We start from the raw sequence: 113266 nt of genomic DNA, 5'->3' as shown, positions 1-113266 counted from the left end.
GCCAATAGACCGCTGGGTCGGCCCCGACGCCTGACCCTCCCCCAGATTGTGCAGGTCGCCAAGGAGATAGGCCTGGAAAATCTGACCATGACCGCGGTTGCAAAGCGGCTGGGAGTCAACGGCACGGTTCTCTATGGTTATATTGCGACGCGCGATGATCTCGTGCGCCTCGTGGCGGCTCAACTGGTGCAGGAGGACATCCAGGCTACCGATACAGGGCAGCCCTGGTTTGCCTTTGTCGCGGAGGCTGCAATCGCCCTCCATAAGACGCTGACCGGCCCCGGCAAGCTGCTGGCCCATTTCCTTACAGGTGGCCTGGGCGCGGAAGTGGAAATTGACCGGACCGAGGCGTGGCTCGAAAAAATGACCGCATCCGGCTTCACGGTAGCCGAGGCTCTCATGGTCCATCGTCAGATGGGCGAGATTGTCATTGGCGCAGCGGTCATCCTGTTACAGGTCAGGGCGCTTGAGCAGGTGGGGCATCCTTTTGAACAGGCCGCGCTCAAGGTGCTGGATACCCGGGCGGGCGAGGTCCCCCTTCTTGCAAGCGAAAAAGCTATCTTCGCCGCACGCGCGCCAGTCTGGCAGCGCAGCATCGTGCAATTTCTCGAAAGAGTGGCTGCCGATCGTGGCGAGACGATCGACAGCAGACTGATTGAGGACATATTCGCTGCGGCTGGCGACTGAGGCGAGAAGGGTCAGGCGCGAGAAAGAGAAAGGGCGATCAAATGACCGCCCTTCCATCCTCTGTCTCTGGTCAAGCCGCGAGGCGATCCTGATGCGGACCGGGCGCTTCGGCAGGATACATACGCGGCATACCAACGTCATAGGCGCGCGTCAGCATGCTGATGAAAGCCTTGTCGTGAAGCGGTTCAGACGGGGTCTCGAACTGAAGTCCTTTCGCCCGCAAATCCTTGATGAACATGTCGAACACCTGATCCTGAGTCAGATCGTCCTTATGTTCCAGCACCATCTTCATCTCGTCCATGTCCTGGAAGACGTTGCCGCCCCAGTGGACCATCAGACGCGATTCGCTCGCGGGAACTTTCTGGATCACCGTGTCGCCTGTCTTGATCAGCCAGGCGTTTTCGGCCTCCGGGTCCGGATACAGCATCGAGTCGATGCTGAGGCCCTGCGGACGGCGCCTGTCGAGTGGACCGCAGGATTCGCCACGGTGGAACATCATCTCGTTCTGCGCGACGACGGCCTGGTTCCACATGGGTTGAGCGACCCGCTTGGGAGCGGCCTGGGGGCCTTCAGGCCAGTAAGTGAAGCCGCCGCCGATAGAGCCGGGATAGAACCACGCGACGACCTGCCCCTTCTTGAGCGACCATTTCTGGAACAGGCCGGACTTCGCCATCGTGTTCATTAGCCAGATCGGCGTGTCGTTCTGCGAAATGCCACGGAATGCGGCGGCGTCCAGATGCCCAGGATCGGAGGACTCGGCCGGACCTTGCATGACGAAGTTCATATTGTCCGGGATCGCATATTGCGCGTTCCAGTAGGAGCGGATCTGCGCCAGATGCTTCGGATTGTAAAACAGGTCGTCCATCTCTGCATACAGGCTGACGCCGGCCTTTGCGAGATAGCCGCGGAAATAGGGGGACAGGAACATGTCCCAGGTCAGTTCCACGCCTTCAGGCACGGCGCCAGACGTGGTCGCGACCACTTCTTCCGGGCTCTTGAAATGGAGGGCCAGGATCATCTTCCACGGACCCTGCTCGCGGATCAACTTCATCAGGCGAGCATATTGATCGTCGGAATATACATTATCGATCAGGCGGGGTTCCGCGACCGGGCGGATCACATAATCCGATGCTGTCGGCATTCTTGGGGTTCCTCTCCAACTAAACAAACGTCCTTTAATCATCGCTGTCGCTAGTGTCATTGCTTTTTCGACAATATCTCGATAATTCGTCGTTATAAAGGTTTTCGCGCTGCCTTTCTGGAAGGCAGGCATGAGAGATGGGCGAGAGCAATGTCGGTGACGAACCCGATCAAAGTTTCTGCCGCAGCCAGCTGGCGGCCTTCATTGCTGCTTGCCGAGGATGCCTACCTGGCCCGCGCGCTGCTCGTTACGCCCGGCCCGGCGCGCGGCGAGCCGTCGCCCGATCTGCCGCGCAAGATCATGAGCGTCGGCATGGGCGAGCCTGTCGGCGGGGCGACAGAAGCCGCCCGTGATGACTTCAACGAACGCGTGCAGGCGCAGATGCAGCAGATGATATGGACGCATCCGCGCGCCAAGAACTATTACAAGAACAGCAAGGGCCGAGTCATCATATCATGGCCTTTCAAGCTGCTCGACTATTGGACGCAGTCGCGGACGCCCGATGTAGCGCACTATCACTTCAGCGAACCCGCCTGACCGGCTGCCGCGGTAAGCTTTTCTGCATGTTGGAGATCAGTTATGGCCTATGAACTGCCGAGCGGCGGAACGCTCGACGTGAACTTCATGTTCACCAAGCTTTGCGTCGCCGATCTGGACAAGGCGGCGCGATTCTACACCGCGCTGTGCGGCCTGATAGAGATGAACCGTGTCGAAGCGGAGATCACGGGGCATCGCGTCAGCGAGATCGTCTATCAGCCAACCTATGCCGGTGGACCGCTTTTCATCCTGGCGCATTTCCCCGGTCGTGCGCCGCCCGCCAGCGACGAGGTGATCCTTGGCTTCTCCGCCAAGGATGTCGATGCTTTCCTGAAACGGGCGGTAGAGGCGGGGGGCCGTATTCTGGAACCCTTGAAGGAAAGCGGGGACGGCATGGCGCATGCGTTTGTCGCCGATCCCGACGGCCATCGTATCCAGATCAGCCGTTCGCTCGGCTGATCGCGCGTCGCCGCCCCAGGGTTTCGACCCCGCGGCAATTTTTTACTTTGTTGCCAAGTTGGAGAATAATCATGCTGTCGAAGGTCAAGCTCGACAAGACCGACCTGTCCGTTAGCCGTTTGTGCTACGGCACGAACATGCTGGGCACCGCCATCGATCAGGCCGGAGCCAACGCCATTCTGGACAAGTTTGCGGAACTGGGCGGCAATTTCATCGATACCGCCCGGTCCTACGGCGACTGGATTCCCGACGCGCCCAAGGGCGCAAGCGAGCGGGCGATCGGAGCCTGGCTGAAGGGGCGCAACCGCGCCGACTTCGTGATCGGTACCAAGGGCGGCTTCTTCGACCTGCGCGTCGGCGACTATCGCAACCGCGCCACGCCTGACGACATCAACAGCGACCTTGCAGAAAGCCTGGAGCATCTGGGTGTCGATATGATCGACCTTTACTGGGTTCACATGGACAATGCGGAAGCGCCGGTCGGCCTCATCATCGACACGCTGATTGCGGCGCAGCAGGCGGGCAAGATCCGCTATTTCGGCGCGTCCAACTGGACTGCGGCCCGCGTGCTGGAGGCGAACGCCTATGCCCAATCCAAGGGCAATGCTGGCTTTGTTGCGGTCGAACCCTTCTGGGGTCTGGCCAAGCCGAACGAGGAAGCGGCGATGGCGCAGGGCTATCAGCTCTATTTCGAGGATCATGGCGGCGCGCTTCAGGGCAGCGACATGACCGTTATACCTTATTGCGCGCAGAGCCGTGGTTTCTTCTCCTTCCTGGAGAAGGGGCAGGTTCCCGATCACCTCAAGGGCTTTTACGACAACCCCGCCAACCAGCAGCGGTTCGAGGCCGCCAAGCGCGTGGCCGAGCATCATGGCGTTTCGGTCAGCGACGTCGTGCTGGCCTATCTGGTCAATCAGCCGCAGCAGACCATTCCCATTTTCGGCGCATCCAGCCCAGCCCGCATCGCCGAAAGCGTCAAGGCCGCAGCGGTCAGGCTGTCGCCTGAAGACCTCGCCGAACTGCGCGTTGGCTGAAGCACGGGAGAGCATGATGACTAAGGTAGCTTTGGTAACGGGCGGCACGCGCGGCATAGGGAAAGCGGCGGCGATCGAGCTTGCCCGCCGGGGGTTTGCCGTCGCGGTGACTGGTCGGACGCGCAAGGAAGGCGAAGGGAAGGCCGAAGAGGGGACCGGCTCGGCTTCCATCGCCCTTCCCGGCAGCCTGGAAACGACGGTGCAGGAAATCGAGGCTATGGGAGGCCGGGCCATCGGCGTCCCGATGGACATATTGGACCGTGATAGCATCGATGCTGCGGTCGATACCGTGCTGGAGACATGGGGCCGGATCGACGGCCTGTTCAACAACGCGCTTGCCCAAAGTCCCTATCTGATGGCGCCGATCGATGCCGTTGATGCCACGAAGGCGGAGCAGACGATGGCGGGGTTGATGATCAATCATCTGCACATCACCCAGAAAGTGTTGCAGCCGATGTTGTCGCAAGGGGCTGGGCGCATCGTGTTCATCACCAGCGGTGCTGGCACCACCCTGTGCGAGCGCAAACTCGAAGAAGGGGGATGGGGTTTCCTCTATGCGGCGGGCAAGGCCGCCTTTTCCAAGCTCGCCGAGTTCGTCGATCTGGAATATCGCGACCGCGGCATCGTGAGCTTTCACATCCAGCCTGGCCTCACCATCACCGAGACGCTGACGGCCAAATATGGCGATGCGGCCCTCAACTTGGGTGGCGGAATGCCGAGCTACACACCGGCGGACACCGGCCGCACCGTGGCATGGATGATGGACTCACCGGACGCAGTCGCGTTCGCCGGTCCCAAGCTCTATACCGCGCCGACATTCTTCGAGGATCATGGACTGGCCGCGCCGGCCATTTCATGACGCCATCGCGGTACAGGAGAGAAGATGGAGCAGGTGGACGGCGTTTTGCATCGCCTATCAGGCAAGGTCGTGGTCGTCGCTGGCGCAAGTCGCGGCATTGGCGAGGTTACGGCGAGAAGGTTGGCTAGCGAGGGAGCATCCGTAGTCGTCGCTGGCCCGCCGTCCGAGGAAGCCGCGGTGGAGGCGGTCGCCGCCGATATTGGGCGGGGCGGTGGGCGCGCGATCGGCGCGCTGTTCGACGCAACCGACGATGCAAGCTTTGCAGCGCTCTGCGATACGGCCATCGCCGCATTTGGCGGAATTGACGTCTTTCATGCCAATTTCGCCGATCAGGCGATTTTGCTGGAGGACAGCGATATCATCGACGCGACGGATGCAGTGATGGACCGCACGCTCGACGTGAACCTTAAGGGGATGGCCCGGGCGACCCGGCACGCGCTTCCCCATCTGCTCGCGCGCGGCGGCGGTGCCATGATCTACAGTTCGTCGGCGGCGGCGACCATGGGTCAGAGCGTGCGGCCCTATTATGCGATGGCCAAGGCTGGCATCGGCGCGCTGGTGCGCCATGTCGCGAACCGCTGGGGCCGCGAGAATATCCGCGCCAACGCGATCCTGCCGGGATACATCATCACGCCGCTGATGCGCGACCATGCGCCCGCGGAGCTTCTGGCCCAGTTCCAGAGCGAGACGCCCGCGCCGAGGCTGGGGCGAAGCGAGGACATCGCCGCCATGGTCGCGATGCTGGCATCTACCGATGGGGAATGGATCAACGGCCAGACCATTTCGGTGGACGGAGGCCTCACCATGCGGTGAGACCCGGCGCTGTTCAGGCTGCGTCGCCCATGATCTGGCGGGTTTTTTGCAGCAGGTAGGCCACCCGTTCTTCGGCAGGCATACGCGCAGCCAGATCAAGCGAGGGCACTTCGATGCCGATCGGGACGCCTGCCGGGAGCAAGGGCATCAGCGCCGCCAGATCATATTCGCCCTCGCCCGGCACTGCGCGGTCGGTGACTGCCGAAAGGGGCCAGTCTGCGGGTTTTGCCAATGTGCCGTCGCTGATCTGGATCGTCCTGATCTTGTCCGGAGCCATTGCCCGTACCGCCTCCCAATGCTCGCCGCCACGGATGACGTGGAGGACGTCGAGGGTCACACCGGCGTGATCCCCGGCCGCATCAGCCGCTGCTGCCGCCTGCGACAGCGTCTGCCAGCTCGATTCGAGATAGGGTTCTATTGTCAGTGCGAGGCCGCGTTTCCCAGCCTCATTCGCGAGCTCCGCCAGCCGGTCATTGCGGCGGTTTTCATCATCGTCGAAGGCGAGCGTCCCGCAGACCCGTGCACCCAGTCGCGCCGCCAGGTCGAGGTTGCGCAGATTTTCCTCACGGCTGATGTCAGGCGTTATCAGGAACGGCTCAACGACATGGACGAAGAGACCGGCGTCCCTGATCGCTTGAGCGAATGTCTCGAACAGATGGTGGTCCGACACCAGGCTGTAGGGGGCGGCATGGGGGACCGGCAGGCCTTCAAGAAACAGGCCGATGCCGTCATAGCCGCTCCGTGCGGCGACCTCGACAAAGCTGAGCGGTCCCAGTTCCAGTGCCGAAAGCTGTTCAAGGGCGTATTTGCGCTGGGTCATTAAAGTTCACCTTGATGCGGGTCTGCAAATGTCACGAATAGAATAACCACCTTATTGGCAGTTGATGGTCATGTCGGCTGCTTTTTCCGCGACCATCATCGTCGGCACGTTCGTATTGCCGCCGGGCACGCGCAGGCGGCTATCGATGGTCGCCATGGGATCGTCGCCCATCCAGCATGTGCCGATCGAGTGGATCTCGGAAATGGCTGTATCACGTGGCCCGAGGAAAAGTGTCTTGGGATTATCAGAATTTGATCCGCCGCTCGCGAGCGGGTGTCGTGGAACGCTGGACGTAAAATTGGCGCAAAGCATGCGCTCAGGCCTCGCCAGATCGGGGCGATCCGCTTCATTCTTGATCAGCATGGGCGGACCCGGGATCAGGCTCTCTTCGACCTTGCCATCGACAGCAAACTTCGCGGCTGTGACTTGGTGAAGATCAAGATCGGCGACATTGTTGGGACGCGGGGCGAGGAAAAGAACGGCAATTTTTTGTCTTGGGCAAACTGAATGACAAAGTGCTCCCTGGAAATTGCGTCGAAACCCTCATCATCACTGGTCCTGCCGGTGCGCCGTCAAGGCGAAGTTTACCGTGACCTTCGCAGCGATCGTTTCATCGGTGGCTGAACCGACATCAAACATGTTCCGGTCAAGATCTGCTCGGCCTTCGGCTCTGGCCGTGTCTCCATCCTGACGCAGCGTGAAGCGTAGCGTGACCGGGCGGCGGCGTCCGTTCAGGTCCAGCGTGCCTCTGGCTTCGTACAGGTCGCCGCCCTGTGGTCGGAAACCCTTGGCGCGGAACACAGCATGCGGATGCGTCGATATGTCGAAATAATCGGGGCCTCGCAGCGTTTCGTCGCGTTGTGCGTCGCCCGTGACAGCGGAGGCCAGGTCGATCGTCACCAGGATTGTGCTGCCGGGCAGATCGTCCGGGCTGTAGCGGATGTCCGATTTCCAGTGAAGGAAAGATCCGTCCACCGCCGCGCCGTTCCACATGGCGATAAAGCCGAGCTTTCCCGGCCCCACGACGCGCCACCGCGATAATGGAAGTTGTTGTGAATTGGCCGTTGGCACCGGCATAGCTTTTGGGGCCGTCGGGGTCGTGGCAGGCCGCTGCGTTGGGGCAGAAACGGGTGAAGGTGGCGCTATCTTGATCGGCGCGGGCGTCCCTTTCTGCTGCGCCACGGCTATGGTGGGCGTTCCGGTAAGAAAGAATGATGCCGCACCTGCCAGTGTCACTGTTCCTAGCGCAACCAGCAGCGTAAGCCCCGGCGCCAAACCCGGGATCATGCGAGCAAGCAGATCCTCGCGCTTGTAAAATTGATGGCGAATGGCTCCAGCGACATGCAGCACGACCAATCCGGCCAGGACGTATGCGGCCAGGCGATGTGTGTCATAGGCTATTCCGTTGAGGCCAAGAGGGATCGGCAGGTGTGGCCAGGCAATCGTGCCGAACAGCAGCGTCGGCACCCGCAGCTTGCTAGTTGAGACCAGCGCCCAGCCGCTGAGCGGGGCGAGCAGCATGACGGCGTAGAGCAATTGATGCGTCACCTTTGCCGCGAACGCAGATATTCGATCATCCGCCAATGCCGGGGGGCGGGGATGGGCCAGGCGGATGCCAACCCGCAGAAAGGTGAGCAGCAGGATGACGATCCCGATCGACTTGTGCAGCTGATAGGCGGCAAATTGGCCCAGCCCCGGCGCGATGCCGGACAATTGCCAGCCCAGGACGAGTTGAAAGCTCAGGGCTGCCGCGATCGACCAATGCAACGCGATCGCCGTCATGGAATAGCGCTGTGGCGACATGGGCAGTTTTTTCCTTATGGCGATGTCAGGGAAGAGCGCGAGCGGCGGGCGGGCAATGAAGGGAACAGCGGTTCATTCGTAAACCTTGGACGAATTATTGTGCCGTCCTCCGGTCACGAGAAGGGCTAATGCGCATGCCGCGATCAGCGACCCTGATGCCATGGTCAGCGCCACGGCGGGAAGCTTGAAATCGAGAGTGAAAAGGAAACCAGCAAGGATGGGACCCAAAGCAGCTCCTCCACGGCCGACGCCGATCACTATTCCCGTGCCGCCCGCCCGGACGGCCGTTGGGAAAGATTGCGCAATGATGGCGTAAAGGCCGACGACGGCCGCGTTGGTGAAATATCCCGCCGCCGCAGCGACCAGGGCCAAGTCGAAAAGGCTGGCTTGTCCCTGTCCGAAGACAGTCACCATTGCCATCGACAGTAAGAGGGCGGCGATCACCAATATGCGGACGTCCAGCCGCCAGCTCATGGCACTGAGCGAAAGCGCGCCCAGCAAGCCGCCTACATTGGCCCATACCAGCACGCCACCAGCGGACGAGGGTGCATAACCCATGTCCACGACGATCTTGGGCACCCATTTGAGGATGAAGTAAAAGGTCATGATGTGAAAGAAATAGGCGGCCGTCAGCAGCACCGTCGTGCGTGCGAGGCCGGGACTGAACAGCGCGGCAAAGGACGCCTTGGGCGCCGCCGCATTTGAAGGTGGCAAAGCATCCAGTGCATTGTGTCCCATCCGGCCCATCAGCTGATTGATCCGGTCCAGCGCATTGGCCGGGCGTCGTTGAAGGAGGAAGCCGATTGATTCAGGGAGCAGCAGGAACGTCAGCGGCAAGAAGATTGCAGTGACGACTCCTCCAAGCAGGAATATGTCCCGCCATTCGCCCGACATCAGCAGCATCGAAGCGGCCGAGCCGCCAAGGATCGCGCCGATCGGATAGCCCGCCGCCATGAGGGCAACGGCCAGGCTGCGGGTGCGCGCGTTGGCAAGCTCTGCGACGATGGCGTTGGTGCAAGCCAGCATGCCGCCGATGCCGAGACCAGTGACAAGCCGTATCGCCGACAGGGAGACAATGCTGAATGAAAAGGTCGCGGCCAACATACCCGTCGCCATGACCAGGAGGCAGAGCAGGATGGTGGGCCGACGGCCGATGCGATCAGCCAGGCCGCCGAGCAGCACGGACCCCACAGCCATGCCGATCAGTTCCATCGAAAGGACGACGCCCAATGCGGCGCGATCAATGCCCCACTCCGTGGCAATGCCGGGTGACGCGAAGCTGATCGCCAGCACATCAAAGCCATCAAGCGCGTTCAGCATGATGCACAGCGCTACAGCCGCGATTTGCAGGCGGCCCATGGGCGCTTCATCAAGTAATTGCCTGATGTCGGTTCCGTTATGCGCCATCCTCACCTCCCCTGAAATGATTGTCGATCTGGTTATTGCCTCGTTGGTCAGGCGTCTTCCGGAGCTGTCAGCATAAGGGCGTCGAGGGCGATCGCGCCTTTGCCCTGCGGATAGACGATCACCGGATTAAGATCGATCTCCCGAATTGAAGGTTCGGCGAGAAGGATGCGGCCAAGCCTATGGATAATCCCCGCTGCCGACTCCACATCCAGCGCGGGCGATCCGCGAAAGCCGTGCAGCAGCGGCGCTTGCTTGAGCTTATGCAGTTCAGCGGCGATGGCATCGACCGAGAGGCCGGGGGTGATCAGACGCACGTCCTGGAGGATTTCCGCCGTGACGCCACCGAACCCGCACAGGATGACTGGCCCCCAGTCTGGATCGTTTTTCGCGCCGATGATAAGTTCGACGCCGCGTTCGCCCATGGCTTCGAGCAGGACGCCGTCGAGCGCGATGGTCGCATCATGGGCGGATACATCGGCATATAATCGGTCCCAGCCCGCGCGCAGTTCGTCGCCGTTGGAGAGGTTCAACACCACGCCGCCCGCATCGCTTTTGTGGCTTAGACGGGCGGACTGTGCCTTGAGCGCGACCGGATAGCCGACCGCCTGCGCAGCGCGGAGCGCGTCGTCGATGCTGGTGCAGAAGGCGCCCCGGGGGAACGGGATGCCGAGCGGGGCGAGGATCGCCTTGGCGCGATATTCCGGGATGACGCTGCTGTGCCCGGCGAGGCCGGGGGCGGGCAGAGGGGTGGTCGGCGCTTCGCTGAAGTCCCGGCGCGCATGGTCGTTGAGGCGCTTCAGGGCGCGGAAGGCGCGTTCGGTCGAAGGGAAATAGGGGATGCCAAGCGCGCGCAGCTGATCAATATGGATGGACGGGACCGGTGCACCTTCGTCCAGTCCGGCGAAGATGATCGGTTTGTCCGGCCGCAATTCGTCAACGGCGCGCAGGATCGGCGGCAGCTTGATGCCGACAGTCACGGGATCGGTCTGAATGATCCCCGCGACGATGCTGCCGAACCGGTCGTCCGTGAACAGTGCGGCCAGGGTCCGGCGATAGAGGTCGGGATCGACGAGGCCCTGCGCCGTCAGGTCCAGCGGGTTCGAAACAGGCACGAACTCGGGCAGCGCCGCGCGCAGGGCAGGGGCATTGCCGTCATTCACCTGCGGCAGGTCGAGGCCGAGTGTTTCGCAAAGGTCAAGGGTCAGCGCCTTGAACGCGCCGCTTTCGCCCAGCACCGCGACGCCGCCCGCCGGGATGGTTGGACAGCGCAGCGCGATTTCGGCGATATCGCCCAGCTCCTCAAGCGTCTCGGCCAGGATGACGCCCGCCCGTTCCACCTTCACCCGCATCACCTGATAGTCGCCCGCCATCGCCCCCGTGTGGGTCGCGGCGGACTCACGCGCGGCGGCCGACCGGCCCGGGTGCAGGAGGACGATGGTCTTGCCCAGCCCCCGGGCGCGGCGGGCATTGGCCAGGAAGCGCTGGGGCTTGCGGAACTGTTCCACGATCATGGCGATGACGCGCGTGGAACCGTCTTCCAGCAGGTAATCGACATAATCCTCGACGCCTGATGCGGCTTCGTTGCCGGTCGAGATGGAGAAGGACAGACCCAGATCGCGGGACGCGAGCGTGGTGCATAACACGCAAGCCATTGCTCCGCTTTGCGACACGACGCCGATGCCCGGACGGTCGCCGAGCGTTTTGGCATCCGTTTCAACGAAGGTCAGCGGCACGCGATCTATGAAGTTCGTCATGCCGAGGCAATTCGGCCCTTCGACGACCATGCCGGTCTCGTCGGCGATCCGGCCGATCTCTCGCTGCTCCGCCAGACCTTCCTCGCCGCCTTCGGCAAATCCGGCGGAAAAGATGACGGCGGCGCCGACATTGCGTGCGGCCAACGCCTTCACCGTATCGAGCACCGCTGCGCGCGGGATGGCGAGGACGGCGGCATCAACGCCATCAGGCAAAGCATCGACCGACGGCAGACATGGCCGTCCGCCGATCTCCGCGCGCTTGGGATTGATGAGGTGGATGTCGCCGGAAAAGCCGTTGCGGATCAGGTTGGACAGCACCGACGCGCCGAGCGCGCCGGGCTTGTCCGACGCGCCCACGATCGCAACCGATCGCGGGCGCAGCAGCCGGTCGAGTGCCTTGCCGGTGCGGGCGGCGGCGAGGGGCGGATTGAGGGTATCGGCCGTCATGGGTCCGTCTCTCCAAAAAACTGTTTGGGCGGGCCGCTTTTAGGTCGGTCCCGCCAGTCCTTCGCGGTTCAGGCCTGCTGTTTCGACTTATCGTAAGCGCCAAGACCGGGCTTGTAGCTCTTGTCGTCGATGAACTGTTTGATGCCTTCCTTGCGACCTTCATTGTCGAAGCTGTTGGCCGCTTCCTGCGCGCGGATCAGATAATCCTCGGCATTGTCATAGGTCATTTCGCGCACCCGGCGGATGGCGTCCTTGGTTGCCTTGAGCGCCACGGGGTTCTTGCTCAGCAGCGTCTGTGCGACCTGCGACACGCGGTCCTTCAGTGCCCCAAGCGGCAGCGCTTCGTTGACGAATCCCCATTCGGCTGCCGTTTTGCCGTCCACATTCTCCCCCATCAGCGCATGATACATGGCGTTGCGGAAGCTGGTAAGTTCCGTTGCCACCTTGGCCGCGCCGCCGCCGGGCAGGATACCCCAGTTGATTTCACTAAGGCCGAACTGCGCTTCCTCCGCCGCGAAGGCGAGGTCGCAGGCGAAGAGCGGGCCGTAGCCGCCGCCAAAGCACCAGCCATTGACCATCGCGATGGTCGGCTTCTGATACCAGCGCAGCCGCCGCCACCAGCCATAGCTTTCCCGCTGCGCGCCGCGTGTGCCCTTCAGGCCCTGCGCCTCGGTCTCCCGGAAATATTCTTTGAGGTCCATGCCAGCGCTCCACGCCGTGCCTTCGCCGGTCAGGACGAGCACGCCGACATCGTCGCGAAACTCAAGCTCATCGAGCACGCGCATCATCTGGCGATTGAGGCGCGGCGACATGCAATTGCGCTTGTCCGGGCGGTTGAGGCTGACCCAGGCAACGCCGTCTTCCACCGTGAAGGCGACGGTTTCGATTTCGGCCTGCTCGACGCCATCGGCTTGCAGGAAATTGGTCATGGGAAAGTCCTTGTTCTGGTCGTCATGTCGGCGAAAACTGGCATCTCGGGCGGCTGCGTCTGCTTCTCCGCCTGAGATCCCAGCGTTGGCTGGATGACGCGTAGTTGAATGCGGTTGGTTCAAATCGGATAATGGCCGGGCTGGGTTTCCATCGTGATCCAGCGCAATTCGGTGAAGCTGTCGATCCCGGCGCGGCCGCCGAACTTACCATAGCCTGATGCCTTGACGCCGCCGAAGGGCATTTGCGCTTCGTCATGGACGGTCGGGCCATTTACATGGCAGATGCCGGACTGGATTTGCCGAGCGACCCGTAGGCCGCGTGCCGTGTCGCGGGTAAAGACCGATGCGGACAAGCCATATTCGGTGTCGTTGGCGAGTTCGATTGCATGCGCTTCATCGCGGGCGCGGACGATGCCAACGACCGGCCCAAAACTTTCATCGCGAAACAGCTTCATCTGTGGAGTGACGCCATCGATGACATGGGCGGGCATCAGAACGCCATTCGCTTCGCCGCCGTTCAGCTGGATCGCACCCGCCGCCAGCGCATCATCTATGAGCGAACGGACATGGGACACCGTCTTGCTGTCCACGACCGCGCCCAACGGCGTCTTGCCCTCACGCGGGTCGCCGACCGCCATGGTGCCGACCTTGGCCTGGAATTTTTCCGCAAAGGCGTCAGCGATGGCATCGACCACGATGATCCGTTCGGTCGACATGCAGATCTGGCCCTGGTTCATGAAGGCGCCGAAAGCGGCGGCCTTCACTGCCTCGTCAAGGTCGGCGTCCTCCAGCACGATCAGCGGCGCCTTGCCGCCCAGCTCCAGCACCACGGGCTTCAGATGTTCAGCGCAGCGCTTCGCGATGATCCGGCCGACCGGCGTCGATCCGGTGAAGTTCACCCGGCGCACGGCTGGATGGTCGATCATTGCGCCGACCACATCGGCCGCATCCTGTGGCGCGTTGGTGATCAGGTTGACGATGCCGCCAGTGAAGCCTGCTTCCACAAAGGCCTGGACGATCAGGCCGTGGGTGCGCGGGCATTGTTCCGATGCCTTGAGCACTACGCTGTTGCCGCAGGCGAGCGGCACGGCGATGGCGCGAGTGGCGAGGATGATCGGCGCGTTCCAAGGCGCCATCGACAGCACCACGCCCGCCGGTTCGCGGATCGCCATGGCGATGCAGCCCGGCTTATCGGACGGGATCACCTCTCCACCGATCTGGGTAGTGAGGGCGGCAGCTTCGCGCACCATCGAGCTGGATAGCATCAGGTTGAAGCGTGCCCAGCCCTCGGTCGCGCCGATCTCTGTCATCATCGCGTTGATGAAATCGTCCACGCGGGCGTCGAGCGCGTCGGCGGCCTTCATCAGCAACGCGCGGCGGGCATTGGGGCCGGTTTGCGACCAGGCGGGGAATGAGGCCTTGGCGGCATCGACCGCGGCAAGGGCGTCTTCGACGCTGGCGGCGGCGGCCCGGGTGGCGACGGCGCCAGTGACCGGGTTCAACCGTTCGAAAGTCGATGCGGCACTGCGCGATTCGCCGCCGATAATCAGGGAAATTTCCGATGCGGACATGTGTCAGGTCCTCTCCTAATGTTATGTTGCATATCAATGTTGATTGTTCTGAGCAATAACATTATGAGGGTGGCATGAGCACGAGTCCTTCCGACAAGAGACTGATCAATCCGGTCGCATCGCGGCTGGGTTATCGGCTGCGGCGGACTTCTTCGGGAATGATGGCAACGCTCGGCGCGGCGCTGGAACTGGTCGGTCTGCGACCGGTGGAGGCCACCATTCTCATGACGATCGGCGCCAATCCCGGCTGCATCCAGAGCGACATAGGCCGCATGCTGGGCATCAAGCGCGCCAATATGGTGCCGTTGATCACTGGCCTCATTCAAAAGGATCTGGTGCAGAAGTCGCCGGTCGATGGACGCTCCTTCGCTCTGTGTCTGACGACCCAGGGAAAGGACGCGCGCCGCGAGGCGGACGCCATCATGTCCGCGCACGAACGCCGCTACACGCGCTTGCTTACGCCCGAATATCAGGATGCGCTGCGCGTCGTGCTGGACGTTTTGGAACAGGAAGAAAATGCCACGGATGAGGAGAGGGAAGCGGCGGTCATGTAGGCCGCGCTATCCTCCCGCAGCGTACGTCAATTGGGAGCCTATCGCCGCGGTAAAACAGTGCGCGGCAAGCAGGGAGGGATGCAATGGAGGCCAGTTTCAGCGCGCAGATATTGCCCGCGCTTTACGGATGCTGTGAACGTCCGGACAATTGGCGGCCGATGCTGGACCAGATTTGCTCTGGTCTTGGCGTCCGCAGCGCGGCGGTGCAGATTTATCGGCAGGAAGGCGACCACCTGATCCAGCGCTGGCAGGAGCGGGACAGCTATTCCCATGCGAACGCCGCGCTGCACGACCGATGGATCAACAATCCCGACAATCCCCGGCTCGCTGTCGTGCCGCGCGATCGCCTGGAAGGGCAACTCGCGGTGCGCACTGATGAACAGCGTTTTGCTTCCGCATCGCCGCAATTGCAGGAAACGCGGCATCGACTGGCGCAAGTTGGTCTAAGGGGCGGGGCGGGCCTGCTTTTCGAATTTGCGCCGTCGCGCTGGTTCAGCCTGATCCTGCACCGGCAGATCAATGACACGGTCGAGCGCGACGGCTATGACGCAACCTTCCTGGCCGACATCGCCCCGCATCTGCTGACCATGTCGCGCGTATCGGCCACGGTGCAGGCGGCGCAGGCGGCGCAGGCATCCTTGGCCTCGATCCTGGACCGTTTACGGGCGGGGGTGATCCTCTGCAACGCGAGCGGCGAGGTACGTTGGCACAATCGCGCAGCGGCGGCGATGCTGGGGAATGGCGCGCCCTTGACGCTGGGACAGGGCCAACTGCGCGGGGTGTCCGCCGAAAGTCGTCAGAGGCTGGCACGGCTTTTGTCACCTGCTTGCCATGGCGACATGGTCACGGCGACCTTCGGCGATCTTGAGGGCAGCATAATGCAGGCCATCGCCCTGCCCAACGACGCTTTCAAGGGCTCGGCGGCGCATGGCTGGGACGATGACCGAAACGGTGTCGCCTTGATCCTGATCGATCCATCTCAGGCGCCTCCCTTGTCGGCGGGGCACGTCACGTCGCTGTTCGGCCTGACGCCTGCGGAGGCGCAACTCGCCGTCGCGTTGTCGCAAGGCACATCGCTCAATGCCTATGCCAGCCGCCGCGGCATTTCCGTCGGCACCGTGCGGATCCAGATGAAGCGAATCCTCGAAAAGACGGACAGCCGCCGCCAGGCCGATCTGGTGGGCAAGCTCTATGGGTCCGTCATCGCTCAATTGCATGGCAGCATGCATTGAACAAGATGCTGCGCCGCATATCCCATTTGGGAGCCGCGCCGCTCAGTTCTCAAGTCCAAAATGCCAGTAACGAGCCGACGACTATTAGCGGCCGAAAGTAGAGGATGTGCGTGTGCGCAAAGCATCGGGATTAATTGTGAGTTTGGCCGCTGGCGCGTTGTGCGCGGCAATTCAGCCTGCATCAGCGCAGCAGACATTGCCGCCGGTACTGGCCGACGGGCCGCCGTCCACCGTCCCGGTCGCAGTCCAGATCGCTCGCTGGCACATGCTGGATGGCGACATCAATTCGCTGACTTTCCGCAGCATGGACCGGCTGTTCACCACGCGCACCGTCGCCCATGCGGGCACGCCCTGGCGGCTGCCGCGCGCCGACGCGCCGCTGGATGTCAGCTACACTTTCGGCGGCAAGCGCTACACGGCGCAGGACTTCCTCGATCGCACCTACACCAACGCGCTGCTGGTGATGAAGGACGGCAAGATCGTCAGCGAAATCTATCGCAATAACAGCGATGAAAACAGCCGCTTCATCGGCTGGTCCATGACGAAGTCGGTCACGTCGCTGCTGATCGGTTGCGCGCTGGCGGAAGGACGGATCAAATCGCTAGACGACGATGTCGCGACTTACCTGCCCGAATTGAAGGGCGGCGGATATGATGGCGTCACCATTCGGCAGATATTGGAGATGCGGTCTGGCGTCGATTATGAGGAACGCTACGATTTCGCCAATCCTGGCATCGCCGCGCGCAATCATGTCGACGCGCTGGTCAAGAATGTCGCGCGCTTTGCCGACGCAGCGCGGACGATCAAGCGGCTGCATGCGCCGGGCAGCGTGTTCCAGTACAAGACGCTGGACACCGCCGTGCTCGGCTGGCTGATCGAACGGGTCAGCGGCACGACCGTCGCGGGCTATACCGCGCAGAAATTGTGGGAGCCGCTGGGCGCGGAGCAGGACGGCTTCTACATCATGGATGGGCAGCCGGGCACGGGCCGCGAATTCAGCGGCGCTGGCTTCAACGCCACGCTGCGCGACTATGCGCGGATCGGCCAGATGATGCTGGACGGCGGCCGCGCCAACGGGCGGCAGGTGGTGCCGGCTGAATGGGTCCGCACATCTACTGCGCCGTCCACGCCAGCCGATGCCAAGGCCCCGGGCGTCCCCACCGGCTATGCGATGCAATGGTGGCTGCTGGACAATAGCGGCGCCTACAGTGCCGTGGGGTTGCAGGGCCAGTTCATCTACGTCGATCCGCGATCCCGCACCGTCGTGGTCAAGATCAGCTATTTCCCGCCGGGCGATGAGAAGCCGACGGCGGAAACCGGCGCTTTTCTGAAAGCCGTATCGGCGTGGTCACCGAAATAATCGCAAGAATAGCAAGAATAAGGGAGGGTAGAATGAAGCGTATATTGTTGATGGGCTCCACCGCCATCATGACGCTGTGGACAGCGTCCGCCGGGGCGCAAGAGGCCGCTCCGCAGCCTGAGTCATCCAGCACATTGGGCGAGATCGTCGTGACGGCCCAGCGCCGGACCGAAAATCTGCAAAAGGTGCCTGTTGCTGCCAGCGCGCTGGACGCCAACGACCTCAGGGCGAACGCCGTCGTGCGCCTCAACGATCTTCAAAATGCGACGCCTGCGTTGTCCATTTCCGACGCGGGTATCACGTCGGCGGTCAACATTCGCGGCATCGGCCTTGCCAGCAACTCGCCCAATGTGACCGCAGGTGTCGCCACCTATGTCGACGGGCTGTTCCAGCCGCCGATCGTCCAGGCCAACAGTTTCTACGATCTGGCAAGCGTCGAAGTATTGCGCGGCCCGCAAGGTACGCTGGTCGGCAGCAACTCGACCGGTGGCGCGATCTTCATCAATTCGCGCAATCCCGATCTGAATGGCATCAATGGCTATGCCGAAGGCAGCGCTGGCAATCGGGGGAATTTCGGATTGGAAGGCGCGGTCAACGTGCCGCTATCCTCCACGCTGGCTGTGCGCGGCGCTGGATTCTACCGTGGTCACGACAGCTATTTCAATGACGTCGGCCCCTTCAACAACGAGGCAGGCAAGCTCGATGAAAAGGGCGGAAGGCTGGGCGTACTATGGCAACCCGGAGACTTCCGCGCGCTGTTGAAGGTCCAGTATAATGATCGCGACATTGGCGGCTATGCCTATCGCCCGATCCGGGGAACACAATATGCCTCTTATCGCGTCGGCGACATCTACACGCTGAACTATGACACGCCGGTGGCGATCCGGGAAAAGGCGTTCATCTCCAGCCTGGAACTGCGGCAGGAGTTCGCCAACGGCATCGTGTTGCGATCGATAAGCGGCTATCAGAGCAAGAAGATCGAAGGCGTCAACGATGTGGACGCGTCGCCTGCTCCGGACGGTATCGCGCAGGACTATTATGCCCGGGAACGGCAGTATAGCGAGGAAGTCAACCTGATCTCACCGACCGGCGAAACGCTGGAATGGATTTTGGGCGGCTATTTCCAGCGCAATGAGATCAAGGTGCGCATTCGCGAACTGCGCGCTGGTTTTCCGACGGATATTGATCCTGATAACACACGCACGACGCTGGGCGTCTTCGCGCAGGGGAGCTACCGGGTAACCCCGGATGTGCAACTGCAACTCGGCGCCCGTTATTCGCATTACAAAGCCAGCGGCGTGGGTCAGGTGCGCATCGGCGCAGGCATCCCGATCTTCCCGCCTGGCGGCCTGCCAGTTGCGAATTTGGCAGGATCGCACCAGGATGGCCGCGTGACCGGCAAGGCCGCGATCAACTGGACTGTGAACGATGACCATCTGCTCTACGCCTTTGCCGCGCGCGGATATAAACCGGGCGGCTTCAACGCAGTGGATTCGGAATTCCGGCCCGAAATGGTGTGGAACTATGAAATCGGCTGGAAGGCGAGCCTGTTCGACAAGCATGTCCGCACGCAGATTTCGGCTTTCTACAATGATTATTCCGATTTCCAGTTCGAAGTGATCGAACCGACGACCGGCTTCAACGGCGTCCAGAATATTTCGCAAGGCAAGATCAAAGGTTTCGAAGCGCAGTTGCAGAGCAAATTCGGCGGCTTCAGTTTCGACGCCAATGTCGCCTATGTCCATTCGAAGCTGGCCGGGCTGACCTTTATCAACACGCGGGCTATCCCATCGGGAAGCCTGGGTCCCCAATGCCCTCCCGGCACGCCGTCTGCGCCTCCGGTCTGCTTTGATTACACGCCAGCCATCACCACTACCGACGGCGGCCCTAATCTTTATTCACCCAAATGGACCTATGGCGGCACGGCGGCCTACGAATTCCAGTTGGGTGACGACGTGACCCTGACGCCACGGGTCAGCTATTCCTATGTTGGCCCCCGCTTCACCTATCTCGCTTACTCGCCGGTGTCCGACCGGATCAAGGGCTATGGCCTGCTGTCCGGCCTCGTCACCCTGCGCACCGGCCAGTTCCATATCGAGGCCTATGGCACCAATCTGACCGGCAAGCACTATGTCAGCGGCCAGTTTGGTCTCAATGAATTTTACGGTGCGCCGCGCGAATATGGGATTCGCGCAGGCTTCACCTTCTGACGTTGAAGGAACCCGCCGCCATCGGGTGGCGGGTTTCAGGATTGGTGCTTTGGGGCTTGTTCGGTCAGGCCAAATCGGATCATGCTCAATCCCCACCATCAAATGCCGGGACTAAACACTTAGTCAAGAAATCGTGCCTTGGTCAGGCACTCCTCCCATTCCGCGAGGGGATCGGAGTCAGCGACGATGCCGGACCCGAGGTCTATCGTCAGCCGCCGTTCTGCCGGTGAAACGGTCAGGGTACGGATCGCGACGTTGAAACGCGCGTCACCGTCCGGGGTGAAATGGCCGATCGATCCTGTGTAGATGCCGCGTGGTCTGTCTTCCAGCTGTGCAATCACTTGCGCCGCGCGGATCTTGGGCGCGCCGGTGATGGAGCCGCAGGGGAACAGGGCGGCGAGGATGTCGAAAGCGTCCACATCCTCACGGCGGCGCGCCGTCACGGCAGAAACCATCTGGTGGACCGTCGGATAGGTTTCGACTGAGAAAAGCTGCGGCACCTTCACCGATCCAGGCTCCGCCACCCGCGACAGGTCATTGCGCATCAGGTCGACGATCATCAGATTTTCGGCGCGCTGTTTGGGATCGGTGGCGAGCGACTGAGCGGCAGCGGCATCCGCTGAGGGATCGCCGTGTCGCTCCGCTGTACCCTTCATCGGACGACAGGCGATGTCGCGCCCAGTCACCGTGAAGAATAACTCCGGCGAGAAGGAGAAGTTGAGGTCTGCGCCAGTGGATATGATCGCGCCATAGGGGGCACGTTGGCGCTGCCGCAGCCGGGCGTAGAGCGCCAGCGGATCACCGTCGAAGTCCATCCCGGCGCGGAAAGTGAGGTTGGCCTGATACAGATCGCCTGCACGAATGAGTTCGAGCAGCTCCTCGATCCGCTCCATATGCTGCCTTTTCGTGCTGGCGGGCGTCAGTGGCCCCATGCGGAACGCTGTGTCGCTGGGCAGCAGGTCCGCGAACATTTGTGACGGCAGCACCAATGGAGTTCCGAATATCCCGAACCAGAGGAGCGGCCCGCAGGAGGGGGTAACCGGCATGGCGGGATCGAAGGCGGCAGCGGCATCATAGCTGACAAAGCCGGCGGCGTGTGCGCCTTGTCTCGTGGCTGCGCGCACCGCTTCCAGTGCAGGTGCGACTTCCGAAAGCGTCGAAGCCTCGATCACTTGCAACGGATGGGTGAAGAGCGTGACGTCGCCGTGGGGCGAGGATGCGTCATCTAAAAGCACATAGGGTTGATCGAAGGCCGACAGGAAACCCATGGCCTTCACACCACATTCTGGTCGGGCCGATTGCGGCGGCACAGTGAGAAGATGGTTCATTGCACGCTCCACGTCGCACGTGCCGAGAAATCTTCGGCCTCTGAACGAGCTTTAGGTCTGCTGTGGCCCCACATCGCGCTGTGGCGATCATTCGAACTGATCCGCAGATATTCATTTTTTCTAAGTCTTTGGTCCGACGCTATATTCCACAGGAGGGAATGGAAGGAGATAAAACCAGATTTATCAGTCTCTTGACGATTCTTATGACCCCATCATCTGCGACGAGCAGGATGAAGGCCATGGGGGACGACGACCGCCACTATTTCCTTTTCCTAATTTATGTGAAACTGTTCCAGTCAGGAGAGCGGTGGATGATCGAGCAATTCTCGACGCAGGACGTCGCCAGGCGTGATCGCCTGGCTTACTGGAACAGGATCGCCTCTGGCCGGTCCGCCGGGCTGATGATCGACAGTTCCAATCGCGAATTTCTAGGCCAGCTTGGTTGTTGGACACTGGGCGATCTCACCATTTTCAAGGCGCGGGCGGAATCTTCGGTCGTGTCGCGCAGCGCGCGGCACCATGGCGAAGAGCGGCTGCTGGTGCATCTCCAGACCCTTGGTCTCAGCGAGCAGCGTCAATCCGGCCGCGAATGCGTGCTGCGTCCGGGCGACCTTTCCATCTGCACCACCGCAGCGCCGATGCGGATCGAGGTTGCATCCCATGAAATGATGGTGGTCGACGTTGCCCGCCATGAACTTGAACGGCGCGTGCCGCAGCTGGACCTCCATATCGGCAGTCCGACGCCCGGCAATTCGCCGACCGTCCACAGTTTTCACCAACTCGCTCTCGCCCTGTGGCGGGAGGCGGAGAGCCGCGCCGCGCCGCCTGATCCAAGCTGGGCCGAGGGTGCCGAAACGCTGATGCTCGACCTGCTGGGCCTTGCCTTGCGCAGCGCTGTTCGTGGTGGTCCCAATGTCGATGGTCGGGGACTGGCGCGGGTCAAGGCGATCGTTGAAGCGCGGCTTGGCGATCCTGACCTGGACACGGAATCCATTGCTCGCGAAGTCGGCGTTTCGCCGCGCACGATCCAGACCTGGTTCGCCGCTGAAAGCACGACGCTACGCGCCTATATATTGGACAGGCGGCTGGAAAGGGCGCTGGAAATGCTCGCGGGCGACCGGGCGGCGAACATCACCGCGATCGCCCTCGAGCTCGGCTTCAACGACCCTGCTTATTTCGCGCGCTGCTTCCGCAAGCGGCACGGCTATTCACCTCGCGAAGGGCGCCAGATCGCGCGCACCTGACCAGCGGTAATTGCCAGAGATCGTCCATCGGCCGCTCCGATCGCAGGAGCGCGCCTATCATCAGCATGCAGGAGTGACGCAGATGACCAACGGATTGCTTCCCGGGAAAACGGGTTTTGTCACTGGCGCTGCCAGCGGCATTGGGCGCGGCATCGCCAAGGTGCTGGCGGCGGAAGGAGCCGACGTCGTGCTGAGCGACCTTGCCTCCTCAGCCGAGGAAGGCGCGCAAGCGGTCGCGGAGATCGAAGCGGCGGGTGGCACCGCGCGCTTCATGGCGGCCGATGTTACCAGCGCGGCCGATATCGACGCGCTGATTGCGCAGACGCGCGCGATCAACGGGCGGATCGACTTCGCCGTCAACAATGCGGGCATCGGCCTCAAATCCATGCTGGCGGACAGCAGCGATGATCTGTGGGACAAGGTGAACGATGTGAACCTCAAAAGCTGTTTTCGCGTCATGCGCGGCGCCCTGACCGTCATGCGGGAGCAGGGCGGCGGCAGCATCGTCAACGTCTCGTCCATCGCCGGCGCCGTGGGCCTCCGCGAAGCGGGCGTCTATGCGGCGACCAAGCATGCGATCCTTGGTCTGACGCGAACGGCGGCAGGGGAGAATGGCGACGTTAATGTGCGCGTCAATGCTATCCTGCCCAACGCGATCCGCTCCAAATTGCTCGACGGCACTTCGCCCGAGTTCCTGGAAGGGCTGCTTGCGCCCCAGGCGATCAAGCGAATGGGCGAGCCGGAGGAGTGCGGGCACCTTACGGCCTTCCTGCTGTCGGACAGGGCGGCCTTCATCACCGGCGCGTGCATCCCGATCGATGGCGGCTATCTGGCAAATTGACCACGGGGGCAATTCGCATTCGTGAAAATTTCGTGGAAATGAATCAAATTGCGCTGGAGTCCTGATCGGCAGCGCTCCAGTGCAAGCGCGAGAGGCAGGTTTCTGTCATTTCGATGATGAGCGCGAAAAGCGTCCATTGTCGAGGGGAGGAACCATGATCAAGATTATTGCCGCTTTGCCGGTTGCGTCAGCGCTGGCCATAGCAGCCGGGACTTTGGCGCCCGCTTTAGCGCAGGAAACGACGCCTGCGCCAGTTCCCGCCACAGAAGAAGCGCCCCAGAGCGGCGGTATCCAGGACATCGTCGTCACCGCCCAGCGGCGTTCGGAAAATGTGCAGAAGGTGCCGATCGCGATTTCCGCCTTCACCAATGATGCGTTGCAGGAGCGCGCGGTGCAGAGTGTCGCCGCGCTGTCGGGGCTGGCCCCCAACGTCACCTTTGACGCAGGAACGCCCTTTTCCGGATCATCGTCTGTACTGGCCGCCTATGTTCGTGGCATCGGGTCCAACGACTTCGCCTTCAATATAGATCCGGGTGTCGGCGTCTATCTGGACGGCGTCTATCTTGCACGTTCGGTCGGCGCGAACCAGGAACTGGGCGACGTCGAGCGGATCGAAGTGCTTAAAGGTCCGCAGGGCACGCTGTTCGGCCGTAACACCATCGGTGGCGCGATTTCCATCGTCACCCATGATCCGGGCGACAAGTTCCGCTTCATCGGCGACGCGACAACGGGCAGCTACAAGCTGTTCCAGGCGCGCGGCACAGCGGACATTCCGATCGCGGATGGGCTGTCGAGTTCGGTGTCCTTCTCGGTCAAGACGCGCGACGGCTATTTCAAGCGCAAGCCATTTCCAGGTGCGCAGCCAGGCACCTATCAGGTCGAACCTTCCACCGCCTATGCCGGTGCGGGTTATGACAATACCGGGATAGGCCGCGAAGGCGGCGAAGACGCCTGGAGCGTGCGCACCAAGCTGCGCTGGGAACCGAGCGATGCGGTGCGGGTGACGCTGAGCGGCGACTATAGCAGCAGCAGGCAGGAACAGCTTCCCAATACGTTGCTCGCGACCACGCCCAATGTCGCGGGCGGCGCGTTCGATGTTTTCGCGGGCAGTTATAACTGCGCCATTGCGGGCCAATCGACGGGATGCGGCAACGGTCCGCCGTCCTTCGCCTATGGCTATCGTCGCGCTGGCCGCACCGGCATGTTTGACCTGCCCGCGATCTTCGGCGTCAATGCTGACGCGAACCCCGATAATAATCGTCTGCCTTATGACAATCGCTTCGTCACTGGGGACAAGGACAGCAGCTATGCGACGGGGCTGAACTTCGCCCGCATGCAATCCTATGGCGGCGCGGGCACGATCGAATATGATCTGTCGGACAGCCTGACGGTCAAATCCATCACCTCCTATCGCGAACTGCACTGGAAGGTGGGCATGGACAATGACGGTTCGCCGCTCAACATGCTCCAGATCAGCTTCGAGATGAACCAGAAGCAGTTCAGCCAGGAATTCCAGCTTCTGGGTAACGCGCTGGATGAGCGGCTGAAATATGTTCTGGGGGCCTATTATTTCAAGGAGTCCGGCAATCTTCACGATTATGTGACCTTTGCCGAAGGCTTGTTGCAGGTCGATGGCAACAATCTCCTGAGTACCAAGAATGGCGCCCTGTTCGGCCAACTGGATTTCAAGCCCATCGACTTGATCGGCATCACGGTTGGCGCGCGCTATACAAAGGAAAAGAAGTCTTTTGAAGGGTTCCAGTCCGATCTCAATGGCCTGACCTACAAGATACTGAACGGCTTTGGCGTCCCGCCCTGCGCGTCGCTGACGCCGATCAGCGACGATTGCCGCATCGCTGCGGGCTTCCCCAATGCCAATGCGCCGTTGCAGCTTTATCCCGGTGGCGTGAACCGCAAAACCTTCGACAATTTCTCGCCCAAGATCGGTGTCCAGCTTTATCCCAGCGATGACCTGATGGCCTATGCGTCCTGGTCGAAGGGGTACAAGACAGGCGGTTGGACGACGCGCCTGTCGAACCCGCTGCCCGAGGCTCCGAACTTTGACGAGGAAAAGGCGACGACTTGGGAAATCGGGATCAAGTCGAAGCTGTTGGACCGGCGTCTTCAGCTGAACTTCGCGGCCTTCACCACCAACTATAAGGGCATCCAGCTGAATTTCCAGCAGGGCGTGTCCCCCACCATCCAGAACGCCGGTGACGCCCGCATCAAGGGGTTCGAGGCCGAAGCGGTGTTCGCGCCCATCCGCGCCTTCGCCCTGACGACATCGCTCGGCTATATCGACGCCAAATATACCTCGGTGCTGCCGGGCGCGGTGGTCGCGCCCAGCGTGATCCAGGGCGGCGTTTTCGTGGGTGCCGAACTGCCCAAGACGCCGCATTGGAAGGTCAATGTCAGCCCGCGCGTCGAGCTGGATGTAGGCAGCAGCGGTGCGAAGCTCATCATGCTGGCCGACTGGACCTACACTTCGCGGATGCGCAACGACACCGAAGGGACCTTCCTGCTCAACCGCAAGGCTTCCAACGTCGTCAATGCCAACGTCACGCTGCGCCTGCCCGACGACCGCTACAGTGTCACGGTGGGCGGCACCAACGTCTTTAACGAACGCTTCCTGACCACGGGTCAGGCGCAGATCGCCGGGGGGCAATTCTACGGCACCTATAATCGTCCGGCCGAATGGTACGCCAGGCTGGGCGTGAAGTTCTGATCAACCCTCTGGATAACGGAAACAGGAACGCATCGTCATGTCCACTGTTATGAAAGCCCCGCCGTCGACCGCCTTCAAGATCGTCGATGTACCCGAAAACCTGTCGCACGTGATCGACGCGCGCGGCGTGAAGGGCAGTTTCATCGGGCCGACGGAAGAGGAAAGCCCCTGGGTGCCCTTTGGCGAAAACGCCGCCATCCGTCACCTTGCCTTCGACGTCCGCCAGAACATCTATTGCAACGTGCTCTGGCTGAAAGGGCCGGGCGTGCTCGGCACCCACAAGCATCGCGGGCGGCTGGTCATGATGTGCCTGGAAGGCAGCCTGCGTTATCTGGAACATGACTGGGTGGCGGGTCCCGGCGACTTCTTCCTGGAAGTCCCCGGCGAACGCCACACGCTGGTCAGCGAACATCCGCAGGGCGGCAAGCTTTGGGGATGGATGCAAGGTCCGATCGAGTTCTACGACGAGGATGGCAAGTTCATCGAAACCTGCGACGTGTGGTGGTTCATCAACCATTACGAGACTTACTGCCGGGAAAATAACTTGCCCATCAACCCGCAACTCTACCTCTGAAGGGGGGCGTCCGCCGGGAGGAGTAGGCCCGCCTCCCGGCGGATGGATTGCAAAATGACCAAGAGCAGGCCTCTGCCACGAAAAGCCGTACACACCGCAGCGCCGAAGGCCTCATGAGCTTCCCAACTCCCGACCAGCGCCGCGCGATCGAGTGGGATTGTACCCGTCTCGTCCACCATTATGCTAATCTGAACGATGCGGCGAAATGGGAAGCCGCAGCCAACTTGTTCACAGATGATGGCCGGCTATTCCGGCCAACCGCGCCCGATCAGCCGATTGTTGGCCGCGAAGCTATATTGGCCGCCTTCCTCGCCCGCCCGCCGCGTACCACCCGCCATGTCTGCGCCAATGTCGTCATCGACATACTCAGCACAGATGAGGCCACAGGCGAAAGCGCTATGCTGTTGTTCGTCGGCCCAGGCGCGCCGTTGGTGGGATCATTCAAGGACAGGTTCATCCGTACCAGTGGAGGATGGCGTTTCCTGGAGCGCAGCGGATCGCTGATCTTTTCGGCATGAGGCTATTCCATTTCATTCCTGATGCTAAAGTCGGGTCATGAACGAACAGACGCTATCGCCCACCGTCAAATCCGCCATGCGCACAATCGACATCATCGAATATGTCGTGTCGTGTCGCCGCCCGCTGGTGGCGCAGGAGATCGCGCAGGCGTTGTCGATCCCGGTCAGCAGCCTATCTTACCTGCTCGCGACGTTGACGGAGCGTGGCTATCTGCAACGCGAAGGGCGGCGCTACAGCCCGGGACCTGGGCTCGCGCGTCTGCAAGGACCCGCGCCCGCTTTCTCGCTTGCTGAACGCGCCGCGCCGCTGGTGCGGTCGCTCCGCGTCCAGCTGAACGAGACCAGTTCCTTCTTCGTGCGCAAGGGGTGGGAGATGGAGGCGCTGGTCACCGAAACCAGCGATCATGCGCTGCGCTATGCGGTGCAGACCGGTCGTCGCACACCGCTCCACTGCTTTTCGGCTGGCAAGGCCTTGCTGGCGGCGATGTCGGACGAAGAGTTCGAACGCTATCTGGAGGAAAGCCGTCGCGAGGCGCTGACTCCCACGACGATCACGGACGCGGATGCCCTGCGGCAGGAGATCAGGCTGGTGCGGCAGACGGGCGTAGCGCGCACGCGGGAAGAAAGCACGCCCGGCATCTACGGCTTGGCCTATGTGGCGCGTGCGGATGGCGAAGTGGCCGGAGCGTTCAGCGTCGCCGTGCCGGTAGTGCGGTTCGATGAGGAACTCGACCGGCGCGTGGTGTCCGCGCTGACACGGACGGCCGCTTTGTTCGATATTACTTGAAATATGCCGCTGATCCCGGTGCCGTTCGCGCTCGGGGCAAACGGGTGAAGGATATACGTCGTGCTCCTGCGAAAGCAGGAGCACAGGCCCAAGCGCCGAACTAGGCTCCTGCCTTCGCAGGAGCACAGCAGCACTGCCCCCAAAAAATCCGGCGGGGCGTCAGGGAGAAAACGCCCCGCCGGTTGGATGATCAAGCGGTCTTGCGGGTCCGCCATCCATCCGCATAGCTGTCACGCGCGACTTCGGAATAGGGCGCGGGGCTGACAGTGGCGTGGATTTCGACCTGGATATGCGGCTCGACGGTCGGCTTGCTGGTGCCGCCATCGGGTTCGCCCCACAGCAGCGTCACCTTCGTGCCAGGCTCCGCATATTCGGCATCCACCATGGCTAGCGTCAGCATCCGGCCTTCATTGGCGCTATAGCCGACCCAGGTGGACAGGCCGACCTGCTTGCCGTCGACCAGTACCGAGTCATAGGGGTGCATCGAATAGACTGCCGAGGGGAATTCGAAATATTTCGCGCGGTCGCCCTTCTGGAAGGCGGAGCTGATCACGCGGGCGACGTCTTCGCTGTCGAGCGCCAGAGTCACCTTCTTGCGGTGCGGGCCAGCTGCAATCTTCTCCAGCGCTTCCCGGCCGATGAAGTCATGGTCGAACTTCACGAACGGACCATAGCCCAGATCCCAGGGGGTCAGATAATAGCCCTCGATGCTGTCGGGTACATAGCTGCCGCCGATCGACGCTTTGGCTTCGTAGGAATTGGCGGTCAGCCATTCGCGATAGGGCTTCAGCGCTTCGCCGCTATAGACGGCCGGCAGCGGGGAGGGGATCCAGCCCGATTCCAGCGTATTGGACGAATAGGTCCGGCCGCCCACCAGCGTCAGGCCGAACGGCTCGCCCGCCTTGATCAGCGCCTGGCGGACGGTTTCGCGCTCCGCCCACGGACCGAAAAGCTCATAGCCCGGCTGGCCCGCCATGCCATGGCGCAGCGCGCGGACCTTGCAACCGGCAATGTCGAGCGTGGTCATGTGGAAGAATTTGAGGTCGGGCGGGGTCTGGCCCATCGCCGCCTCAAGGGTCTGCATCGCATTCGGCCCTTGCAGCTGATAGCGATAGGACTTGCGGTTTTCCGGGTCGGGGCGAACGGCGGTACGCTCGTCACGTTCGACGGTGACGTTCCACTTGCCGGTCTGGGCATGATATTCCACCCATTCGATAGCGGGCGCGCGGCCGACCAGGTTGAAGCGGTTTTCTTCAAGGTAAAAGAGGATCACGTCGCCGATGACGTAGCCGTCGGGCGTCACCGGCACCCACTGCTTGGCGCGATCGGGGATGAAACCCTTGAAGCTGTTGATGCCAAGGTAATTCAGCATCGCGAACGCATCCGGTCCGCGCACTTCCAGATCGACCATATGATAGGACTGGTTGAACAGCACGGCCTTCTGCGCCCATGCGGTCTGCTCGTTGCGCCAGTTGGAATATTCCGCCGGAACGCCGGGATAGGCATTGGGGCCGGTCTGCTGGTTGCGCAGGAAGTGAACGAGGTCACCCTTGCCTTCGACCAGATTTTGCAGGCTTTCAGTCATTCATCGTCTCCCATCATGGTATTGGAGCCAACGGGCATGTCCAGCCAGTCGGCTATGGCTTCGTTAAGGGCATCAGGCGCCTCGGCTGGCAGCATGTGGCCCGCCTTGGCGATGATCTTGAGGTGCGCACCGGGGATGCGCGCGGCTATGGAGCGGTGCTGTTCAGGCGGGCTCCATTCGTCCTCCGCGCCCACCGCGACCAGCGTCGGACAGGCGATATTGGGCAGCAGCGATTCGACCTCCGGGCGACCGAGAAGTGCAGTGATCTGCGCGGCGTAGGTGTCGATGCCCGCCTGCGTCGCCATCAGGTGCAGCGGCGCGATCAACTGCTGATCGGCGCGGCGGGCGGGTGCGACCATGGGGGGAAGCCAGCGGTCGACCAATGCGGCCATGCCCTCCGTCCGGCCGAGCGCCAGCAGGGCGTGGCGCTTCTCTGCCTCTCCTTCACGGACGGTGTGTGTGCCGGTGCTAATCAGAGCGAGCTTTTTGACCCGTTCGGGCGCGAGCCGCACGACCTCCAGCGCGACCCGCGCGCCCATGGAATGGCCGAGCAGCGCCATCTTCTCGGGGCCAGAGGCGATCACGCGTCGGGCCATTTCCACGATGCTGTCGCACGCGCCAAAGCCATCGATCGCCGAGGCGTCGGGGAAACGCTTCAGCTGTGCGGCGAACATGCGGGAATCGCAGAGAAGGCCGGGCAGAAGGACAAGATTTGCGGCGGAAGCAGACACGATAAAATCGCCTTAATTCGTATTCATGAAATTTCCTATATACGAATTAAAGGAAAGGCGCTAGAGAAGAAATGGCAAAAAGATCGGGCGGCCGGTGCTGCTCGGCAAAGCCCAAGCATATCAGGAGAGCGGTCATGGCGGGCGCGGCGACGATCCACCCGAACTGGGAACAGCATATCCCCAAGCGGATCACCGATGGCTATTCGATCGAGATGACGGCCAAGGACTGCGACGCCCTACGGGCGGCTGCGTCGATGCTGGCGCCGGAAACGCCGATCGCCATCACCTTCCTGCCGGGCGAGACGATTGATGCGCGGATCGACGCGGCGAAGTTGGTTCGTGACCTTGGCTTTGAACCCATGTCGCATCTGTCGGCGCGGCGGATCGGGTCCTTTGAGGAGCTGGAACAGACGGTGCGCCGGTCGGCCGAGGAAGCAGGCGTGCGCCGCATGTTCCTGGTGGCGGGCGATCCTCCTGTTCCTGCGGGTCCGTTCGAGGATGCGCTTTCGCTGCTGCGCACGGGTCTGTTCGAAAAAAATGGCGTGAAGGCGATCGGTATTGCAGGGCACCCGGAAGGTCATCCGGTGATGAACGAAGAGGCCCGGTGGAGCGCACTTTTGGCGAAATGCGCGGAGGTATCGGATCGCGGCATGGCCCCGCTTATCGTCACGCAGTTCGGATTTGATGCGACGCCGGTGCTTGACTGGCTGATCGAGTTGCGGCGGCGGGGCATCGATGCGCCGGTGCGGATCGGCGTGCCGGGACCGGCGGGGATCAAGACGCTGCTGCGCTTTGCTGCCCATTGCGGGGTCGGCGCGTCTGCGTCGGTGCTAGCCAAATACGGAATTTCCCTGTCGCGCCTGCTGGGCGCTGCTGGGCCCGACCGGCTGGTGGGCGACATCGCCGCTGGCCTGCATTCCGGTCACGGCCCCGTGCGGCTGCACTTCTATCCTTTCGGCGGGCTTGCCCGGACGGCGGAGTGGATCGGACAGCACCGGTCGAACCAGAATTGACGCACATCATCCATAGGGGGATAGATTGACCCAGACCTGCATCCTGACCCTGTCCTGCGCCGACCGGCCGGGCCTGGTCGCCACCGTCGCCGCCTTCCTCGCCTCGCACGGCGGCAATATCCTTGAAGCCCAGCAGTTCGACGATCGCGAAAGCGGCCTCTTCTTCATGCGCGTCGTTGCCGCACTGGCCGAGCCGTGGAACGACATTGGCAAACTCAGCGCGGCCTTCTCCACGGTCGCGGACGATCACGACATGCGCTGGAGCCTGCGTGACGCGGCGGAACGGCGGCGGGTGCTGCTGCTGGTGTCGAAGTTCGACCATTGCCTCGGCGACCTGCTCTACCGTCACCGCATCGGCGAACTGCCGATGGATGTGGTCGGCATCGTGTCCAACCATCCGATGGCCGCGCTCAACACCACGATGATCGGCGACATTCCCTATCATCACCTGCCCGTCACTAGGGACACGAAGGCGAGCCAAGAAGCGCAGATCAAGGCGGTGGTCGAGGAAACCGGCGCGGAACTGATCGTGCTGGCCCGCTACATGCAGATATTGTCGGACGATCTCGCCGCTTATCTGTCGGGCCGCTGCATCAACATTCACCACAGCTTCCTGCCCGGCTTCAAGGGGGCCAAGCCCTATCATCAGGCCCATGCGCGCGGCGTCAAGATGATCGGCGCGACCGCGCATTACGTCACCGCCGACCTCGATGAAGGGCCGATCATCCATCAGGATGTCGAGCGGATCAGCCATGCCGACAGCCCCGAAGATCTCGTCCGCAAGGGCCGCGACATCGAACGGCGCGTGCTGGCCGCCGCCGTCGCCTATCATCTGGAAGACAGGGTATTGGTCAATGATAGTCGCACAGTCGTTTTCCGCAACTGATCCGCGCGTGACCCGAACCATCGACGGCAAGGCGCTCGCTCGCACGATCGGCGCGGAGACGGCGCGCCAGGCGGCGGAGCTGCACGCGCGCACCGGCGTGCTGCCGACGCTCGCCGTCGTGCTGGTGGGCGATGATCCGGCAAGCCAGGTCTATGTCCGCCGCAAGGTCAAGGAGACGAACGCAGCGGGCATGCGGTCGATCGAGCATCGGCTGGACGCTTCCATCGCGCAAGCCGAGTTGCTCTCCCTGATCGCCTCGCTCAATGCCGATCCCGCCGTCCATGGCATATTGGTGCAGCTGCCTCTTCCCCGGCAGATCGATGCGACGCGGGTGCTGGACGCGATCGATCCGGCCAAGGATGTGGACGGCTTCCATCCCGTCAATGTCGGGCGGCTGTCGACCGGGATCGGTGGATTGGTGCCGTGCACGCCGCTCGGCTGCATGCGTTTGCTCGACACGGTGGTGAAGGAGTATCGCGGCCTTCACGCCGTGGTGATCGGCAAGTCCAACATCGTCGGCAAGCCCGTCGCCATGCTGCTGCTGGAACGCGAATGCACGGTGACCGTCACGCATATCGCGACCAAGGGCTTGGCCGACATCGTGCGCACCGCCGACATCGTCGTCGCCGCCGCCGGTAGCCCGCGCCTCGTGCGCGGCGACTGGGTGAAGCCCGGCGCGATCGTGATCGATGTCGGCATCACCCGAGTGACCGACCAGGATGGAAAGGAACGGCTGGTGGGCGATTGCGCCTTTGACGAAATCGGCCATGCCGGAGCGGTCACGCCAGTGCCGGGCGGTGTGGGGCCGATGACCATTGCCTGCCTGCTTGCCAATACGGTGCAGGCGGCGAAGCGGGCGGCGGCTCTTGGCTGAGTCCTGCTCCACCACGCGGGTCGCGGTGCGCGACCTGCCGCTGATGGCGGACATTGGCATCAACCCCGACGAGATCGGCACGTTCCAGCCCTTGGTGGTCAGCATCACGCTGCTGGTCGATCCGGTGACGGAGGATATGCTGGGCGCGACGATCGACTATCGCCGCGTTCACGAACTGGCGCGGATGCTGGCGGAAAAGCGCATCGGCCTGATCGAGACGTTCGGCGCGGAACTGGCGCGATCCTGCCTCGCCTTCGACCATGTGCGGCAGGCCGAGGTGGTGATCGACAAACCCCGCGCGCTGCCTTCGGGGATGGCGTCAGTCACGATATCGATGTCGAAGTGAGGCACGGGTAGAGCCGGATACCCAACTCTCTGATCACCCCTTCCGGAAAGAAGTCGGCGAACGCCCATATTCCTGCGCGAAACAGCGGGCTAGATAGCCAGGATCATTGAAGCCGCACGCATAAGCGATTTCGCTGACGGTCAGGCTGCGGCATGCCATGTCCTCCAGCATCGCGCGGACGCGGCCCAAGCGGATCGTGCGCAGTTCGCGCCCGACGCTGGTGCCCGTCGCCGCGAACAGGCTGTGCAGATAGCGCACCGAAATGCCATGCTCCGCCGCGATGGCCGCTGGCGTCAGCGCCGGGTCGGCAAAGCCGCTGGTCAGCGTCCGTCGGATCTGGTGCATCAGGCGGCGGCGATGGGTCGTTTCCTCGCCCGCCATCCCATCGCACATCAGCGCCAGGCAGCCGCCAAGCTGGTCAGCGATCAGGTGAGCGGGCAGGGGTCGTCCTTCCTCCACGGCATGGGCGACGCTGTGCAGCAGCCCGTCGACCGCCGCACCCCATGGCGATGAGCCGACTAGGGGGCGGATGGTGCAGGCATAGGGATCGGCCAGCCAGCGTTCCACCCAGGCGCTGGGCAGCGCGACCAGATAGGCCTCGGAAAATGCCGATGTGACGAAGCTGAAATTGTCGAGATGGCTAAACAGCAAAGCCTCGCCCGCGCCGAGCGTCGCCTCCCGCCCATTCTGGCGCAGCGTGATGCCGCCGCTGCGCATATAGACAAGGTCGAAGCGCGGCGAGGCGCCGTGGCGTCCGCTGGCGTCGTGAACGCCTTCCTGGCTGGTTGCGTTGATAACGGAGAATTGCACGTCGCCGATATGCTGCTGCCGCAACTCGCCGCGGAATGTGGTGCGATCCGGCACGCGAATGTCGATGGGCGTCACATGCGCCTGCACCTGCCCGTGCCAATGGTCAAAGGCGGGCGCGCCGTCCAGCGCGGCAGTCGATACGTGATAGCCGGGGCCATTCACCCGCAGTCCGTCTCCTTCCCGCGCCGTCGATCGCGCGTTCGGTCGCGACGATAGCGGGAAAGGCGGGGACGCGCCACAAGGACGTTAGGTTAGAGGTCAAGAAGCAACAGCGGCGATAACGCTCGCGAGCAGCAGGGGGTGAAGAGCTTTCCTTCGTCCCGTTCCTCGTCAGTCAGATAGCTGTCGCGATGGTCCGGCACCCCTTCCAGCACGCCGGTGACGCAGGTGCCGCACACGCCTTGTTCGCAACTTATCGGCACATCGACCCCTGCATCGGCCAGAATGCTGGCAATCGACGCGCCGGGTGCGATCGTAAAGGTCGCGCCCGTGCTGGCAATGCGCACATCGAAGGGCTGGTCGCCCGCCTGTACCAGCGGTTCGGCGGATTCGAACAGTTCGCGATGGATGCTGGCATCCGCCCAGCCAAGCCGTTTAGCCTCGTCCCGCACGGCGTTCATGAAGCCTGCCGGGCCGCACACATAAACATGAGTGTCTGCGCCGGGGGACCCAAGCGCTGCCGCCGGATCAAAGCGAGGCGATCCATTATTTCGACTGAAATAGGTGCGTCCGCCCGCCGCGTCCACGGCGCTGCCGAAGGCGGCGTTTTCCGGGTTCCGGCAGCAATAATGCAAGTCGAAAGCCTTCCCTTCGCTCGCCAGCGCCGCCGCCATGGACATGATCGGGGTGATGCCGATGCCGCCGCCGATCAATATGTGGCGGCTACCTCCTTCGGCGAGCGCGAACAGGTTGCGCGGCGTGCCGACATTTACCTGCCGCCCCGGATGGAAGGCGTCATGCACCCGAGCCGATCCGCCGCGCGATTGCCGTTCGCGCAGCACCGCAATCTGGTAGCGATGTCGCTCGACCGGGTTGTTGCACAGCGAATATTGCCGCACCAATCCTTCATCAACCACGACGTCGATATGTGCCCCTGCCGCGAAGGGCGGCAGATCGCCGCCGTCAGCCCGCGCGAGGTCGATCCGCACGATATCCGGAGCCAGCAGCATGCGTCCGGTGATTTCGAGCGTCAGCCCGTCAGCCAGCTTTGCCATGACCTGCGTCAGACGACAGGTTCGACCGGCAGGCGCGTACCGGCCTTGCGCCTCAGTAAATCGAGCGGTGATTCCGCGCCGGGTTGCGGCAGCGCGCCTTCTGCCTCGTCGGCGATCAGCTTCTTCATGATGCGGCGGGCGCGGGTCGCGGCGACGTCGGCTGACGCCATCACCGGTCCCATCTCATCGAGCGTTCGGGTGCCCATCATGCGCTGTTGTTCTTCCAGGATCGGCTTGTCTTGCCCGACGAAGGCTATCTCGATGGCGGCGCGCCACATCTCGTCGACCGACGGATCGTCCACCTTATAGTTGCGGGCGAAGGACCAGAAATACCAGCTGGAGGTCGCATCCTTGGGCGTCAACAGGTCGCACCCATAGAGCCAGACGCCCTCATCCCGTGTCTTGCCCACCGGGGTTACGCCGACGTCGAGCAGCAGGTTGCCCGGCGGGTCCCAGCGCATATAGGCCCAATGATCGACATTCTGCGCATAATTGTCGAAGGCAGCGGCCCAGGCGGGCGGCGCCGCCCCGTCATGCGCCCAGCGATTGGACCAGACAGTGGTGCCGCTTTGCAGCGTCTCCAGCTTGCTGCGGGTCAGCGCCTCGCTGTTGAGAACGCCTTCATGCACGAATTCGGCATGGGTCAGGTCGAGTAGATTGTCGCTGATCAGCTCGTAATTGGCCGCGACCTCCATCAACCCCTCGATCCGGCGGAAAGATGGGTCGCTGTTGCAGGAAAAATCGGGGATCGTGCTTTCGTCGGCGTGATCCGCATCGCCGAGCCACAGCCAGATCATGTCGTAGCGTTCAACCACGGCATAGCGCTTCACCCGCATCTTTGCGGGAATGACGCCGTCGATCAGCGGCGTGCGCGTGCAGCCGCCGGAGGTGCCGAAACGGAAGCCATGATAGCCGCATTGGACATCATCGCCGATCAGCTTTCCGGCGCTTAGCGGAGCAAAGCGGTGCGGGCACACATTGCCGAGAGCGACCGGATCGCCATTTTCGGTGCGGTAGAAGACGATCGATTCATTGCAGATCTGACGTTCCAGCAGGGTGCGCCCGATCTCGCTGCTCCAGGCGGCTACATACCAGCAATTCTTAAGGAACATCTGCCTCTCCGCATTATTTCAGCCCGTCGTCGGGCCGTTTTTCGCTGTCAGGATAGATCGGCGCGTCCGGGCTTGCGCGGACAGGAGAGCACAAAAGTTGGGACTAGGAAGCAGGGCCTTGAGGTAGTTTCGGCCGTAAACTAATCGACAGCCATTTCTTCGGGCCAGTAAAGCCGGGTGGGATTGGCGACTAGCAGACTATGCTGGAGGCTGGCGGTGGGCGCGATGCGCGGGATCATATCGACCAGCGCGCCATCGTCGGGAATGGCCTTTTCCATGTTCGGGTGCGGCCAATCGGTGCCCCAAAGTACGCGGTTCGGATAATCTGCTACCAGAGGAGCGACCGTCCTTGCGAAATCGTCCCACGGGGGACCTTGCGGGTCTAACCGATCGGGACATGTGACCTTGGTCCAGATGTCGTCCCGGCTGTCGAGCAGGGCGCGAAAAGCGCGCATGTCGATGCCGTTTGGCCCTTGGGTGACGTCCGGACGGCCCATATGATCGATGACGATGATGGTGGGAATGGCGTCCAGGAAAGGGCGTAGCTCTTCCAGAAGGTCGGGTTCAAAATAGACGACGACATGCCATCCAAGCGGCTGGATGCGGCGGGCGACTTCGAGGAACTTGTCCTTGGGCGCATCATCGACGAGGCGCTTGAGGAAGTTGAACCGCACCCCGCGAATGCCGCCTTCGTGCAGCGTTTCAAGTTCTGCATCGCTGATTTCCGGATCGACCACCGCGACGCCGCGCGCCTTGCCGTTTGACTGCGCTATGGCGTCCAAAGTCGCGGCATTATCCGTTCCGTGGCAACTCGCCTGGACGATGACGTTGCGGGAGAAACCCAGCCGGTCCCGAAGCGCGAAGAGCATATCCGGCCCGGCGTCATCTGGAAGATATTTCGCCTTGGGACTGAACGGGAATCGCGCCATGGGGCCAAAGACATGGCAATGCGCATCGACCGCGCCCGGGGGGGCGTGAAGCGCGGGACTGACGGATTGGAGTGCCAGCTAACAACGCGATCCGTCATGCAAAAATCTCTCCGTCCATCAGCTTTCGGGCGGTGCGCAGCAAGGCGGCGCTGACGACCTGGCCCTGATCGTCCAGTTCCATGACGCAGGTGGTTTCGCCGGTGGGATGCTCTACCGAAAGGCTTTTGATCCTGCCATCGGGAATGGCGGCAAGCTCCGCCGCTGGCGTGCCTTCGATGAGGCAGGCGGTGGCGATACTGACCGCGCCCAGCACGCCGATGGAGGCGTGGGCACGATGAGGAATGAAGCTGCGCACTGTGATCGCGCCGCCGTGGCGCGGGGGTGCTACCAGCATCATCTTGGGCACCGACTTTTCCTTTACATCGCCAAGGTTCATACGCTCTCCAACGGCGAGACGGATTTTCTCGATGCGGGCCTTCAGGGCGGTGTCCTTGTCCAACGCATCGCGATCTTCATAGCCGGTGATGCCTAAGTCCTGCGCCTTCATGACGACGCAGGGCATCCCATTGTCGATCAGGGTGACGCGAACGCCTTCGACCTCATCGAAGACATTGCCGGTTGGGAGCAAGGCGCCGCAGGAAGAACCGGCGGTGTCGCGAAATTCCAGCGGGATAGGGGCAGCGGTGCCGGGGACTCCGTCGATCTTCGCGTCGCCGTCATAGCGGACGATACGGCTCGGCGTTTGCACGGTCGCAATCGCGGTCTGGCCGGTATTTTCCATGTAGATGGCGACGCGGCTCTCCCCATCCTGCGCCTCGACCAGGCGGCGTTCGACGGCGAAGGGGCCAACGCCAGCGAGGATGTTGCCGCAATTCTGCGCGTCCGTGACGATGGCTTGATCAACGAAGACCTGGAGAAAGAGATAGTCGACATCCACCCCGGGCCGCGCCGACTTTTTGACCACGGCCACCTTGCTGGTCAACGGGTCGGCGCCGCCCATCCCGTCGATCTGACGGGGATCGGGTGAACCCATGATGCGCAGAAGGAATCTGTCGCGAATGGCGGGGTCGGCGGGCAAATCTTCGGCGAGGAAATAGCCGCCCTTCGACGTGCCGCCGCGCATCCACATGACAGGGGCCGACTTATACATATTTCAGGCCCATTTCTTTCAGGCGGGGACGCATGTTGTAGATGTCGAGCCCGAGTTCTCCGGCGGCGAGACGCGTGCGCTTGGCTTCCTCGGCGGCTTCGCGGGCCTGGGCCTTTTCGAGGACAGCGGCGGCGCTGGCGCGTGGGACGATGCAGACGCCGTCATCGTCGGCGATGATGATGTCGCCCGGATTGACGAGGGCGTTGGCGCAGACGACGGGGACGTTCACGCTGCCGAGCGTCGCCTTTATCGTGCCCTGGGCATGGACGGCCTTTGACCAGACGGGGAAGTTCATTTGCGTGAGGTCGCGGATGTCGCGGACGCCTGCGTCGATGACCAGGCCGCGACAGCCTCGCGCCTGGGCTGAGGTCGCGAGGAGGTCGCCGAAATAGCCGTCGGTGCAGGGGCTGGTCGGCGCGAGGAGGAGGATGTCGCCTTCGCGGAGCTGTTCGATCGCGACGTGGATCATCCAGTTGTCGCCGGGAGGAGCGGAGATGGTGACGGCGCTGCCGGCAATGCGGGCGCCGGGATAGATGGGGCGCATGTAAGGCGCGAGGAGTCCGGTGCGGCCCTGGGATTCGTGGACGGTGGCGACGCCGCAATGGGCGAGGGCGTCGATGATGGAAAGGTCCGCCCGGTCGATATTCTGGACGACGATGCCGGACATGCGATTTGCTCCTTTGGCGAAAGCATGAAGGAAGTGGCGAGAAAAAACGGGTTGAACAAGTTTGAACTGTGTCATTGTTATTAGTTTTTGCTAAGTGTTCGTGATGGCACCTGATCAGTTCAATATCCGGCACCTGTCTGCCGTCGCCGCCGTGGTCGCGCAGGGGACCGTCAGCCTGGCGGCGCGGGCGGTGAATTTGACGCAGCCTGCGGTGACGCAGGGGATTGCCAAGCTGGAGGCGCAGCTGGGCCTGCCGCTGTTTGAGCGGCATCCGGGCGGGATGACGCCGACGGAAGCGGCGGTGAGGCTTGCGCCGCGACTGGAAGCGGCGTTGCGGCTGATTGGCAGCAATCGGGCGACGGCGGCGCAGATACGGGCTTTCGTCGCGCTGGCGCGGGCGGGGAGCTATGCGGCGGCGGCGGCCGAGGCGGGCGTGACGGAGCCGTCGCTGCACCGGGCGGTGGGCGACCTTGGCCTCGCGATGGGATACAGGCTGGCGGAGCGGCGTGGCCGGGGCGTCGCGTTGACGAATGCCGGGGCGGCGCTGGCGCGGCGATTGCGGCTGGCACTGGCGGAATTGCGATCGGGGCTGGAAGAGATCGAGGCGCTGAAAGGGCAGGAGAGCGGGCGCGTCGTGGTGGGCGCAATGCCACTGTCGCGCGCAAGGCTGCTGCCCCGCGTGATCAGCCGGTTTCGGCGCGAGTTCCCGCAGGTGCATATCAGCGTCCATGAAGGATCGCATGCCGAGCTGGTCGGCCCGCTGCGCGATGGCGAGGTGGACATGATGATCGGCGCGCTGCGTGATGCGTCGGTCGGGCAGGACCTGTTGCAAAAGCCCCTGTTCGAGGATCGGCCGACGATCATGGCGCGGGCCGGGCATCCGCTGGCCGGAGGATGGGACGCGGATGCTCTGCGGCGTTTCCCCTGGATATTGCCACCGGAAGGGACGCCGTTGCGGCAGTTATGGCGGGAGATGGTGGAGGCGCTGGGCGGCGAATTGCCTGCCGTGCCGATCGAATGCGGATCGGTGATGACGATCCGCGAACTGCTGGTGAATGGCGATTATCTGACGATGCTGTCGGTCGATCAACTGGCGCTGGAGCTGAACGCCGGGATGGTGATTGACATCGGCCCCGCGCCCGGCGCGATCAGCCGCATGATCGGGCTAACCACCAGAACGGATTGGCGGCCAACCCGCTTGCAACAAAGTTTCATGGCAGCGATCGATCAGGAGATTGAAGGCATAAGTTCGTAAAAACTTATGAGGATGCCGGGGATTCGATTGGCAGGGCCGATAGGGATGGGCCATCCCTTGGCGCATGGAGCAGGAAGTCGGTCTGATCGGGTTTGGCGAGGCGGGTTCTACCTTTGCATTGGCAGGGGGTTGGGCCGCGCGGGCGCATGTATTCGATAGCAAGACTGAAGATGCGGCGGCGCGGGACGCGATGATCGCCAGCTATGCGGACGCCCATGTGCTGGGCGCGCGCTTTCTGGAAGATGCGCTTTCCGGCGTAGCATTGGTGATCTCGCTGGTGACGGCGGATCAGGCATTGGCGGTTGCCGAAGCTGCGGCGGAGTGCATCGCGCCCGGCACCATTTATTGCGACATGAACAGCGTGGCGCCGCAGACGAAGCAGGAGGCCGCGCGGAAGATCGAGGCGGCGGGCGGGCGATATGTCGACGTGGCCGTCATGGCGCCGGTTCGTCCGGCGGCGCTGTCCGTCCCGTTGCTGTTGAGCGGCGGTGCGGCGGAAGAAGCCGCGGCGCGGTTGCAGGTGTTGGGCTTTACCAATGTGCGCGTTGTCGGTGACGCGGTGGGCCGTGCCTCCGCGATCAAGATGATCCGGTCGGTGATGGTCAAGGGGTTGGAGGCGCTGACGGCGGAATGCGTGCTGGCGGCGGAGGCGGCTGGCGTGCGCGACGAAGTGCTGGCGTCGCTGGATGCGAGCGAGAAGGCGCGGCCTTGGGGCGAGCGGGCGGACTATAATCTGGAGCGGATGCTGGTTCATGGGCTGCGCCGTGCTGCCGAGATGGAAGAGGTGGTGAAGACGCTGGAGGCGCTGGGCACCGGGGCTGCGATGACGCGGGGGACGGTGGCGCGGCAGCGGGCGATCGGGGCGCTGGGCGTGGCGGATGTGCCGGATGGGTTGAGCGGGAAGGTTGGGGTGGTTTTGGCGCGGGGTGAGGCTGCGGGGGGTGATGGTTTGGCCCGAGATGGGAGTGCAGTTGCGGCTTGAGGGAGTTTCGTCATCCCAGCGTTGGCTAGCGCAGCCCTTCGGGTCGCTGGGATGACAGGAGTTGGGCGAGGGTGCTTTCCTCCTTCGTCACCCCGGACTTGATCCGGGGTCCCGCTGTTTGGCGTGCAGGGATGAAGAAGCGGGACCCCGGGTCGAGCCCGGGGTGACGAGATGGTTGTGGGGCGGCGGCTAGTACCGCGCCTGAATTGAGGAACAAGAAACGCGATGAGCCTGATTATCGACTGCCATGGCCATTATACCGTGCTCCCCAAGGGGCATGATGCCTGGCGGGAAGAGCAGAAGGCGGCGTTCAAGGCGGGCGTTGCTGCGCCGCCTTATCCGGACATCAGCGACGATGAAATTCGCGACACGATCGAGTCCAACCAGTTGCGCCTTATCAAGGAGCGGGGCGCGGATCTGACGATCTTTTCCCCGCGTGCTTCGGCGATGGCGCCGCATGTTGGGGATGCGGAGGTCGCCCGGGAATGGGCGATGCGGTGCAATGACCTGATCGCGCGGGTGGTGGGGCTGTATCCCGAGACTTTCGCTGGCGTGTGCATGTTGCCGCAGTCGCCCCAGGCCGACATGGGCAACAGCATATCCGAGCTGGAACGGTGCGTGACGGAGTTGGGCTTTATCGGGTGCAACCTCAATCCTGACCCCGGCGGCGGGCATTTTCAGCATCCGCCGCTGACGGATCGTTACTGGTATCCCTTTTACGAGAAAATGGTCGAGCTGGACGTCCCGGCGATGATCCATGTGTCGGGCAGCTGCAACCCGGCGATGCATGCGACCGGCGGCTATTATATCGCGGCGGACACGATCGCCTTCATGCAGTTGCTGGAGGGCGACCTGTTCGCGGATTTCCCGACATTGCGCTTCATCATTCCGCATGGCGGCGGGGCGGTGCCCTATCATTGGGGGCGGTATCGCGGGCTGGCGGACATGCTGAAGAAGCCGAGCCTCGACACGCATCTGATGAACAACATCTTTTTCGATACATGCGTCTATCATCAGCCGGGCGTCGATCTGCTGGCCGATGTGATCGACAATAAGAATATCCTGTTCGGATCGGAAATGGTCGGCGCAGTGCGCGGGATCGATCCGACGACTGGTCATTATTTCGATGATACCAAGCGCTATGTCGATGCGCTGGATATCAGCGATGCGGAACGGCACGCGATATTCGAGGGCAATGCCCGTCGTGTCTTCCCCCGTCTGGACGCGCAGTTGAAGGCGCGCGGCCTGTGAGCTTCCGCACCCCCCATTTATCCCTGTGGGGGGTGGCTCCATCTCCCGTCCTTGCTGTGGAAGGACGGGACGGGAGATGGATTTTTCTTTGTCTGGAGAACCGCCGATGAGCGTTGATATCCATGAATATCTGGCCGAGTTCGACGATATACCCGGTACGCGCGTCTATACCGGAAAGCGCGCGCGGCAGGGTTATTGGATGAACCAGTTCGCGATGAGCCTGATGAAAGGCGATAATCGTGAACGGTGGAAGGCGGACGAGCGCGCCTATCTGAACGAATGGCCGATGACCGAAGATCAGCGGCAGGCGATTTTGGATCGCGACTATAATCGTTGCCTGGATCTGGGTGGCAATATCTATTTCCTGGCGAAGGTGTTTTCGACCGACGGCATGTCATTCTTGCAGGCGGTGGGAACGATGACGGGCATGAGCACGGAAGACTATCAGGCCATGATGGTCGCTGGAGGGCGATCACCAGAGGGCCAGCGTTCGATAAGGGAGAAACGTTGATGGCCCGCATTACCGCTGGCGTAGGGACCAGCCATGTGCCGGCGATCGGCGCCGCGATGGACAATGGGAAAGTCGGCGAACCCTATTGGGCGCCTGTGTTTGCCGGTTATGACTGGTCGCGCCAATGGATCGCGCAGGAAAAGCCGGACGTCGTGATTTTGGTCTATAATGACCATGCGTCGGCGTTCGACATGAAGATCATTCCGACCTTTGCGATTGGTTGTGCGGATCGCTACGGCATTTGCGACGAGGGATGGGGGCCTCGGCCGGTGCCCGAAGTGGAGGGGCATGCCGACCTTGCCTGGCACATCGCGCAGAGCCTGATCCTGGATGAGTTCGACATGACCATCATCAATGAGATGGATGTCGACCATGGGCTGACCGTGCCGATGAGCCTGATGTTCGGGCAGCCGGAGGCTTGGCCTTGCAAGGTCGTGCCGCTGGCCGTCAATGTCGTCACTTATCCGCCGCCGTCGGGCAATCGCTGCTGGATGCTGGGCGAGGCGATTGCGCGGGCGGTGGAAAGTTTCCCCGAGGATCTGAACGTGCAGGTGTGGGGCACGGGCGGGATGAGTCACCAGTTGCAGGGGCCGCGCGCGGGGTTGATCAATGCCGAATGGGACAATCGCTTCCTCGACCTGTTAAGTGCCGAAGATAATGGGCAGTTGCGCGCGATCCCGCATATCGAATATCTCCGCGAAACTGGATCGGAGGGGATCGAGATGGTGATGTGGCTGATCATGCGCGGTGCGCTGGGCAAGAAGGTCACGCCGCTGCATCGCCATTATCATGTTCCTGCATCAAATACCGCAGTCGGGCATCTGGTGTTGAAACCCGACGATTCATAACGACAATCGAAGGGATGGATCATGGCGCGCGCCGACATCGAGGACGCATTGGTTAGGCTGGAGCAGGTGCATAAGCAGCTGGGGGTGCTAGCCACCGGTGCGGAGCCGGGCTGGGAAAAGCAATATTTGCAGGCTCGGCGGGCGTTGCAGGAACAGATCAACCGATTGTGCCAGGCGGATGCGGAGCTGAACCTGTCCGATGATGATAGCCGCCGGTTCCGCGATGCCTTTGGTAAGTTTCGGACGGCGACCGCGCTGCATCAGGCGGATTGGCCGGTTGTCGATATCGATCGGCAGAACACAGGATACATTCAGTCCGCCGCGAATGTGGGGCAGACTTATCAGCAATTCATGACGGTGATGCGCGCGCTGATGCAGCGATAGCCAGAGCGCGCGGCCAGTAAGATGAGGAGTTAGAGTATGAAAATCGCGCTGGCCGGTGCGGGGGCTTTTGGTGAAAAGCATCTGGATGGCCTGAAAAATATCGACGGTGTGACCGTCACCTCGCTCGTCGGGCGAAATCTGGAGCCGACGCAGGCGATCGCGGCGAAATATGGGATCGGGCATGCGACGACCGATCTGGCCGAGACTTTGGCGCGCGATGATGTCGATGCGGTGATCCTCTGCACGCCGACGCAGATGCATGCAGCACAGGCGATCGCCTGCATGGATGCGGGCAAGCATGTTCAGGTGGAGATACCGCTGGCCGATAGTTGGGACGATGCGCTGGCTGTGCTGGCCAAGCAACAGGAGACGGGGCTGACCTGCATGGTTGGGCATACGCGGCGGTTCAACCCGAGCCATCAATGGGTGCATCAGCAGGTCAAGGCGGGCGCGTTCAACGTCCAGCAGATGGACGTGCAAACCTATTTCTTCCGGCGCAAGAATATCAATGCGAAGGGCGAGCCGCGGTCGTGGACCGACCACCTTCTGTGGCACCATGCGGCGCATACGGTGGACCTGTTCGCTTATCAGGCGGGGCGGATCGTGGATGCGCACGCGATGCAGGGGCCGATCCATCCTGAACTCGGCATTGCGATGGACATGTCGATCCAGTTGAAGAGCGAGAGCGGGGCGATCTGTACGCTTTCGCTGAGCTTCAACAATGATGGGCCGCTGGGGACGTTCTTTCGCTATATCGGCGATACGGGCACCTATATCGCGCGCTATGATGATCTGGTGAACGGCAAGGAAGAGCCGATCGACGTGTCGAAGGTGGACGTGTCGATGAACGGGATCGAGTTGCAGGACCGGGAATTTGTTAGCGCCATCCGGGACGGGCGGGAGCCTAATTCCAGCGTGGCGAAGGTGTTCGACTGCTATCGGGTGCTGGGCGAGTTGGAGACGCAGTTGGGGTGAGAAGCTGCGGAATCACTGGGGGCCGCCATTGTCGGCCCCGGCTTTCTCTGCGGCCAGTCTTTCCTCAATGATGCGGCGGCCAAGCGCCAGGCCGTTATCGGCGATGATGAACGCCATCTGATCCCCGGCGCTGCGGTTCACCTCGCCCTGTTGCGCCTCGATCATTAGCCGGTCCTCTTCGAAGCCTTCCGCTATGCGAGCGGCAAGTTTCGCCGTGAATTCGCGGTCGCCGATGTTGAAATTATGGGCATAGCTCCAGAAAAAGTGACTATTCTGTTCGTCCTCGGGCGTGACGATCTGCGTCGCGCGGAACTGCATCGCCTCGCTGACGCGCTGGCCTTCAGGGGCGCCGCTGCCTGCAGGGGCGCTGCCCGAATCCATCAGGAACACATTGCCCGGAATGTGCAATTCATAAATATGCCAGCGATCGACGGGACCTTCGAACGTGTTGAAGCCCTTAAGATAGGGGGCGATGCCCGGCTCCCCCAAATACCAGCGGGTCAGCCGCACCTTGTCGGCATCCCGCTCGATCTTGGGCCGGATATGGGCGATCGTCGCTGAACCGCCCAGCGTATTTTCATGCACATAGGTCAGATGGGAAAAGTCGAGGAGGTTGTCGAGGATCAGGCGATAATCGGCCTTGTAATGAATATATGCCGGAATGGACGCCCAGGCCGGATCGTCCTGATAATGGCAGTCGGGGATGAGGTCGGGGTCGGCCTTTGCCGGGTCGCCCATCCATATCCATACCTGTTTGTACCGTTCAACCGTCGGGTAGCTGCGCACATTGGTGTTGGGGCTGACCCCCTTTCGGCCGGGTTCCTCGATGCATTTTCCATCGGCGTCGAACAACAGGCCATGATACATGCAGCGCACGCAGTCGCCTTCCCGCCGCCCTATCGACAGCGGAGCGAAGCGGTGGCTGCATCGATCCCGAATGGCGGCCACCTTGCCATCCGTCGTGCGGAAGAACAGGATGTTGTCGCCGAGCAGCCTGCGCGACATCATCGACGTCACGTCCAGTTCGTGGCTCCATGCGCCGACATACCATGCGTCGCGAATGAACATCCTGTCTCTCCTTCAATCCTTGCCCCAACATGGCATTTAAGAAGGAGCACGGCGTTAGTGACGTGCGAAAAGCTTTGGCCATTTACTCAAAAATCGAATAGGATTTCGGCGGTGCCCCAGTCCACCATGCCCCCTTATTATTTCATCTACGGACAACATATCCGCGATCTCGATCCGCGCTTTATCCATGTCGAGAGAATCAGCGATCGCGGCACGCTGCACCATGGCAATGTCGAGCCGCACGTCCATCCGCACCTGCATCAGCTTTCCTATTGGTTGCAGGGTGAAGGCCGTTTCACTATCGACGGCGCAGAGCATGACCTGTCGCCCGGCACGTTGACATGGATACCCGCGAACGCGGTCCACGGTTTCAGGGCGGACGCGGCGGCCGACGCCATCGTGCTGAGCCTGTCGCATGATTTCCTGTCCGACGTCCTTGACTATGTCGATGCCGCGCCGGTTGACGCGCTTGCCCGGAACCCGCTGATCTCGAAAATGCCCGCGGAACTGACTGGCCGCGTACGGGAGGCGTTTCTGGACCTGGAACGAGAACATCAGTTTCCGTCCTGGGGCCTGAAAAATGTGGTGAGCGCGCATGTGCAACTGATCATGGTCATGCTCGCCCGCTTGTTCGAGGCCGACCGGCTGGCGTGCCATGCCCCGCCGAAGGCCGCCACGCTGTTTTCCCGCTTCATCAGCCTGCTCGAACAGAGATTTCGGGAGTGCCGCACGGTCGATGCCTATGTCGCGCTGCTGGGAACGACGCCCTATCTGCTCAATCGCGCCTGCCGGGAAGGGGCGGGCCGGAATGCGTCTGAAGTGATCCGGGGCCGGGTCCTTTTGGAGGCAAAGCGGCTGCTCCATTACACCGCCCTTAATTCGGGAGATGTCGCCTTTGCACTGGGCTTTAGCGATCCGGCGCATTTCGGCCGGGCGTTTCGCGCGGAAACCGGCCTGTCTCCCGCCCGCTGGCGGGCGCAGCAGCGCAAGCTGGCCGACGCAGACAAGGATTGAACCGCCCGTGCGGCGGCGCTCTGGACGGCAATCAATTATCATGATAAATAAAATCATGAGTGAATTGGGAGATGCCCTGCATGAATGATGACGACCAATCTCTCCTGCAAAGACGCAGGCAGGTGCTGGGGACGGGCGCGCCGCTTTTCTACGACCAGCCTTTGCATCTGGTCCGGGGCGAGGGAGCGTGGGTGTTCGACGCGGATGGGCGCCGATATCTGGACGTCTATAATAATGTGCCGCATGTCGGCCATTGCCATCCCCATGTGGTGGAGGCTGCGTCGCGGCAACTGGCGACGCTCAACATCAACACGCGCTATCTGCACGACAATGTCGTCGATTACGCCGAACGGCTGGCCGCCACTACGGATTATGATCATGCGGGCGTCTTCTTCACATGTACCGGGACGGAGTCGAACGAGCTGGCGCTACGCATCGCCCGGCATGTGACGGGCGGCACGGGCATCATCGCCAGCAGCGTCAATTATCACGGCAATTCGGCAGTGCTCGCATCCCTGTGCACTGCCTTTCCGGTCCCTGAACCCTTTCCGGACTTCGCCCGGCTGGTGCAGGTGCCCGACCCTTATCGCCACCGTTTGGGCCGATCCGACGCGCAGTTGGCGAGTCATTATCTGGATGAGGCGCGCGGGGCGATCGCTTCGTTGCAGGATAGTGGCGTCAAGCTGGCGGCCCTGCTGATCGATCCTTCCCTGGCCAATGAAGGCTTGCCCGAATTCGTGCCCGGATACCTTACCGGCCTGGTCGAATTGGTGCGTGCGGCCGGTGGCCTGGTCATCGCGGACGAGGTGCAATCAGGCTTTGGCCGAACGGGTGCCGCGATGTGGGCTCATCAATATCACGGTATCATTCCAGACATCATCACCACCGGCAAGCCGATGGGTAACGGATTCCCGATCGGCAGCGTCATATCGACCTATGACGTGATCGACGAGTTCGGCCGGAGCGCGAATTATTTCAACACTTTTGGCGGAAACCCCGTGGCGACGGCCGCCGCCGCCGCAGTGCTGGACGTCATAGAGAATGAAGGGCTGATCGCCAACGCCGCCACCGTTGGCGCCTATGTCGAAGAGCGTTTGAAGGCGTTGATGATGCGCCATGAGATCATCGGCAATGTGCGTTGTCGCGGCATGTTCTTCGGCCTTGAACTGGTGGCGGATCGCGCGACGAAACAGCCTTCGCCCCATGCGGGCCGGATCGTCAATGCGATGAAGGACAAGGGCGTGCTGCTCAGCCGCATTGGTCCATCCGACAACATCCTCAAGATGCGGCCGTCGATGGTGTTCGCCCGTGAACAGGCGGACATCCTACTGGCGGCGCTTGATGAAACACTGGAAGAAATGGGCTGCTGATGTCCGCATCGAACGACGCTTTTTACGCCCGGACGCCGGATGAACAGATCGCCGCGCTTCAGCTGCTGGCGGAAGCGGCGCTGGCGCAATGGCCGGGACGCTTCACGGATCTGACGCCCGTCAAATATCGGGAGAATGCCGTATTTTCCGTGTTCCGCGACGATGGCCGCCGCTTTGCCGTGCGCATCCACCGATATGGATACCATAGCCCAGAGGCGCTGCGATCGGAACTGGCCTGGATGCGGTCATTGGCCGATGCGGGCGTGGGTGCGCCCCTGTCCGCGCTCAGCCATGCGGGCGAGGCGCTGGTCGCGGTGGCGCATCCCGCTGTGCCAGAGCCGCGCCAGGTCGATTTCCTCGAATGGTTGCCCGGAACGCCGATCGGGTCGGCGGACCATGGCCTGTCCCTGACTGGCGCGGATGCAATCGCGGCAATGGAGAAAGTCGGGGCGCTTGCCGCCCGCGTGCATGGTCATTCGCACGCATGCGCCAGTGCGGGGACGATGGTGCGTCATGCGTGGGATGCGGACGGGTTGATCGGATCGGAACCCTTTTGGGGGCGCTTCTGGGAAATGCCGGGGCTGACAAGGGCGCAGCTTGCACTATTGCAGGAAGCGCGGAAGCACGCCGCGCACGACTTGGCGGCCTTTGGCATGGATGGCGATCGATACGGCCTTATCCACGCCGATTTCGTGCCGGAAAATCTGCTGTTCGACGGCGAGCGGATCAATCTGATCGATTTCGACGATTGCGGCTTTGGCTGGCATATGTTCGAACTGGCGACCGCGCTGTTCTTTCTGCACCATCAGGAGGATTATGCGCAGCTGACGCAAGCGTTGCTGCGCGGTTATCGTCAGGAGCGCGTGCTGCCCGCCGAGCATGAAGCGCTGTTGCCGCTCTTCCTGTTCCTGCGCGGCACGACCTATATGGGCTGGACGCAAACGCGCTATGAAACGGAAACGGCGCAAACCCAGGGGCCGATGATAATCCAACGGACGTGCGACCTGGCGGAGCAGTATTTGAAGACGAAGTTGTAATCGTCGGAAATGCTGAACTGCTGCTGACAGTTACAGGAAAGGCAGAGTGCCGACATCGACGATGCCGCCGCCGCCATCGACGCTGATCGCCGTCCCCGTGATGAAGGATGCATCATCGGATGCGAGGAAGGCGACGACCGCCGCCATCTCGTCGGGCCGCGCCATGCGTCGCAAGGGGTAGGCGCGGGTCAGCTCTTGCTGAAGCCGGGCGGGATCGATGCCCTTTTCCCGCGCCATGTCCTGAATTTCGCGCTGCGCCATTTCGGTCAGCGTCCAGCCCGGGCACATCGCGTTGCAGCGGATATTTTCCGGTCCATAGTCGAATGCGATCGACCGGCTAAGCCCCAGCAACCCCGCCTTTGATGCACAATAGGCGGCATAGGACGGCGCCCCGGCGAGGGCCGCGACCGATGATATCAGGACGATCGCCCCACCGCCGCGCGCGCGCATCGCCGGAATGACGGCACGGGCGGCCAGCATCGCGCCATCCAGATTGACGTCGAACGCGCGATGCCAGTCGGGCAGCGAAATGCTTTCCACCGATCCGAATTGTTCGGTGCCCGCGCTGACCACCAGAATGTCGATGCCGCCAAGCTTCGCGCATGCCTGATCGACGGCGCTTTGGATGTCGGCGGGGCTGGTTGTGTCGCCGACGATCGCAATGCCGTCGCATTGTCTTGCAACCCCGGCCAGTGACTCGCGCCGCCGTCCGAGCAAGACGACCCGGCCGCCTTCGTCCGCGATGCGCTGCGCCGCGGCGGCCCCGATCCCGCTGCCGCCGCCGGTTATCAGGGCGACCTTACCGTCAAATCTTTTCGCCATTTTCTCTCATTCTCCGATGATGGCTGATCCGGCGACATTTCCCTTGATTAACTTATCATGATAAATTATTCAACGGACCTTGAGGAGACGGATCTCCGGCCGCGCCGCTTGGGCGGCTCGCCGAACGGCTTATCAAATAACCAAGGTGACGCTGAACACGATACGGCTAAAATAGGGGGAAAAATGATGATGACTTGGTCTGCTTCACGGCTAAGCTCGGCATCCTTGATAGCGATGATGCTGTGCAGTCAGCCAGTCATGGCTCAGGATGCTTCCGCACTGCCTCAGTCCGATCCAGCGCTCATGCCAACCAGTCCCTTCGGCGAAATCACCGTTACCGCGCAGAAACGTGAGCAGAGCCTGCGCGACGTACCAGTGTCGATCTCTGCCTATTCCGGCGATCAACTCAAGAAGCTGGGCATCACCAACACTACTGAAATCACGCAGCAGATCCCGGCGATGCACATCAATGCATGGTCGCCCAATGTGACGATATTCAACCTGCGCGGCATTTCTCAGAACAACTTCACCGACTATCTCGAAGCACCTGTCGCCGTCTATACCGACAATGCCTATATGGGTTCGATCAACGGCATCAGCGGACAATTGTTCGACATCGAACGGGTGGAGGTGCTGCGCGGCCCGCAAGGCACGTTGTTCGGACGCAACGCTACGGGCGGCGTTGTCCATTATCTCAGCCATGGCGCGACCGACCGCGACCTGAACGGCTATGTCGAGGGCAGCTATGGCCGTTTCCGGCAGCGCTCGCTGGAAGGCGCCGTGGGCGGGCAGATTGCGGAAGGCTGGCGCGCTCGCCTGTCCATGCGTCGGGCGTTGGGCGGCAACTATATCAAGGCGAAGGACACCGACGCTGCCAATGGTCTGGTCAGTTCTGGACAAGATGTCGGCGGGCAGAACGCCTTTTCCCTGCGCGCGACAACGCAGATCGACGTGACGCCCGACTTGATGGTCGAACTATGGTATAAATATTCGCGCGACCATGAAGTGCCGACCGGCGCCTATTCCTTCGAAAATTGCGTGTTCGAGGCGAATGGCTATTGCCGGGTCAACTCCGCGGGGCTGACCAACGGTCCTGGCGGCGTCGTCAATGGCATTACCGGAGCGAAAGCGTCGCCCTATGACAATTTCTCCGGCACGGCGGGGCACCTCAATCGCCGCGTTCATATCGGCCAGGCGAACGTCACCTGGAAGCTGGGCGATGTCGAACTGACGTCGATCACCAACTATACCAGTCTCAAGAAAGACTATCTGGAGGATGGTGATGGCCTGCCGATCGAAGTGATCGTGTTCGGCACGACCGCCAAATATGACCAGATTTCGCAGGAATTGCGCCTGTCGGGCGAGTCCGGTCCGCTCAAGTGGCAGGTCGGCGGCTATTATCTCGACATGCGCACCAAGGGGACGATGACCACGATCGGCGCGCCCGTGATCGGCAACGCTATCGACCTGAATGGTTCGGCCAACGCTCCGCGCGTGCTTGAACGCTATTCGCTGGTGTCGAAGAACTGGTCCGTGTTCGGGCAGGGCGAATATCAGTTGTCGCCCACCTTGTCGCTGATCGCGGGTCTGCGCTATTCCAAGGACACGAAGTCCATGGACTATGTCTCGACGCTCAGCGACACGGGTTTTCCGGACCAGACACTTGCGACGGACGAAACATTTGCAAGCCAGCGGCCCGGCGCGAACCGCATCAGCCATGGCGATTACGCCGCGCGCGTGTCGATCAATTACAAGCCCAATCGCGACCTGTTGCTGTTCGCGTCCTATAATCGCGGCATCAAGGGCGGAAACTGGACGCTCGCCCCGACCGTGACGGCGGAACTGTTCCAGCATAAGCCCGAAACCTTGCACAGTTTCGAACTCGGCGCGAAGCTGTCGACCCCGGATCAGAAATTGCGGGTCAACGCCACGCTGTTCCACTATATTTACGAAGATTATCAGGCGTTCGCCATGATCGGCGGCACGCCGCAAGTGTCGAACAGCGATGCGCTCGCGACCGGCGCGGAAGTTGAACTTACCTGGCAGCCGGTGGACCATCTGAACATGATGCTGGGCGGCAGTTGGGAAACGTCCAAGGTCAAGACCGTGCGCGCCGCGGGTGAACAGATCGGGCCGGAACTGTTCCCCGGCGCGCCGGACGCGCAATATTGCACCAATATCGGCGGGGCCTTCCGCTGCGTCTTTCCCGATGCGACCGTCAGGAACGCGGAATTCCCCAACGCGCCACGGTTCAGCCTGAACTACCTTGTCCGCTATGATTTCGACGTCGGCGCAGGCACGGGCGCGGTGCAGGTCGATGGAGCCTGGTACGACAAGCAGTTCCTGGAAGTCACCAATGCCGCCTCTTCCGTCCAGCCCGCCTATAATGTGACGAACGCGTCGGTCAGCTGGACCGATCCAAGCAAGCGGTTCGACATATCGCTATGGGGCAAGAACGTTTTTGGCGAGCAGTATCGGGCCTATACCCTGAACCTCGGCATCCTTGGCACGACATCCTATTATGCGCCGCCCGCCAGCTATGGCGCGACGGTGCGGGTGTCCCTGTGATGCGGAGTCCGGCGCGCGATCGATCCCACCCCGACCATCCGCTGGCCATCGCCAGTTTTGTCCTGTTGGGGACGATCGGCGTCCTGTCCTTCATCGTGCAGCCCGCGCTGGTCCAGGGTTTCGTCACGCAGCTCCACTTGACCGAGGCGCAGGCGGTGGACCTGGCCGGGATCGAGATGTCGGCCGTCGCGCTGATGACCGTCATATTGGCGTTCGTGGGCAACCGCTTCGACTGGCGCATGTTGACCATCGGATGCCTGCTGGTCGCGGGCGCGGGCAATCTGGCCTCGGCGGTGACGGCGGGAGGAAGCGGCTTCGGCGCAGCACGATTCCTCGCCGGGTTGGGCGAGGGCGGGGTCATCAGCCTGAGTTTCAGCTTTGTGGGCCTGACCCGGCGCACCGACCGCAATCTGGCTTATTATCTCGTCCTCCTGCTCGCTTACGGCGCGTTCGGCATATGGCAGGCGCCGATGCTGTTCGCGACGATCGGGCTGAAGGGGATATTCCTGATCTTCATGGCGGTGACGTTGCTGTCCATTGGTTGCGCGCCTTTTTTGCCGCGATCGTCCAGTGACGCCGATCGGCACGAAGGACAGGTCGCGCCGCGATCGTCTGGACTGCTCATGGTTTCTGCGCTTACCGGCGTTCTGGTCTATAATCTGGCGCAGGGCATCGCATGGGCGAACCTGTTCCTGATCGGCATTGCGGCTGGCCTTGGCGAACAAAAGGTTGCCGACGCCCTCTTCATCTCTCAGGTCGTGGCGGTGGGCGGCGCGCTTGCCGCCATTGTGCTCGCCGAACGGATTGGACGCATGTCCGTCTTCGCGGCGGGAATATTGGGCGGCGTCGCCTGCATAGGCATGCTGATCGGCAAGCCGGGCGCCACGGTGTTCCTGATTGGGGTGTGCGGGTTCAACTTCCTTTGGAATATGGTGCAGCCCTTCATATTGGGCGCGGTCAACGAGATGGACGGCAAGGGCCTGATGATGCGCGCCGCGATCGCCGTGCAGATGGTCGGCCTGGGGGGCGGGCCGATCCTGTCGGGACGCCTGATTGGCAGCGGCGATTTCACCCTGGTGGAAGCCGTTTGCATCGGTTGCTTCCTGCTCAGCTTTGTCCTGTTGATCCTGCCGCTGCGCAAGCGGCATGTCACCATGATCCATCCCCATGGCGCTTTCGCCGACGCTAACTGATCCCGGAAGAATAGGCGCTCCTGCGCGGCAGGAGCACAGGAGAGTATCAGCGCGTCAAACCGGAAAGATGGCGTTGATCTGTCCAGTACCCGAAGAGGGGAAATAGGGCGTCACGACCTCGGCCTTGCCAGTATAGTCGGCGCCGCCCAGCACGCCCATCATCATCGCGGTGTCGTGCATGAAGCCTTCGCCATGGCATTTGCTGGCATAGTCCTGCAACATGCCGACAAAGCTGCGCCATTCGCCCTGTTCCCACATTTCCACGGCGCGCCGATCGACGGCTTCGAGCAGCGGGCTCCAGATCTTGTCCCTATATTCTTCGGACTCGCCATTTTGGGCGAAGCGGTGGGAGAGCGACCCGCTGGCGAGGAAGGCGACATTGCCATCATAGTCGCGCTCCACCGCTTCGCGCATGGCGCGGCCGAGTGTCATGGAATCTTCAAGGGTATGCACCATGCAGAGCGCCGACACCGACACGGCCCGGAAATGCTGGTCCGGGTTCATGTAGCGCAGCGGCACCAGCGTGCCATATTCCGGCTCCAGCGACGCGATCTGATGCGCGCGCGTATGCACCCCCGCCTGTGTGGCCGCCGCCGCCAGCAGTTCGCCCAGCGCCGGATTGCCGTTGCAGGCATAGGGCATGTCCTTGATGAAATGCGGCAGCTCGCCGGAGGTATAGACGCCCTCCCACCGTGCCGAGCAGTTCACATGATAGCCTGAATTCACCAGCCAGTGCGTGTCGAACACGACCAGCGTGTCAACACCCAGCTCCCGGCATCGGCGGCTGATGATCCGATGCCCTTCGATCGCGGCCTCGCGGCAGCCCTTGTGCGGGCCATCCAGTTCCGACAGATACATGGACGGCACATGGGTGATTTTGGCCACCAGTGAAACCTTGCCCATTGCGGCACTCCTTTTCCTCAAAAACCTATGCGCCGTGAACTACGCCCGCCTTTTGCAGTCGCTGGTGAATGCTGTTCGCCTTCCAGCCTTCTGCTTCCTCCACATACATGGACAGCGCCAGCGGACGCTGCGCAAACAGCGGGTCCAGAAAGGTGCGGATGGCGGTGAACAGGGCATCGAAATAGCTCTGGCGGAACTCGGCTGGGCGTCCCGCGCCCATCTTCACGTCGATATTGACGAAGGCGTCGTCAGGCCCTTTGCCATCGGCGATGACATAATGGTCCAGCCGGATGCCGCGCACGCGGATGCCGCCGACGGGGAACACACCGCCAGCTTCCTCGCGCATGTGGCGCGCGATCAGGGCGAGTAGCGCGTCCAGGTCGAACGCGCCCTCGATATTGGCGGTATATTCGACAGTTGCATGGGCCATGCGCCTTCTCCTTCCTTCAGCCTGCGACCAGATGATTGACCAGCCGCCCGACGCCTTCCACCTGCGTCACCACCGTATCGCCGGGCGCGCAGAAATGAACGCCCTGCGGCGTGCCGGTCAGGATCATGTCGCCGGGCATCAATGTGGTGTGGCGCGACAGATAGGCGACCAGATCCGCCACGGACATGATCATGTCGGCGGTCGTGCCGTCCTGAACCAGCTCGCCATTCACATGGGTCGTCAGCTTCAGCGCCTGCGGGTCGGGCACGTCCGCCGCATCGACGATCCATGGGCCGATCGGCGTCGTCGCATCACGGTTCTTCACTCGCGCATTGGGCCGATAGTAATTTTCCAGATATTCGCGGATCGCATAGTCGTTGGCGACGGTGTAGCCGCTGACGCAGGCCAGCGCTTCGGCCTCCGCCACGTTATGCGCGGGCCGACCGATCACCGCCACCAGTTCGCATTCGGGATGCATCTGGTTGCCGTCGGCGGGGCGGGGCGTGTCGCCTTCATGCCCGACGAAGCAATTGCCGCCCTTCATGAACACAAGCGGCGTCGCGAGCTTCGGGGCAAAGCCTAGTTCCTTGTTATGATCGGCGAAGTTGAGGCCCAGCGCATAGACTGCCGCGCCATGGACGACCGGCGGCAGCCATTGCGCGGACGCGGCGGGGACAGACGATCCATCGGGCAGGATCAGGCTTTGTTCGTCCTGCGACACCCGCGCCCATATGTCCCGGCCACGATGATAGATGCGCGTACGCTTCATCGTGCATACTCCTCAACAAGAGCAGTGGCCGGGTCGAAACCCGCCGCCTCCGCGCGTAAAGCCATGCCCGCCTCCACTTCGGGGGCGTCGCCGGGCAGCCCAATCAGCAGCACATCGCCTGCCCGCATCGTCAGGAAGGCAGATATGTCCGCGATCAGTTGGCCCGGTGCGCGCACGAGGCGGTCGAGCGGCCATTCATGCGCCACTTTGCCATCCACAAAAGTCGTGACCCGATCAGGCAGAGTCGGCGATCGCCATGCTCCCATCAGCAGGAAGCCATCGGCATTACGTTGCGCAATGGCAGGCCGATAATAATTGGCCTGTCCGTAGGCGATATCGACGGCGATGGCGGCCGCGCCGACACAGTCCAGCGCGTCTTGCGCGCTCACCCCGGTCGTGTCCCGCGCGATCAGTAGCGCGACCGTCGCCGCCGCCACGGCGCTCCGCCCCGGTTCGAGCCGCACGGTGCCGCGCGACAAAGTGACCGCAGGTTTCATGAAGACCACCGGCGCCGCTGGAGGTGCGAGATAGGGCTTTTCGTGAAAGTCCGGGGCGAGCCGGGTCAACTCGTCCCGGTCGTTCAGGACCACCCCATAGATGTGCCCATTGCAAATCATCATCTTGTCCTCTCGCGGGCACAGGGTAACAGGGGAAGCGGTTGCACCGGAATCAACCGGGGCTTCCGCTGAAGGGGGTGGACGTGGCGAAGGCAAAGGCGGGACTGACCAGATATTCCCAATCGCTGGCGGGCACGTTGCTGGCGGCGCGCGAAGCGGTGATGGCGCCGATCCGTCCGATCCTGCGGGAAGCGAATGTGACCGAACAGCAATGGCGCGTGCTGCGCGTACTGGCCGAAGTCGATGAGCTGGACGCAAGCAGCATCGCCAAGGAAGCCTTGCTCTATGCCCCCACCGTCACGCGCATCCTGCGCGAATTGACCGAACGCCAGTGGGTCGTTCGCAGCATCGATCCGAACGATGGCCGCCGGTCGGTCATTTCCATTTCCGACGAAGGGCGGAAGCTGGTGGAGGGCACCGCGGTTTATACGGTGCCCATGCTGTCCGCCTATGCCGAAGCTTTTGGCGAGAAGCGGCTGCGCGACTTCATTGCCGAAGCGCGTGAACTGGCCAAGGCGCTCGAACGCTTTTCCCCGGACCGCTGACGGCCAGCCCGTCATAGCGCGACCGTCATCGTCTTGAGTTCCAGATAATCGTCAAGCCCATGGCGCGATCCTTCGCGGCCAAGGCCCGACATCTTGATGCCGCCAAAGGGCGCGACCTCGGTGGAGATCGCGCCGGTGTTAACGCCCACCATCCCGGCCTCCAGCGCTTCACCCACGCGCCAGCTGCGCGCGAGGTCGCTTGTATAGACATAGGCGGCAAGGCCATCGGGCACCGCATTCGCCAGGCGGATGGCCTCCGCCTCATCGGTGAAGCGCATGACTGGGGCGACGGGGCCGAAAATCTCTTCCTCTAAAAGGCGCATGCCGGGCGCCGCGTCGGCCAGGATCATGGGGGGCATGAACCGGCCTTCGACAGGCCTCTCCGTGCCTACCGGCACCGCGCCCTTCGCCTTGGCGTCGGTGATCAGCGCCGTCACCTTGGCGACCGTCGCATCATCGACCAGCGGGCCTATCGCGGTGCCGGGCGCGTCGCCGGGGCCGACCGTCAGCGCGGCGGCAGCGGCGGCGAAGGCCTGGACGAAGCGATCGTAGATGCCGGTTTGGACATAGAAGCGATTGGCGCAGACGCAGGTCTGGCCGCCATTGCGGAACTTGGCGATCATCGCGCCCGCCACCGCCGCGTCGATATCTGCATCGTCGAATATGATGAAGGGCGCGTTGCCGCCGAGTTCAAGGCTGAGCTTCTTCACGGTAGGCGCACATTGTGCATAGAGCAGCGCGCCGGTGCGGGTCGATCCGGTGAAGCTCAGCTTGCGCACAATGGGGCTTGCCGTCAGTGCGCCGCCGATCGCCACGGGGTCGCCCGTGACGATGTTGACCACGCCCGGCGGGATGCCCGCCGCCTGCGCCAGGACGCCCAGCGCGAAGGCGGTGAGCGGCGTCTGTTCGGCGGGCTTGATCACGATGGTGCATCCCGCCGCCAGCGCGGGCGCGAGCTTGCGGGTGATCATCGCCGCCGGGAAATTCCATGGCGTGATCGCGGCGACCACGCCCACCGGCTGCTTGATCACCATGATGCGGCGGTCCGCCTGCGTCGCCGGGATGACTTCGCCATAGGCGCGCATGGCTTCGGCCGCGAACCATTCGAGGAAGCTGGCGGCATAGGCGATTTCGCCCCGCGCCTCGGCCAGCGGCTTACCCTGTTCGGCGGTCAGGATGCGCGCCAGCTCCTCCTGATGCTCCATGACCAGCTGATGGTAGCGGCGAAGCGCATCGGCGCGCGCGGAGGCGGGGAGGGCGGCCCAGCCGGGCAGCGCATCCGCCGCCGCCGCGATCGCTCCCTGCGTCTCCCGCGAACCCATGGCGGGCACGCGCGCGATCAGGCTATCGTCGGCGGGATTGCGAACCTCCAGCCATTCGCTGCCGCTGCGCCACTCACCGCCGATCAGACAAGCGTCAGGCCTCAGGTCCAGTGTCACTGGACCCCCAGTCGCGGCGTCTGGTGCGTGCCGCGCGCGAGGGCGACATTTTTCGTCTCCATGTAGAAGTCGAAGCTCCAGTCGCCGCCGTCGCGGCCGATGCCGCTTGCCTTCACCCCGCCGAACGGGGTGGGGAGGTGGCGGACATTCTCGCTGTTCACCCACACCATGCCGACGTCGAGCGCTTCCGACACGCGCAGCGACCGGGCAAGGTCGCGGGTCCACACATAGCCTGCCAGCCCGTAATCGACGTCATTAGCCTTGGCGATCGCGTCGGCTTCATCGTCGAAGGGGATCGCCGTCAGCACCGGGCCAAAGATTTCCTCGCGCGCGATGCGCATCGACTGTTCGGCCTGGGTGAAGAGCGTGGGCTGGAAGAAGAAGCCTGACGTTCCATCGATCGGCCTGCCGCCAGCGGCGATGGTCGCGCCGTCCTCTACAGCGATCCCGGCATAGCTTGCGACCTTGGCGAAGTGGCGCGGGTGGATCAGCGGGCCGACCTCTGTCGCCGGGTCGAACGGGTCGCCGACCTTGAGTGCCTTCACCCGATCGGCCGCTTTCGCCACGAAGGCATCGTAGATGCTGCGCTGAACCAGCAGCCGGGACGAGGATGTGCAGCGCTGGCCATTGAGCGAATAGATCATGAATATCGCCGCATCCAGCGCCGCATCCAGATCGGCATCGTCGAACACGATGCAGGGATTCTTGCCCCCCAGTTCGAAATGCACCCGCTTCAGGCTTTGTGCGCCCTGTCGCATGATCGCGCTGCCGGTGGAGGATTCCCCGACGAAGGCGATGGCCTTGATGCCCGGATGTTCGGTCAGGCGGCGGCCGGTGGTTTCGCCAAGGCCGTTGACCGCGTTGAACACGCCTGCGGGCAGCCCCGCTTCCGCCCCGATTTCGACCAGCAGCCGCGCCGAGTAGGGCGACCATTCGGCAGGCTTGTGCACCACCGTGCATCCCGCCGCCAGGGCGGGCGCGATCTTCCATGTGGATAGCATGAAGGGCGTGTTCCACGGGGTGATGACCGCGACCGGGCCGATCGGTTTGCGGGTGGTGTAGTTAAGATGATCGGGCGCCGACAGTGCCTGCCCGTCAGCGGCGGTGGGCGCGCGGTCGGCGAAGAAGCGGAAATTGTCCGCCCCGCGCAGCGCCGCCTTGGACATGAAGCGCCAGCATTGGCCGGCATCCAGGCACTCGACCGCCGCGATCTCGTCCGCATGAGCCACGATCAGGTCTGCCATGCGGTTAAGGACCCTGCGCCGTTCGTCAGCCGGGGTGGCCGCCCAGATGGGAAACGCCTCACTCGCGGCGGCGACCGCTGCCTCCAGCTGCGCTTCGGTTGCATCGGCGCACTGGCCCAGCACATCGCCCGTGCCCGGTTCCAGTATGTCGAACAGCGTCCCTTCCCCCGCGATCGGCTTGCCGCCAATGAAATGGCCCAGCGGGGCAGCGGTGAAACGGTCGATCGCCGCCATGGCAAGGGCGCGCTTGTCAGTCATCGGCAAACTCCGGGATGAAAGGGCCGCTTCAGTCATGCAGCACCTGAAAGGACAGAAATTCACTCAGGCCATGTGGCCCGAACTCGACGCCGAAGCCCGACGCCTTGACCCCGCCAAAGGGGGTGTCGGGACGGATCGCGCCATGTTTGTTGACCCAGGCGGTGCCGCATTCCAGTTGCAGCGCGAGGTCGCGGGCGCGATCGATGTCAGACGACCAGATCGACCCGCCCAGGCCGACCTCCGCCGCATTGGCGGCGGCGATCGCTTCGCCGACATCGGAATAGCGGATGATCGGCAGCGCAGGGCCGAACTGTTCCTCGTCCACCAGCGCCATGCCGGGCTTTGCATCGGCGACCAGAGTGACGGGATAGAAAAGGCCTGCGCCCGCCATCGGGCTGCCGCCGGTCAACACCCGAGCGCCGTCCGCGCGCGCTTCATCGACCAGTCGGGCGACCTTGCGGAACTGCATGTCATTTTGCAGCGGGCCGAGCAGGCTGTCTTCCTCCGTGCCGGGGCCGGTCTTGACCGACGCGGCATAGGCGACCAGCGCATCGCACACGGCATCATAGATGCTGTCATGGACGAACAAGCGCTTCAACGCGGCACAGGTCTGTCCATTGTTGATGAACGCGCCCCAGAACAGCCCTTCGGCAATGGCGTGCGGATCGGCGTCGGGCAGGACGATGCCCGCATCATTGCCGCCCAGCTCCAGCGTCAGGCGCTTCAGCGTCGGCGCGGCGCTCGCCATCACCTTGCGCCCCGTCGCTGTGGACCCTGTGAAGCAGACCTTGGCGATGTCGGGATGGCTGGTCAGCAGGCCGCCAAGCGCATCGGGTCCAGCAACGGCGTTAAGGACGCCGGGCGGCAGCGCCGCCTGGAACAATTCGACCAGCTTCAAGGTGGTCAGCGGGGTGAAGGGCGACGGCTTGATCACCACCGTGTTCCCGGCGCGGATCGCGGGCATGATCTGCCAGATGGCGATCATCAGCGGCCAGTTCCACGGCGTAATTGCCGCGACCACGCCCAGCGGACGGCGATGGATTGCGATGTGCGCGGCTTCATCGTCCTGCACATATTCGACCGGCAGCACGAGACCTGCCGTATGCCGCGTCCACGCTGCCGCGCCGCCCACTTCGAAACGCGAGCCCATGCCATTCATCGGCTTGCCCTGTTCGGCGGTCAGCAGCCGGGCAAGGTCTTCGGCATGCTCTTCGATGATGTCGGCGCAGCGGGCAACAGCGGCCTGCCGATCCGCATCGGGCGTCGCAGCCCATCCGGCGAAGGCGGCACGCGCCGCCGCGATTGCGCGTTCGCATGCCGCAGCATCGACCGTGGCAACCGCCCCCGCCGCATCCCCGGTCGCGGGATTCGCTATAGTGGACAGCGTTTCGCCATATTCAGGCGACCCAGCTATGATAGCGCCAGCATATGTCATTCGCGGCCATCCTTCTGCTTAGATGTTGGCCGCAATAACTTATCATGATAAATTATTCAAGGGATGGATCTCTATCTGGTTTTCTGTTTCCGCGATTGGCATTTTCATGATGGACAGACGCGAACCGCGTCGCGAAAATAAAGGCGAGGGCACGACATTGCCGCAGCGAAAATCATCAGGCGCGCCGCAGGTTCCGACCATCAGGGCGGTGAGCGTTCAACGCCTGCTTGAGCGGATCGACAAGGATGATGAAAAGGTCGCCGCACTGCTGGCCCGGCACGAGGTTGCCCTTGCCGGATTGCTCGATCCTTACGCGATCATGCCACTCGCCCATTATGTCGCGCTGTTGGAGGACGCCGCCGACCTGCTCGACGCGCCGCATTTGGGCGCGGAGATGGGCAGCTGTTTCCGGCCCGCCGACATTGGCCCTACCGGATTGCTCTTTTCCCTGTCGGGCACGCTTGGCGATGCCTTCGCGCGCATGGGCCGCTACCTGCCCGCCTTTCAGACATCGACGTCCTCCGGTCTTCTGAACGCGGGCGAGCATATGTTGTGGGCGTACCGGATCCACGACCCGCGGATATGGCCCCGGCGGCAGGACGCGGAATATGCGGTGATGGCGACTTGCGAGCTGATCCGCAGCTGCCTGACAACCCCATGGTGGCCGATCGAGGTGCATTTCGAACATGCCGCGCCAGCGGACCCCGGGCCGTTGCGCCGATTGTTCCGTGCGCCAATATTGTTCGATCAGCCTACGAACGGATTGCTGCTGGCGAAGCAGGATGTCGAACGGATCAACCGTGTGGAGGATCGTGACCTGTTGCACGTGCTGGAACGGCACGTCACCGAACTGCTCCAGGTCCATCTGGCGGAGGATAGCTATGCCGGACGCGTTGAGTGGCTGATCGCCATGTATCTCGACAAGCGCCCGATCACGCTGGAGGGGATCGCAGCCGCGCTGGGTCTTCCCGCTCGTAGCCTGCAACGCCGTCTGGCGGAGGAGGGAACTTCGCTACGTCAGTTGCTGCGCGATCACCGCACGCGGCTGGCAGATGCGCGGCTGGGCGACGAAGGACGGGGGAATGTAGCGGGGCTGGCGCAGGCGCTCGGCTATTCGGAGCGGTCGGTATTGTCTCGTGCCTATCGGAACTGGACCGGGCGCTCCCTGGTGCGGGGACGGAAGGTGGTGCGCGGGGGATAAAACTCGCCCCGTCCGTTACACAGCCGTTGGCGCATTTTGCCATTTCCTTGTCGCGACCTGCCATATCGGTGCGATCATTTCCGGGCCAGATTTTCTCCTGAACTTTGGGGAGAGGGTCGATGGAAGAGGTGATGCGGCGGCTGGACGCCCTCAATTATTACACGGCCACGAAAAAATATGACGTTCAATATCCCCGCCTGACGCAGGACATCGACGCCGACATCGTCGTGATCGGCGGTGGCTTTTCAGGCATCAACACCGCGCTTGAACTTGCCGAGAAAGGCTTCACCAACAGCGTCGTCCTGGAAGCGCGCCATCTGGGTTATGGCGGCACGGGCCGTAATGGCGGGCAAGTGATGGCGGGCATCGGTCACGACATCAACAAGGTCGCACGGCATGTCGGCAAGGAAGGGCTGGAGACGCTGTTCGACATTGCCAGCCTGGGCGCGGGCATTCTGCGCGGGCGGGCGGAAAAATATGGCATCGATGCCGCCGTCCAGCGCGGTTACGCCTATCTCGCCTACAATGATCGCCAACTCAAAACGCTGCGCGGTTGGGTCGATGAATTTCGTGCCGCCAGCCCCGGCGAGGATATAGAATTGCTGGTGGGCAAGGACGTCCAGAAGGTGATCGGATCGGACCTGTTCGCTGGCGCTATCAAGCATATGGGCGGTGGCCATGTCCATCCGCTGAACCTGTTGCTTGGCGAAGCCATGGCTCTAGTGGGTCATGGCGCGCGGATATTCGAAAACAGCCCGGTTATCAGCGTCGAATATGGCGACCGCATCACCGTCCGCACCAATGCAGGCAGCGTCCGGGCGTCCAAGCTGCTCTGGGCCTGCGACAGTTTCCTGGCCGGTCTGGAACCGGAAATATACGGGAAGACGATCAACACCTATGCTTATCAGATCGCGACCGAGCCGCTGCCGGATGAACTGATCCAGCGTATCAGTCCGATCCGGGGCGCCTATAGCGACATCAGGCCGGTGATCGACTATTATCGCGTCACCGCTGACAACCGTCTGCTTTATGGATCGGCCACACAGATGGTCGAATATTTTCCGTCCGACATCGCCGCCTGGACACGGCCGTTGATGCTCAAAACTTTCCCTTATCTTAAGGATGTGAAGATTGAGTATGCCTGGGGCGGGCCGATGGCGTGCAGCGCCAATCTGTTTCCCCAGATCGGGACCTTGTCCGGCCGCCCGAACGCTTTCTTTGTTCAGGGATATTCGGGCTTTGGCGTCACGCCGTCGCATATCGTCTGCAAGGTGCTGGCAGAGGGCATGAGCGAAGGATCGGCCCGCTACGACCTGATGAGTTCAATCCCGCATATGCGTGTGCTGGGCAAGGATTCGCTGCGCCGGGGCATGTTGTCGGGCGCCAAGACCTGGCATCAAATTTCGGGTTTTTTCAATGGCCGCCGCTGATCAGCGGGGCGTAGGAGGGTAATCATGTTCGCCATACATCAGAATGTTGTTCCAGACCTTGATAGCTGGGGTACTGTTGCCGACCTGGGTTCCGAAATAGTCGAGGGCGAGGGATTGTGCTTTGGCAAGATGGTCCATGGATCGCCTGACATGCCGCTATCATGCGGATATTTCGCGACGGTCAAAGGCAAGTTCCGCATGACTTATCCTTTTTCGGAACATGCCATCGTGGTCGAAGGCAGCGTTACGCTGACAGACGAGGGCACGGGTAAAGCCACGACCTATGGTCCCGGAGATGGATGGTTCGTCGAACGCGGCACGTCGGTCCTGTGGGAAATCCACAGCGATCGTTTTACCAAAAATTATGTCGCGATAGCCTGAATTGAAGGGAGTCATATCGGGGGCGGGGTGAGAGGTTCGCCCCTATCCGCCGCTGACACTCTGCCCCCGGGCGGCGCGCCAGTCGCGGGGTGAGCGGCCGGTGTGGCGGGCGAAGAAGCGGGAGAAGTAGGCAGGGTCGTCAAACCCCGTGGCATAGCCGACCTCCGCGACCGACAGGTTGGAATAGAGGAGCAGGCGGCGGGCTTCGAGCAGGGCGCGCTCGTCGAGCATGGCGGCAGGGGAGAGCCCTGCGACGCGGGCGCAGGCTTGGCGGAGCGCGGTTTCGCTGACGCCCAGCGCGCGGGCGTGGGCAGCGACAGGCTCCCGATTGCGGAAACGCTGCTCGATCCGATCGCGCAGGCGGGCGACGAGACGGGCCTGGCGGCCGCCGCTGCTGGCGCTGGCGTCGGACAGGGCGGCGTGGCGCAACGCCTGGACCATGAGCCAGAGGAGGAGCGCTTCGACCGCCGCGCGTTGCCCCGGGCCGGACCATGCAAGCTCGCGGGCGAGTGCGCCGATGCGGGTTTCCACTTCGGCGGCACTGGGCATGGCGATGGCGCGGGGCGCGCGGAAGAGCGGTTGAAGGTCGGCGTCACGTTCCAGCAGGTGGCGCAGATAGCTGTCCGCGATGGTCGTCACCCACCCGCGCGAGTCGCGGTGCCAGGAAAAGCCGTGGATGATCCCGGTCGGCACCAGCAGCAGGCAGGGCGCTTCGAATGTGACGCTTTCCCCATCCGCCCGCATCGATCCGCCGCCTTCGGCGATGAGGATGATATGGTTGAGATCGCGGTGGAGATGCGGCTGGATCGTCCACTCGCTGGGGCGGGAGCGGTCGTCCAGGCTTTCGACATGGACAAAGCCCTCCGCAACGCTGCGCTGAGGCTCTCCATAGAGATAGAAGCTGTGGACGGGATTGGCCATGGTTCGCCATCGAAAGCTGCTGGATTGTCCAACTTATAGGTCAGTTCCCCCCTGTCCGGCAAGGCGTGCCCCGCGCATCATGCACGCCGTCAGATGCGGGAGAGCTTTCATGAAGACACAGGTCGCCATCATAGGCGCGGGGCCTGCCGGGCTGTTGCTCGGCCATTTGCTTCGGGCGGAGGGGCTGGAGGTCATCGTGGTGGAGCGAGCCTCACCCAGCTATGTTCTGGGGCGCATCCGCGCAGGCGTGCTGGAGCGGACCACGACGGATTTGATGGACCGGCTGGGCCTTGGCGAGCGGATGCATCGTGAAGGGTTGCCCCATGACGGCTTTCACCTGGCCAGCGGCGAGCGGTCTATCCGCATCGATATCGCGGGCCTGACCGGACGGCAGGTCATGGTATATGGCCAGACGGAAATTACCCGCGACCTGATGGAGGCGGCGACGGCGCGCGGTCTGGAGATCATCTATGAAGCGGCCGACGTGGCATTGCATGACGTTGACAGCGACGCGCCGTACCTGACCTATCGCAAGGATGGCCGTCAGGAGCGGATAGATGCGGAATTTATTTGCGGGTGCGACGGCTTTCACGGCCCTTCGCGGCGAGCCATTCCGGCTGGCGTAGCGACCGCCTATGAGAAGCTATATCCGTTCGGTTGGCTCGGCATCCTGGCGGACGTGCCACCATGCGATGACGAACTGATCTATGCCAATCATGAGCGCGGCTTTGCGCTGGCGTCCATGCGGTCGGGGACGCGCAGCCGCTATTATATTCAGGTGCCGTTGGATGAACGGATCGAGGATTGGCCGGACGATCGGCTGTGGGATGAGCTGGCGGTGCGGTTGGGGCCTGAAGCGGGTGCGCGGATGGTGCGTGGGCCAGCATTGGAGAAGTCGATCGCGCCGCTGCGATCCTTCATATTCGAGCCGATGCAATATGGGCGGCTGATGCTGGCGGGGGACAGTGCGCATATCGTGCCGCCGACGGGAGCGAAGGGGCTGAACCTCGCGGCGTCGGACATATTCTACCTTTCGGCGGCCTTGACTGGATGGTTCCGGCGGGGGGACGGGGACGCGGTAGCGCGCTATTCCCAGCAGGCTCTGGCTCGAGTCTGGAAAGCGGAACGATTTTCCTGGCAGCTGACGCGGCTGATGCACCGCTTTCCGGAAATGGATGCGTTCGACCGGCGAATGCAGGTTGCCGAGCTGGACTATATTGCCTCTTCCAGGGCGGCGCAGGCGGCTATCGCGGAAAATTATGTGGGCTTGCCGCTCTGAAAAGGACTTAGAACATCCGTGATGGTCGGCTAACCGTCAGCATGCCGCTACCTCTGCCGCAGGCACGCGGTTCCATTCTGGTGGAAGGACATTATTGCTGAGTGCGCAGTGGGTGCCCGATGGTGTGTACATCAAGGCCACGCATCGGTTACAGGAGTCACAGGCGCTGTGGTGCGAATGATCTTCGCGGAAGCGGTTGACGATAGCGGGATCATGAACCAGCGCCCGAGCCATCACGACGGCGTCAAAGCCTTCATCAAGTACCTGTTGCGCGTTATTCATTGACAACACGCCGCCCACATAGCCGAGGCCGCAGCCAACAGCGGCGCGTACGCGTCGTGCCGCCTCCAGAAAGTAAAGCTCCGAGAAACGGATATTTTTCGGCGTCATCGCTTTGAGCGCCATCATTTGCAACCGGTATGCCAAGCCGGATTCCAGCTTTGACATGTCGTCCAGGGGCAAGGAGCTGTTGAAGATCGCCCACGGCGATTCGATGTTCCGGCCCCCCGATAGTATCAGCATGTCCGCGCCAGCTTTTTCGAGTACCCGTGCCGTCACGATTGCATCATCGACGGTAGCGCCCTTCTTAACCCCATCATAGAGGTTGATCTTGGCCAGTACAGCCAGGTCGCCCCCGACCGCGTCCTTCACGGCGGACAGTATTTCGGCCGGAAAACGCGCTCGCTTTTCAGCGGAGCCGCCATAGTCATCGGTGCGCTTGTTCGACAACGGCGAAATGAACTGGTTAAGCAGATAGCCGTGTCCCATGTGCAGCTCGACCGCGTCGAAGCCCCCTTCCCGCGCGAGGAGTGCGGCGGATACAAACTCCTGGCGCACCTGCGCCATGTCTGCCGGGGTCATTGCACGCTGGAACCAGCGCCCTATCATAATCCCCATCTGGTCAATTCCACCGCTTGCCGACATGGCGCGTGAGGTGGACAGTTGGCGATGGTTAACGAAGCTGCCCGCATGCGTGATCTGCGCCGAAACCTTCCCGCCTTCCGCATGAACGGCGTCGGCGATGGCCGCGTAATGAGGCAGCGACGCCCGCGACATGACGCCTTGGCCTTCAAACGTACGACCGTCCGGAGATACCGCCACATAGGCCAGAGTTGTCATGCCAGTCCCACCCGCGGCGATACGGCGATGAAACTCAAGTAGCGAGCGGGTCGGGCTCGATTGATAGGTCATCATTTCATTCGCACCCGACCTGATGAACCGGTTTGGCACGTTGATGGGGCCGAGGGTGAAGGGGGCGAAAGCATTAGTCATACGCGCGTTGTACTTCTCAATGCGCGTAATCGCCATAGGTTGTTTCTCTTATTCCCATTTCAGCCACCGTTACTGTAACGGACAGTCGGTTTATGACAGCGCTTCGGCGCGAGGGGCATGGGAGCAGATCGTGGGCGGATGGACAGAAGAGCTTATTCCCGACTTATCGGGAAAGCTGATCCTGATCACGGGTGGTGCGAGCGGGATTGGCTTCGAGGCGGCCCGAGGACTGGCCGCAAAAGGGGCCAGGGTAATCGTGGCGGATCGAAACGAAGAGGCAGGTAGCGCCGCCGTTGCCAAGATCAACGCGTCCTGCTCCCCCTCGGCGGCTGAATTCAGGCGGGTTGATCTCAGCTCTCTGGCGATGGTTCGAGACTTTGCAGCCGATCTGATCTCGGAAGGGAATCCTATCGACGTCCTTGTGAATAATGCGGGCATTCAGCCGATCAGTGAGCGTCGGACCTCCCAGGACGGTTTCGAACTGACCTTCGCCATCGGACATCTGGCTCACTTCACCCTGACATCCTTGTTGTTGCCGTCGCTTGAAAAGGCTCCAGCAGCACGGGTGGTCACCGTCTCCAGCCTCGTCCATGGCATGGGCTGGTTCGATTGGAACGACCTGCAAATGGAACAGGGCTATCGTTCGGATCGCGCATATAATCAGACGAAATTAGCCAACCTGCTCTTCGCGCGCGAACTCCAGCGCAGGCTTGATGAGGCGGGCAGCAACATCAGGAGCATTGCTGTCCACCCGGGCGTTGCGCGCACCTCCATCGGTGCAAGTCGCAAACAACTCGGCAATTTCCGGTTGGGAGACCATGTGGTCAGCGCGACCCTGTCGATTGTGCTGCCCTTCTTCGGCCAGCACGCTTCGGCGGGCGCCCTCCCGACACTATATGCAGCAGCCGCACCGGAAGCAGAAGGCGGGGGCTTCTATGGACCGGCTGGTTTCGGTGAGATGAAAGGCCCACCAGCACCGGCCAAGGTTAAGCCTTCCGGTCAAGACATGGATGCCGCCAGGAGGCTATGGGATATGACGGAGGAAATGACCGGCCATTCCACGCGGGTTTAACGCTTGTGCCGACGAGGTTTTTCCCTTGTATACTGAACATCTTGTCAAGGCCTTGATCGGTCGCACTGGCGCGGACTAGGAAAGGCCATGGACGAAATCAAAGAAAATGACCTTTCGATGGACCTCGGCATCGTGCGTCCGGGCAAATCTTCGCGCGGTTCGAAGACCGTCGACAAAATCCTCCGCGCCGCAGTTCACGTCTTGATCGAAGAGGGGTCTTCGGCCTTCACATTGAAGCGGATCGCCGAAGAGTGCAATTTGCAGATCGGCAATGTTACTCGCCATTTTCCTCGTAAGGAAATGCTTGTTCAACTGCTTCTTCACGAAATTCTGGACACGGGCGAAGAGCTTCTGAAATTCCGTGTCTATGAATCACATATGCCAGCCGAAGAAGCCCTTGCTCTTGTCATTACCGGTACAATGGAAGGCGCGAAAGCTAAAGGCACTACGCATATCCTGACAGAGCTTTGGGCCATGAGCAATCACAATGAATTTGTGGCCGACCGGATGGAGGTTCTGTATGACTATGTCCATAAACTGATTGGATCGTTCGTAAAGCAGCTCAATCCTTCCCTGAAAGAGGATGAAGTCGAAGCTTTATCACTCTTCATCAATGCGGCCATGGAGGGGAGTACGGTGCTTGCCGGATATGGCAAACCATGGAGAGCGAAATTGCCCCTTATGAAAGCGATCGCGGCCCATTCGCTTATCAACATGGTGAAAACGATCACTTCCGAAGACATGCAGCGGTTTAAAGCTTGTGCCGACGCAGTGAATGGAGATGAGCGACCACCGGTCGTTCGAAAAGGTCGATAGTCTTACTTGGGCATCGCCCTAATCACGATAAACTATGCGCTGGTAGAGGCGCGCAACGTCAAAGCTATGCGCGCCTTATAGACCTTTAATCGTGGCGATACCTGCTTAGCTTCTTCGCGCGTCTGGCTGGCAACGGCAGTCGAGGCATGCCGTTTCTATTATCGGAACATATACTTCCTTGCGCTCGCCGTATCGCGGGGTGAGCGAGCGACGTTAGCGCGCCTGCGAAAAACCCAGGCCGGAAATGGCGCCTTCCTCTCCCCAAAAGCACCTTGACATAAAGTTGAAAAGATTCAACATGCACCAATGTTGAGAAATATCAACATTGGTGCATGTGAGGGTGAGTCTCGCCTGCTGCGGCGCGGAAGAGGGGAAGGCGGCGGAATATCTGATGCTGAGCAGTTTCGCTCTTTTGGCCCCCACGCGGTGACTGGCGCAGAAGATTCATGCGGTTCCACTGCCCACTTAGGTGGTCTGGGCAACGGAACTAGCAACTGAGGGCGCCCCTGCTGGGCAGCCCAATGACTTTGATTTTAGGAGTGTCGGATGAAGATTCAACATTTGCCCAATATCGCGACCGTCGAGGAAGCGACGAAGGTGATCCGGGAACATGGCCATGTCATTATAGACGAACTGGTGCCCGGTGCCGTTATTGACCAAATTCTGGCCGACATGCAGCCCTATATCGACGAGACCCCGTTCAGCGAGAATGAATGGTTCGGCAATGGATCCCAACGTGTCGGGAATCTGATCGCCCGGTCACCGGCTGGGCGAGGCCTCGTCATGAATCCCTTGGTTCTCGGGACGGTCAGAAACATCCTGAGTCATGCTTCGGTTGTCCAACTCGGCGCAACGGAAATGATCTCATTGAGGCCGGGCTGTCCAGCGCAATATATACATCAGGATGAACTGACCTTTGACAGCTTTCCGTTCCCTGACGATTATCTCGTTTCGTGCAATACATTATGGGCACTGACCGATTTTACCGAAGAAAATGGAGCGACGCGCGTTGTCCCCGGCAGCCATGCTCGCCCTCGGGCCGAGTATCAGATGGAAGACACATTACCGGCAGAGATGCGCCGTGGTTCAGTGATGATCTTCACAAGCAAATTATGGCATGCGGGCGGGAGTAATCAATCGACAGAGGTTCGTCGTGCCCAGTCTATCAACTATTGCGTGGGCTGGGTCCGGCAGGAAGAGAATCAATTCCTCGCCTGCTCTCAGGATATTGCACGGACACTGCCGGATGATCTTCTGAAGCTGATGGGATATCAGATCGGATTTGGATATGGGCATGCTGGGGCACAGAAAGATCCGCTGGAGGCATTAAAGCAGGTGTAGCGTCATCCGGGCGGCGACTGTGTTGACATCGTAAGCTCGCCGCTCCTGATTGCCCATCTCGCGAAAGCCTACATCGCTTTTGCCAAGCCTCTTGCCCGCTCGGTCATTCGAAAGTCATGAGCGCGTATCACTGAGAATTGTGTTTAAGTTCAGCTTTATAGGCCAAAAACGACGGTCGATAAGGCGTGGTTCTGGCCCTCTGGATGCGCTGCCAGATCATCTGGAAAAGCGCTTGACAGAAGGTTGAAACAGATCAACATTGCCACATGTTGAAGAAAATCAACAATAGAAAATTAGGGGTGCCGTTGATGCGTGCGTCTTCGAGCAAGCCGTTTGAGAGGGGGAAGATATGAGCCGGAAGATGAAGAACTCCACACGTTCGAAGTTGGTCTGCGCAACTGCTATCCTGGTTCCTGTGTGGAGCGGCGCGGCCCTGGGTCAGGTCGATGCGTCAGAGGCCGCAGCTGCGCGTCCCTATGCCGAACCGGGCCATGAAATTGTCGTTACCGCGCAGCGCCGTGAGGAGCGGGCGCAGGATGTCCCCATCTCCCTTGCCGTCTTCTCACCGCAGCGTTTGCAGCAGCAGAATATTACCCAGGCTCAAGACCTTCAGGCGTCGGTTCCTTCCCTCGTAGTCGGCAACAATGGCGCGTCCAATCGCGAGGCGCAGGTCTTTACGATCCGCGGTCAAGGCTCGACGTTCCAGGCGTCGCCCGGCGTCGTCGTATACCTCAATGAAGTCCCGCTCCCGGCAGCCATTTCAGCCAATCAGCAGGGCGGCGCGGGCAACTTCGTCGATCTTGAAAATTTGCAGGTGCTCAATGGTCCGCAGGGCACCCTGTTTGGCCGGAACACCACTGGCGGCGCTGTGCTTCTTGTTCCCCACAAGCCGACAAATGAATTTGAAGGCTATGTGGATGCTCGCATCGGCAATTATGACAATCGCCAATTTGAAGGCGCGGTTAATGTTCCGATCGTTGATGATAAAGTCTTGCTGCGTGTTGCGGGCGCCTATCAGGACCGGGATGGATATACCCGCGATGTTGTCTGGAACAAGGACCGGGACAATTTGCATTGGTATTCGGGCCGCATAGGGCTGACACTTCGTCCGAGCGAGCGGTTCGAAAATTATACCATGTTGTATGGCTCGAACTCGAAAAATAACGGGACGGGGCTCATTCACCGTGGTTTCAACATCGAAGGGCTGACGGCTTACGGCCTTTGCTATGAAGGGCCGACGGTGCCGGGTGTGATTGCGTCATGCGACGTATACCGCGCCGCGACGGCCAATGCGGACGCGTTAGGTCCCCGCCGGACGGCATTCAGCAACGATGCCTTCTCTCGTACCAGAACATGGGGTGCCACTAACACGACGACTTTCGACGTCAGTGACGAGCTCACGCTGCGTAACATTGCCAGCTATCAACGGTATCGTACCATCTATGGCTCTGACCCGGATGCTACCGTGCTTCAGGCTGAAGATGACAACACGGCCCGGCTTCCCGCACCTGGCCAGGTTACACTGCCTGGCGACGGAACGCCGCTGGTTTATGCAAATACCGCCGATGTCCGGCCGCTCGACGATTTCCGGCAGATTACTGAAGAAATTCAGCTTCAAGGCAGTTTTCTCGACAAGAAGCTGGAAGTCACCGTCGGCGCATTCTTGTTTGACCAGCGACCCATAAATCCGCAGGAAGTCAGTTACATCGGCTTCTGTCCGGCTGCCTTCACTGGCTTTTGCCCGCCCAGCGTTCAGGGCTATTCAGTGAAGAACAATTCCAAGGCCATTTATGCGCAGGCTACCTTGGATTTGGGTCTGCTGACACCGGCGCTGGACCGTCTGAGACTGACTGGGGGCATCCGTAACACTTGGGATAAGGTTGCTGGTGCTGCCTATGCCTATGGCCCAAGTTCCAACCCCGCAGATCTGCCTGGTACTATTCGATGCACCCTTAATCCAGCGATCGACGTGACCAGTCCGGCTCAAGACTGCGCGTTCGGCGCTACGCTCAAGACCAGCAGGCCGACATGGACAATCGGCGCCGACTATCGCGTCTCGCCCGAACTCCTGCTGTACGCAAAAGTCAGTCGCGGCTACAAGGCAGGCGGCTTTAACAGCAATGCGGTTTTCGCGAATTCGGCGACCTTCCCGCCTGAAACCGTCACTTCTTACGAAGGTGGGTTCAAGTCCGATGTTAAGGTTGCCGGCATGCCTACCCGACTTAACGCAGCCTATTATTATCTGAACTATTCCAACATTCAGCGCGCGGGCGGTGATTTCAATCCAGCCACCAATGGCGTCGGAGCCAGGGTTTTTGGGGCGACCGCCCGGATACAGGGCGTGGAAGTGGATGCATCGATCCGGCCGATCCGAGGCGTCGAAATCGGGGGCACGTTCAGCTATACCGACGCCAAGTACAAGCAGTATGAATTCACGGCAAATGTCGCGACGGCGGATTGCAGCGGGGGCGTAATCCAGCCTGGCGCAACCGCTAACCTGAAATGCCAGCCATTCCAGTTCGTGGCACCTTATATCTATAGTTTCCATGTCTCAGCCGAGCAGTCACTCGGCGATAATCTGGGAATGCTGGCGTTCTTCCTGAACTATTCGCACACTTCGGCACAGGATACATCGACGGCTTTGGTTTTGCCGGGCCAACCTGATTCAGTGCTGGAGCCCTATGGCATATTGAACTTGTCGATGGACTGGCGAAAGGTCGCGGGCAGCGGCCTCGATCTGGGTCTCTATGCCACAAATCTTACAAACAAACTCTACCGCGTGGGGAACAGCAATCTCCATGAGACACTGCTTTTCTCCAACTCTTTGTACGGGGAACCAAGAATGTACGGTGTGCGTGCGCGGTACGCATTCTGACGGTTTGGAGTGAATGCATGGCCCGTCCCCGGCCGATCTGGATAGTAGAACCAGGCAGCTCGGTACGGACTATTAGATGTTTCGGGTGGTGAAATGGACAGCGCCAAGACGTGGGAGAGAAGGCCGCCAGCAATAATGCACGCGTCGGATTTGGATTTAGGTGTTTAGGATGAAGATCGGGGTTAGCGGTGCCAGCGGGCATCTTGGCAAAATTGTCTTGAGGCGGCTGATAGAGTTATCGGGCGATCATGAGGTGGTCGGGATATCTCGCTCTCCGGAAAGCATTGAAATTGGAGGTGAGGCGCGGTTTGGGGACTATGATGTTCCGGATCGATTGGGAGAAGCCTATGCCGGTCTCGATCGCTTGCTCCTCATCCCGACACTCGATGTCTCATACGGTGCTCGAACCCGACATTTGCGCCAGGCGATCGACGCGGCATGCGCGGCTGAAGTCGGACACATCGTCCTCATCTCCGATGTCGGAACGCGCAAGGAAGCCGAACCCCATTTTGGGGCCGCCAGCTGGGCGGGGGAGCAGCATCTTATGAAGCGTGCGACGTCCTGGACGATCCTTCGCGCAGGCTATTTCATGGAATCCTTTGCTCAGGAGGTACTGAAGTGGCAGACCATCGGGCGGTTGGCAGAGCTAAGTGAAAATCGGGTCGGGTTTGTCAGTCGCGACGACGTCGCGGCAGCGGCGGCCGCGATCCTGGTTGGCGAGGGGCATGCAGGAGCCATTTACAACGCTACCGGGCCAGAGGCGCTTTCGGTGGCCGACCGAGCTGCCCTTGTCTCGAAGATAACGGGCAAGAGGGTCGAAATAGTCGAAACCTCTCTCGAACAAATCAAGCATGAACTTGAGGCGGCGGGATACCCATCTGAATATATTGGACTTGTTCTGGATATCAAAAGCAAGACTTCGGAAGCTGGATACGACATTGTCACGGGCGATGTAGAGAAATTATCGGGCCGGCCTCCGGTTTCGCTCAGAGACGTGTTGGCAAGCTATATCGATGCCGGCGTTTGCGACAATGTTGCGTGACACAGCCATTCGGGTTGCGGGTGTCCTAAATCCCGTTGGAGACGATATATGAGCATGAGCATCACATCCAATTCTCATCCCGTTATAGAGGAATCACGCGCAGGACTGACGACGCTGTCGGCCGATGCAACCGCAGATGACATCATGGCTGTAACAGATCGCGACGGCGCGGTCATTGTTCAGCAGGTTCTCTCTCCAGACTTGCTGGCGCGGATCATTGCCGATCTTGAACCGCATCTGGCCGGGATCAATCCCAAGACCGATTATGACGGTGACGCTTACGGTGCATTCCTGCCCAATACCAAGAGGTTGGAAGGTCTTGTGCAGAAGAGCGACGCCGTCGTCGAAGCCATTCTGGACGCGCGTTATCTCGCATGGGCTGAAAAGAGCCTGCCATGGTGCGGCGAAATTCAGTTGAACGCCGCGCAACTGATCGAGATCGGGCCGGGTGAAGATGCGCAGGTGCTTCATCGGGATGAGGGCACATGGCCTGAACTCGCGGGCGGGGATCAGCAGTTGGTTGTCAATTGCCTGTTGGCGCTATCCGATTTCACTGAAGAAGCGGGTGCGACAAGAGTAGTCGTTGGAAGCCATAAGGACATGACAATCGATCCTTATGCACTGGATGCTGCAAGGGCGCCGGTCCTCGCGATCATGAAAGCTGGTGATGCTTTATATTTCACCGGCAAGACGATCCATGGCGGTGGCCCGAACCAAACGACCGATTTCTATCGGCGGGCCATGGCCATATCATTCACGCTGGGATGGTTGAAGCCGGAAGAGGCGCACACATTGTCGGTTACAGCTGAGCGCCTGCGTGAACTGCCACGGCGCATCCGGGAGCTGTGCAGCTTCGCGGGCTACCACATGTATGGCGTGGAGATGCCGATGTTCAGTCACCGGCTGCAAATGCGCGACCCATATACAGTGCTCTTCGGAGAACAGCGGTTCGAATATCAAAAACAGCACCGCTGAATTCCCGACACGAGGCGAGAACGCAAAGAGACAAACGGCGCGGGGAAGATCCAGTACCGGGACTGGGCCGTTTCTCTCCTGCCCAATCAAAACTGACAGAGGCGGTCCTGGCCGTCCCTGTCCCTTCCCGCGCGTAGCCTGGCAACGGCGGCGGGATGACATGATGAATTTTGGAGGAATGGAACATGGCTGTTGGAAACACATTGTCGATAGACGACTATCAGATCGCCAAAAGGGATGCCGCAATTGTGGTTCCACTGGATTTCAAGGAGCCTCTTCCGCAGCCTACTCCTGATCTGGAAACGGCAAAGGCCGATCTGGCACGCGCAGGCTATGCAATCCTGACGGGCGCGGTTCTGCCGGAGAAGGTCGGTCTTGCGCGCGAGGTTTTGGCGTCCGAAATCGCAAAAGAGGAAGCGGCGGACATCAACCGGGTCAGTCAATTCTTTGTCGATCCGGATGCCAAGAACCGGCGCCTTGATCGTCTGCCTGACCGCCATCCGGTGTTTCTGGAGCTACTGGAGCAGCCCGTTCTGTTGGCCCTGGTCAAGCACATCCTCGGACCTACGCCACTTAATGAAAGTTACCTCGTCCAAAGTCTCGACGCGAATGTTACGCGTCCGGGTAGTGGAGCGCAGTTTATCCACCTCGACACGGCGCGGGACACGGGGCAGCAAAAGGTTCCATATCATGCACGCTTCATCTGGTGCCTCGACCCGTTCGATGAGGAAAATGGCGCAACCCGCGTAGTTCCGGGCAGCCACCTATGGAATGATCGGGTCGATATGTCCGGCAACACATTCTACGAATCCGTGCCCGCGATTGCACCTGCTGGATCGTTGCTGATCTATACTGATATGCTGCTTCACGGCACTGGCGCGAATGTTTCGAAGGATCGGCAGCGGGCGTCAATCAACTTCGGTTACTGCCCTCCCTGGCATCGCCCCTTGATCAACTTTCCGCTGGTCCTCGATCCAAATAGGATGGAAGGAACCTCTCGCACGCTTCGCCAACTTTTGGGATATAGTTCCGTGGTAGATGGGTTCGACACGCCATGGAACTCGGCCTCGGAACAGCTTCGTTCCCTGACCGTGCCGGCTACCATCGAATATTGATCAGCTAGCCGGGTGACGATGTTGCCGGGGGCGCATCTGGCCACCGATTGAAAAGCTAATGAGATAAACCTTAGAGAGAGTATCAGGCTATGGCCCACACGAAGTTCCACCTTGGCTATTTCACGAAGTTCGGCGCGACTTCCTGGCCGGGGGATGGCAAGGAGTTTGGCTCGCAGTGGGCGGACGGTTCCTATCATAAGGAATTGGCCAAGATGCTGGAGGCGGCGAAGTTCGACTTCGTCTTCTTCGAAGACACGACGATCGTGGGTGACCGCTATGCCGGTTCCATGGAGCTTGACCTCAAAAATGCGACCTTGGCGCCCAAGCTCGATCCCCTGCCGCTGTTGCCCGTGATGGCGCAGGACACGTCGCATATCGGCCTGATCGCAACGGCTTCGACGACCTTCTACCCGCCTTATCTGCTCGCCCGGCTGCTTTCGACGATCGACTCCCTGACCAAGGGCCGCGCGGGCTGGAACATGGTGACATCGAGCGAGAAGAACGCGGCGCTGAACTTCGGCATGGAAAAGCTGCTGCCGCCGAACGAACGCTACGACATTGCCGATGAGTTCGTCGAGCTGTGCAAGAAGCTGTGGGATAGCTGGGAAGAGGGCGCGCTGGTCGCGAACCCCGAAACCGGCGTCTATGTCGATCACACCAAGGTTCACACCATCAATTTCGAGGGCAAGCATTTCCGGTCGCGCGGGCCGTTGAACACGCTGCGATCGCCGCAGGGCTATCCGGTTCTGGCGCAAGCGGGCGCGTCCGAGCGTGGCCGCCAGTTTTCGTCCAAGAATGCCGAAGTCGTGCTGGGCATGATGACCGGCGGCGTTCCGGGGATGAAAGCCTATCGCCAGGATATTCGGGACCGCGCCGAAGCGCAGGGCCGCAATCCCGACGACATCAAGGTCTTCTTCCTCACCCCGGTCAACATCTATCCGGAAGGCGAGGGACCGCATGAAATGACCGAAGCGGAAAAGCAGGCCGCGTTCGAGCATAATATCGTGATGGCGTCGTCGTCGCTGGATGTCGACTTCTCGCAATATGACCTCGACGTACCCGTGCCGCAGGACATTGTGGCAGGCGGCCACACCAGCGCGCTGGAACATATGAAGAAGGCTGGACGGGAAGAAGGAAAATCGATCCGCGACCTGTTCTCCATGGGCCAGGGCGCGAGCGGCATGGACTTCAGCGGCACGCCCGAGCAGGTTGCCGAAAAGATGATGGCTGTCATGGACGAAGTGGGCGGCGACGGGTTCCTGATCGAAGGGTCGGGTTACAATCGCCAGCTTCCCGAACTGGTCAACGGCGTCATCCCTGCCCTTCAGAAGGCGGGCGCGGTGCGCACCGAATATGAAGGCACGACGCTGCGCGAAATCCTGCGTGAGTTCTAAGCGTATCTCGAGAACATCAATTGACCGCAGCCAGTCCGCAAGGTCCGTCGTGAGCTGATGAAATGGAACCGCCTTCCGGGTCTGATATGATTGGCAAGGAAGCACGGGATCATCCCGACGGCGTAATTCCTCGTTCGGTAAAGAAGTCCGGCGCGTTGATCATTTCTGGTCCGGCAAGGGCCGGGGCGTCTGCATGACTCGCCAACCACACAACGGTCTGTGCCGTTTCCTCCGGATCGCGGGCTGCTTCTCCCTGTCCGATCATTTCAGCCTGATCGCCCATGGCCGCGCGTAGCGTGTCCGTCATGGTAAAGCGCGGTTCGATCAGGAAGGCGCTGATCCCGTCCTTGCCATGCTCCTGGTTGATATGGTCCGGGATACGATTGAACGCTGCCTTGGGCGCCAGATAGAAGAGGCCTACCCCCGGAGAGCGGGCGGCAGGTTCGATGGAGGACAAGGTCGTCATGAAGATCATTCGTCCTGAACCCTGTGCCACCATCGTTTTCAGCACGATCTGGCTCAGGTGAAATTGGTTCAGGAAATTGCCGGTGATCGCTCTTTCCGCGTCTTCCAGCGCGACGTCCATGATCGGTTGGAGGATAACCGGCCCCTGGTAGATGCCATTGTTCACCAGCACGTCTATCCGCCCCCAGCGGTCGAGTACCGCCGCGACCCCTGCATCGATGGATGCGCGATCGAGCAGGTCGATCCGCGCGCCCATTGCCTGACCGCCAGCCGCCCTTATCGCTTCCACCGTCGATGCCACGCTGCCCGGCACAGGCGTGCCCCCCATGCTCTCCATTCGGCCAGCGCCTTCAGTCATGGTGCGCCCGGTCACTGCGACGGCGAAGCCCGCGCGGCCAAGGGCGATCGCTATTGCACGGCCGATGCCCCGCGTCGCCCCGGTGACGAGCGCCACCCGTGGCTGAATTTCTTCACTTCGTTTCATCATTGGGCCATACCCTCTCCAGCTGTCCCGGCCTTTGCCGACGATCGCCTGTGAACATCATAGCCGAGCGATAAATCACAGACTTGGTTTGTTGACAATCGTCATCGTTTTACTAACCCTGTCGTCAGGAACGATGCAATAGATGTAGGAGATGAAGGCGTGAGCGTGGGAAAAAGGTTAGCCGGGCGTGCGGCGCTGATTACCGGAGCGGCCGATGGAATTGGCCGGGGCATGGCGTTGCGATTTGCGCAGGAAGGCGGGTCGATCCTGGTCGCGGATTTCAATGCGGACAAAGGTGTGGAGGTCGTGGAGGAACTGCGCGGCCTGGGCGTGGATGCGGACTTCCGCAAATGTGATGTCACGGTGCGTGATGACGTCGTCGGTGCCGTCCAGGCTTGCGTCGATCGCTTTGGCTCCATCGACGTCCTGGTCAATAACGCCTTTAGCGGCGGCGGATTGCAGCGCATCGAGACATTATCCGATGCGCAGTTCCAATCCTGCATGAACATGTGCCTTTACGCCGCGAAATGGTCGATGGAGGCGGCGTTCCCGCACATGCGCAGCCGACATTGGGGCCGTATCATCAACATCGGATCGCTTAACGGCGTCAACGCGCATATGGGGACCGCCGAATATAATGTCGGCAAGGAAGCCCTTCGCGCCTATACCCGCAGCGCGGCGCGGGAATGGGCCAGATATGGAATCTGCGCCAACATCATTTGCCCCGCCGCCGTTTCCGCCGGTTACCGCGAGTTTGAACGTACGGAGCCGGAGATTGCCGCGGCCACCACGGCGGCTAATCCGATGGGGCGGATGGGCGACCCGGAGGCCGACATCGGCGGCGTTGCCCTGTTCCTGGCCAGCGAGGACGCGCGATACCTGACCGGCAACACGCTGTTCGTCGATGGAGGTGCGCATATCAACGGCGCTGCATGGGCGCCCGACCTCGGCCCGGATAGCTGAACATCATAGGTGAGCGACGCGGAGGCGGTCAAACCCCGCCTTCGCGTCGGCCATCCTTTTAAACGCGAGACCCCGGACTCTCGCCGCTCTTAATGGCAATGCGTCGCTCCGATTTGCCACCCCGCATCCCTTTGCGCTGTTGATCGGTGGTGCGTTCGACGGGATGAGTTGGGCTGAACCGTCGCGCTTTGGGGAGGTAGGATGGCGCTGCCAGTTTCAGTCGTCGTCGGCAGCGTTTGCCCGCGAGGTGGCGAGGCCGCGAGATGAGAGCCGTGCTGAATGCGGTGCGGGCGCATGTGATGTGGGCCGCCCTGTTCAGTGCGCTTGCCAATCTGTTGTTCCTCGCGCCGACGCTGTACATGTTGCAGGTTTATGATCGCGTCGTGCCGACCCGGGGAGGCACGACGCTGGCGTTCCTGACCATTGTGGTGCTGTGGGCTTTCGCCACGCTGTCGCTGCTGGAATATGTTCGTTCGCGCATCATGGTGCGGGCGAGCATCGCGCTGGACCGGCGGTTTGCCCGGACGCTGATCGCCGCTGCCCTGCGCCAGCCGCCAGCCGCGACGGGCCAGCACGGACGGCAACAGCCCATCCGCGAATGCGACCAGCTTCGTCAGGCGTTGACCGGCCCGGTCATGAACGCGCTGTTCGATGTGCCATGGGCGCCGATCTACATCATCGTGTGCACGATCATCCACCCCTGGATCGGCCTGTTGGCGCTGGTGGGTAGCGCCGTGCTGCTTGTCATAGCGTGGGCGAGCGAGCGGGTGATTTATTCTCCGCTGGCGCAGGCCAATGCGGCGGCGAGCCAGTCCTATACCAGCCTGGACCAGAGCATGCGCGGGGCGGAAACGATCCGCGCGCTGGGCATGCGCAGTTCGATGGTGCGCCGCCATCTGGCCGAGCGGGCGGATATGCTGAAGTGGCAGGCCAGCGCCAGCTTCGCGGCGGGCCGATGGGTCATGGTCAGCCGTTTCCTGCGCAACGCACTGCAATCGGGCGCGCTGGGCCTGGGCGCCTTGTTGGCGATCGATGGGCAGATTTCCGGCGGCGCGATATTTGCCTCATCCTTTCTACTGGGGCGGGCATTGTCCCCCATTGATCAGCTGGTCGGTCAATGGCGCAGTTTCGTGCAGGCGCGTGAATCCTATGCGGAGATCAAGATCTGGCTGGAGGGGGAGTTCGATCCGGCGCCGCGTACCGCCTTGCCCGCGCCGATCGGCCGGGTGGATGCCCAGAATATTTCCGTGCATGATCGTCAGTCGGATCGGCTGATCATCAACAATGTGTCCTTCACCATCGCGCCGGGCGAACTGCTGGCGGTGATCGGGCCGAGCGGGGCGGGCAAATCGACCCTGGCACGGCTGACCGCCGGGGCAATAGGGATCAGCCGGGGCACGATGCGCATCGATGGCGCGGATTATGCGCAATGGGATGACGAAGCGCTGTCGGCGCATATCGGCTATATGCCACAGCAGCCTTCGCTCTTTGCCGGAACGATCCGGGACAACATCGCCCGCTTCGCTTTTGAGGAGGGAGGCGCCGCCGCCGACAGGGACCGGATCGACGCCGAGGTGATCGCCGCCGCTCGTCGGTGCGGTGTGCATGAGATGATCCTGGGATTGCCGCGAGGCTATGAGACGATGCTGGAGTGGGGCGGCGCGGGGCTGTCGATGGGACAGGCGCAGCGGATCGCGCTGGCCCGCGCATTGTTCCGCGATCCGGCCGTGCTGATCCTGGACGAGCCCAATGCGCATCTCGATTCCGATGGAGAGGCGCGGCTGATCGACGCGTTGCGACAGGCAAAGGCGCGCGGCGCCGCGATCATGGTGACGGCGCATCGCACCAGCCTGCTGGCGCCAGCGGATCGTATATTGGTGCTGGACCATGGCCGCACGCGGATGAGCGGCCCGCGCGACAAGGTGTTGAACGCACTAACCGCGACACGATCATTGGCTTCGGCGGAGGGGGCGTGATGTTGATGCGGTCGCGGCGCGTACTCCTGCTGACCAATGGAGAGGGGGGGACGGTGCCCGCCGTGGGGCCGGATATCCGCCGGGAAGTGCGGGCCGGTTTGTTGATCGCGGCGGCGTTTTTCCTGCTGTTCCTGGGCTGGGCGGCCTTTGCCCGGCTGGACGCGGCGGCATTGGCGCCGGGCCGTGCGACCGTCGCGGGGCAGCGGCAGAGCGTCCAGCATCGCGACGGGGGCATCGTCGCTGCGATATTGGTGAAGGAAGGGCAGCAGGTCCGGCAGGGCGACGTGCTGATCCGTCTTGCCGCACCGGCGGTCACGGCGCAGGAGCGGGTGCTGGCTTCCCAAGCCATCTGGTTGATGGCGCAGCGCGCTCGGTTGAGGGCGGAGCAGGCGGGAACGGCGATCACTGAGCCGGTGGAGTTCCGGGCGCTGACCGGGACCGACGTCGCCGATGCCGACGCCGCCATGCAGGCGCAGCGGGCGCAAATGGGCGCGCGATCGGCGCTGCTGGCGACGCAACAGGGTGTGGCTATGCAGGAAGGCAGCCAGGCGGGATCGCAGGTGCTGGGCTATCGCGAGCAGGTTGCGGCGGTGGTCGAGCAGGAACGGTTGATCAGCGACGAATTGAACAGTCTGCAAGATGTCGCGGCGAAGGGATTTGTCAGCAAGACCCGCATTCGCGCGCTGGAACGGGCCAAGGCCGACCTGATTGGGCAACGCGCGCGGTTGCTGGCGGCGCGTGACAGTTCCGTCAGCATGGCCGGGGAAGCGCGGCTGAAGGCGCTGGAGGCGAAGCAGGGGTTGCAGGAGAAGGTGACGGCCGAATTGCGCGACGTCGAAACGCAGCTGGGCGATGTTCTGCCCAAATGGACGGCAGCGCGCGATGAAGTGGCACGGACGCAAGTACGCGCGCCGGTCAGCGGGACGGTGGTCGGATTGTCGGTGCATACGGTGGGGGGCGTGATCGCCGCCGGTCAGGTGTTGATGGACATCGTGCCCCGCAACGGTGCGGTGGTGATAGAGACGCGCTTTTCCCCCGCCGACATTGACGACCTGGCGGTGGGGCAAAGGGCGGAGGTGCGATTTGCAGGGTTTCCGGCGCGCAGCCTGCCCATCATCGATGGGCGGGTGACGCGGGTATCGGCGGACAGCTTCGTCGAGGAAAAGACAGGCGTGTCCTATTTCGTGGGCGAGGTGCAGATACCGCCGGAGCAGATCGCGCTCATCAGGCGCTATGCGCGGGGCGATTTCGTCCTGAAGCCGGGCATGCCGGTGGAGGTGGTCGTGCCCCTGCGGCGGCGCACGGCATTGCAATATATGTTCGACCCGTTGACCGACCTGATGTGGCGGTCGTTCCGCGAACGATAAGCCTGTTGGCGGGGCCTTATCCTTAAGGGTGGCCTCCATATCCCGATGATCTTCGCAGCGCAGGCCGGTTCGAGGGTATCAGCTTTGCACATGCTCCGGGCCGGGGGGCAGGCCCCAGCCATCCTGGCACGAGATGGGGAGACGATATGGCCAGCTATTATAATGTTGTCGGCAGCTCGACGGTCACCGGTACGGCAGAGAAAGACCTGTTCTTTGCCTTCACCCGCCTGTCGAACCTGGACATCGTGCGGCCCGATGCGGTTCTGGCGCAGCTGGTGTGGAACACGGCGATCCTGACCGACGCCGGGACCCAATATCAGATCGCCGCGTCCAATATCCAGATTTCCATGGATCTGCTGCTGGGCGGCACCGGCACCGATATCGTCTATGGGTCCAACCTGTCCGACGCAATATTCTATAATAACGGGACCATTTCGGGCGGCTTTGGCGGCTTCGACAATATCGAGCAGTTCTGGCTGGGCGATGGCGATGATGTCATCGACCTGACCAACCACGGCGTTGGCGGTATCGATTATGCGAAAGACGTGCTGGTTCAGGGTGGCGCGGGCAACGACATCATCGTGGGCGGCGCGGGCAAGGACAATCTTCAGGGTGACGCAGGCGATGACATCATCTTCGGCTGGCGCGGCAGCGACAACATCTCAGGCGGGTTGGGCAACGACCGGCTTTATGGCGACGATCTGGGGTTCAACAATATCTCGGGCGACGACATCATTGATGGCGGTGCTGGCAATGACCTGATCTGGGGTGGCCGGGGCAGCGACAAGTTGAACGGCGGGGATGACAATGACATCCTCTATGGCCAGGCGGGCGGCGATACGCTGTCGGGCGGCACTGGCGACGACATATTATATGGCGATGACGCGAACACATCCAGCAACGACACGCTGAACGGCGATTCCGGCAATGACCAGCTTTATGGCGGCGCGGGCAATGACGAGCTGTACGGCGGCACGGGTGACGATCTGCTCGATGGCGGGGCTGGCGACGATTATATGCACGGCGGTGCGGGCAACGATCGCATCCTGGCCGGGGCGGGCAACGACCTGATCGACGGCAGCGCGGACATCGACACGCTGGTCTTTTCCGGGAACCGGGCGGATTATATTTTCACGCTTCAACCCGACGGCAGCTATATTGCCGGGGACCTGCGTCCCGGATCGCCCGAGGGGACCAAGACGATCCGCAACGTCGAATTTTTCGAGTTCGCCGATGTGACGATCCCGTCGACGGGCCTTAATGCCCCGCCGGTCATCACATCCAATGGCGGTGGCGCGAGCGCCGCGCTGTCCATCGATGAGAACAGCATAGCGGTGACCACCGTCGCTGCGACGGACACGGACGCTGGCCAGACCATAGGCTTTTCGATTGCTGGCGGCGCTGACGCGGCGCTGTTCGCTATCGATGCCGTGACGGGCGCGCTGCGCTTTCTGGCTGCGCCCAACTTCGAAAATCCGGCGGACGCGGATGGCGACAATGTCTATCAGCTGATCGTCGCCGCCAATGACGGCAATGGCGGCGTGGACACCCAGAGCCTGTCCGTCACCGTGCGCGATGTGGCGGATGGGGCCGCGCCGGTCATCACCTCCAACGGCGGTGACGCCGCCGCCGCGATCACGATCAATGAGAATGCGACCGCCGTCACCACGGTTACCGCGACGGACACCGATGGCCCATCGATCAGCTATTCGATAGCGGGCGGCGCTGACGCCGCGCTGTTCACCATCGACGCTGCGACGGGCGCATTAAGCTTCAAGACCGGGCCGGACTATGAAGCGGCGGCGGATGCCGATCACAACAATGTCTATGACGTGATCGTGCAGGCCAGTGACGGTTCGAACGCTGATCGACAGACGCTGGCGGTCACGGTCGCTAACCTCAACGACAATGCACCGGTCCTTACATCCTACGCCGGGGCGGCATCGGCGGCGCTGTCGGTGGCGGAAAACAGCTTGCTGGCAGCGACGGTGCAGGCGAGCGATGCCGATGGCACGGCGCTGGGTTACAGCATCAGTGGCGGAGCGGACGCCGCGCTGTTTACGATCGATGCGGTGACCGGCGCGCTCAGTTTCAAGGCGGCGCCCGATTTCGAAGCGCCCAATGATGTCAATGGCGATCGCACTTATGATGTCGTCGTCACGGCCAGCGATGGCACCAACAACGTGGCGCAAACGCTGGCGATCACCATCGCCAACGTCAATGACAATGCGCCGGTCATCACCTCCAATGGGGGCGGAGCCAGCGCGGCCATCAGCATGGCGGAAAATCAGACGGCCGTGACCACCGTGACGGGCGCCGACGCGGACGGGACGGCCCCCAGCTTTGCGATTGCGGGTGGGGCCGATGCGGCGCTGTTCACGATCGACGCGGTGACGGGCGCTGTGTCATTCCTGACCCCGGCGGACTATGAAAACCGCCTGGATGCGGATCAGGACGGCGTGTACCAGCTGATCGTGCGGGCGACCGATGGCAGTTATGTTGATGACCAGTTGCTGTCCATCAGCATCACCGACATATCGGAAATCGGCAAGACCATCATCGGATCGTCCGGCAACAACAGCATCAATCCGACGACGAGCGTGCTGGGTTACCAGACGACCGCACTCAACGACACCATCTATGGCATGGCGGGGAACGACATCATCGATGGCGGCGCAGGCGCGGACTATATGGATGGCGGTACGGGCAACGACACCTTCTATGTCGACACCTATTCCGAGGACGGCTTTGCCGGGAATGACGATCAGGTGATTGAACTGGCGTCGGGCGGCACCGATCTTGTCTACGCGTCGGTGAGTTACCGGATGGCGGCGGAGGTCGAAAAGCTGACCCTGACCGGGCTTGCCCCGATCAATGGCATAGGCAACGACCTTGCCAACATCATCGTCGGGAATGAGGCCGCCAACCAGATTTTCGGCGGACTGGGACAGGACAATTTGTCCGGCAATGGCGGCAACGACCTGCTGGATGGCGGTGATGATAACGACCTGCTGTATGGCGGCGAGGGGAACGACACGCTGATCGGCGGGCTGGGCAATGACAGCCTGGACGGCGGCGCTGGCGCGGACAACATGACCGGCGGCCTGGGCGATGACGTCTATGTGGTGGACAGCTGGTCCGATGACGGCAATGCCGCCAATGATGACATTGTCATCGAAGCCGTGGGCGGCGGCACCGATCAGGTCAATGCATCCGTCAGCTATCGTATGGCGGGGGAAGTCGAAAAACTGGTGCTGACCGGCACTGGCAATATCGACGGCATTGGCAATGATATGGCCAACACCATGACCGGCAATAGCGGCGCGAACAGCCTGTGGGGCGGGTTGGGCAATGACTCGCTGGTGGGTAATGGCGGCAACGACAGATTGTTTGGCGAAGACGGCGGCGACCTTCTGGACGGTGGAGCGGGCGACGACTTTCTGGATGGCGGGGCATCGACCGACACTTTGAAGGGCGGCGCGGGCGCCGACATCCTGATCGGCGGCGCAGGCAAGGATACGCTGACGGGCGGCACGGAGGCGGACACCTTCGTCTTTGCAGGGCTGGCATCATCGCTGAACAGTTCCAGCTATGACCGCATCAACGACTTCCGCATCAGCGAGGGGGATCGCATCGACTTCGATTTCCTGAACGGAAGCCTGCCCGCCGCCAATTACGCCGAGGCGGCGATCGCGACGAACAATTTCGCCGATGCGCTGAGCGCTGCCCAGGCGACGGCGGGCGTCAACCATGTGACCTTCATCGCCGGAACGACCGACGGCTGGATATTCTACGACGGCAATGGCGACGGCACATTCGAACAGAGCGTGATGCTGGTCGGCGTCAATACGCTGGCGGGCGTGGATGTGAGTAGCTTTATCTAGGGACGCAGGGCGCGCGTTTAGGCCGACGTCGGCGCGGCTGAGTTCCTCGACCAGGAGGGCTCCGTTGGCTGGCCGCAAGGCCGCCTGGGAACCATAATGACCGATCCATGTTGAGGTGGAAGAACGGTCTTTGGCGCGGTGTTCACGCACATTCGCGAAATAACCATGGCGTTCATGGAATGGCGCCTGATGAAACAGTTGACGAACGTCAACGGGTGGGCCAGCATCCCGTCGATTCGCGCCGGGTCGCCGCCAACACTTTGCCTGAACTTTGGAAGAAGCGTTCGCTGGAGAAGTGATGGGCCTACCATCTTCCTGGCGGTGGTCGGACAATTTTTGGGGACGATCGCTCGTCCAGTCGCAAAGGCGGTAAATGCATGACTGAAGTTGTGGGCATGGGTGGTCAGGGCATCGCGCTGAAGCGACGCAAGCGTGGGATGCTTTTCAGGGCCATGCTTGCGCAAAATGTCGGGACGGGTTGTGCGTTCGGTGGTCTGGGCGTCAGCGTCCTTGCATTGCAGGATCGATATGATGCGTCATTGGCCATGGCCACGATGGCTCTCTCCCTTGCCATCCTGTCGCTCACCGCATTTGGTCCGCTGATAGCCGTGGCGATTGGTCGCTGGGGCCTTCGCCAGGTCATGTCGACAGGCGTCTTTATATCCATGGTCGGATACACGGCGCTTGCTTATGCGCCGACAATGCCGATGGCGCTGGCTGCATGCGGCCTTCTGATCGGTCCCGGCGCTGCCCTGTTTTCCGCCCTGCCGCCTGCGGTCCTGGCGAGTGGCTGGTATCCCGAAGCGCGGGGCAAGGTGATGGGCATTGCCTTTCTGCCCCTATTCGTGACCGTCCTGCCCGTCATTGGGGTGAGCATCATCCAAAATTATGGATTGAAGAGCTTCTTCCTGTTGCTTGCCGGCTTGCATCTGCTCTTGCTGCCGCTGACCTTGACGGTGATCGATCCGCCGGTCGAAGCGCCGGACGAATCCGGCTGGGCCGAGGGGGTGACATCGGGTCCGACGCAGATCGCTATTTTGAGCGGCGCGCTGTTCTGGCTGATCGCGGTCGGTGACGGCATCCTGAATGGCACGGCCATCACGGGTGGCGCGCATCTTCTGCCCATCGTCGAAGGATATCATGGGTCTTTGCAGACGGGAGCAGTGCTGCTCGCCGTTTCAGGCGCGGCCAGCATCGTCGGATCGCTGGTGGCGGGCTTTGCGTGCGATCGGGTCGGTCCGGCCAGGACGCTCGGCCTCGTCGGTCTGGGCTTCGCTGCTGCCTGGGCAATCATGGGCATGTCAGGAGGGATGCTCGCATTGAATGTCGCGGCGTTCCTGATCGGTTTTTGCGGCGCCTCCGTCTTCCCTCCGATCAGCGCGCTGGTTGTTCAGCTATATGGCCTTGACGCCTTGCCAAAGGTCCTGGGCTTGCTGGGTGTCATGACGCTGCCATTCTCCTTCTTCATGTCGCCTGCCGCCGGATGGTTGCGTGACTTTGCGGGCAGTTATGAACCGGTATTTGTCGGCGTGTTTGCACTCTGCGCCTCTGCCGCTGCCATATTCTTCGGGATGAGCAAATATCATGCGCGCAATAGGGAGGTGCATCTGGACATTCCCGACGCCGGGCTGCCGCCTGCGAAAGCAGCCTGAAAAAAGGCGTTCCGCAAGGGCGGATAAATTCACTCGCCATTTGGTTGAACATCGTCAACTATTGATAATGTTCAGCGAGCGTCGGGGCCGCTTAAGCGGCTCCGGCGACATGCCTGCGTTTCCATATGTTGAGGATGCATAGGGGGAACAGGCGTGGAAATGCTGGTGAGAAAGGTTTCCGTCGATGGCCCACAAGAAGTTCCACCTTGGCTATTTCACGAAGTTTGGCGCGACGTCCTGGCCGGGCGATGGCAAGGAGTTTGGCTCGCAATGGGCTGATGGTTCCTACCACAAGGAACTGGCCAAGATGTTGGAGGCGGCGAAGTTCGACTTCATCTTCTTCGAAGACACGGTGATCGTTGGCGATCGCTACGGTGGCTCGATGGAACTGGACCTTAAGAATGCGACGCTGTCGCCCAAGCTCGATCCGTTACCGCTGCTGCCGGTAATGGCGCAGGAAACGTCGCATATCGGCCTGATCGCGACAGCTTCGACCACCTTCTACCCGCCCTATCTGCTTGCAAGGCTGCTTTCCACCATCGATTCCCTGACGAAGGGGCGCGCGGGATGGAACATGGTGACATCGAGCGAGAAGAATGCGGCGTTGAACTTTGGCATGGAAAAGCTGCTGCCGCCCAGCGAGCGCTATGACATTGCCGATGAATTCGTCGAACTGTGCAAGAAGCTGTGGGATAGCTGGGAAGAAGGGGCACTGGTCGCTAACACCGAGACGGGGGTCTATGTCGATCATACCAAGGTTCACACCATCAATTTCGAGGGCAAGCATTTCCGTTCGCGCGGGCCGCTGAACACGCTGCGATCGCCGCAGGGCTATCCAGTTCTGGCGCAAGCGGGTGCATCCGAGCGGGGCCGTGATTTCTCATCGAAGAATGCCGAAGTCGTGCTGGGCATGATGACCGGCGGGGTGAAGGGCATGAAGGCCTATCGCGAGGACATCCGCAACCGCGCCGAAAAGCAGGGCCGCGACCCTGATAGCATCAAGGTGTTCTTCCTGACGCCGGTCAACATCCTGCCCGATGGCGGAGAGCCGCCCGAAATGACCGAGGCCGAAAAGCAGGCGGCGTTCGAGCATAATATCGTCATGGCATCATCCTCGCTCGACATCGACTTTTCGCTCTACGACGTGGATGCGCCCGTGCCGCAGGATATTGTGGCGGGCGGCCACACCAGTGCGCTGGAACATATGAAGAAGGCCGGGCGGGAAGAGGGCAAATCCCTTCGCGACCTGTTTTCCTCAGGGAAAGGGGGCAGCGGCTCACGGTTCAGGGGCACGGCGCAAGAGGTCGCGGATCAGTTGATGGCGGTCATGGACGAAGTGGGTGGCGACGGCATATTGATCGAAGGGTCCGGCTATAATCGCCAACTGCCCGATCTGGTCAATGGGGTCATCCCTGCGCTTCAGAAGGCGGGCGCGGTGCGCACTGAGTATGAGGGCACGACGCTGCGCGAAATCTTGCGCGAATTTTGAGGACTGGTTGTCGGCATACGTGGCGGACGGTTGCGTTGCGACCGTCCATGCTCACCCGGTTCGAGCGTTTCTGTCGCGGTAGAATTGAATGCCCAGTTGCAGGCTTTCCGCGATCCGGTCGGCCTTCTCCTGAAAGGCCGCTGCAACGTCTGGCGCGAGGATCTCACCGCTCGTCTGTCGCCACAGGGCAAGCCAGCGGCTGAAATTATCGGCGGTCATGTGCGGTTCGTGCCGGACATGCGCGACCATCGGCTGGCCCTTGTACCGGCCGGTTCCCAGCATCACCGATGACCAGAATGCCTTCAACTTTTCCAGATGAAGCGGCCAGTCGTCGATCGCCTGATTGAATATCGGGCCAAGGATCGGGTCAGTGCGCACACGATCGTAAAATGCGGGGACCAGCCGGTCGATATCCTCTTCGTTTATTTCGCTCATCAGTATTCGGCCCTCTCAATCGCAGGAAATGAGGGCATTGCGCAGTTCATAGCCTGTCACCAGCGGATTCCACGCCAGTGTTGGCGCGCGGTCGAGCTTCAGACCCGGCACCTGCAACAGGCGTTCCAGGAAGAGGCAACTTTCCTGAAGCGCGACCTGCGCGCCGGGGCAGCGATGTTCGCCATCGCCGAAGGAGAGGCCCGCATTGCCATATTTGGCGCTGACTTCCCGGCCCGGCACAAATTCGCAGGGCCGCTCGCCAAAGGCAGTTGTGTCGGTGTTCGCGGCGCGGACGTCGATGGCGACAGCAGCACCGGGAGGGGCGCCCGCTGCCTCCGCCCCGTCGGCGGGCATGCGGCGGTAGAGATAGCCGACGACCGGCTCCAGCCGCAGCAGCTCCTCCAGCAGGGCGATCTTCCCCTTTTCATCCGCGGCGAGGAAGGCGGTCTTCAAATCTTCACGCTCCAGCATATGCCAGGCGGCCATGACGATGAACTCGCGCGTCGTCGCCATTCCAGCGGCGCCATAGACCAGGCATTCGGTCAATATCTCCCGACCATTATAGCCTTCGTCGATAAGGTGGGAGATGACATCGTCCCGTCGCTGCTTCCGCCGTGCGCGGATCGCTGGGGCGACGTCATGATAATAGAAGGACAGCACCCGACATTGGGATTGCACGAATTTGACCAATGAGGCCAACTTGCCCGGATGCGGACGAAAATCGCCGGTAAAGAACACGTCCAGCCGTCTTGCCAGCCCCTTGGGATCGCTGTCGGTCAGGCCGACGATATGGCTGGCAACGGCGACGGCTAGCTCAAGGCTGAGCTGGTCGAGGAAGGCGGTCTTGTCCTTCACGAACCGGGAAACCAGCATTTCGCTGAGTTCTACCATTAACTCGCGATAGTGGGTGGTGACGATGCGAGGCGTGAAGAAACGGGCGGTGGCGCTGCGCTGAACGCGATGCGTTTCGCCTTCGAGGAACAGGATGGGCTGGCGCGTCGCACTGCCGATCCTGCCGACCTGTTCGGCCAGGAAACCGGCCTGCCGCACATTCTGATTGCGGAGGATGGCGCGCGCTTCGGCGAAATCGCGGGTGCGCATATCGGGATCGACGGTCCCTCCCGCGTGGGCGGCTGCGGCTGACTTGCGGTCATCGCCCTCGCGATGAAAAGGACAGGCGGCGGAAAGGCGAGCGTCCATCAGCGTCGACCCTCATATAATGCAGGACGAGCGCCTAACTTAGGTGCCCCCCGGTGCCGGTCAAGGCCCCACCTGTCCTGATCAATCATGGGGGAGGGGAGGCGACTGGCCGCGCAGCAGCCCGGCGCCTCCTCCCCGCCCTTACGGTCAGTCGAACTTATAGTCTTCCAGTACGGGTTCTTGCAGCTCGTTCCACATGTCGACAAGGCGGAACGGCCAGGGGCCAACGGGGCGGCCCTTGCTGTTCTGATAATAGCTTTTCGACCTGGGATGGGTCCAGATCATGTGCTTCATCTGCTCATCGATGCGCTTGTTGTGGCGCAGGAAGGCTTCCTCCGTCACTTCGATCGTGCGGGCGCCGGTCGCGATCATGTGATCGAGGCATTCGATCAGATAATGGACCTGCGATTCGCTGACGATGTTGAGGCCGCCTGCGTGGTTCGGGCCGATATTGGGGCCGGTCGACAGGAAGTAGTTTGGATAACCGGGGATCGTCGTGCCCATATAGGCGCGCTCTTCCTCGTCCGCCCAGTCCACCGCCAGATCATGACCGTCGCGGCCCTTGATCTCCAGATCCTGCACCAATGACGAAGCCATGAAACCGGTCGCGCAGATGATGATGTCGAGTTCGTAGAACTTGCCGTCGTTCGTGCGGATGCCGTTCGGCAGGATTTCGGCGATGCCTGCCGTCTCCAGCGTGGTGTGCGGCTGGACGAGAGCATCGTACCAGCCCGCGTCCATCACGACGCGCTTAGAGAAGATCGGGAAGTCGGGCGTCAGCTTTTCGATGAGGTCGGGACGGCCCGCCAGCTTGTGATGCATGTGCGACAAGGCATATTGGCGCATGCCTTCATTGAGCGCCGACACGGCGATGCCGTCTTCGGGGTAGGACGGGTCCTTCACCACATTGGGATAGAGGCCGTCGGCCGCGAACCAGAATACGCGGAAGCGGAACCATTCCTTATAATAGGGGATGTGCCGCAGCGCCCATTTCACCGGCTCGGGGACTTCCGCCTTCACTTCGGGATTGTTGATCATCCAGTGCTTGGTGCGCATGAAGACAACCAGTTCATCGACGTCCTTGACGATCGTGGAAACGATCTGCGCGGAGCTGGCGCCGGTGCCGATGACGGCGACCTTCTTGCCCTTCAGGTCGATATTTTCGTCATAGTCGGCCGAATGGGTGATGATGCCCTTGAAGCTTTCGATGCCGGGGATCTCGGGCAGCTTCCAACGGTCGGTGGTGCCGAACGCGTTAAACACGGCATTGGCCTTGATCACTTCGCGCTTGCCGGTGTTCAGGTCCTCGACCGTGACGTTCCACACGGCTTCATCCTGATCGAAGATCAGGCTGTGCACGACCGTGCGGAAGCGGATGTTGCGGCGGACGTCATATTTGTCGGCCACGGCGCGGAAATATTCGCGCATGTCGGCGCCATGCGGATGATAGTGGTTCCATTCCGGGCTGATTTCGAAGGAATAGGAATAGAAATGGCTGGGCGTATCCACGCCGACGCCGGGATAGCGGTTCTTCCACCAGGTGCCGCCGACTTCCTCATTCTTTTCGATGATCACATGATCGTAACCGGCACGTTCCAGCTCGATCCCGGCGAGAATGCCGGTAAGGCCTGCGCCGATGACCAGCACCTTGAAACCGGGCGGCGGAGGGGTGCGTTTCGGATCGTCCTTGCGCGTGGGGCTGCGCTTGAAGCCGCCCTGCTCGATGACCATGGGGACGAATTCGTCAGTCACCGGCTCGCCGACGCCGATGCTCATCATCTTCTGCATCAGTTCGATCGGCGGATCTTCCGACTTCGCCGCGCCCGGCGTCGTCAGCACATGGATCAGCTTTTCATGCAGGTCGTCGACGCAGTCCTGCGGGATCACATAGTCGGGGTTGGTGTAAGGGGGATGAATGTGGACCTGGAAGGTCTGAAGCATCGATTCATCATGCGTCAGGTGCACATAGACCATCAGCAGGGTCTGGAGATTGGCAGCCTTCAGCGCCGCGCGCAGTTCGGGGCCGTCAGCCAGCGGAAGGGGGCGGCTGCCACTGTCAAGCATGTTCGGCAAAGTCTTCGTTCTCATATCCATATGTCTCTCCATGAGAGCTGGGGTCTGTTGGGGACGCGGGGCTAGTGTACCCCTGCTATTATCTCGCCATCATCTCCACATTCTCGCTCAACCGTCCTTCAGGGTCGCTGGTGAACAGGACGCGCACGCCATGTTCGGGCATTTCGCGAACCGGGCCGACATGCCTGCCACCGTGCGCGAGCACCCGTTCGGCAAGCGCGTCGAGGTCCGTGGTGATGAATCCAAGGATCACTTCCCGGTCGCGTGGAGCAGGCCTATCTAAAAAGTTGATCATCGTCAACGATTCTGCGCCCATGCTTTCACCCGGACCCATAATCACTTCACGCAGGCGCCCCAAGACCGCAGGATCGCCCGATTCCACGCGGTGAAGGCTGTTGAGTCCGTATACCGCGCCGTAGTAGGCGGCCATGGCTTCCTCATCCTCCACGATCAGCTTGGTGAAGCCGAATCGCGTGTCGCCCGCGTTGCTCAAAGTCCTTCTCCCGGGGTGTCGGACTGCGCGCTTGCTGCTTCTGCGATGATGCGTTCGAGACCGGCTATGATGTGGGTGAAGCCGTAGGTAAGGGCTGCCTTCCGATCCACCTGCAACAGATCGTGCTGAAGATCCTGCAACAACGCGGCCTCATAGGCCGTCAGGGCATGGAGATGGGCGGTCGTCCGCTTGTTGTTGTGTTCCGGAGGCGGCGGCTGGGACGTGATGAAGCCGAGTGCCGAGGTCGTGAACCACCGCACCGCAAAGGCAAGATCGGGGCCGGTCAGCCCCTGCGCCCTGATCAATTCCACCACGGGTATCCATGTGCGCAACCAGCCCGGCGATGCATGACCATCCCACAGGCTAAGCTTCATCGCGACGGGATAGCGCTGGAACAAATCCACCGTTGCCCACAACCACTGGCGCACTTCCTCCTGCCAGCAGCTGCCCTTCGCCGGATGATCGAACCGGCTATATATTTCGTCGGCGACGGCGATCAGCAGATCGTCGCGACTGGGGAAATAATTATATAGGGTCATTACCCCGGCATTGAGGCCTTTTGCCAATAATCCCATGGAAAATCTGTCGATCGACATCTCGTCGAGCAGGACAAGTGCCGCCTGGATGATCGTGCCGCGCGACAGCCTGGGAGGCCGCCCCCTTCCACGCGCGGGAAGGCCCGGCTTAGGATCGGCGTCGAGCGTCATCCTGTCGCCGATTTTCGAACCGCCTGTCACCCTGACCTCTCCCGTTCTTATACCATGCAAGAAATAAGGGTTTAGGCGCGCCTGTCAATTTACGTAAGGTGTACGATATCATCCACGCCTGTTGACCCGCAAAGGGAACATCCTTGTTGATCGGCGGCGCGGCTGAAGCGGCGGCCGTCGCCCTGTTCCTGCTGTCTGATGGGGCAAGCTATGTGACGGGGCCGGACTATTTCGTCGATGGCGGGGAAGCGCGGCTTTTGCAAAGCTGGTCTGCCCGGGAGATCATGTCTAACAGCATGCAGATGCAGCATGTTAGTGACGACCAAGTGATCCGCGGGCAGACTTTGGCGCGCCAGGATATTGAGGCGCTGATGGGCGCGCCGCGCTCGTTGGCCGAGTGTGTGATCGAGGGTGCGGATCTGTCGCATCTGGATCTGTCCCAATGGTCGTTTCAACAATGCGACATGCGACGCGCCGACTTCACCGGCGCAAAACTTGATCGCAGCACCTGGCAGTCGTGCCGCGCCGCTTCGGCCAATTTCACGGGTTGTGATCTTGGCGAAGCGCGCTTTGCCAACAGCGATCTCAATGGCGCTTCGCTGAAGCGCAGTATGTTGCAAGCCGCACGTTTTTCCGGCTGCAAGCTAACGGGCGCCGATCTGTCGGATGTTCGGGCGCTAGACATCCACCTTGAAGAAACGCTGCTGATCGGCGCGAAGCTGGCCGGGCGTTCCTTTATGAAGGCGAGGCTCGCCCGGGTCGATTTTTCTCAGGCGGACTTGCGCAAATGTGATTTTCGCATGGCATCCTTCGAGGATTGCAGCCTGCGGGAGGCGCTGCTGACCGGCACGCGGTTCGAAGGCGCGGACCTGCGTGGTGCCGACCTTGGTGGCGTAAGGCTGGAGGATGCATCCCGCTTTCGTGGCGCGACGATATCGTGGGAGCAGGCGGGGCAATTGCTCAGCGAATTGGGATTGAACGTGCGATGAGGGTTTCCGCCCTTCGCTCGCGCCGCTCAATTCGAACGGGCGTCGGGATCATGCACCCTTAATTGTCGCAATATTCCCACCGGCCCGCGTTACAGGCTGCCACCGCGCGGCGCCATGACGCCATCTTGCGATTATAATCCGCGCGAGCGTCGGCATAGCCTTCGCCACCGCCCTGAGCGCGGCGATAGTCGCGCATGATCCGCGCATCGCGGTCGCGCACATAGGCGAGTTGCTGTTGGTTCATCTGCCGGATGATCGCCCGATCACGTGCCCGCGCGGCAGAGCTGCGCATAGTAGGATCATGCGGATCGTCCGCGAGCGCAACCGCTGGAAGCAGCGCGGCGCCGAGCGCGGCCACGCAAGCGAATATGCTGATCTTCATGGACCCTTCCCCCCTTTTATTCCCTTTCCCCTGCTATTCGCGATCCGCTCGGGCCAAAGCAACGGATTTGCGACGAACGGCAGATCGCAACTTCCAACTTACGCTTCGCTCATGTCGCATCGCCCCGGGGTAGTTCAGCGGGGGCGGCTGGCCAGTCTCCGTCCTGTAGCGGGGGCAATGCTTCGAACCAGGCGCTGTCCCGATTGAGCGTGAAGCGGTCGCAGGAAAAGCGGATGTCGTCACGGGCCACGGCGCGCAGAACTTCATGGATGCCGCCCACGCCGCTGGCGCTGATGACGACATAGCTGACCTTGCCGTTTTCGCAGGTGACAAGGGCTTCGACGACCTTTCCGACGGTCTGCCCGTCGGATGACGTGACCGGAACCCCCGTGATGCCGGTGGCGGTGAAGAGGGTCGGGTAGGGCGATCGGCGGCTGGATTGGGCGGCCGACTTGCCGCCATCCTCATAGGCGCGCTGGCGGCCGAGCCATCGCCACACGCCGATCAGGTTGACGAAGGTGAGGAAGCCGTTCGTCGCGACGAGGTTGGTCTGCCCGGACGACAGACCGACCACCGACCATGCGATCGACCCCAGGGTGAAGACGACGAAACCCCAGCCGGTGACGCGCGCACCCAGATTGGCGGCGGTCATCATCGCGGCGATCATGGTCGCTATGGGCGCGACCCAACCAGCAACATTTTCCAGAGCAGGCTCCTACATTCGAAGCATCGAACGACGCTTCAACGCGCGCCAGCCATGTTGGTGGCGGCGTGAAGCGGGAGCCTTGCAAAAATGGATGGCGAAGGTCGCGGCCTTGCTTAGCCCTGCGGCAGGATCGCGGCGATCCCGGCGCGTGCGATCTGGGCGTCCTGATCCGACTTGACCCCGGAAACACCCACGGCGCCGACATAGTCACCGTCGATGACGATCGGCACGGCGCCTTCGAGCATGGCGGGCATGCCGGGTGCGGATAACATCGAAACGCGGCCGTTGAGCACCAGGTCCTCATAGACCTTCGTTTCCCGGCGGCCGAGCATGGATGTCGATGCCTTTGCCTCTGCCATTTTCACGGTGCTGGCGGCGGCGCCATCCAGACGGATGAGGCCAAGCAGATGCGCGCCGTCATCGACGATCGCGATCGTCACGGCCCAGCCATTGGCCAAAGCCTCTGCTTCCGCTGCGGCGAGGATCGCCTTTACATCATTTGCTTCAAGGCAGTGCTTGGTCTTCATGCCATTCGATCCGTTATTGATGCGCCGAGCGCGGGTGAGGAAAAGCGCGCCTTATCACCCGCCGCGCGTCTTGCCAGCATTATAGAGGGGGAGGTGGTTGGGAGAGGCTTTGATCCGCTTCGACGGGGATAGTCAGCAATTCGGGTTTTTCCCTGCCGAACGACTGGATCGCGACGGTCACATTGCCTGCCGTCGCGATGTCAGACAGGGGCATGTCGATGGCAATGGCGTCATCGCCGGATGCCTGCCACTTTACCGCGACACTCCGTCCTTCCGGCAGCTGGACGGAAACATTCTTCACGCAAGCGGTCGTGGGGCCAGTCAGCAGCAGCCTGTCATTCTTTCCCGCTATAAAGCGCTGTTCGGCGGATGGCTGCAAGCTGCCCGCTTGAGGGAATTGGAGGGCGAATTCCGGCCCGTCAAAGGCTTCGAAACCCCAATATCCGTGCAAGCGGCCCTTCATCGGCCCGATCAAGTCATCAGGCTTGAAGGAAGGCGCGAATATGTAGCCGCCTTTGTCGGCCCGCGCGATTAGCGGTGCTTCGACCGTGTGGCCGTCCTTGCCCGTCAGCCGCAAGACCATATTGTGGGCATAGTCGGTGGCAAAGACGAGCGGCGCGCCATCGACGCCCAGGACGGCTCCCGGCCGCGAACCGCAGATCGGAGCGTCGCTGCTCCGGCGTAGGGGCGGGGGAACATTCTTTTCGATCGCGGGCAAGGCCGCCACCAGCACGGACTTAGGCTTGCGGAAGGAGGGCGCGCTGTTCAGCAACAGCGAGACGGACTTGCCATTCTGAATGCCGAGCGCGGGCAGATAGTTGAATTCCGGATTATTGAACGCGCCGAATATGCGCGCAAGGTCGCGGACCACGCCGATATAGGGGCTGTAAAAGCCATAGCCGCCTTCCCGCGTCGCGCTGAGTTGCAGGGCGAGGTCGGTCGGGGCGCCGATGATGGTTTCGGTGAGCGAATTGCTGTGGATGTCGCCCAGCACCAGACTGTCGCGATTTTCGACGAGGCAAGCGGCCTGAAACTCGACGATTTTCGCCAGGCAGTCGGGGTTCAGTTTGACCGCGAGGCTTGAGGAAAGGATCGGGGCGACGGTCCTCAGATATTCAGGGTGGCTGTTTTCCTGTGATCGGATGCCCAGGATGAAGGCGTTGAGCCTGCTTCGGTCCAGCGAAGCCTTGTTGATGTCCTGCGTCACGCGGACGAATTCGCCGGGACGGCCCCGGATGGCATCGGAAATGGTGCTGAGGTCGCCGCCGGTATCGGGCACCATGAATAACACCAGCTGGCGCGCATGATCCGGCACGGTCAGTTTCAGTACCCGTTTCCGATCCTTGCTCTGCCATGTTTCCGCGCTGGAGATCCAGCTTTTGGGCGGCGGGTTGGTGACGCCGCGCAGGAATGCCGACACCAGGCGATAGCGGACCGATTGGTCTGCGGGCAGATTGGCTTCGATCCTGACGACGTCGCCTGTTGCCAGTGCGGGTACTTGTCCAATTGGTAGGATTCGCCCAGCGCGGCTGACGGTCACCAGCAGTTCAGGGCCGGGGAGGTCGAAGGGTGCCGGGTCTGCCGCAGACGCGGCAACGGACGCCATGCAGGTGACGAGGGCAAGAATGCAAAGGCGTGTCGAACTGATCCGGCGATAGGTCATGCATTCTCCCTGCGCGGGTAAATCGAGCCGTCAAGAGAGAAGGCGGCCCTTTTCGTTTTGCCGATCCGCTGGGAAGGCAGGATGTGCGGCGAAGTAAGGCATCGTCGCGACGTTAAGTTCCTGGGTCGGCAAGCTTTGCGCCTTTCCGCAACGTGATGGAAAAGGCTAAAGGGGGTTTTCGTTACATCATGACAGGAGTCAGCAGTGTTACCCGCCCGGACTTTCAGCGTGTCGATCAATCAGGAATGGCGGGCTCTTTATGAGAGGATATGGCGACCCGAATTTTTCCCCCAATGGGCCTCTGGCCTGGCGGAATCGGGTTTGCGCGAAGATGGGGACGGCTGGCTGGCCGATGGACCGGACGGGCCGATCCGTATCCGCTTCACGCCCCATAATGATCTGGGCGTGATGGATCATCAGGTCGATCTGGGGGGTGGCGATCAGGTCCATGTCCCCTTGCGTGTCGTGCAAAATGGAGAAGGCGCGGAAGTCATGCTGACGCTTTTCCGCCAGCCGGGCATGGATGATGAACGGTTCGCGGCCGACATTCGATGGGTCAACCGCGATCTCAAGGCGTTGAAACGGCTGATCGAAGGCTGAGCTGCCTGCGGGAGATCAAGCCTCCCGCCATTGTCCCTGATCAATGCCGTCCAGCGTCCAATCCCCGATGCTCCACCGGACAAGGCGCAAAGTGGGGTGGCCGACGGCAGCCGTCATCCGGCGGACCTGCCGGTTACGTCCTTCGCGGATCGTGAGGCGGAGCCAGCAGTCGGGCACGCTCTTGCGGAAACGCACCGGCGGATCGCGCGGCCAGAGGGCGGGCGGGTCGATGCGTTCCACCAGCGCGGGCAGGGTAAGCCCGTCCTTCAGCTTGACCCCGCGTCGTAGCGCCTCCAGTTCCGCCTCGCCGGGATCGCCCTCAACCTGAACCAGATAGGTCTTGGGCGTCTTGAACCGGGGGTCGGCGATGCGCGCCTGCAACCGCCCGTCATCGGTCAGCAGCAGCAGCCCTTCGCTGTCGAGGTCGAGCCGCCCGGCAGGATAGACGCCCGGCCTGTCAATGAACGCCGCGAGCGTCGGCCGGGGGGGACCGGTGCTTTCGTCGGTAAACTGGCACAGCACGCCATAGGGTTTGTTGAAGAGGATGAGGGTCATTGATCAATCCTCTTCATCGAAGGCGAGGCTGCCCTGATCGATTAGCGTTTTGATGAGGCCGACCGCGCCGGGGTTTTGCGCAAGGTCCGGATTGGCCGCGACCATGGGGCTTGAGCAGAGCTGCTCGGCGAGGGAGGCGATGTCCGTCCCACAATCGAAACAATGGCCGTCCGCGAACAGCAGAATGGATGATCCCTGCCGGATGAAGGAATAACGGCTGGCCGGGTTGCGCTGGAGCGATGCCCCTTGGGAAAGCCACGCCTGTACATCATCGGCCGCGATCGGCTCATCGAGCCGCCAATCGGCATCGGAATATTTGGGCGAGCTGCTATGCTGCCCGAACCAGCGGGCGAAGGCATCGCGATCGGCCAATGCCTCCATCACCATCGCATGCAGCCGGTCGAGCGCAGGGGTGGTGATTTCTCCCGGATTGAACTGTCGGGCGAGATCGGGGTCGGCATAACGGTCCTCCTCCGCCATGCCGTCCGCCTGATGCGCGGACCAGCCTTCGACAAGGTCGGCGCGGGAGGGCGCGCGAAACCCGATCGAATAGGTCATGCAATCATCACCAACCGCCACACCATCATGCGCAAAGCAGGGTGGTACGTACAGAATGTCGCCGGGCTCCAATATCCAGTCACCCTCCGCTTCAAAATCGGCGATCAGACGTAGATCGTCATGCGGCAGCAAAGGTGTCGCGGAACTGCATGGCGGCCCGACGCGCCAGCGCCGTTTGCCGAGGCCCTGCACCAGAAACACGTCATATTGATCGAAATGAGGCCCCACGCCGCCCCCGTCCGTGGCGTAGCTGACCATCACATCGTCGATGCGCCAGTCGGGGATGAAGCGGAAGGCTTCTATGAGGGCCGCGACGTCGGGGACATGATGATCCACCGCCTGCACCAGTAGCGTCCACGGTTCGGTTCCGAGTTCGCCAAAGCGCGCCTCCGGCAAGGGGCCGCTTTCCATCTTCAGTTGATCAGCCTGACGCGTGATCAGGCGTGACTCCACGCCCTCTTCGCAGGCGAGCCCGGCCAGTTCGTCCGGATCGAGCGGATTGTCCCAGTCCTTCCACGGATTGCGGATCAGCAGCGGACGCTTTTGCCAATGGTCGCGAAGGAAAATGTCGATGTCGAAATGGGCGAGTTGCATAGGATGCCCATGCGCCCCCGGCACGCGGCTGTCAAAAGCTCGGCTCGGACTGACGGCAACGATCTGGCGCATCCTATCATGGGTCGAATCCACACTCGCGGCTTGACTCGTTATGGAACTCGCCGATACCCATTTTTCGGAATGTGGAAAGGATGAGGAACAATGGCGCGTTTGGAAGGCAAGGTCGCGATCGTAACGGGAGCAGGCCGTCAGGGTAATATCGGCGCGGCGGTATGCGACGCGTTCCTGCGGGAAGGTGCGCGCGCGGTGATCGCCACCGATCTTCGTACAGAGGACGCGGTCAGCAGCGAGATGGAAGCCAAGCATGGCGCTGGCCGATTCAAGCTCGTCGCGCAGGATGTGACGCTGGAAGCGGACTGGGCCAAGCTGGTATCGATGGTCGTGTCTGAATTCGGCGCGATCGACGTGCTGGTGAACAATGCCGGTATTTCCATCCATGGCGGTATCGAAGCCACGTCGCTGGAGGACCTGCGCAAGGTCATGGCGGTCAACCATGACAGCGGCTTTTTGGGCATGAAGCATTGCGCGCCTGCTCTGGCCGATGCGGTGACCCGCTTTCGGGGCGGTGGGTCGGTGATCAATACCGTGTCCATGGCGTCCCACATGCCCAACGCCCATAACCTGAGCTACCATGTGTCAAAGGCGGCGCAGCGCATGTTGACCATGTGCGGCGCGATCGAATTCGGCCCCAAGCGCATCCGGGTCAATTCAGTGCATCCGGGGCAGACGACGACGCCGCTGCTGAAGGAAGGCTATGAGGGATATGCGCAGCTTGGCCTCTACGAGTCGGCGCAGGCAGGTATTCAGGAGCTGGTGAACATGTGCCCGCTCGGTATCGAAAGCTTCCCGGAAGATACGGCACATGCCTTTGTCTATTTGGCGTCGGATGAGTCGCGCTTTGTGACTGGGGCGTCTATCTATCATGATGGCGGACTTGGTCGCCAATATTGATCGGCAGTGACGAGGGGCGGCTAAGGTCGCTCCTTATCGCGCTTTAGGTTGTGTGGGGATTCAGCCCATGACGGCCTGCAAATGGCGACTTTCTGCGCTTCCGGTGCTCACGTACTGAAGTACGCTGCGCGCCGGTTCTCGAAATTCACCATTTTCGCCTCGCCCTGAACTGAATCCCCACACAACCTAGAAGGGTCAGGCGTTGCCCGCTTTGGGCATCAATCCCTGCGCGATCAGTTCTGCCACGCGTCGAGCCTTTGCATCGGCTTCTTCGTCGGTCAGCGGTTCGACCGTGCCCGCGGAAACGGCGTCGACCATGTCCTGCGACAATATCCACAGGAACATTGATGCGACCTCTTCGCAGTCGACGGGGCGGATGAGGCCCCGCGCCCGCAGGCGTTCCAGATAGGAGCGAAGGGGGGTCTGCTGGCGCAGGGTCCGTGCCTCTTCCATCGCATCCCGGAATTCCGGGAAACGCAATCCTTCGCGCATGCTGATCGCGGTGACGGCATGCGCGGCCCTGGTCCGGGTGCTGCGCATGATCATGCGAGCCCATTCATAAAGGCCCTCGACCGGATTGTCGCGATCGAGCAGGCGGAGATCGGCGGCCATGTTCCGGTCGGCAATCCGGTCCAGCACGGCTCGCAACAGTCCGGGTTTGCCGCCATATTTGGCGTAGATGGTCTTTTTCGAAACGCTCGCGCGCTGGGCGATCAATGTCAGGGTGGCGCGTTCATAGCCCACTTCTATCAACGCCTGTTCGGCCACTTCGAGCAAGGCTTCCGCGCGTTCTTCAATCTCTGCCGCGCGAGGTCGGCCCGCGCCGCTTCGCCTTTTTCCCTGGTGCATGATCATTGCTTGGCTTGATCGGCCGCCAAGCGCAAGACCCGGCTGCCCACGAAACGTGCCTCGTCTTGTCCGAGAAGGCGGCGCGACGCTCCTGACGGTCGCAGGCCGCTACCTGCTGCTCACACGGGCAGCGCGGTCGTATATTTGGTCATCGACAGGGCAAAATGGGATGCAGCGCTGGCGACGGACGGATGGCCCAGCAATGTGTGCATCAGGAACAGATTATAGTCCGCGACGTCGGCAACCACGATGCGGAGCAGATAGTCCCACTCGCCCGACATGGAGAAGCACTCCACAATCTCCGGGTGGCTATCCACGAAATCCTCGAACGCCTGCCTTGCGTCGCGCGCATGGCTGCGCATCCGGATGTTGCAGAGCACATTGACGCCGCGATCGACCTTTTCCGGGTTCACCAGGCGGACGGCGCCGGTGAGAATGCCGGCCGTTTCCAACGCCTTGATCCGGCGCCAGCATGAAGCGGTGGAAGCGCCAACCTGTTCGGCGAGTTCGGCATGGCTGACCGTGGCATCCTTTTGAAGTATAGAGATGATCCTGCGGTCAATCTCATCGATTTGACGAAAATCTTTCATATTGTGTCTCGATGTGATGACTATGTTTCTTAAACTCGCCCATTTCGCGTGAAATTGGAACCCCCTTACATGGGGGTCGTGTCATATATTCCATATGGCCGCTTCAACCATCGAACGCCCCGCAGGCGCTGCGGAGGATTGGACGATCCGGCAGGATTGGGAAAGCTACACGCCCCAGGAGCATGCCGTTTGGGATGAGCTGTTCGCGCGGCAAGCTGCTCTGCTGCCCGGCCGGGCGGTGAAGGAATTTACGGACGGTCTGGATATTCTGCGGATCGCAAAACCGGGCATTCCGAACTTTGAGGAATTATCCGAAAGGTTGATGAAGCGGACAGGCTGGCAGGTGGTCGCGGTGCCGGGATTGGTGCCGGACAGGACGTTCTTCGAGCATCTGGCAAACCGGCGGTTTGTGGCGGGACGCTTCATTCGCAGGCCTGACCAGCTGGATTATTTGCAGGAGCCGGACGTTTTCCATGACGTGTTCGGCCATGTGCCGCTGCTCGCCCATCCGGTTTTCGCCGATTATATGCAGGCCTATGGCGAGGGCGGGCTGCGCGCGGATGGCCTGGGTGCGATCGAGAAGCTGGCGCGCCTTTATTGGTATACGGTCGAGTTCGGCCTGATGCGCGAGGGGCCGGACCTTAAAATCTATGGTGCGGGGATCGTCTCTTCCCATGGCGAGTCCCTGTTCGCGTTGGATGATCCATCGCCCAACCGGATCGGTTTCGACCTGAAGCGGCTCATGCGGACCAAATATCGGATCGATGATTATCAACAGTCCTATTTCGTCATCGACAGCTTCGATGATCTGCTGCGCCAGACAGTCGAGATGGACTTTGCCCCGCTTTATGAAGAGCTGAAGCAAGAGGAGGTCATAGAGGCGGACGAAATAATCCCTATGGACCATGTCTTCAGCCGGGGAACGCAGAATTATGCAAGATCAAGAGAAAGAGGTGACGGACATGGCTGACAATCCATTGGGCCTGAACGGATTTGAATTTGTTGAATTTACGTCGCCAGACCCTGATGCGATGGCGACGCAGTTCGAACAATTGGGTTTCGTGCCGACGCATCGGCATCCTTCCAAGAACATCACGCGGTATAAACAAGGTCGCATCAACCTGATGCTGAACCGGGACGATGCCGGGCGGGTGGCGGCGTTTCGCGGCGAGCATGGCCCATCAGCCAGCGCCATGGCCTTTCGCGTAGCCGATCCCGAAGCGGCGATGGCGTGGGCGCTTGAGCATGGTGCGCAGCCGACCGAGGAGGATGATACGGTCATTCAGGGGATTGGCGGATCGTATCTCTATTTCGTCAGGGACGGCGAAGATCTTTATGAGGATTGGGCGGAGTTCCCCGGATGGCGGTGGGCAGAGGCCGCCAACAATGTGGGCCTCGATATGCTCGATCACCTGACGCACAATGTCCGGCGGGGGCATATGCGTGTATGGAGCCAATTCTACCGCACGCTTTTCAATTTCGAGGAGCAGAAATTCTTTGACATCAAGGGGCAGGCTACCGGGCTGTTGAGCCAGGCCATGATCGCGCCGGATCGGGCAATCCGTATTCCGCTGAATGAAAGTCAGGACGACAAGAGCCAGATCGAGGAATTCATTCGCCAATATCATGGCGAGGGTATCCAGCATTTGGCGCTTACCACGAATGATATCTACACGACCGTCGAAAAGCTGCGGGCGCGGGGCGTTCGGCTCCAGGATACTATCGATACCTATTATGAACTGGTCGATAGACGCGTGCCCGGACATGGCGAGGATCTGGAGCGGTTGCGGAAGAACCGGATACTCATTGACGGTGATGTGGAGAGGGAGGGCATATTGCTCCAAATCTTCACGGAGAATATGTTCGGGCCGATCTTCTTCGAAATCATCCAGCGCAAAGGCAATGAAGGTTTCGGCAACGGCAATTTTCAGGCATTGTTCGAAAGTATTGAGTTGGACCAGATACGGCGCGGCGTGATCACTGTTGATGAGTGAGGCTGACATGACGCTTTGCGGTTTCGGCAATGTCCATTCGACGGAAGCGGTGCCGGGGGCGCTGCCGATTGGGCGCAATTCGCCTCAGCACGTGCCTTATGGCCTCTATGCCGAACAGCTTTCGGGCACGGCCTTTACCGCGCCCCGGCACCAGAACCAGCGGAGCTGGCTTTACCGGATGCGGCCTTCAGCCGAGCATGGTTCGTACCAGCCTTATGAAGGCGCGCGGCTTTTGCGGTCCGGGCCGCTTCCTGACGGCCTCCTTTCGCCTAACCGATTGCGGTGGGACTCGTTGGGCATGCCGGAAGCGCCGACTGATTTCATCGACGGGCTGGTTACCTATGCGGTGAATGGCGACGTGGCGCAGGGATTGGGCTGCGCCGTTCATCTGTTCGCTGCCAATCGGTCCATGATCGACCGGGCCTTCTTTTCTGCTGATGGTGAAATGCTGATCCTGCCGCAGCAGGGGGCGTTGCAGATCGTGACCGAGATGGGCGTCTTGACGGCTGCGCCATTGGACATGATCCTGATACCGAGGGGCGTGCGTTTTCGGGTCGAACTGCTCGACGGGGCTGCGCGGGGATATGTCTGCGAAAATTACGGGCTGCCCTTTCGCTTGCCCGAGCTTGGGCCGATCGGGTCGAACGGGCTTGCCAATGCGCGGGACTTTGAAGCGCCGGTGGCGGCCTATGAAGATGTCGAGCGGCCGTTCGAGATTGTTCAGAAATATATGGGGTCGCTCTGGACGAGCAGGGCGGACCATAGCCCGTTCGACGTGGTCGCATGGCACGGCAATCTGGCGCCGTTCCGCTATGACCTCCGCCGCTTCAACACGATGGGAACGGTGAGCTATGACCATCCCGATCCATCGATCTTCACGGTTCTGACGTCGCCCAGCGATACGCCCGGCACGGCGAATGTCGACTTTGTGATCTTTCCGCCGCGATGGATGGTGGCGGAGGATACATTTCGCCCGCCTTGGTTTCATCGCAATGTCATGAGCGAATTTATGGGCCTGATCGAAGGGGAATATGATGCCAAGGCGTCAGGCTTCATGCCCGGCGGCGCGTCGCTCCATAATTGCATGTCCGCGCATGGGCCGGATGTCGAAAGCCATGACAGGGCGGTTTCGGCTAAGCTCGCCCCGGTGAAGACAGACGCGATGATGGCGTTCATGTTCGAAAGCCGCCTGCCCTATGCGCCGACCAGATGGGCGATGGAGACGCCATTGTTGCAGCGCGACTATGACAGCTGCTGGAAGGGGTTTGCCAAGGCGCAGCTCCCTTTGCCTCCGGAGGAGCCGCGCTGATGAACTGGTGGGAATGCGATGAGACCCATGATTCCGCGCTGACCAGTTGGGTGGAAAGCGCGCAGGGACATCGGGACTTTCCGATCCAGAATCTGCCTTTGGGCATCTTCGCGCCGCGCGAGGAGCAGGCTCGGATCGGAGTGGCGATTGGCGACATGGTCCTCGACCTGCGGGCATGCGCGGAGGCTGGGCTGCTTGGCGGGGAGTGGGAGAAGGTTTGCGCGGAGCCGGTGCTGAACCGGATGCTCGCGCTGCCGCCGGAGCAGAGGCGAGCTCTGCGGCGGCGGATCAGCGCGTTGCTCTCCGATCCGGCGAACCGTGCGGCAGTGGAGCCGATGCTCTATCCATCGGGCGAAGTCACCATGCATTTGCCCGCGCGCATTGGCGATTACACCGATTTCTATGTGGGCATTCATCATGCGAACAATGTCGGACGACAGTTCCGGCCCGACAATCCGCTGCTGCCCAACTACAAATATGTGCCCATCGGCTATCATGGCCGCGCCTCGTCCATACGCCCGTCAGGTGTGCCGGTGCGGCGGCCGTGTGGACAGCGCAAGCCGCCAGATGCGCAGGAGCCCGTTTACGGCATGTCCGCGCGGCTTGATTATGAGCTGGAGCTGGGCGTCTGGATCGGCACGGGCAATGATCTGGGTAGCCCGATCCCGATCAATGAGGCGGGGAATCATATCGCCGGATTCTGCCTTTTGAACGACTGGTCTGCGCGGGATTTTCAGGCGTGGGAATATCAGCCGCTTGGGCCGTTTCTGGCGAAGAATTTCCAGTCCACCATCTCGCCCTGGATCGTGACGGCCGAGGCCATGGCGCCGTTCCGCATGGCCCAACCTGCTCGGTCGGAGGATGATCCGCTGCCGTTGCCCTATCTCTGTTCGGACGCGGACCTCCAACATGGGGCGCTTGCCGTGACGATGGAAGCATTCATCCAGACGCAGCGCATGCGGGAGAAAGGGCAGCCGCCATTTCGTCTCAGCACCGGGCCAGCCAGCAACATGTATTGGACGGTCAACCAGATCGTGACGCATCATGCGTCCAATGGATGCAACCTCAATGCGGGGGACCTGTTGGGCACGGGCACGATCTCCGCGCCGACACGGGAGGGTTATGGCAGCATGTTGGAACTGACCGAAGGTGGGCGAGAGCCGCTGACATTGCCTGATGGAGAGACGCGCTCGTTCGTCGAAGATGGCGACGAGATTTTCCTGCGCGCAACGGCGAACGCGCCGGGCTTTGTTCCGATCGGTTTTGGCGAATGCCGGGCCGTGGTGATGTCGGCATGACCGCGCCTGTCACCCTGCACGGATATTGGCGTTCGTCCGCCGCCTATCGCGTGCGCATCGCGCTGAACCTGAAAGGCGTCGGTTACGTTCAGGTCAGTCATGACCTGCGCGCGGGGGAGCAGCGGGATGCCGATTACCTCGCCATCGCGCCTCATGGCTTGGTGCCCGCTTTGGAGGTGGAGGGCAGGACCCTCATTGAAAGCCCGGCCATCCTCGAATGGATCGACGGTAAGTGGCCCGAGCCGCCCTTGTTGCCCCGCGATGCGGATGAGGTTGCGGTTGTGCGGTCGATGGCCGCGTTGATCGGTTGCGACATCCACCCTCTCAACAATCTGCGTGTCCTTAACCGATTGCAGAACCAGTTGCACGCATCCAAGGATCAGGTGAAAGAGTGGGCGAGGCATTGGATCGCCGAGGGCTTTGCGCCGCTTGAGCAGTTGGTCGCGCGGCATGGGGCGGGTTTCGCTTATGGGGACGGGCCGACATTGGCCGACTGTTATCTTGTGCCGCAGCTTTATAATGCGGGGCGGTTCGGGGTCGATTTGTCGCCCTATCCCCGATTGGTGGCGGCGGGTGAGGCTGCCCTGGCGCTGCCCGCTGTTCAGGCGGCGCATCCGGATCGGCAGCCGGATGCGGGTTAGCCCGTCTGTTCGGACTTGTTGAACACCGCGAGTTGATCGGCAAAGGCGCGCTGGTAGGCGGGGCGGGCTTCGCCGCGCGCGATATAGGGCGGGAGGTTGGGGTAGAGTTCCAGCAGCCCTGATCCGGTGAGCCTTCGCAGCACGGTGACCATCAGCAGATCTCCGGCGCTGAAGTCGTCCTCAAGCCACTTACGATCGCCGAGCCAGTTGGAAAGTTCCGACAGACGCTGTTTCACGCGGCTGTCTAACAGGGGCATGCGTGCTTCATACCAGCTTTGGTCGCGTTCCAGATATTTGGGCATTTCCCGTTCCAGGATCGGGGGTTCGACGGTGTTGAGGGCGGCGAACATCCAGGCAATGGCGCGGGCACGGCTATGGGGATCGCCGGGCCAGAGACCGCCATGCCGATCGCCGACGTGCAGGATGATCGCCCCGGTTTCGAAGAGGGTGAGGCCATCTTCTTCATAAGCCGGTATCTGTCCGAAGGGCTGCGATGCGAGGTAGCTGGGCTGTTTCATCTCCTCAAAGGAGAGGAGCCTGACCTGATAGGGCACGCCTGCCTCTTCGAGAGCCCATCTGACCCGCATGTCGCGGGCCATGCCCCGGCCGCGATCGGGGGAACGTTCGAAGGCCGTGATGGAGATGGTCATCCTTCAACTCCGGCTGGTCACTGTTCGTTTTTCAGATGGCCCCCGAAGATTTCACCTGCCGTCCAGATGCGCGAAGTCGAACTGGCTCGTCGGGATGATGTCGATGCGCGAGAAATCAATGAAGCCTGCGCAACTTTCCGCCATATCCTTTGTATTACGAGCGAATTTTGCATCATCGCCCACCGCGTCGAAGAAGGCGGGGGAAACGGTCATCGCTTCCGGCGAGAAGCATTCCTCGACAAAGGCGTCATAATCGGGCGCGTTCGGCGTTAGCGCACGGACGATGATATTCTGCACATATTCAAAATTCGCCTGGGTATCGATGGCGACGCGGGTGTGGTGACTGTGCCAATGTGCGACGGCATCCTCCCAGCTCATGTCGGGGCGGAAGGAGATGAAGCTGGCCTGCGACCAGCCCCAGGTGCGCGCGCCGGCCTGCGGCACATGATCCCGGTTTGGGATGATGGTGGATTCCGCAACCAGCCATGCCGCGAACCGGCCGCTATGTTCGGCCACTATGCTATCGATAGGGCCGCGGAAATGGGCATTGGAGGTGGGCAGCCAGAATTGCACAACCGCATCCTGCTGCGGCTGCTGCCAAGTTTGGAGCAGGGGCGCGGCGGGCTCCACAGTTGCGTCACGGACATTGAGGCGGATCGTATTGGCGCCCGCTTCCTTGAGCGCGGTTGGCAGTGTGGCCTTTAATTGTTCCGCATATTCGGCGCGGCTCATGCCCTCGGGCGCCCAAAGAGCGCAGATCAGCTTTTCCATTCAGATCTCTCCATCAATCTTTCAGGTCAGTCGAAATTGGCCTGTCCGCCGTCGAGCGGGATGGTGGCGCCGGTCAGATAGGACAGGTCCGATCCGCACAGCGCGACGATCGCCCGGCCGATATCTTCCTCCAGTCGGCCGATGCGGTCGAGCGGGATGGTGCGGAAGAAGGCCTTTGCTTCTTCGGGATTATTTTCGATCCACCATTTGAGGCCCGGGGATTCAGCATGCGGCGCGATGGTGAGGACGCGGATATTCTGCCGCCCCCATTCCGCTGCACCCGCGCGCGTAAGGACGCGGGTCGCCTGCTTCACCGCGCCGTAACAGCCATAGCCGGTCATGTCCCAGCGGATGCCAGCGGACGAGGCGAAGTTGAAAATGGTGCCGCCGCCGCGCGCCGCCATGTGGGGACGCACCAGCTTCATCAGGCGGAAGGAGGCGAGCGGGCCGGATTCAAATCCGGCAAGGAAAGCCTCGTCAGTCACTTCATCCAGCAGGCCGAGCGGCACTTCCTGCGCATTGTTGATCAGGATGTCGACGCCGCCCAGATCGGTGACCGCCCTGTCCACGGCGGCGGCGAGATCGTCCGCGTCCTTGACATTGCAGGCGACGGCGATGGCGCGGACGCCGCGTTCCTGCGCAAGCTGCGCGGTTTCCTGGACCTTTTCGAGCGTCCTTCCGGCGAGGAGCAGATCGACGCCTTCGCTGGCGAGGGCGAGGGCGATGCCCTGACCAATGCCCTGTCCTGCCCCGGTTATGAGGGCAACCTTGCCTTGCAGACCCGACATCGCTCTTCCTTTCCTTGGCCTAGTTTCTGTTTATCGTGGGCCGCCGCCCCTTTGGCGTCAGATTTGCTGAGGCCGCAATATGGCATCGCTGCCGCCGTCGATGAAGATCAACTGGCCGAGAAGATAGTTATTTTCCATGTTGAGCAGGAAATCGAGCAGTTCGGCGATGTCTTCGGGTCCCGCATAATCCTTGATCGCGATCGGATTACTCTGGTTGATCAGCTTGACCATGTCGGGTTGGTCGAGCAGCGGCGTCGTCATCGGCGTCTTTACGACGCCCGGCCCGATGCCGTTCAGCAGGATGCCTGCGCCGCCCCATTCAGGTCTTACCGCCGCGCGGCGCACCCAGTGGGACAAGGCGTTTTTTGACGTGGCATAGGCGTTGCCCGCGTCAGCGGCGATGGCGTCCAGCGCGGCTTCTTCCTTATCCGCGAGGCAAAGTTCGACCACCTTGTTGTTCGACGGAAGCATCGCGGCGGTTGAGCAGATGGCGACGGCGCGGGGCCGGGCGGATTTCGCCAGCAGGGGTCGTAGTCCTTCCAGCGTGGCGACCGCACCGAAATAATTGATGGCGATGGTTTCGCGGTCCATCCCCTGGCGTGAGATGCCCGCGCCCGCGAGCACGGCATCGACGCCATCGGGCGCAAGACGCGTCACCT

103 protein-coding genes and 2 pseudogenes (2 of these 105 cut by a window edge) are annotated in these 113266 nt (G+C 61.6%); 60 read left to right on the top strand and 45 right to left on the bottom strand.

Annotated elements, in window-relative coordinates; all coding sequences use genetic code 11:
• A protein-coding gene (locus tag IZV00_RS17130; RefSeq protein ID WP_196226830.1) for a TetR family transcriptional regulator crosses the window boundary here: on the top strand, window positions 1-687 show its 3' portion. The gene continues 24 nt to the left of window position 1, outside the view; the window shows 687 of its 711 coding nt (coding positions 25-711); its start codon lies beyond the left edge, outside the window; its stop codon occupies window positions 685-687.
• Between the two features lie 70 nt (window positions 688-757).
• Here the strand turns inward: IZV00_RS17130 and IZV00_RS17125 are convergent, their stop codons facing one another.
• Window positions 758-1828 (bottom strand): hypothetical protein, encoded by a 1071-nt coding sequence (locus tag IZV00_RS17125; RefSeq protein WP_196226829.1) that lies wholly within the window; start codon window positions 1826-1828, stop codon window positions 758-760.
• 150 nt (window positions 1829-1978) lie between these two features.
• Here IZV00_RS17125 and IZV00_RS17120 point away from each other — a divergent pair, with 150 nt between their 5' ends.
• From IZV00_RS17120 to IZV00_RS17100, 5 genes are all read left to right on the top strand, one after another.
• Entirely contained in the window at window positions 1979-2365 is a 387-nt protein-coding gene (locus IZV00_RS17120) for a hypothetical protein (RefSeq protein WP_196226828.1), read from the top strand.
• Between the two features lie 42 nt (window positions 2366-2407).
• Window positions 2408-2824 (top strand): VOC family protein, encoded by a 417-nt coding sequence (locus IZV00_RS17115; protein WP_196226827.1) that lies wholly within the window; start codon window positions 2408-2410, stop codon window positions 2822-2824.
• 71 nt (window positions 2825-2895) lie between these two features.
• Window positions 2896-3858, top strand: a complete 963-nt coding sequence (locus IZV00_RS17110; protein WP_196226826.1) for an aldo/keto reductase — start codon at window positions 2896-2898, stop codon at window positions 3856-3858.
• Between the two features lie 13 nt (window positions 3859-3871).
• Window positions 3872-4717, top strand: coding sequence for an SDR family oxidoreductase (locus IZV00_RS17105; protein WP_196226825.1), 846 nt, complete (start codon window positions 3872-3874; stop codon window positions 4715-4717).
• Window positions 4718-4741: 24 nt separating this feature from the next.
• The gene (locus IZV00_RS17100) at window positions 4742-5530 is read left to right on the top strand and encodes an SDR family NAD(P)-dependent oxidoreductase (RefSeq protein ID WP_196226824.1); all 789 of its coding nucleotides are present in this window, start codon (window positions 4742-4744) and stop codon (window positions 5528-5530) included.
• Between the two features lie 13 nt (window positions 5531-5543).
• On the opposite strand, the gene IZV00_RS17095 is transcribed toward IZV00_RS17100, so the two are convergent.
• Window positions 5544-6350 carry a sugar phosphate isomerase/epimerase family protein gene (locus tag IZV00_RS17095; RefSeq protein WP_196226823.1) on the bottom strand — a complete coding sequence of 269 codons (807 nt, stop codon included), beginning with the start codon at window positions 6348-6350 and terminating at the stop codon, window positions 5544-5546.
• Window positions 6351-6552: 202 nt separating this feature from the next.
• Here IZV00_RS17095 and IZV00_RS21240 point away from each other — a divergent pair.
• Window positions 6553-6806: pseudogene (locus IZV00_RS21240) on the top strand (hypothetical protein); the annotation flags it as partial.
• A 93-nt stretch (window positions 6807-6899) separates the two neighbouring features.
• On the opposite strand, the gene IZV00_RS17085 reads toward IZV00_RS21240, so the two are convergent.
• The 5 genes from IZV00_RS17085 to IZV00_RS17065 all read right to left on the bottom strand — a co-directional run bounded on the left by IZV00_RS17085 (window position 6900) and on the right by IZV00_RS17065 (window position 14261).
• The gene (locus tag IZV00_RS17085; RefSeq protein WP_196226821.1) at window positions 6900-8153 is read right to left on the bottom strand and encodes a cytochrome b/b6 domain-containing protein; all 1254 of its coding nucleotides are present in this window, start codon (window positions 8151-8153) and stop codon (window positions 6900-6902) included.
• A 72-nt stretch (window positions 8154-8225) separates the two neighbouring features.
• On the bottom strand, window positions 8226-9560 hold the full coding sequence (locus tag IZV00_RS17080; RefSeq protein ID WP_196226820.1) for an MFS transporter: 1335 nt from the start codon (window positions 9558-9560) through the stop codon (window positions 8226-8228).
• 47 nt (window positions 9561-9607) lie between these two features.
• Window positions 9608-11761 (bottom strand): acetate--CoA ligase family protein, encoded by a 2154-nt coding sequence (locus tag IZV00_RS17075; RefSeq protein ID WP_196226819.1) that lies wholly within the window; start codon window positions 11759-11761, stop codon window positions 9608-9610.
• Window positions 11762-11829: 68 nt separating this feature from the next.
• On the bottom strand, window positions 11830-12690 hold the full coding sequence (locus tag IZV00_RS17070; RefSeq protein ID WP_196226818.1) for a p-hydroxycinnamoyl CoA hydratase/lyase: 861 nt from the start codon (window positions 12688-12690) through the stop codon (window positions 11830-11832).
• Window positions 12691-12809: 119 nt separating this feature from the next.
• Window positions 12810-14261, bottom strand: a complete 1452-nt coding sequence (locus IZV00_RS17065) for an aldehyde dehydrogenase (RefSeq protein ID WP_196226817.1) — start codon at window positions 14259-14261, stop codon at window positions 12810-12812.
• Between the two features lie 74 nt (window positions 14262-14335).
• Here IZV00_RS17065 and IZV00_RS17060 point away from each other — a divergent pair, with 74 nt between their 5' ends.
• The 4 genes from IZV00_RS17060 to IZV00_RS17045 all read left to right on the top strand — a co-directional run bounded on the left by IZV00_RS17060 (window position 14336) and on the right by IZV00_RS17045 (window position 19617).
• Window positions 14336-14815 carry a MarR family winged helix-turn-helix transcriptional regulator gene (locus IZV00_RS17060; RefSeq protein ID WP_196226816.1) on the top strand — a complete coding sequence of 160 codons (480 nt, stop codon included), beginning with the start codon at window positions 14336-14338 and terminating at the stop codon, window positions 14813-14815.
• An 83-nt stretch (window positions 14816-14898) separates the two neighbouring features.
• A complete protein-coding gene (locus tag IZV00_RS17055) occupies window positions 14899-16047 on the top strand; it encodes a helix-turn-helix transcriptional regulator (protein ID WP_196226815.1) in 1149 nt (382 codons plus the stop codon).
• Window positions 16048-16183: 136 nt separating this feature from the next.
• Window positions 16184-17407: a serine hydrolase domain-containing protein gene (locus IZV00_RS17050; protein WP_230463399.1), complete on the top strand. Its 1224-nt coding sequence runs from the start codon at window positions 16184-16186 to the stop codon at window positions 17405-17407.
• A 32-nt stretch (window positions 17408-17439) separates the two neighbouring features.
• On the top strand, window positions 17440-19617 hold the full coding sequence (locus IZV00_RS17045) for a TonB-dependent receptor (protein WP_196226814.1): 2178 nt from the start codon (window positions 17440-17442) through the stop codon (window positions 19615-19617).
• Window positions 19618-19736: 119 nt separating this feature from the next.
• Here the strand turns inward: IZV00_RS17045 and pabB are convergent, their stop codons facing one another.
• The gene (gene pabB, locus IZV00_RS17040; protein WP_230463398.1) at window positions 19737-20945 is read right to left on the bottom strand and encodes an aminodeoxychorismate synthase component I; all 1209 of its coding nucleotides are present in this window, start codon (window positions 20943-20945) and stop codon (window positions 19737-19739) included.
• A 239-nt stretch (window positions 20946-21184) separates the two neighbouring features.
• Here pabB and IZV00_RS17035 point away from each other — a divergent pair, with 239 nt between their 5' ends.
• The 6 genes from IZV00_RS17035 (at window position 21185) to IZV00_RS17010 (ending at window position 27634) form a co-directional block, all read left to right on the top strand.
• A complete protein-coding gene (locus IZV00_RS17035) occupies window positions 21185-22189 on the top strand; it encodes an AraC family transcriptional regulator (RefSeq protein WP_196226813.1) in 1005 nt (334 codons plus the stop codon).
• A gap of 82 nt (window positions 22190-22271) precedes the next feature.
• On the top strand, window positions 22272-23030 hold the full coding sequence (locus tag IZV00_RS17030) for an SDR family NAD(P)-dependent oxidoreductase (RefSeq protein ID WP_196226812.1): 759 nt from the start codon (window positions 22272-22274) through the stop codon (window positions 23028-23030).
• 154 nt (window positions 23031-23184) lie between these two features.
• Window positions 23185-25755 (top strand): TonB-dependent receptor, encoded by a 2571-nt coding sequence (locus IZV00_RS17025; protein WP_196226811.1) that lies wholly within the window; start codon window positions 23185-23187, stop codon window positions 25753-25755.
• A 37-nt stretch (window positions 25756-25792) separates the two neighbouring features.
• Window positions 25793-26329 carry a 2,4'-dihydroxyacetophenone dioxygenase family protein gene (locus IZV00_RS17020; protein ID WP_196226810.1) on the top strand — a complete coding sequence of 179 codons (537 nt, stop codon included), beginning with the start codon at window positions 25793-25795 and terminating at the stop codon, window positions 26327-26329.
• 113 nt (window positions 26330-26442) lie between these two features.
• Entirely contained in the window at window positions 26443-26847 is a 405-nt protein-coding gene (locus IZV00_RS17015) for a nuclear transport factor 2 family protein (protein WP_196226809.1), read from the top strand.
• A gap of 37 nt (window positions 26848-26884) precedes the next feature.
• Window positions 26885-27634 carry an IclR family transcriptional regulator gene (locus IZV00_RS17010; RefSeq protein WP_196226808.1) on the top strand — a complete coding sequence of 250 codons (750 nt, stop codon included), beginning with the start codon at window positions 26885-26887 and terminating at the stop codon, window positions 27632-27634.
• Between the two features lie 190 nt (window positions 27635-27824).
• On the opposite strand, the gene desA is transcribed toward IZV00_RS17010, so the two are convergent.
• Window positions 27825-29219, bottom strand: coding sequence for a syringate O-demethylase (gene desA, locus IZV00_RS17005; protein ID WP_196226807.1), 1395 nt, complete (start codon window positions 29217-29219; stop codon window positions 27825-27827).
• A complete protein-coding gene (locus IZV00_RS17000) occupies window positions 29216-29950 on the bottom strand; it encodes an alpha/beta fold hydrolase (protein ID WP_230463397.1) in 735 nt (244 codons plus the stop codon). Before IZV00_RS17000 ends, desA begins: the two co-directional genes overlap by 4 nt.
• Before the next feature lie 134 nt (window positions 29951-30084).
• Here IZV00_RS17000 and IZV00_RS16995 point away from each other — a divergent pair, with 134 nt between their 5' ends.
• From IZV00_RS16995 to IZV00_RS16980, 4 genes are read left to right on the top strand one after another with little or no spacing between them, the layout of a single operon-like run.
• Complete coding sequence (locus IZV00_RS16995; protein WP_196226806.1) at window positions 30085-30963, top strand: methylenetetrahydrofolate reductase; 879 nt, start codon at window positions 30085-30087, stop codon at window positions 30961-30963.
• Between the two features lie 25 nt (window positions 30964-30988).
• Window positions 30989-31849, top strand: coding sequence for a formyltetrahydrofolate deformylase (gene purU, locus IZV00_RS16990; RefSeq protein ID WP_196226805.1), 861 nt, complete (start codon window positions 30989-30991; stop codon window positions 31847-31849).
• A complete protein-coding gene (locus tag IZV00_RS16985) occupies window positions 31818-32723 on the top strand; it encodes a bifunctional 5,10-methylenetetrahydrofolate dehydrogenase/5,10-methenyltetrahydrofolate cyclohydrolase (RefSeq protein WP_196226804.1) in 906 nt (301 codons plus the stop codon). Before purU ends, IZV00_RS16985 begins: the two co-directional genes overlap by 32 nt.
• On the top strand, window positions 32716-33069 hold the full coding sequence (locus tag IZV00_RS16980; RefSeq protein WP_196226803.1) for a dihydroneopterin aldolase: 354 nt from the start codon (window positions 32716-32718) through the stop codon (window positions 33067-33069). Before IZV00_RS16985 ends, IZV00_RS16980 begins: the two co-directional genes overlap by 8 nt.
• A gap of 33 nt (window positions 33070-33102) precedes the next feature.
• Here IZV00_RS16980 and IZV00_RS16975 read toward each other — a convergent pair whose 3' ends face one another.
• From IZV00_RS16975 to ligK, 6 genes and pseudogenes are all read right to left on the bottom strand, one after another.
• Window positions 33103-34041: a helix-turn-helix domain-containing protein gene (locus tag IZV00_RS16975; protein WP_196226802.1), complete on the bottom strand. Its 939-nt coding sequence runs from the start codon at window positions 34039-34041 to the stop codon at window positions 33103-33105.
• 89 nt (window positions 34042-34130) lie between these two features.
• Window positions 34131-35093, bottom strand: coding sequence for a PDR/VanB family oxidoreductase (locus IZV00_RS16970; RefSeq protein WP_230463395.1), 963 nt, complete (start codon window positions 35091-35093; stop codon window positions 34131-34133).
• 8 nt (window positions 35094-35101) lie between these two features.
• Window positions 35102-36205 (bottom strand): aromatic ring-hydroxylating dioxygenase subunit alpha, encoded by a 1104-nt coding sequence (locus IZV00_RS16965; protein ID WP_196226801.1) that lies wholly within the window; start codon window positions 36203-36205, stop codon window positions 35102-35104.
• A gap of 140 nt (window positions 36206-36345) precedes the next feature.
• Window positions 36346-37232: pseudogene (locus IZV00_RS16960) on the bottom strand (amidohydrolase family protein).
• Window positions 37229-38284 carry a 4-oxalomesaconate tautomerase gene (locus IZV00_RS16955; RefSeq protein ID WP_196226800.1) on the bottom strand — a complete coding sequence of 352 codons (1056 nt, stop codon included), beginning with the start codon at window positions 38282-38284 and terminating at the stop codon, window positions 37229-37231. The pseudogene IZV00_RS16960 and the gene IZV00_RS16955 overlap by 4 nt, the downstream one beginning before the upstream one ends.
• Window positions 38277-38951, bottom strand: coding sequence for a 4-carboxy-4-hydroxy-2-oxoadipate aldolase/oxaloacetate decarboxylase (ligK, locus tag IZV00_RS16950; RefSeq protein ID WP_196226799.1), 675 nt, complete (start codon window positions 38949-38951; stop codon window positions 38277-38279). Before ligK ends, IZV00_RS16955 begins: the two co-directional genes overlap by 8 nt.
• Before the next feature lie 103 nt (window positions 38952-39054).
• Between ligK and IZV00_RS16945 the strand changes: the two genes are divergently transcribed.
• From IZV00_RS16945 to IZV00_RS16915, 7 genes are all read left to right on the top strand, one after another.
• Window positions 39055-40206, top strand: coding sequence for a LysR substrate-binding domain-containing protein (locus IZV00_RS16945; RefSeq protein ID WP_196227492.1), 1152 nt, complete (start codon window positions 39055-39057; stop codon window positions 40204-40206).
• A gap of 64 nt (window positions 40207-40270) precedes the next feature.
• Complete coding sequence (locus IZV00_RS16940) at window positions 40271-41188, top strand: NAD(P)-dependent oxidoreductase (protein WP_196226798.1); 918 nt, start codon at window positions 40271-40273, stop codon at window positions 41186-41188.
• A gap of 225 nt (window positions 41189-41413) precedes the next feature.
• Window positions 41414-42439 (top strand): amidohydrolase family protein, encoded by a 1026-nt coding sequence (locus IZV00_RS16935; protein WP_196226797.1) that lies wholly within the window; start codon window positions 41414-41416, stop codon window positions 42437-42439.
• A 106-nt stretch (window positions 42440-42545) separates the two neighbouring features.
• Window positions 42546-42950: a protocatechuate 4,5-dioxygenase subunit alpha gene (ligA, locus tag IZV00_RS16930; protein WP_196226796.1), complete on the top strand. Its 405-nt coding sequence runs from the start codon at window positions 42546-42548 to the stop codon at window positions 42948-42950.
• Window positions 42950-43798: a class III extradiol dioxygenase subunit beta gene (locus IZV00_RS16925; protein ID WP_196226795.1), complete on the top strand. Its 849-nt coding sequence runs from the start codon at window positions 42950-42952 to the stop codon at window positions 43796-43798. Before ligA ends, IZV00_RS16925 begins: the two co-directional genes overlap by 1 nt.
• 21 nt (window positions 43799-43819) lie before the next feature.
• Entirely contained in the window at window positions 43820-44182 is a 363-nt protein-coding gene (locus IZV00_RS16920) for a hypothetical protein (RefSeq protein WP_196226794.1), read from the top strand.
• A 36-nt stretch (window positions 44183-44218) separates the two neighbouring features.
• Complete coding sequence (locus IZV00_RS16915; RefSeq protein WP_196226793.1) at window positions 44219-45157, top strand: Gfo/Idh/MocA family oxidoreductase; 939 nt, start codon at window positions 44219-44221, stop codon at window positions 45155-45157.
• Between the two features lie 12 nt (window positions 45158-45169).
• Here the strand turns inward: IZV00_RS16915 and IZV00_RS16910 are convergent, their stop codons facing one another.
• Window positions 45170-46225 (bottom strand): aromatic ring-hydroxylating dioxygenase subunit alpha, encoded by a 1056-nt coding sequence (locus IZV00_RS16910; protein ID WP_196226792.1) that lies wholly within the window; start codon window positions 46223-46225, stop codon window positions 45170-45172.
• A 111-nt stretch (window positions 46226-46336) separates the two neighbouring features.
• Here IZV00_RS16910 and IZV00_RS16905 point away from each other — a divergent pair, with 111 nt between their 5' ends.
• The 3 genes from IZV00_RS16905 to IZV00_RS16895 all read left to right on the top strand — a co-directional run bounded on the left by IZV00_RS16905 (window position 46337) and on the right by IZV00_RS16895 (window position 49646).
• Entirely contained in the window at window positions 46337-47239 is a 903-nt protein-coding gene (locus tag IZV00_RS16905) for a helix-turn-helix domain-containing protein (protein WP_196226791.1), read from the top strand.
• An 80-nt stretch (window positions 47240-47319) separates the two neighbouring features.
• On the top strand, window positions 47320-48609 hold the full coding sequence (locus IZV00_RS16900) for an aspartate aminotransferase family protein (protein WP_196226790.1): 1290 nt from the start codon (window positions 47320-47322) through the stop codon (window positions 48607-48609).
• On the top strand, window positions 48609-49646 hold the full coding sequence (locus IZV00_RS16895; protein WP_196226789.1) for a phosphotransferase enzyme family protein: 1038 nt from the start codon (window positions 48609-48611) through the stop codon (window positions 49644-49646). Before IZV00_RS16900 ends, IZV00_RS16895 begins: the two co-directional genes overlap by 1 nt.
• Before the next feature lie 30 nt (window positions 49647-49676).
• On the opposite strand, the gene IZV00_RS16890 is transcribed toward IZV00_RS16895, so the two are convergent.
• A complete protein-coding gene (locus tag IZV00_RS16890) occupies window positions 49677-50468 on the bottom strand; it encodes an SDR family NAD(P)-dependent oxidoreductase (RefSeq protein ID WP_196226788.1) in 792 nt (263 codons plus the stop codon).
• Window positions 50469-50726: 258 nt separating this feature from the next.
• On the opposite strand from IZV00_RS16890, the gene IZV00_RS16885 reads away from it, so the two are divergent.
• Together IZV00_RS16885 and IZV00_RS16880 are read left to right on the top strand one after the other, a co-directional pair.
• Window positions 50727-53036: a TonB-dependent receptor gene (locus IZV00_RS16885; RefSeq protein ID WP_196226787.1), complete on the top strand. Its 2310-nt coding sequence runs from the start codon at window positions 50727-50729 to the stop codon at window positions 53034-53036.
• Complete coding sequence (locus tag IZV00_RS16880; RefSeq protein ID WP_196226786.1) at window positions 53036-54229, top strand: MFS transporter; 1194 nt, start codon at window positions 53036-53038, stop codon at window positions 54227-54229. Before IZV00_RS16885 ends, IZV00_RS16880 begins: the two co-directional genes overlap by 1 nt.
• 54 nt (window positions 54230-54283) lie before the next feature.
• On the opposite strand, the gene hpaD is transcribed toward IZV00_RS16880, so the two are convergent.
• Genes hpaD through IZV00_RS16860 form a run of 4 tightly spaced genes read right to left on the bottom strand, consistent with a single transcriptional unit; the run spans window position 54284 to window position 56951 of the window.
• Window positions 54284-55132 (bottom strand): 3,4-dihydroxyphenylacetate 2,3-dioxygenase, encoded by an 849-nt coding sequence (gene hpaD / locus IZV00_RS16875; RefSeq protein ID WP_196226785.1) that lies wholly within the window; start codon window positions 55130-55132, stop codon window positions 54284-54286.
• Window positions 55133-55157: 25 nt separating this feature from the next.
• Entirely contained in the window at window positions 55158-55562 is a 405-nt protein-coding gene (locus IZV00_RS16870) for a 5-carboxymethyl-2-hydroxymuconate isomerase (protein ID WP_196226784.1), read from the bottom strand.
• A 16-nt stretch (window positions 55563-55578) separates the two neighbouring features.
• Window positions 55579-56331 (bottom strand): fumarylacetoacetate hydrolase family protein, encoded by a 753-nt coding sequence (locus IZV00_RS16865; RefSeq protein ID WP_196226783.1) that lies wholly within the window; start codon window positions 56329-56331, stop codon window positions 55579-55581.
• Window positions 56328-56951 (bottom strand): fumarylacetoacetate hydrolase family protein, encoded by a 624-nt coding sequence (locus tag IZV00_RS16860; RefSeq protein WP_196226782.1) that lies wholly within the window; start codon window positions 56949-56951, stop codon window positions 56328-56330. The genes IZV00_RS16865 and IZV00_RS16860 overlap by 4 nt, the downstream gene beginning before the upstream one ends.
• A gap of 80 nt (window positions 56952-57031) precedes the next feature.
• Here IZV00_RS16860 and IZV00_RS16855 point away from each other — a divergent pair, with 80 nt between their 5' ends.
• Window positions 57032-57493 carry a MarR family transcriptional regulator gene (locus IZV00_RS16855; protein WP_230463394.1) on the top strand — a complete coding sequence of 154 codons (462 nt, stop codon included), beginning with the start codon at window positions 57032-57034 and terminating at the stop codon, window positions 57491-57493.
• Window positions 57494-57504: 11 nt separating this feature from the next.
• On the opposite strand, the gene IZV00_RS16850 is transcribed toward IZV00_RS16855, so the two are convergent.
• The 3 genes from IZV00_RS16850 to IZV00_RS16840 are packed head-to-tail and all read right to left on the bottom strand — an operon-like array spanning window position 57505 to window position 61869.
• The gene (locus IZV00_RS16850; RefSeq protein WP_196226781.1) at window positions 57505-58932 is read right to left on the bottom strand and encodes an NAD-dependent succinate-semialdehyde dehydrogenase; all 1428 of its coding nucleotides are present in this window, start codon (window positions 58930-58932) and stop codon (window positions 57505-57507) included.
• The gene (gene hpaE, locus IZV00_RS16845; RefSeq protein WP_196226780.1) at window positions 58929-60434 is read right to left on the bottom strand and encodes a 5-carboxymethyl-2-hydroxymuconate semialdehyde dehydrogenase; all 1506 of its coding nucleotides are present in this window, start codon (window positions 60432-60434) and stop codon (window positions 58929-58931) included. Before hpaE ends, IZV00_RS16850 begins: the two co-directional genes overlap by 4 nt.
• Window positions 60435-60462: 28 nt before the next feature.
• A complete protein-coding gene (locus IZV00_RS16840) occupies window positions 60463-61869 on the bottom strand; it encodes an aldehyde dehydrogenase family protein (protein WP_196226779.1) in 1407 nt (468 codons plus the stop codon).
• Between the two features lie 106 nt (window positions 61870-61975).
• On the opposite strand from IZV00_RS16840, the gene IZV00_RS16835 reads away from it, so the two are divergent.
• From IZV00_RS16835 to IZV00_RS16825, 3 genes are all read left to right on the top strand, one after another.
• Complete coding sequence (locus IZV00_RS16835) at window positions 61976-63070, top strand: AraC family transcriptional regulator (protein WP_196226778.1); 1095 nt, start codon at window positions 61976-61978, stop codon at window positions 63068-63070.
• A 119-nt stretch (window positions 63071-63189) separates the two neighbouring features.
• The gene (locus IZV00_RS16830; RefSeq protein WP_230463393.1) at window positions 63190-64500 is read left to right on the top strand and encodes an NAD(P)/FAD-dependent oxidoreductase; all 1311 of its coding nucleotides are present in this window, start codon (window positions 63190-63192) and stop codon (window positions 64498-64500) included.
• A gap of 24 nt (window positions 64501-64524) precedes the next feature.
• Window positions 64525-64881 carry a cupin domain-containing protein gene (locus IZV00_RS16825; RefSeq protein WP_196226777.1) on the top strand — a complete coding sequence of 119 codons (357 nt, stop codon included), beginning with the start codon at window positions 64525-64527 and terminating at the stop codon, window positions 64879-64881.
• A 42-nt stretch (window positions 64882-64923) separates the two neighbouring features.
• Here IZV00_RS16825 and IZV00_RS16820 read toward each other — a convergent pair whose 3' ends face one another.
• Window positions 64924-65802 (bottom strand): helix-turn-helix domain-containing protein, encoded by an 879-nt coding sequence (locus tag IZV00_RS16820; protein WP_196226776.1) that lies wholly within the window; start codon window positions 65800-65802, stop codon window positions 64924-64926.
• A 109-nt stretch (window positions 65803-65911) separates the two neighbouring features.
• Between IZV00_RS16820 and pobA the strand changes: the two genes are divergently transcribed.
• Window positions 65912-67081, top strand: coding sequence for a 4-hydroxybenzoate 3-monooxygenase (gene pobA / locus IZV00_RS16815; RefSeq protein WP_196226775.1), 1170 nt, complete (start codon window positions 65912-65914; stop codon window positions 67079-67081).
• A gap of 36 nt (window positions 67082-67117) precedes the next feature.
• Here the strand turns inward: pobA and IZV00_RS16810 are convergent, their stop codons facing one another.
• Window positions 67118-68353: an NADH:flavin oxidoreductase gene (locus tag IZV00_RS16810; RefSeq protein ID WP_196226774.1), complete on the bottom strand. Its 1236-nt coding sequence runs from the start codon at window positions 68351-68353 to the stop codon at window positions 67118-67120.
• On the opposite strand from IZV00_RS16810, the gene IZV00_RS16805 reads away from it, so the two are divergent.
• From IZV00_RS16805 to IZV00_RS16770, 8 genes are all read left to right on the top strand, one after another.
• A complete protein-coding gene (locus IZV00_RS16805; protein ID WP_230463392.1) occupies window positions 68295-69425 on the top strand; it encodes an oxidoreductase in 1131 nt (376 codons plus the stop codon). The genes IZV00_RS16810 and IZV00_RS16805 overlap by 59 nt on opposite strands.
• Window positions 69426-69512: 87 nt before the next feature.
• Entirely contained in the window at window positions 69513-70241 is a 729-nt protein-coding gene (locus IZV00_RS16800; RefSeq protein ID WP_230463391.1) for a TetR/AcrR family transcriptional regulator, read from the top strand.
• Window positions 70242-70787: 546 nt separating this feature from the next.
• Complete coding sequence (locus IZV00_RS16795; RefSeq protein WP_196226773.1) at window positions 70788-71582, top strand: phytanoyl-CoA dioxygenase family protein; 795 nt, start codon at window positions 70788-70790, stop codon at window positions 71580-71582.
• Window positions 71583-71931: 349 nt separating this feature from the next.
• Window positions 71932-74457, top strand: coding sequence for a TonB-dependent receptor (locus tag IZV00_RS16790; protein WP_196226772.1), 2526 nt, complete (start codon window positions 71932-71934; stop codon window positions 74455-74457).
• Window positions 74458-74626: 169 nt separating this feature from the next.
• A complete protein-coding gene (locus IZV00_RS16785) occupies window positions 74627-75499 on the top strand; it encodes an NAD(P)H-binding protein (protein WP_196226771.1) in 873 nt (290 codons plus the stop codon).
• A 48-nt stretch (window positions 75500-75547) separates the two neighbouring features.
• Window positions 75548-76474, top strand: a complete 927-nt coding sequence (locus IZV00_RS16780; RefSeq protein ID WP_196226770.1) for a phytanoyl-CoA dioxygenase family protein — start codon at window positions 75548-75550, stop codon at window positions 76472-76474.
• Between the two features lie 185 nt (window positions 76475-76659).
• A complete protein-coding gene (locus IZV00_RS16775; protein WP_196226769.1) occupies window positions 76660-77589 on the top strand; it encodes a phytanoyl-CoA dioxygenase family protein in 930 nt (309 codons plus the stop codon).
• Between the two features lie 89 nt (window positions 77590-77678).
• Window positions 77679-78983 (top strand): NtaA/DmoA family FMN-dependent monooxygenase, encoded by a 1305-nt coding sequence (locus IZV00_RS16770; RefSeq protein WP_196224549.1) that lies wholly within the window; start codon window positions 77679-77681, stop codon window positions 78981-78983.
• Window positions 78984-79092: 109 nt separating this feature from the next.
• Here IZV00_RS16770 and IZV00_RS16765 read toward each other — a convergent pair whose 3' ends face one another.
• Window positions 79093-79935 carry an SDR family NAD(P)-dependent oxidoreductase gene (locus tag IZV00_RS16765; protein ID WP_196226768.1) on the bottom strand — a complete coding sequence of 281 codons (843 nt, stop codon included), beginning with the start codon at window positions 79933-79935 and terminating at the stop codon, window positions 79093-79095.
• 156 nt (window positions 79936-80091) lie between these two features.
• On the opposite strand from IZV00_RS16765, the gene IZV00_RS16760 reads away from it, so the two are divergent.
• The 6 genes from IZV00_RS16760 (at window position 80092) to IZV00_RS16735 (ending at window position 91263) form a co-directional block, all read left to right on the top strand.
• A complete protein-coding gene (locus IZV00_RS16760; protein WP_230463389.1) occupies window positions 80092-80895 on the top strand; it encodes an SDR family NAD(P)-dependent oxidoreductase in 804 nt (267 codons plus the stop codon).
• Between the two features lie 263 nt (window positions 80896-81158).
• The gene (locus tag IZV00_RS16755) at window positions 81159-82871 is read left to right on the top strand and encodes a type I secretion system permease/ATPase (protein WP_230463388.1); all 1713 of its coding nucleotides are present in this window, start codon (window positions 81159-81161) and stop codon (window positions 82869-82871) included.
• Complete coding sequence (locus IZV00_RS16750; protein ID WP_196226767.1) at window positions 82871-84238, top strand: HlyD family type I secretion periplasmic adaptor subunit; 1368 nt, start codon at window positions 82871-82873, stop codon at window positions 84236-84238. Before IZV00_RS16755 ends, IZV00_RS16750 begins: the two co-directional genes overlap by 1 nt.
• A gap of 146 nt (window positions 84239-84384) precedes the next feature.
• Window positions 84385-88122: a cadherin domain-containing protein gene (locus IZV00_RS21435; protein WP_196226766.1), complete on the top strand. Its 3738-nt coding sequence runs from the start codon at window positions 84385-84387 to the stop codon at window positions 88120-88122.
• 377 nt (window positions 88123-88499) lie between these two features.
• A complete protein-coding gene (locus IZV00_RS16740; RefSeq protein ID WP_196226765.1) occupies window positions 88500-89774 on the top strand; it encodes an MFS transporter in 1275 nt (424 codons plus the stop codon).
• A 184-nt stretch (window positions 89775-89958) separates the two neighbouring features.
• Window positions 89959-91263, top strand: a complete 1305-nt coding sequence (locus IZV00_RS16735; RefSeq protein WP_196226764.1) for an NtaA/DmoA family FMN-dependent monooxygenase — start codon at window positions 89959-89961, stop codon at window positions 91261-91263.
• 51 nt (window positions 91264-91314) lie between these two features.
• Here IZV00_RS16735 and IZV00_RS16730 read toward each other — a convergent pair whose 3' ends face one another.
• From IZV00_RS16730 to IZV00_RS16710, 5 genes are all read right to left on the bottom strand, one after another.
• The gene (locus tag IZV00_RS16730) at window positions 91315-91698 is read right to left on the bottom strand and encodes a group III truncated hemoglobin (RefSeq protein WP_196226763.1); all 384 of its coding nucleotides are present in this window, start codon (window positions 91696-91698) and stop codon (window positions 91315-91317) included.
• A gap of 15 nt (window positions 91699-91713) precedes the next feature.
• Entirely contained in the window at window positions 91714-92898 is a 1185-nt protein-coding gene (locus tag IZV00_RS16725) for a cytochrome P450 (RefSeq protein ID WP_196226762.1), read from the bottom strand.
• 147 nt (window positions 92899-93045) lie between these two features.
• Window positions 93046-94992, bottom strand: coding sequence for a flavin-containing monooxygenase (locus IZV00_RS16720; protein ID WP_230463387.1), 1947 nt, complete (start codon window positions 94990-94992; stop codon window positions 93046-93048).
• A 58-nt stretch (window positions 94993-95050) separates the two neighbouring features.
• Entirely contained in the window at window positions 95051-95464 is a 414-nt protein-coding gene (locus IZV00_RS16715) for a VOC family protein (protein WP_230463386.1), read from the bottom strand.
• Window positions 95461-96201, bottom strand: coding sequence for a TetR/AcrR family transcriptional regulator (locus tag IZV00_RS16710; protein ID WP_196226761.1), 741 nt, complete (start codon window positions 96199-96201; stop codon window positions 95461-95463). The genes IZV00_RS16715 and IZV00_RS16710 overlap by 4 nt, the downstream gene beginning before the upstream one ends.
• 266 nt (window positions 96202-96467) lie before the next feature.
• On the opposite strand from IZV00_RS16710, the gene IZV00_RS16705 reads away from it, so the two are divergent.
• Window positions 96468-97160, top strand: coding sequence for a pentapeptide repeat-containing protein (locus IZV00_RS16705; protein ID WP_196227483.1), 693 nt, complete (start codon window positions 96468-96470; stop codon window positions 97158-97160).
• Between the two features lie 58 nt (window positions 97161-97218).
• Here the strand turns inward: IZV00_RS16705 and IZV00_RS16700 are convergent, their stop codons facing one another.
• From IZV00_RS16700 to IZV00_RS16685, 4 genes are all read right to left on the bottom strand, one after another.
• Entirely contained in the window at window positions 97219-97542 is a 324-nt protein-coding gene (locus IZV00_RS16700) for a hypothetical protein (protein ID WP_196226760.1), read from the bottom strand.
• Between the two features lie 109 nt (window positions 97543-97651).
• Entirely contained in the window at window positions 97652-98209 is a 558-nt protein-coding gene (locus tag IZV00_RS16695; RefSeq protein ID WP_196226759.1) for a PRC-barrel domain-containing protein, read from the bottom strand.
• A gap of 152 nt (window positions 98210-98361) precedes the next feature.
• On the bottom strand, window positions 98362-98775 hold the full coding sequence (locus tag IZV00_RS16690) for a GlcG/HbpS family heme-binding protein (protein ID WP_196226758.1): 414 nt from the start codon (window positions 98773-98775) through the stop codon (window positions 98362-98364).
• Window positions 98776-98854: 79 nt separating this feature from the next.
• On the bottom strand, window positions 98855-100438 hold the full coding sequence (locus tag IZV00_RS16685; protein ID WP_196226757.1) for a hypothetical protein: 1584 nt from the start codon (window positions 100436-100438) through the stop codon (window positions 98855-98857).
• Window positions 100439-100666: 228 nt separating this feature from the next.
• Here IZV00_RS16685 and IZV00_RS16680 point away from each other — a divergent pair, with 228 nt between their 5' ends.
• Entirely contained in the window at window positions 100667-101038 is a 372-nt protein-coding gene (locus IZV00_RS16680) for a polyketide cyclase (RefSeq protein WP_230463385.1), read from the top strand.
• Between the two features lie 15 nt (window positions 101039-101053).
• Here IZV00_RS16680 and IZV00_RS16675 read toward each other — a convergent pair whose 3' ends face one another.
• Both IZV00_RS16675 and IZV00_RS16670 read right to left on the bottom strand, forming a co-directional pair.
• Complete coding sequence (locus tag IZV00_RS16675; RefSeq protein WP_196226755.1) at window positions 101054-101593, bottom strand: pseudouridine synthase; 540 nt, start codon at window positions 101591-101593, stop codon at window positions 101054-101056.
• Window positions 101594-101596: 3 nt separating this feature from the next.
• Complete coding sequence (locus IZV00_RS16670) at window positions 101597-102745, bottom strand: cupin domain-containing protein (protein ID WP_196226754.1); 1149 nt, start codon at window positions 102743-102745, stop codon at window positions 101597-101599.
• 162 nt (window positions 102746-102907) lie between these two features.
• On the opposite strand from IZV00_RS16670, the gene IZV00_RS16665 reads away from it, so the two are divergent.
• Complete coding sequence (locus IZV00_RS16665; RefSeq protein WP_196226753.1) at window positions 102908-103717, top strand: SDR family NAD(P)-dependent oxidoreductase; 810 nt, start codon at window positions 102908-102910, stop codon at window positions 103715-103717.
• Window positions 103718-103912: 195 nt separating this feature from the next.
• On the opposite strand, the gene IZV00_RS16660 is transcribed toward IZV00_RS16665, so the two are convergent.
• The gene (locus tag IZV00_RS16660; protein ID WP_196226752.1) at window positions 103913-104566 is read right to left on the bottom strand and encodes a TetR/AcrR family transcriptional regulator; all 654 of its coding nucleotides are present in this window, start codon (window positions 104564-104566) and stop codon (window positions 103913-103915) included.
• A 119-nt stretch (window positions 104567-104685) separates the two neighbouring features.
• A complete protein-coding gene (locus IZV00_RS16655; protein WP_196226751.1) occupies window positions 104686-105156 on the bottom strand; it encodes an Lrp/AsnC family transcriptional regulator in 471 nt (156 codons plus the stop codon).
• A gap of 94 nt (window positions 105157-105250) precedes the next feature.
• Here IZV00_RS16655 and phhA point away from each other — a divergent pair, with 94 nt between their 5' ends.
• From phhA to maiA, 5 genes are read left to right on the top strand one after another with little or no spacing between them, the layout of a single operon-like run.
• Window positions 105251-106126, top strand: coding sequence for a phenylalanine 4-monooxygenase (gene phhA / locus IZV00_RS16650; RefSeq protein WP_196226750.1), 876 nt, complete (start codon window positions 105251-105253; stop codon window positions 106124-106126).
• Window positions 106119-107150: a 4-hydroxyphenylpyruvate dioxygenase gene (hppD, locus tag IZV00_RS16645; RefSeq protein WP_196226749.1), complete on the top strand. Its 1032-nt coding sequence runs from the start codon at window positions 106119-106121 to the stop codon at window positions 107148-107150. The genes phhA and hppD overlap by 8 nt, the downstream gene beginning before the upstream one ends.
• Window positions 107143-108459 carry a homogentisate 1,2-dioxygenase gene (hmgA, locus tag IZV00_RS16640; RefSeq protein WP_196226748.1) on the top strand — a complete coding sequence of 439 codons (1317 nt, stop codon included), beginning with the start codon at window positions 107143-107145 and terminating at the stop codon, window positions 108457-108459. The genes hppD and hmgA overlap by 8 nt, the downstream gene beginning before the upstream one ends.
• A complete protein-coding gene (fahA, locus tag IZV00_RS16635) occupies window positions 108459-109757 on the top strand; it encodes a fumarylacetoacetase (protein WP_196226747.1) in 1299 nt (432 codons plus the stop codon). Before hmgA ends, fahA begins: the two co-directional genes overlap by 1 nt.
• Window positions 109754-110398 (top strand): maleylacetoacetate isomerase, encoded by a 645-nt coding sequence (gene maiA, locus IZV00_RS16630; protein ID WP_196226746.1) that lies wholly within the window; start codon window positions 109754-109756, stop codon window positions 110396-110398. Before fahA ends, maiA begins: the two co-directional genes overlap by 4 nt.
• Here the strand turns inward: maiA and IZV00_RS16625 are convergent.
• The 4 genes in view from IZV00_RS16625 to IZV00_RS16610 are tightly spaced (at most 57 nt apart) and all read right to left on the bottom strand, a layout consistent with a single transcriptional unit that may run on beyond the window.
• The gene (locus IZV00_RS16625) at window positions 110395-111048 is read right to left on the bottom strand and encodes a glutathione S-transferase family protein (RefSeq protein WP_196226745.1); all 654 of its coding nucleotides are present in this window, start codon (window positions 111046-111048) and stop codon (window positions 110395-110397) included. The two genes, maiA and IZV00_RS16625, sit on opposite strands and share 4 nt — an antisense overlap.
• Before the next feature lie 51 nt (window positions 111049-111099).
• Window positions 111100-111819 (bottom strand): 7-beta-hydroxysteroid dehydratase Hsh3, encoded by a 720-nt coding sequence (gene hsh3, locus IZV00_RS16620; RefSeq protein WP_196226744.1) that lies wholly within the window; start codon window positions 111817-111819, stop codon window positions 111100-111102.
• A gap of 26 nt (window positions 111820-111845) precedes the next feature.
• Complete coding sequence (locus tag IZV00_RS16615; protein ID WP_196226743.1) at window positions 111846-112607, bottom strand: SDR family NAD(P)-dependent oxidoreductase; 762 nt, start codon at window positions 112605-112607, stop codon at window positions 111846-111848.
• A gap of 57 nt (window positions 112608-112664) precedes the next feature.
• Window positions 112665-113266, bottom strand: the 3' portion of a protein-coding gene (locus IZV00_RS16610; protein ID WP_196226742.1) for an SDR family oxidoreductase. The gene runs 163 nt beyond the window's last position; 602 of the gene's 765 nt are visible here — the last part of the coding sequence; its start codon lies off the right edge, out of view; its stop codon occupies window positions 112665-112667.

Origin of the sequence: Sphingobium sp. Cam5-1 (assembly GCF_015693305.1) — a bacterium.
In the GTDB taxonomy this organism is placed as follows: domain Bacteria; phylum Pseudomonadota; class Alphaproteobacteria; order Sphingomonadales; family Sphingomonadaceae; genus Sphingobium.
This window is presented reverse-complemented; position numbering and strand designations above follow the sequence as displayed.

Excerpts from the sequence above, each read along its gene's own strand:
- IZV00_RS17035 (WP_196226813.1), top strand. The coding sequence starts at position 21,185 with ATGGGGGACGACGACCGCCACTATTTCCTTTTCCTAATTTATGTGAAA.
- IZV00_RS16925 (WP_196226795.1), top strand. The coding sequence starts at position 42,950 with ATGGCCCGCATTACCGCTGGCGTAGGGACCAGCCATGTGCCGGCGATC.
- IZV00_RS17080 (WP_196226820.1), bottom strand. The coding sequence starts at position 9,560 with ATGGCGCATAACGGAACCGACATCAGGCAATTACTTGATGAAGCGCCC.
- IZV00_RS16790 (WP_196226772.1), top strand. The coding sequence starts at position 71,932 with ATGAGCCGGAAGATGAAGAACTCCACACGTTCGAAGTTGGTCTGCGCA.
- IZV00_RS16690 (WP_196226758.1), bottom strand. The coding sequence starts at position 98,775 with ATGAAGACCAAGCACTGCCTTGAAGCAAATGATGTAAAGGCGATCCTC.
- hmgA (WP_196226748.1), top strand. The coding sequence starts at position 107,143 with ATGAGTGAGGCTGACATGACGCTTTGCGGTTTCGGCAATGTCCATTCG.
- IZV00_RS16670 (WP_196226754.1), bottom strand. The coding sequence starts at position 102,745 with ATGCAACTCGCCCATTTCGACATCGACATTTTCCTTCGCGACCATTGG.
- IZV00_RS17065 (WP_196226817.1), bottom strand. The coding sequence starts at position 14,261 with ATGTCCGCATCGGAAATTTCCCTGATTATCGGCGGCGAATCGCGCAGT.
- IZV00_RS16890 (WP_196226788.1), bottom strand. The coding sequence starts at position 50,468 with ATGGCGAAAAGATTTGACGGTAAGGTCGCCCTGATAACCGGCGGCGGC.
- IZV00_RS17125 (WP_196226829.1), bottom strand. The coding sequence starts at position 1,828 with ATGCCGACAGCATCGGATTATGTGATCCGCCCGGTCGCGGAACCCCGC.
- IZV00_RS16685 (WP_196226757.1), bottom strand. The coding sequence starts at position 100,438 with ATGACCTATCGCCGGATCAGTTCGACACGCCTTTGCATTCTTGCCCTC.
- IZV00_RS16955 (WP_196226800.1), bottom strand. The coding sequence starts at position 38,284 with ATGTATAAGTCGGCCCCTGTCATGTGGATGCGCGGCGGCACGTCGAAG.
- IZV00_RS17030 (WP_196226812.1), top strand. The coding sequence starts at position 22,272 with ATGACCAACGGATTGCTTCCCGGGAAAACGGGTTTTGTCACTGGCGCT.
- ligA (WP_196226796.1), top strand. The coding sequence starts at position 42,546 with ATGAGCGTTGATATCCATGAATATCTGGCCGAGTTCGACGATATACCC.
- IZV00_RS21435 (WP_196226766.1), top strand. The coding sequence starts at position 84,385 with ATGGCCAGCTATTATAATGTTGTCGGCAGCTCGACGGTCACCGGTACG.
- IZV00_RS17095 (WP_196226823.1), bottom strand. The coding sequence starts at position 6,350 with ATGACCCAGCGCAAATACGCCCTTGAACAGCTTTCGGCACTGGAACTG.
- IZV00_RS16835 (WP_196226778.1), top strand. The coding sequence starts at position 61,976 with ATGATGGACAGACGCGAACCGCGTCGCGAAAATAAAGGCGAGGGCACG.
- IZV00_RS16915 (WP_196226793.1), top strand. The coding sequence starts at position 44,219 with ATGAAAATCGCGCTGGCCGGTGCGGGGGCTTTTGGTGAAAAGCATCTG.
- IZV00_RS16920 (WP_196226794.1), top strand. The coding sequence starts at position 43,820 with ATGGCGCGCGCCGACATCGAGGACGCATTGGTTAGGCTGGAGCAGGTG.
- IZV00_RS17120 (WP_196226828.1), top strand. The coding sequence starts at position 1,979 with ATGTCGGTGACGAACCCGATCAAAGTTTCTGCCGCAGCCAGCTGGCGG.
- IZV00_RS16770 (WP_196224549.1), top strand. The coding sequence starts at position 77,679 with ATGGCCCACACGAAGTTCCACCTTGGCTATTTCACGAAGTTCGGCGCG.
- IZV00_RS16945 (WP_196227492.1), top strand. The coding sequence starts at position 39,055 with ATGGCACCTGATCAGTTCAATATCCGGCACCTGTCTGCCGTCGCCGCC.
- IZV00_RS16870 (WP_196226784.1), bottom strand. The coding sequence starts at position 55,562 with ATGGCCCATGCAACTGTCGAATATACCGCCAATATCGAGGGCGCGTTC.
- IZV00_RS17075 (WP_196226819.1), bottom strand. The coding sequence starts at position 11,761 with ATGACGGCCGATACCCTCAATCCGCCCCTCGCCGCCGCCCGCACCGGC.
- IZV00_RS17105 (WP_196226825.1), top strand. The coding sequence starts at position 3,872 with ATGATGACTAAGGTAGCTTTGGTAACGGGCGGCACGCGCGGCATAGGG.
- hppD (WP_196226749.1), top strand. The coding sequence starts at position 106,119 with ATGGCTGACAATCCATTGGGCCTGAACGGATTTGAATTTGTTGAATTT.
- IZV00_RS16725 (WP_196226762.1), bottom strand. The coding sequence starts at position 92,898 with ATGGACGCTCGCCTTTCCGCCGCCTGTCCTTTTCATCGCGAGGGCGAT.
- IZV00_RS16655 (WP_196226751.1), bottom strand. The coding sequence starts at position 105,156 with ATGAAAGATTTTCGTCAAATCGATGAGATTGACCGCAGGATCATCTCT.
- IZV00_RS16740 (WP_196226765.1), top strand. The coding sequence starts at position 88,500 with ATGACTGAAGTTGTGGGCATGGGTGGTCAGGGCATCGCGCTGAAGCGA.
- IZV00_RS17025 (WP_196226811.1), top strand. The coding sequence starts at position 23,185 with ATGATCAAGATTATTGCCGCTTTGCCGGTTGCGTCAGCGCTGGCCATA.
- pabB (WP_230463398.1), bottom strand. The coding sequence starts at position 20,945 with ATGAACCATCTTCTCACTGTGCCGCCGCAATCGGCCCGACCAGAATGT.
- IZV00_RS16935 (WP_196226797.1), top strand. The coding sequence starts at position 41,414 with ATGAGCCTGATTATCGACTGCCATGGCCATTATACCGTGCTCCCCAAG.
- IZV00_RS17060 (WP_196226816.1), top strand. The coding sequence starts at position 14,336 with ATGAGCACGAGTCCTTCCGACAAGAGACTGATCAATCCGGTCGCATCG.
- IZV00_RS16805 (WP_230463392.1), top strand. The coding sequence starts at position 68,295 with ATGAACCGGTTTGGCACGTTGATGGGGCCGAGGGTGAAGGGGGCGAAA.
- IZV00_RS16705 (WP_196227483.1), top strand. The coding sequence starts at position 96,468 with ATGCAGATGCAGCATGTTAGTGACGACCAAGTGATCCGCGGGCAGACT.
- IZV00_RS17085 (WP_196226821.1), bottom strand. The coding sequence starts at position 8,153 with ATGTCGCCACAGCGCTATTCCATGACGGCGATCGCGTTGCATTGGTCG.
- IZV00_RS16665 (WP_196226753.1), top strand. The coding sequence starts at position 102,908 with ATGGCGCGTTTGGAAGGCAAGGTCGCGATCGTAACGGGAGCAGGCCGT.
- IZV00_RS16695 (WP_196226759.1), bottom strand. The coding sequence starts at position 98,209 with ATGATCGCCGCGATGATGACCGCCGCCAATCTGGGTGCGCGCGTCACC.
- IZV00_RS16830 (WP_230463393.1), top strand. The coding sequence starts at position 63,190 with ATGGAAGAGGTGATGCGGCGGCTGGACGCCCTCAATTATTACACGGCC.
- IZV00_RS16730 (WP_196226763.1), bottom strand. The coding sequence starts at position 91,698 with ATGAGCGAAATAAACGAAGAGGATATCGACCGGCTGGTCCCCGCATTT.
- fahA (WP_196226747.1), top strand. The coding sequence starts at position 108,459 with ATGAACTGGTGGGAATGCGATGAGACCCATGATTCCGCGCTGACCAGT.
- hpaD (WP_196226785.1), bottom strand. The coding sequence starts at position 55,132 with ATGGGCAAGGTTTCACTGGTGGCCAAAATCACCCATGTGCCGTCCATG.
- IZV00_RS17070 (WP_196226818.1), bottom strand. The coding sequence starts at position 12,690 with ATGACCAATTTCCTGCAAGCCGATGGCGTCGAGCAGGCCGAAATCGAA.
- IZV00_RS16985 (WP_196226804.1), top strand. The coding sequence starts at position 31,818 with ATGATAGTCGCACAGTCGTTTTCCGCAACTGATCCGCGCGTGACCCGA.
- IZV00_RS16720 (WP_230463387.1), bottom strand. The coding sequence starts at position 94,992 with ATGGATATGAGAACGAAGACTTTGCCGAACATGCTTGACAGTGGCAGC.
- IZV00_RS17100 (WP_196226824.1), top strand. The coding sequence starts at position 4,742 with ATGGAGCAGGTGGACGGCGTTTTGCATCGCCTATCAGGCAAGGTCGTG.
- IZV00_RS16700 (WP_196226760.1), bottom strand. The coding sequence starts at position 97,542 with ATGAAGATCAGCATATTCGCTTGCGTGGCCGCGCTCGGCGCCGCGCTG.
- IZV00_RS16810 (WP_196226774.1), bottom strand. The coding sequence starts at position 68,353 with ATGACTAATGCTTTCGCCCCCTTCACCCTCGGCCCCATCAACGTGCCA.
- IZV00_RS16995 (WP_196226806.1), top strand. The coding sequence starts at position 30,085 with ATGGCGGGCGCGGCGACGATCCACCCGAACTGGGAACAGCATATCCCC.
- IZV00_RS16795 (WP_196226773.1), top strand. The coding sequence starts at position 70,788 with ATGAAGATTCAACATTTGCCCAATATCGCGACCGTCGAGGAAGCGACG.
- IZV00_RS16825 (WP_196226777.1), top strand. The coding sequence starts at position 64,525 with ATGTTCGCCATACATCAGAATGTTGTTCCAGACCTTGATAGCTGGGGT.
- hpaE (WP_196226780.1), bottom strand. The coding sequence starts at position 60,434 with ATGACTGACAAGCGCGCCCTTGCCATGGCGGCGATCGACCGTTTCACC.
- IZV00_RS16615 (WP_196226743.1), bottom strand. The coding sequence starts at position 112,607 with ATGTCGGGTCTGCAAGGCAAGGTTGCCCTCATAACCGGGGCAGGACAG.
- IZV00_RS16880 (WP_196226786.1), top strand. The coding sequence starts at position 53,036 with ATGCGGAGTCCGGCGCGCGATCGATCCCACCCCGACCATCCGCTGGCC.
- IZV00_RS16820 (WP_196226776.1), bottom strand. The coding sequence starts at position 65,802 with ATGGCCAATCCCGTCCACAGCTTCTATCTCTATGGAGAGCCTCAGCGC.
- IZV00_RS17110 (WP_196226826.1), top strand. The coding sequence starts at position 2,896 with ATGCTGTCGAAGGTCAAGCTCGACAAGACCGACCTGTCCGTTAGCCGT.
- IZV00_RS16940 (WP_196226798.1), top strand. The coding sequence starts at position 40,271 with ATGGAGCAGGAAGTCGGTCTGATCGGGTTTGGCGAGGCGGGTTCTACC.
- IZV00_RS16675 (WP_196226755.1), bottom strand. The coding sequence starts at position 101,593 with ATGACCCTCATCCTCTTCAACAAACCCTATGGCGTGCTGTGCCAGTTT.
- IZV00_RS16785 (WP_196226771.1), top strand. The coding sequence starts at position 74,627 with ATGAAGATCGGGGTTAGCGGTGCCAGCGGGCATCTTGGCAAAATTGTC.
- IZV00_RS16970 (WP_230463395.1), bottom strand. The coding sequence starts at position 35,093 with ATGGCAAAGCTGGCTGACGGGCTGACGCTCGAAATCACCGGACGCATG.
- IZV00_RS17045 (WP_196226814.1), top strand. The coding sequence starts at position 17,440 with ATGAAGCGTATATTGTTGATGGGCTCCACCGCCATCATGACGCTGTGG.
- IZV00_RS16800 (WP_230463391.1), top strand. The coding sequence starts at position 69,513 with ATGGACGAAATCAAAGAAAATGACCTTTCGATGGACCTCGGCATCGTG.
- hsh3 (WP_196226744.1), bottom strand. The coding sequence starts at position 111,819 with ATGGAAAAGCTGATCTGCGCTCTTTGGGCGCCCGAGGGCATGAGCCGC.
- IZV00_RS16885 (WP_196226787.1), top strand. The coding sequence starts at position 50,727 with ATGGCTCAGGATGCTTCCGCACTGCCTCAGTCCGATCCAGCGCTCATG.
- IZV00_RS16660 (WP_196226752.1), bottom strand. The coding sequence starts at position 104,566 with ATGCACCAGGGAAAAAGGCGAAGCGGCGCGGGCCGACCTCGCGCGGCA.
- IZV00_RS16625 (WP_196226745.1), bottom strand. The coding sequence starts at position 111,048 with ATGACCATCTCCATCACGGCCTTCGAACGTTCCCCCGATCGCGGCCGG.
- IZV00_RS16865 (WP_196226783.1), bottom strand. The coding sequence starts at position 56,331 with ATGAAGCGTACGCGCATCTATCATCGTGGCCGGGACATATGGGCGCGG.
- IZV00_RS16735 (WP_196226764.1), top strand. The coding sequence starts at position 89,959 with ATGGCCCACAAGAAGTTCCACCTTGGCTATTTCACGAAGTTTGGCGCG.
- IZV00_RS16900 (WP_196226790.1), top strand. The coding sequence starts at position 47,320 with ATGAATGATGACGACCAATCTCTCCTGCAAAGACGCAGGCAGGTGCTG.
- pobA (WP_196226775.1), top strand. The coding sequence starts at position 65,912 with ATGAAGACACAGGTCGCCATCATAGGCGCGGGGCCTGCCGGGCTGTTG.
- IZV00_RS16965 (WP_196226801.1), bottom strand. The coding sequence starts at position 36,205 with ATGTTCCTTAAGAATTGCTGGTATGTAGCCGCCTGGAGCAGCGAGATC.
- IZV00_RS17010 (WP_196226808.1), top strand. The coding sequence starts at position 26,885 with ATGAACGAACAGACGCTATCGCCCACCGTCAAATCCGCCATGCGCACA.
- IZV00_RS16780 (WP_196226770.1), top strand. The coding sequence starts at position 75,548 with ATGAGCATGAGCATCACATCCAATTCTCATCCCGTTATAGAGGAATCA.
- IZV00_RS16755 (WP_230463388.1), top strand. The coding sequence starts at position 81,159 with ATGAGAGCCGTGCTGAATGCGGTGCGGGCGCATGTGATGTGGGCCGCC.
- IZV00_RS16765 (WP_196226768.1), bottom strand. The coding sequence starts at position 79,935 with ATGATGAAACGAAGTGAAGAAATTCAGCCACGGGTGGCGCTCGTCACC.
- IZV00_RS17020 (WP_196226810.1), top strand. The coding sequence starts at position 25,793 with ATGTCCACTGTTATGAAAGCCCCGCCGTCGACCGCCTTCAAGATCGTC.
- IZV00_RS16910 (WP_196226792.1), bottom strand. The coding sequence starts at position 46,225 with ATGTTCATTCGCGACGCATGGTATGTCGGCGCATGGAGCCACGAACTG.
- IZV00_RS16840 (WP_196226779.1), bottom strand. The coding sequence starts at position 61,869 with ATGACATATGCTGGCGCTATCATAGCTGGGTCGCCTGAATATGGCGAA.
- IZV00_RS17115 (WP_196226827.1), top strand. The coding sequence starts at position 2,408 with ATGGCCTATGAACTGCCGAGCGGCGGAACGCTCGACGTGAACTTCATG.
- IZV00_RS17015 (WP_196226809.1), top strand. The coding sequence starts at position 26,443 with ATGAGCTTCCCAACTCCCGACCAGCGCCGCGCGATCGAGTGGGATTGT.
- IZV00_RS16895 (WP_196226789.1), top strand. The coding sequence starts at position 48,609 with ATGTCCGCATCGAACGACGCTTTTTACGCCCGGACGCCGGATGAACAG.
- desA (WP_196226807.1), bottom strand. The coding sequence starts at position 29,219 with ATGACTGAAAGCCTGCAAAATCTGGTCGAAGGCAAGGGTGACCTCGTT.
- IZV00_RS17055 (WP_196226815.1), top strand. The coding sequence starts at position 14,899 with ATGGAGGCCAGTTTCAGCGCGCAGATATTGCCCGCGCTTTACGGATGC.
- ligK (WP_196226799.1), bottom strand. The coding sequence starts at position 38,951 with ATGTCCGGCATCGTCGTCCAGAATATCGACCGGGCGGACCTTTCCATC.
- IZV00_RS16775 (WP_196226769.1), top strand. The coding sequence starts at position 76,660 with ATGGCTGTTGGAAACACATTGTCGATAGACGACTATCAGATCGCCAAA.
- phhA (WP_196226750.1), top strand. The coding sequence starts at position 105,251 with ATGGCCGCTTCAACCATCGAACGCCCCGCAGGCGCTGCGGAGGATTGG.
- maiA (WP_196226746.1), top strand. The coding sequence starts at position 109,754 with ATGACCGCGCCTGTCACCCTGCACGGATATTGGCGTTCGTCCGCCGCC.
- IZV00_RS16750 (WP_196226767.1), top strand. The coding sequence starts at position 82,871 with ATGTTGATGCGGTCGCGGCGCGTACTCCTGCTGACCAATGGAGAGGGG.
- IZV00_RS16860 (WP_196226782.1), bottom strand. The coding sequence starts at position 56,951 with ATGATGATTTGCAATGGGCACATCTATGGGGTGGTCCTGAACGACCGG.